This is a genomic window from Nocardia aurantiaca, assembly GCF_009708175.1.
Classification (GTDB): domain Bacteria; phylum Actinomycetota; class Actinomycetes; order Mycobacteriales; family Mycobacteriaceae; genus Nocardia; species Nocardia aurantiaca.
On the sequence record NZ_WMBB01000009.1, the window covers coordinates 172,149 to 285,080 of the forward strand.

The following is a 112,932-nucleotide window of genomic DNA, read 5'->3' on the forward strand; positions in this document are numbered from 1 at the left end:
GGATGCGCCGGTCCATGGCGTAGGGGAGCCGGACCGTGCGCAGCACCGTGACGGGGGTGTCGGGGCCGGGGAGGTCGGGTTCGGGAGCGTCCTCGTCGAAGGTGAGGCTGTCGAGGAAGTCCCGGGCTTCGTCGGCCGTGTGGGGATAGCCCTTGTCCGGATAGTCACTCATGGTCCGCCTCCCATTGTTCGAACTGGGCGAGAAGCCGTCCGGTCAGCGGCCGGACGCCGATGACCTGCTGGTCCCACTGCGACAGCGGACGCACCACCACCGCCAGCGGCTGCCCGGCGCCGCTGCGGCCGATGATCATGAGAGCGGGTAACCCACCCGTTCCGCGCACCGGTCGCGGCCAGCGCCGACCGGGGCCGGTCAGGACCCGCATGATCTCTTCGGGCGCGATGCCGAGCCGGGCCGCGACGTCGAGGGCCCACTCGGGAATCTCATATCCCACGGCCGCATAATACGATCGTAAAACAGCTGGTCGCCACCTGTCGAGCAAGGCTTCGCGGACAGAGTGGCGCATCGGTGGCAAGGTGCTCATCGCGGCCATGGTCGCGGCAACGGCCCCGCGAGACGTCGTGACCGGCGCCGTCATGGAGGCGGGCGTGGACAGCGCCCGAGGCGCCCGGCTGATCCGAACCCGGAAGTTCGCCCAGCCGAGCGCCCACGGGGACCTCAGGCGAGGCCCAGTCGCTCCTGCGCGATGACCCGAATCGCCTTCTTGTCCAGCTTACCGAGCCCGGTCAGCGGCAGTTCCTCGATCACCACCACGTGCTTGGGGACCTGCACCGAACCCTTGCGCTGCTTGACCGCGGCCTGGATCTCGGCGGTGACCACCTCGACCGCGGCCGGATCGGCGGCGGTGGCCGGGTCGAGCACGAGCACAGCGGTGACGGCCTCGCCCCAATGCGCGTCCGGCACACCGACAACCGCGACGGTGAGCACCTTCGGGTGTTCGGAGACAACGTCTTCCACTTCGCGCGGGAACACATTGAACCCGCCGGTGACGACCATGTCCTTGGAACGTCCGACGATGAACAGGAACTCGTCCTCGTCCTGCCGCGCCAGATCGCCCGTGCGCAGCCAGCCGTTCTTGAACGTGTCGGCGGTAACCTCCGGCAGATTCAGATAGCCCGCGGCCAGCAGCGGCCCGGAGACACAGATTTCGCCGACCTCGCCCAGCGCGACCGGCTTGTCCTCGCTGTCCAGCAGCGCTACCCGGATGGCGGTCGAGGGCCGCCCGCAGGAGGTGAGCCGCTGCTTGTCGTGCTCGTCCTTGCCCAGATAGCTGATCGCCATCGGCGCCTCGGACTGCCCGAAGTACTGGGCGAAGATCGGCCCGAAGCGATCGATGGCCTCCTGCAACCGATTCGGGTCGATCGCGGACGCGCCGTAATACACCGTCTCCAGCGAGGACAGATCTCGAGTCTTGGAATCCGGGTGGTCGAGCAGCGCATACAGCATGGACGGCACCAGCATGGTCGCCGAGATCCGGTGCTCCTCGATGGCGCGCAGCACTTCACCGGCGTCGAAGCGTGGCAGCACCACGCACTGCCCGCCCAGCAGCACGACCGGCAGGAAGAAGGCCGCGCCCGCGTGCGAGAGGGGTGTGCAGATCAGGAACTTGGGATGCTTGGGCCACTCCCATTCCGAAAGTTGGATCTGCGTCATGGTGTTCATGGTCAGCGCGGTGCCGACCACACCCTTGGGCTTGCCGGTGGTGCCACCGGTGTAGCTGATGGAGATGACGTCGTCGGGCAGCAGCTCCACCGCCTGCACCGGACGCGGCTGAAACTTGTCGGCCGTCGCCAGCAGATCCACGCCGACATCGGCGAGCTGCTCGGGCACCGGGCCCAGCACCAGGATCTTGGTCAACGTCGGCACCCTGTCGACCAGTTCGCGGGCACGCTGAACGAACGCGGGCACCGGATCCAGGATGAGCGTCGAAATGCCCGCGTCGGCAAGCACATACGCGTGATCGTCCAGACCGCCGATAGGGTGCAGGGCGGTGCGCCGCGAGCCCACGATCTGGCCCGCGCCGATGGTGAACAGCACCTCGGGCCGGTTCAGCGCCAGCACGCCGACCGGGGTGCCGGTGGTGACGCCGTGCTCGGCGAAGGCGTCGATGTAGCGGCTGATGGCGTCGAGCACCTCACCGCCGGTGAGGATGTGGTCGCCGAGGGTGAGCACCGGGCGGTTGCGGTGCCGCTTCAGCCCGGCCACCAGGGCGTGGCCGTTGTGCACGGGCAGCCGCAGCAAGGTGTCGGGATCGAGTGTTCTCATGGGTGTTTCAACTCCGTCCGATGGTCACGCCGTGTGGGCCGCGTACAGGGTGACGACCACCGCGCCGCCCAGGCCCAGATTGTGCGCCAGCGCGGTACGCGCGCCCGCGACCTGCCGCTCGCCCGCGAGTCCGCGCAGCTGCCAGCTCAATTCGGTGCACTGGGCCAGCCCGGTCGCGCCCAGCGGGTGTCCCTTGGAGATCAACCCGCCCGACGGGTTGACCACCCAGGTGCCGCCGTAGGTGGTCGCGCCCGACTCCACCAGCGCACCGGATTCGCCCTCACCGCACAGGCCCAGCGCCTCGTAGGTGATGAGCTCATTGATGGAGAAGCAGTCGTGCAGCTCGATCACATCCACATCGTGGACGCCGATTCCGGCGCGGGCGAACACCTTTCCGGCCGCTGCCCGGGTCATGGGCGCACCCACCACATCGATCATGGAGCCGGTGGAGAAGGCGGTGTTGTCATCGGTGGCCAGTTCCTGGGCCAGGATCTCGATGGCCTGCCCCTCGAGGCCGTTGGCCTTGACGAACTCCTCGCTCACCACGACCGCCGCGGCCGCGCCGTCGGACATGGGCGAGCACTGGGAGCGGGTCAGCGGGCCGTGCACCGGTTTGTCGCCCAGCACCTGCTCGAGGGTGTAGGCATCCTGGAACTGCGCCAACGGGTTCCGGGTGGAGTGCTCGTGGTTCTTGACCGCGACCGCCGCCAGCTGCTCGGGCGTGGTGCCGTAGCGCTTCATGTGCTCGAGGGCGGCGTTGCCGAAGAACTGGGTGGTGATCGGCGCCGTGGAGAACTCGAAGTGCTCCTTGTTCACCTTCAGGTGCGCGTCGACCGTGGTGACCTTCGGCTTGGTGGCCGGACCGGCCATGGCCTCCTTGGTCATCTGCTCGAAGCCGACGGCGAGGGCCACATCGGTGATACCCGAGGCCACCCACTCGCGGGCGAACATGAGCGCGGTGGATCCGGTGGCGCAGTTGTTGTTCACATTGACGATCGGGATGCCGGTCAGGCCGATGTCGTAGAGGGCGCGCTGTCCGGCGGCCGACGGCTGGAAGACATAGCCGACCGCGGCGCGCTGCACCTGGTCATAGGTGACGCCCGCGTCCTTCAGCGCGCCGTTCACGGCCTCGGCGACCATTTCGGGGTAGGTCCACTCGCGGGAACCGATCTTGACGAACGGCGTCATGTTCACGCCGACGACGAAAACGCGTCGCATAGGGTTGTGCACTCCTCTTCTCCTGGAACGGATGTCGTGATGTCTAGTCGGCGCGCGGAACGCGGCCGTCGAGGTCGGTGAAGCCGTACGCCTCGGCGAGGTCGGCGACCTTCCAGGCTTTTCCGTTGCGCGCCAGGCGATCCGGATCCGCCACGAGGGCGACCACGGCGCGCCCGGCGAAGTGCGGGGTCTCGGCCTGGTCGAGGTCGAAGGTGCCCTCACCGGGAAGGGTGACCAGGCGGCGGCCCTGATCATCGGCCGGAACCAGCTGCAGCAGTTCGGTATTCACGATTCCGGGCCAGATCGAGACCGCGGTCGCGCCGGTGCCCTCGAGATCGTGCGCCATCTCGGCGGTGAGCCGGTCCACGGCGGCCTTGCCGACGCCGTAGACCGCATTGTGCATCTGCCGGACCGCGCCGGGGGAGGACACGCTCACGATCAGGCCCTGCGACTCGATGAGCAGTGGCGCGGCGAAAACGCTTGCCACGTAGTGGGATCGGACACCGATGTCGAAGCCCTCGTCCCAGGCCTTCGGCGGCACGTCCCAGAACTTGCGGCCGATCCAGCGCACCGACGCGGGGGAGTTGTAGACATTGTTGACCAGCACGTCGAGCCGGCCCTGCTCGTCGCGCACCTGCGTGAACAGCTTCTCCACCGCGGCGTCGTCGCGGTGATCGCAGATCGCCGGCACCCCGACCCCGCCCATGCCGTCGATCTCGGCGGCGGTCCCGGCCACGGTGCCCGGCAGGTGCCCGGCCGTGACGGTGCGCCCGGTGACGTACACGGTCGCCCCGGCCGCGCCCAGCTCCAGGGCGATGCCCTTGCCGATGCCGCGGCTGGCCCCGGTCACCACCGCGACCTTTCCGGCGAGAATCTTGGGTATTTCGCTCACGACCTCTGGACATTACCTTGAAATAGGAACGTGTTCTAGAAATTGGAGGCGGAGTGGAACTGACGCATCGGACGATCGACACCGGGGAGATCCGCATGCACGTCGCGGATCGGGGCGAGGGCTTCCCGGTCGTGTTCTGTCACGGGTTCCCGCACACCTGGTTCATGTGGCACCGCCAGCTCGATGCCGTCGCCGCCGCCGGCTACCGGGCCCTCGCCCCCGACCTGCGCGGATACGGTCGCACCGAGGCGCCCGCCAACGTGGAGGCTTACACCAACGCCGCCGTCATCGGCGACCTCATGGCCCTGCTCGACGACATCGGCGCGGAGCAGGCCGCCTTCGTCGGCCTCGACTTCGGCGCGCAGCTGGTGTGGGAACTGACCCTGCGCGCCCCCGAACGGGTGGCCGCGGCCATCGTCCTGAACAACCCGTTCGCCCCCCGGCCACCCCGCGCTCCCTCCGCCTTCTGGACCAAGGCGGCCGAGCGCCACTTCCTGCACCTGTCCTATTTCCAGACCCCCGGCATCGCCGACGCCGAACTGGCCGCCGACCCGCGCGGCTTTCTGGCTCGCGTCTACTACTCCCTCTCCGGCGACTACCACTACCTCGACACCTGGAAGAACCCGCCCGGCCTCGGCTACCTCGACGTCCTCCCGCAGGCTTCCGCCCTGCCCTGGTCCTGGTTGTCGGAGGCCGAATTCGACACCCTGGTCCAGGATTTCGAACGCACCGGCTTCACCGGCGGCCTCAACTGGTACCGCAACCTGGACCGCAACTGGGAACTCACCGCGGCCTACGCCGACGCGAAAGTGGAAGTCCCCACCTTCTTCCTCTACGGCCAGAACGACCCCGATATGGAAGGTTTCAGCGGCCGCGACCCCCTGGCCACCCTCCGTGCCAACGTCCTCGACCTCCGTGAGGTCGTCGAGGTCCCCGCCGCCGGCCACCTCGTTCAACTCGAACGCCCCGATGCCGTCAATGCCTTCCTGCTCGACGCATTGAAGAGCCTCGACCTTCGCGCGTAGTCGAAATCACTTGGTGGCGCGTCAATTCCCGCCGGGCCACCAGGTGTATTCGTGTCGGATCGGCGGCAATCCTCCGATTCGGTCAGAATGCGGAGCGCGAACGCCCGCGGTGGCCGTTTCCCGTGCCCGAGGGATCGAGTCGCGAATCCTCCTGTTCGTTCGTCCAGTTAGGGGGTACCGTCGGGCGAAGTCGGGTGCACGATTGTCGATGAGGAGGCTCGGTCCATGGCTTTGCGAGTTCACGCCTTCACCGATGACGCCCTGGGAGATCACGACGGGGTGGGGATCGCCGAGCTGATCCGGCGTGGGGAGCTCAGTGTCGCCGAGGTGGCGAAGGCGGCTCAGGAGCGGGCGGCGCGGGTGAATCCGGCGTTGAACGCGGTTGTGGCGGAGGCGGATACGCCGCTGGCGTCGGCGGATCGGGATGCCTTGCTATATGGTGTGCCGACCTTCGTGAAGGACAATACCGATCTGGCCGGGCTGCCCACGCAGCATGGCAGTGCGGCCTGGCGGGCGCGGCCCGCGAAAGCCGACGGCCCCTTCGCGAAACAGTTCCTGAGCACCGGGATGACCGTGCTCGGCAAGACCACGCTGCCCGAATTCGGGCTGAACGCGACTACCGAATTCGTTGCCGCCGAGCCGACTCGCAATCCGTGGGACACCGGGTTCTCTTCGGGGGCATCCTCGGGCGGATCGGCCGCCTTCGTGGCGGCGGGCGTGGTTCCGATCGCGCACGGCAATGACGGTGGCGGCTCGATTCGCATTCCCGCGGCCTGCTGCGGACTGGTCGGGTTGAAGCCGACGCGGGGCCGCCACATCGACGGCCCGCAGGCCCGCTCCATGCCGATCAACCTGGTGTCGGAGGGCGTGCTCACCCGCACGGTTCGGGACACCGCCACGTATTTCGCAGCGGCCGAACGCTTCTGGCGCAACCCGGCGCTGCCGCCGGTCGGCCTGGTCGAGGGTCCCGCACAGCGGCGGCTGCGGATCGGTGTGCTCAGCGAACCCATCACGGGAGCCGCCCTCGACCCGCAGATCCGGGGCGTCCTCGACGACACCATCGCGCTGCTCGAGAGCCTCGGCCACGAGGTTCGGCCCATTGCCTATCCGGTGGATCGCGGCTTCGCCGAGGACTTCGCCACCTACTGGGCGATGCTGGCGTTCCTGCTCGGTGTCACCGGCAAGCTCACCCTCGATCGCGCCTTCGATGCGGCCCGTTTGGACCCGTTCACGCGCGGCCTGGCCGCCCGCTTCCGTGGCTCCATCCTGCGCTCACCCGGGGTGCTGTACCGGCTTTCGCGGATCGGGCACGTGTACGCGGAGTCCTTCCGGGATGTCGAACTCGTGGTGTCCCCGGTACTGGCGAGCCTCACCCCGCGTCTGGGTTACCTCAGCCCCGACCAGCCCTTCGACGAGGTCTTCGACCGCCTGCTGTCCTACGTCACCTACACACCGCTGGCGAATGTGGCGGGCGCCCCGGCTCTTTCGCTTCCAATGGGTGCGTCGGACACCGGCCTGCCGATCGGCGTGATGTTCTCCGCCGCCCACGGCGACGAGCGCACCCTCCTCGAACTCGCCTACGCCCTCGAGTCCGCCCGCCCCTTCCGCCGCATCCAGCGATGACGGGCATGCACCGGTGCGCATGAGCGCCGAGAAGGTTTGTGCGCCAGTGCCTGCCCGTGGGGTCGAGAAACGTTGCTGACCGGGAGGCTAGACCGACACCGGGCGCAAGGCCTCGGCCGTCAGATCCTTCAGGGTCGGATACCCGTCCACCGCCATGATCAGATCCGCCTCCGCCAGCAGCGTGCGCAGCACATGCACGATGCCGTCCGCGCCGCCCAGCGCCAGCCCGTAGGCGTAAGGACGGCCGATGCCGACCGCGGACGCGCCCAGCGCCAGCGCCTTGATGATGTCCGCGCCCGAGCGCACCCCGGAGTCGAACAACACCGGCAGCCCCTCCGCGGCGGCCACCACCTCGGGCAGCATGTCCAGCGCCGGAAGCCCGCCATTGGCCTGGCGGCCACCGTGATTGGAACAGTAGATGCCGTCCACACCCAGATCCCTGGCCCGGCGCGCGTCCTCCGGATGACAGATGCCCTTCACGATCAGCGGCAGACTGGTCAGCGAGCGCAGCCACGGCAGATCGGCCCAGGTGAGCGGATTGCCGAACACCTGGATCCAACGCAGGATGGCCGACTGCGGATCCTGTTCCGGCGACTGCGCCAGGCTCGCCCGGAACACCGGGTCGGTGAAGTAGTTGGCCAGACAGTGCCCGCGCAGCTGTGGGAAATTCCCGGTGGACAGGTCGCGTGGCCGCCAGCCGGTCACCCAGGTATCGAGGGTGACCACGATGCCCGCGAAGCCCGCCTTCTCGGCGCGTTCCACCAGACTGGCGGCCAGGTCGCGGTCGGTGGGGGTGTAGAGCTGGAAAAGGCCCGGGGTGTCGCCGAATTCGGCCGCGACCTCCTCCATCGGATCCACGGTCAGAGTGGACGCCACCATGGGGACCCCGGTCCGGGCCGCGGCCTTCGCGGTCGCCAGATCACCGTGCCCATCCTGCGCGCACAGACCGATCACCCCCACCGGAGCCATGAAAACCGGTGCGGGCCAGGTGCTTCCGAACAACTCCACCGACAGGTCCCGCTGGTTGGCGCCCACGAACATGCGCGGGATGACACCCCACCGGTCGAAGGCGGCCACATTAGCGCGCTGGGTGCGCTCATCGCCCGCGCCGCCCGTCACATACGACCACACCGATGGCGGCAGCGCCGCCTGCGCCCGCTCGGCCAGCTCCGAGAAGCTCACCGGCAGCGCCGGCACCACCCCGCGCAAGCCGTTGAAGTAGATCTCGTTCTGAAAATCACCGAATGCCACGACGCGCTCTCCAGTTCCGTCTCTTCCGAAAGCTGACACCGCGATTGTGCGAGACTGGGCATAGGGGATAGGACAATCGCAGGATACGAGCAGAGGGCACGGAATCATGCAGGATGGCGTCAAGCTGCTGACCGAGGAGGAGCTGGCGCTCATCCACGCCCTGCAAATGCGGCCCCGCGCCGCCTGGACCGACCTCGGGCGGGTCCTCGGCGTGGATCCGGTGACCGTGGCCCGCCGCTGGCAACGGCTCAGCGACCGCGGGGAGGCATGGGTCAGCGTGTCACCCGGCCCGGCGGTGTTCGACCTGCTGTGCGCCGCCTTCGTCGATATCGATTGCGCCGCAGGGCGAACAGATGCCGTGGTCGCCAACCTGGCAATGCACCCGCACATGCTCACCCTGGAACGCGCGGGCGGCAGCAACCGAATTCTGGCGACCGTCGCCACCGGCGACTTCGGGCAGATGTCGCGGTACACCCTCGATGTCCTCCCGGCCATCGCGCACATCACGGCCGTGCGCACCCGCATCGTGACCCACTGGTTCGCCGAGGGCGGCAGCTGGCGCATCGACGCCCTCGCCCCCGGCCAGCGCGAACAGCTGCGCACCCGGCCGGCCCCGACGGGCGCGGAGCGCGGCCGCCGCGTGACCCAGCTGGACCGGGCCCTCATCGGCGAACTGTCCCGCGACGGCCGCGCCGCCCACAGCGTCCTCGCCGCCGCCCTCGGCACCAGCGCCTCCACCATCAAGCGACGCATCGACGAGCTCACCGGCCTCGGACTGCTCAGCTTTCGCTGCGATTTCGCACGCCCGCTCGGCGGCTGGCCGGTCGCGGTCACCTTCTGGGCGACCGCACCCACCGCCGCACTGCCCGAGATCGGCTACGGGCTTATCCGGCTTCCTCAGACCCGCAACTGCGCGGCCGTCAGCGGCACCCACAACCTGGTGTTACAGGCCGGACTGCACTCGGTCACCGAGGTCACCCGCTTCGAAAACCAGATCGCCACCTTGCATCCCGAGCTGGTCATCACGGAGCGCACCATCACGCTGCGGCACGAGAAGTTGCTCGGCCGCATCCTCGACCACCACGGCCGCTCGCGCGCCGTGGTGCCGCCCGATGTCTGGCGGGATACCGCACCGGCGCAAGGGCGTTCGTGCTGAGGGTCGGCATTCCGCCACCGGCACCAGGCAATTCGCGACCACAGCTGTCCAGTCCGCTGCGAAGTCTCAGAAGTTCGCGTTGAGGTACTCCGCCGCATGGGTCGTCCACAGCACGCCCGTGCCCGGCATAGTGTGCCCGGAGTACAGCACGTGCTGTCCGTCCGGCCACGGCGTCAGATACCCCAGCAACCCGCGCACGGCCGCCTCGTACCGATTGAGGTTCGCGACCGGATCCTGCATCAGGAACTCCAACAGCTCGCGGAAGATCACCGGCGTCAGATTCCCGATTCTCGCCCCCTCCACCAGCGAGAACGGCGAGATCGCGGTATCGATGGCCCGCAGGGGTGAATCGGCGGGGGAGGAGGTGATGATGTCGCCGGGATTCGCGTACTCCCGCACATCGATCCCCGCCGGCCACGGTCCTCGCTGCCCATGCAGCCCATACGTCGTCGGCGGGCACAGATTCCCCACCGACTGCCCCGCCCGCCGCATCGGATTGGCGATATTCACCACGAACGCGATCTCCAGCGGGGACCCGTCGACATTGGTGTACATCCCCGCCCGCACCCCCTGCAGAATCGTGCTCGCCACGATCCCGCCCAGCGAATAGCTCAGCAGCCCACACACATTCGGCGAATCCTGCAACGCCTTGACCCCCGCCGCGACCCCCAGCCGCACCGAGGTGTCCAACGACGGCCCCCACACATTCGGATCCGGCCCGACGGACGCGGGCCAATCCGGCTCGAAACAGCCGAACTTATCCGTATCCAGCAGTTTGGTGACATCCCGCAGCATGCCCGCGGGCGTCCCGTCGCTGTTTCGCTGCTCCCCGGTGCCGCGCAACGTGATGATGTCGATCATTGCTTTCCCCTCCACGCGCCGAGCTTTTCGATGTCTGCGCCCGACGCTAGGCCGATCCGGCCCCGGGCTCACGAGTAGTGAACTACCCGATTCCGAACCCGGGGCGTCGGCTCACGCACCGCCCTCAGCAGGCGGGCGCCGTCGGCCGCGAGACGGCACGGTGCACCGGCGTGGACTTGGTCGAGGTCCGCTCTCCCCGATCTCATCGGTCCAGTGTCGGCGGTACGGGTGGCCGCCCTCGGCGGCCGAATGGTGTCGTAGTCCGTTGGTCAGGTGTCTTTCGCCCATGCAGTCGTCGGCCATGGACCCTATTCGCTCACCGAAACCCGCGATAGCGTCGTCGCATGGGAACCGGATGCCGCGCGGTGCGCGAGAGTCCGGTCACGACACGGCGTTCGAGGTGATCGGCGATGGAGCCACGGGAAGCTCACATGTCGCAGTCGGATCTGTTCACGTGGAGCATGGAACAGGATCCGGTGCTCCGCTCGACGATCGTCACGGTGCTGCTGCTGGACACCGAGCCCGAGTGGGATCGCCTGGTGCGCATCATCGATCGCGGCACCCGGGTGGTGCCCAAATTGCGGCAGCGGCCGGTGCCGGTGCCGTTCGGGCTGGCACCGCCGCGCTGGGCCGACGACCCGCACTTCGACGTGCACTGGCACCTGCGCCGGGCGGCGCTGGTTCAGCCCGCGGATCTGGCCACCGTGCTCGAGTTCGCGGGCACCGAGGCGATGACGGCCTTCGATCCGGTCCGCCCGCTGTGGCGGGTCACCCTACTGAGCGGCATGTCCGACGGGGGAAGCGCGCTGGTGCTGACCCTGCATCACAGCCTCACCGACGGCATCGGCGGAATCCGCTTGGCCACAGAGATCCTCGACTTCGACCGGGCCGGCTCCGACCGCGGGGCGCTGCCCGAGATTCCGGTCGGACCCGGCGGCGGGCTCCGCGATATCGCGGCCTGGAACTGGAGCGTCGGCGTCGCGCTGGCCCGTGCGGGACTGTCCGGCGTGCCGGCTCTCGCCCGGCGCGCGCTGTCGAACCCGGTGCGCGCCGTGCGCGACGGTGTGAACCTGGCGGCCTCGGTGGCTCGGTTGGTCAGCCCGGTGACCGCGACCCTGTCCCCGGTGATGACCGGGCGTGGTCTCGGCCGCCACCTCATGGTGCTGGATGTCCCGGCCGACCGCCTGCACCGTGCCGCCCACGCCGCCGGCTGCACTATGAACGATGCCTTTCTCGCCGCGGTGCTGATCGGCTTGCGTACCTACCATGGCCGTCTCGGCACCGGCGTCGATCACCTGCGCCTGACCATGCCCATCAGCCTGCGCCGCCCCGACGACCCGCTCGGCGGCAACCGAATCACGTTGGTCCGCTTCGCGCTCCCGCTCGACATCCCCGAAACCGCCGACCTGATGCATGCCCTCGACACCGCCATCGCCGATGAGCGCCAGGAACCCGCCATCCCGCTCTCCAGCGCGATCGCGGCTGCCCTCAACCGCCTCCCCGTCGCGATCGTCACCAGCATGCTCAAGCACATCGACTTCCTCGCCTCCGATGTGCCCGGCTCCCCGATTCCCCTCTACTTCGCCGGCGCCCGCATAGACCGCATGTACGCCTTCGGCCCCACCATCGGCTCCGCCTTCAACATCACCCTCACCACCCACGCCGGTATCTGCTGCGTAGGCATCAACACCGACACCGCCGCCGTCCCCGACCCCGACCTGCTGAGAGACTGCCTCGCAACCGGTTTCGAGTCGGTCCTGCGGCTCGCCGCGGACGGCCCCACGGACCGCCCGCCCCCCGAGCCGGCGCCATCGGAGCATGCGCCGTCGGAGCTTGCAGACGGAACCGCCGACGTTTCTTGAGGGTGCCCAGCCGACCGGTCATCATCACTCGAGGGCACGAAAAACCGGGTGGGCCGCATTCGCTTGGCTATGCGGTCCGACCCGGTGCGGGTCGCGTTCAGCGGGAAAGGTCGGTGGCGGCGGTCTCGTCGAGGAGCCAGGTGGTGGATTCGGTGCCGATCGCGCCGGCGGCCGGAATGTCCAGGGGGGACGCGCCGTTCAGCGCGGCGGCCACCGCGGCGGCCTTGGCCGCACCGGAGACGATGAGCATCACGTGACGGGACTTGCGGATGGCCGGGAGGGTCAGAGTGATGCGGACGGCCGGCGGCTTCGGCGAATTCGTCTCGGCGACAACGAGTTCGTGTTCCTCACGGGTGGCAGAGGTGTGCGGGAACAGCGAATTGATATGGCCCTCGCCGCCCATGCCGAGCAGGTGGAGGTCGAAGGCGCCGTGCTCGGCCAGGTGAGCGTGCACGGTCGCCGAGTACTCGCCCGCTGCCTCGAGCGGGTCGGGGTAGTCGCCGCTGGAGGATTCGGTGGGGTGGACGCGGGCCGGGTCGACCGGGACATGGTCCAGGAGGGCCTGGCGGGCCTGGAGTTCATTGCGTTCGGCGTCGCCGGTAGGGACGAAACGCTCGTCGCCCCAGAAGACGTCGAGCTTGGACCAGTCGATGTCGCCGGGGGCCTTGCGCACCCATTCCAGCAGAGCGATGCCGGTGCCGCCGCCGGTCAGAATCACCGAGGCGGAGCCGCGCAGACGCTGCGCCTCCACCACCTGGGCGACGAACTTCCCGGCCGCGGCCTGCACGAGTTCATCGGTGGTGGCGAAGGTTTCGACGGCGGGCTTACTCATAGGTCACCCTTTCGATTCCGGTGAGGGCCTCGGCGTAGATGTCGTCCGCGTCGAGGTGGCGCAGTTCCTCGGCCAGGCAGTCCTTGGTCTCGCGGCGGGCCAGCGCGAAACGCTGGTCCGGCTCACCGGTGCGGGTCAGCGTCGCGGTACGGCCGGTCTGCGGGCGCGAAATGGAGATCGAGACCGTGGGCCGGTGCATCTCCACCTTGAGCTCGCCGGTGCGCCGTACCACCGGGCACTCCAGGCGCGCGGCCAGCCAACCCGCCAGCATGTCCAGCGCGGGCTCCTCTTTGAGACCCGAAATCGTCACTGACTCAACGGGTTCGAACGGGGCCTCGTCCAGGGCGGCCGCCAGCAGCGCCCGCCAGTAGGTGACCCGGCTCCACGCGAGATCGGTGTCGCCCGGCGCGTAGGACTGCCGTCGACCCTTGATGCTCTCCTGCGGATCCGATGCGAAGGTGGCGTCGGTGATGCGGCGGGTCGCCAAACGCCCCACCGAATCCTTGGACGGGAACTCCGGCGCGCCCCGCGGCCACCACGCCACCACGGGGGTGTCGGGCAGCAGGAACGGAATCACCACGCTCGACTCGTGCGGCACCAGCTCCCCTTGCAGCCGAAGCACTATCACCTCGGCCGCCCCGGCGTCGCCGCCGACGCGGATCTGCGCGTCCAGGCGGGTCTGGTCCATGCGGTCGCCGCGCGCCAGCACTATCACCCGGCACGGGTGCTCACGGCTGGCGTCGTTGGCGGCGTCGATGGCGTCCTCGGCCTCGGAGCTGTCCAGCGTGCACACCACCAAGGTGAGCACCCGCCCCATGGTCACCACGCCATTGGATTCCCGCAGCTGCACCAGGCGTTTCGACACCTCGCGGGTGTCGGTATCGGGCATGTCGATGATCACGGCCGCCGCCATTCCCGCCCGCTGCGAGCGAGCATCTCCTCGGCGGAATCCGGACCCCAGCCGCCGGCCTCGTACAGGTCGGGCTTGCCGGACCGGGCCCAGTATTCGAGCGCGGGATCGAGGATGTGCCAGGACAATTCGACCTCCTCGTTGACCGGGAACAGCGACGGCACCCCGAGCAGCACATCCAGGATGAGCCGCTCGTAGGCCTCGGGGGAGTCCTCGGTGAAGGCCTCGCCGTAGCTGAAGTCCATGTTCACGTCGCGCACCTCCATCGACGACCCGGGCACCTTGGACCCGAATCGCATGGTGATGCCCTCGTCCGGCTGTACCCGGATGACCAGCGCGTTCTGGCCGAGCTCCTCGGTCATGGTCTGATCGAACGGCAGGTGCGGGGCCCGCTTGAACACCACCGCGATCTCGGTGACGCGGCGACCCAGACGCTTGCCGGTGCGCAGATAGAACGGCACGCCCGCCCAGCGGCGGGTCTCCACGGCCAGGGTGATGGCCGCGTAGGTCTCGGTGCGGGAGTTGGGGTCGAAGCCCTCCTCCTGCAACAGGCCGACGACCGGCTCACTGCCCTGCCAGCCCGCGGCGTACTGACCGCGCGCCGTCGTCTCATCCAGGGGCTCAACGAGTTTCGTCGCCGAGAGCACCTTGATCTTCTCGATCTGCAACTGCTTGGGCTGGAAGCTCACCGGCTCTTCCATGGCTGTCAGCGCCAGCAGCTGCAACAGGTGGTTCTGGATGACGTCGCGCGCCGCACCGATGCCGTCGTAATACCCTGCGCGCCCGCCCAATCCGATGTCCTCGGCCATGGTGATCTGCACATGGTCGACATAGTTGGCGTTCCAGATCGGATCCCACAGCTGGTTGGCGAAGCGCAGCGCCAGAATGTTCTGTACCGTCTCCTTGCCCAGGTAGTGGTCGATGCGGAACACCGAACGCTCCGGGAAGACCGTGTTCACCAGGGCATTGAGCTCCTGGGCGCTCTTCAGGTCGTGCCCGAAGGGCTTCTCGATCACCACTCGCCGCCACGGCTTGGGCTGTCCCGCGGGCGAATCCGAGGGCTGAGCCAGACCGTTCTTGGACAGCTGCTCCAGCACGATCGGGAAGTCGCTGGGCGGAATCGACAGGTAGAAACCGGTATTGCCGCCGGTCCCGCGATCCCGGTCCAGATCCTTGAGGGTGGTGGCCAGCTTGTGGAAGGCCGCGTCGTCCTCGAACGTGCCGTGGACGAAACGCAGGCCCTCCTTCAGCTGCTGCCACACCTCCTCCCGGAAGGGAGTGCGCGCCGAGGACGACACCGACTCGTGAACCAGGTTCGCGAAATCCTCGTCGGTCCAATCCCGGCGCGCGAAGCCGATCAGGGAGAAGCCCGGGGGCAGCAGCCCCCGGTTCGCCAGGTCGTAGATGGCCGGCAGCACTTTGCGCCGCGACAGGTCACCGGTAACGCCGAATATCACCAAACTGCACGGTCCAGCGATACGCGGAACCCGGCTGTCGCGTCCATCGCGCAGCGGATTCGGCGTCGCGACCGTCGTCGCCGCGCCTGCCACCGTCAGTTGCCTCCCGCCACCTGCAGCTTTTCGGCGGTGGCAACCAGCAGGTCCTCCCAGGAGGCGACGAACTTGTCGACGCCCTCGGTCTCGAGGACCTCGAACACATTGTCCAGGTCGACGCCGACCGCGGCCAGCTGATCGAACACCTGCTGCGCCTCGGCGGCCAGGCCGTCGAGCCGATTGCCTTCCAGCACACCGTGATCGGCGAAGGCCTCGAGGGTCTTCTCCGGCAGCGTGTTGACCGTGTTCGGGCCCACCAGTTCGGTGATGTACATGGTGTCGGGGTACTCCGGGTTCTTCACACCGGTCGACGCCCACAGCGGCCGCTGCTTGTTGCCGCCCGCCGACGCCAGCTTGGCGTAGACATCGGTGTGGCTGCCGCCGTCGAACACATCGTGGTAAGCGGCATAGGCCAAGCGCGCGTTGGCGATTCCGGCCTTGCCGCGCAGTTCGAGGGCCTCCGGCGTGCCGATGGCCTCGAGCCGCTTGTCGATCTCGGTGTCCACGCGGGAGACGAAGAACGAAGCGACGGAATGGATTGCGGCGATATCGTGCCCGGCGATGGCGGCATTGCGCAGACCGTCGAGGTAGGCGCCCATGACGGCGATGTAGCGCTGCACCGAGAAGATCAGCGTCACGTTCACGCTGATGCCCTCGGAGATCACCCGGGTGATGGCGGGCAGGCCCGCCTCGGTCGCGGGGATCTTGATCAGCAGGTTGGGCCGATCCACGATCTTCCACAGCTCGATGGCCTGGGCCACCGTGCCGTCGGTGTCGAAGGCCAGGCGCGGGTCCACCTCGATGGAGACGCGGCCGTCGACGCCCTTGGTCTCGGCGAAGATGCCGGCGAACACGTCGCAGGCCGCGCGCACGTCATCGGTGGTGATGGTGCGGATGGCCGAGTCGACGTCCGCGCCGCGCGCGGCGAGCTCGGTCACCTGATCGTCGTAGGCGTGCCCCTTCGAGAGTGCGCCCTGGAAAATGGTCGGGTTGGTGGTGACACCGACGACATTGCGAGTGTCGATCAGGCCCGCGAGGTTTCCGGACTCGATGCGATCACGCGACAGATCGTCCAGCCACACCGACACTCCCGCGGCCGACAGGGCCGCGGTGTTCGTGTTCTGGGTCATGGCAACTATCCCTTCACCTTGGCGAGCGAGCGGGTGGCAGCGGCGACGACGGCATCGGCGGTGATACCGAATTCGCGGAACAGCGTCTTGAAGTCGGCCGAGGCACCGAAGTGCTCGATGGACACGTTCTCCCCGGCGTCACCGGTGAATCGGTGCCACGGCATCGCGATGCCGGCCTCCACCGAGACGCGGGTCCGCACCGACGGCGGCAGGACCTCATCGCGGTAGGACTGCTCCTGCGCGTCGAACCACTCCACACACGGCATGGACACCACGCGGGTGCCGACGCCCTGTGCCTCGAGCGTAGCGCGCGCCTCGACCGCGAGCTGCAGTTCCGAACCGGTGGCGATCAGGATTACCTGCGGTGTGTCCGTGGAGGATTCGGCCAGGATGTAGCCGCCCCTGCGGACGCCCTCGTAGCTGGTGCCCTCCTGGATCGGCAGGTCCTGGCGGGTCAGCGCCAGCGCCGACGGGCCGTCCTGGTGCGGGGGCTCGGAGACCAGGAAGTGCGAATGCCGTTCGGCGCTATCGCGTTCCAGGATGGTGCGCCAGGCGTAGGTGGTCTCGTTGGCGTCGCCGGGACGGACCACGTTCAGGCCCGGGATGGCGCGCAGGGCGGCCAGGTGCTCGATCGGCTGGTGGGTCGGGCCGTCCTCGCCGAGGCCGATGGAGTCGTGGGTCCACACATAGGTGACCGGGGTGCGCATGAGCGCGCCCAGGCGCACGGCCGGGCGCATGTAGTCGGAGAACACCAGGAAGGTGCCACCGTAGGGACGGGTCGGTCCGTGCAGTGCGATGCCGTTCAGGATCGAACCCATGGCGTGCTCACGCACACCGAAGTGCAGGGTCCGGCCGTACGGGTCGGCCTTCCAGGCGCCGGTGGAGATGGACTCCGGGCCGAAGGACGGCACACCCGGCATGGTGGTGTTGTTGGACTCGGCCAGGTCGGCCGAACCGCCCCACAGCTCGGGCAGCACGGGAGCCAGCGCGGCCAGGACCTTGCCCGACGCCTTGCGGGTGGCCATGCCCTTCGGGTCCGCCTCGTAGGTCGGCAGGGTCTCGGTCCAGCCCTCGGGCAGGCGGCGCTCCTGCAGGCGGTCGAACAGCGCCTTGTTCTCCGGGTTGGCGGCGGCCCAGGCGTCGAACTGCTCCTGCCAGGCGGCGCGGGCGGCTTTGGCGCGATCGGCGACATTGCCGCGCGAGTGCGCGATGACCGCTGCGTCCACCTCGAAGCTCTTCTCCGGGTCGAAGCCCAGGATCTTCTTGGTGGCCGCTACCTCGTCGGCGCCCAGCGCGGCGCCGTGCGAGGCGCCGGTGTTCATCTTGTTCGGGGCCGGATAGCCGATGATGGTGCGCAGCAGGATGATCGACGGCTTGTCGGTCACAGCCTGCGCCTCGGTGATCGCCTGCTCGATGGCGGTCACGTTCTCGCCGCCCTCGACAATCTGCACGTGCCAGCCGTAGGCGCGGTAGCGCGCGGCGGTGTCCTCGGTGAAGGCGATGCGGGTGTCGTCCTCGATGGAGATCTTGTTGTCGTCGTAGAAGACGATCAGGTTGCCCAGCTGCTGGGTGCCGGCCAGCGAGGACGCCTCGGAGGTGACGCCCTCCTCCATGTCACCATCGGAGGCCACCACGTAGATGAAGTGGTCGAACGCGCTCTTGCCCTGTGCCGCTTCGGGATCGAAGAGGCCGCGCTCGCGCCGCGCCGCCATCGCCATGCCGACCGCGGAGGCCAGGCCCTGGCCCAGCGGGCCGGTGGTGATCTCGACGTGGTCGGTGTGGCGGTACTCCGGGTGACCCGGGGTCAGCGAACCCCACTTGCGCAGGTGTTCGAGGTCGGTCAGTTCGAGGCCCATGCCCGCCAGGTACAGCTGGATGTACAGGGTGAGGCTCGAGTGACCGCAGGACAGCACGAAACGGTCGCGGCCCACCCATGCCGGATCGCTGGGATCCAGCCGCATCACACGCTGGAACAGCGTGTACGCCAGCGGGGCCAGGCTCATCGCGGTGCCCGGGTGGCCGTTACCGGCGTTCTGCACCGCATCGGCGGCGAGGACCCGCGCCGTATCGACGGCTCTGGTATCCAGATCGGTCCAGTCGGTGGGGTGGTTCGGCTGAGTGAGCGCGCGGATGTCGTCTGTGACTGACACGACCGAGGTTCTCCTGACCTTCTCGTCAACGATGCGGTTGTGGGCGGCGGGGTGAATCGCTGCGGTGATCCCGGTGCGACACCGCCGCACCGATCTGCAACCACCCTAAAGGGCGGCGTTTCGTGGCCATGCGGGAACCCGCGATCACCGGCCGCCGTGTCGTTCGTTCGTGGCTTTTCCCGGACCTGTTCGTGACTACCCGGTACACGGATCGCGAACCGGTCTCGGCACGCGTCGAGGTGGACCTGGTCGGGAGCATGGTCGGCGTGGGTCTACCATGCTTTGTAGTAGTGGCCGCGCCGCACTGGGCTGTGTCTAGGGAACGGCAGAGCGCGCTGCTAGTTCCAGACCAGGTCAGACATGCACGGCGTGCGAGGAGTAACAGTGCGGATTGGGCAACAGCCGGGTGGCGCTCACGGCTCCTCCGGAGCGGTGCTCGCCGACCGTGTCACGGGGAGCGGCCCGCTGGCGGCGGCGACCAGGCGGGTGCTCGCCTACATCGCGCTCACCAAGCCCCGCGTGATCGAGTTGCTGCTCGTCGCAACGATTCCCACCATGCTGCTGGCCGACCGCGGCCACGTCGACATCCGCCTCATCCTGGCGACCCTGTTCGGCGGGTGGATGGGCGCGGCCAGCGCCAACACCCTCAACTGCGTCGCCGACGCCGATATCGACAAGGTGATGAAGCGGACCTCCAAGCGTCCGCTCGCCCGCGAGGCCGTGCCCACCCGCAACGCCTTCGTCTTCGGCGTCACCCTCGGCCTGGCCTCCTTCGCCTGGCTGTGGTGGCAAGCCAACCTGCTCTCGGGCGTGCTGGTCGTGGCGACCATCCTGTTCTACGTCTTCGTCTACACCCTCGGTCTCAAGCGTCGGACCTCGCAGAACGTGGTGTGGGGCGGTGCGGCCGGGTGCATGCCCGCTCTCGTCGGCTGGTCCGCGGTGACCGGCACGATCGGCTGGCCCGCCATCGTGCTGTTTCTGGTGATCTTCTTCTGGACACCGCCGCACACCTGGGCGCTGGCCATGCGGTACAAGGAGGACTACAGGGCCGCGGGCGTCCCGATGCTTCCGGTCGTGGCCACCGAGCAGACCGTCACCAAGCAGATCGTCATCTACACCTGGCTGACCGTGCTGGCCACCTTCGCGCTGGTCCCGGCCGCCGGTGTGGTCTACGCCGCGGTCGCGCTGGTCGCGGGCGCATGGTTCCTGCTGATGGCGCACCAGCTGTATTCCGGTGTTCGCAAGGGCGAATCGGTCAAGCCGCTGCGACTGTTCCTGCAGTCCAACAACTATCTGGCCGTCGTGTTCTGCGGCCTGGCCGTCGACTCCGTGCTCGGCTGGCACACCCTCGGCCACACTCTGTTCGGTTGGTCCTGACGCGCGTGTCGGTTCGGCCGCCGGCCGCCCCCTCGCCCCGGAGTGGGGCCTTCCGCACCCGCTTCGGCCGAGCGATGATCGGCGAAGCCGGTGGCGACCTCGGTGTCGTCAACGATGCCCTCGTCGCCGTGGGCGACCGCGATATCAACGCGTCCATCATGGGCCGCACTGTGTTCGGCCCGGTCCGTGACAGCACGCCGTATCACCGCCCCACCGGCCGGTCCGGGAGTGGTCGGGCCACTCGCCGACACGGAAGGCGCCGCAGCCGGTGAAAGCCGGTGCGGAGCAGGAGATTCCACCAGCAAGACCGCCCTGGCGGTTCGCGTCGGCGCAGCAAGCGTCGCCGCGGTGCTGTGGCGCATATGTCCCCGCCGATGGTCCACCGTGATCGCGGCCGGCCCGTCCGGGCGACCGACCGGCGCGCCGGAACGCTCTACGCTCTCGACCCAGCCACCGGAATTATCCACGCCCGGTAAGGAACCGAGCCGCCGCCGCACTTCGCCACACCGGCCGTCGTGAACGGCACCGTGGGCCTCGGCACGATGTCCGGCGTGGCGTCCTTCCGAATGCCGCGGCCCCGCACCGGATCCGGCGCGGTGAACGGTCAGTTGCAGGGCTGCAACGGGAAACAGGCGGGCGGAACGGTCGTCTTCGGCAGCGTCGGATCAACGGAATGGGTCGTCATGGTCGCCTCGACGACCGCCGGGTGCGACGGCTGCTGCTTGCTCGGCGTCGGCGTGGTCCGGCCCGTGCACGCGATGGCGATTATCAGGATGACCACCGCCAGCACCAGACCACCGATGATCGGCACGTCCTTGCGCCGCTTCTTCCCGGTCGCGCTCGTCGACTGCCGCTCGTTCCACAGCGGGAACCCGTCGCGCTGCTGTCGCGGAGCGGGAGGGCCGGGCAGCGGCGATGATTGGGGACCCTGCCCGAATCCGGGAGCCGCCGGCGGGCGCTGCTGGGGCGGTGGCCCGGCCTGCGGCGGACCGGGCTGCGCCGGCCGCGGCTGCGTCGGCCGTCCGGCCGCGGCCGCGGCCGGTATCGGTGTCGGGGGCGGCGGTGTGCCCCGGCCCGGCCGCTGTCGCGGCTCGGCGGATCTGCCCGCGACCCTTCGGTAGATCTCCTCGGCCGTCGCGGCGGAACTCGCACCCGCGATCGCGGCACCGGCTCCGCGGCCGGGAACCGGTGTCTCCTTCTGCACTACAGGACGATCGCCACCGTCCTCCGTCGAAGCCCCGGGCCCCTGCTCGGACGGACCGGGCCCGCTCGCACTCTCGGCGGGAGCGGGCGGCACCGAGGGAACCGACGGCACCATCACCTCGGTCGCCCGGCTCGCGAACGGCAGCGGTGCGTCGCGCGCCGAATCCGGCACCGGGAAACCCTCCGACACCAGATCGGAATAGCTTGCGGCGGCGGCGAACCCGAGCGCTCCCAGCGCCTGCCCGACCTGTGCCGCGTCCCACGACGCCGGGGCCCCTTCGGCCAGCGTGGTGAAATACGCGCGCAGCGAGGACGGCCCGTCGCCGATCAGCACGTCGATCCCGGCGGGCAGTTCCCCCTTCTCCAGCTTCACGCGACTGCCCAGCTGCGGCACGAGCAGCACCAGCCCGCTGACCGGCACCTGCTCGCGCCCGGGCGCGGAACGCAATTGCCCTGCGAGGTCCACGGTCTGGCGGTGCACCCGCTCGAGCGGATCGGTGTCGTCGTCGATCGGCGCCGGCTTGCCGTCGACCGTCCACGGCTCGTCCTGCGCGCACGACAGCGTCCCGGTGACCCGCTCGGTGAACCCGTGCACCCCGACCACGACGCAGGTCTGTGGCGTCCACACCACCACGTCGGCGTCCTGGCACCGCACCACCGCGATTCCTGGCACGGCATGCGGTCCGCTCCAAGATTTGAGCCAGTTCACCACGGTGCGTTCGGTGCTCGACAGCCGCGACGGGTCGTCGTTACGGACCTTCACCAACATCCCAGAACCACCTCTGACCGATGCGCCTGTACCTGCCGGCCGCCCGAACCCTCGCCGCGACCACCTTACGGGGTCGTGGCACCCTCGTGTGGCCGAAAATGTTCGGTCTCAGCGAATCGTCTTGCGCGGCAGCATGATCATTCTGCACCGTTGGCTCGACTCCGGGGTTCCCAGGGGCTGTGCAGCGGAGGCCCCGGAACGAGCGCACGGTGAGCTACCGCTCGGTAAGCGTGCCAAGAAATCCGACGTATCCGTCGGGGCGGATGACCGCCCAGGTGCGGTCGGCCGCGTGGTAGGAGCGCCGCGCATGTCCTTCGATATCGACGAATTCGCCATTGCCGGAGGCGAATTCCGGTTCGACCACGCGCACGGTTCTGCGATCTGTCGCCGGAGACTCGGCCGGATCCGCCGTCGTGTCCGGACCGAAGAGCAGCAGGGTGGCGTGGGGACCGCGGAACAGGTCGAAGAGGCGGACGGTCGTGCCGTTGGCGTCGACCAGGGGTGCGTCGGGGGCGCGATCACCGGGCCGGAGCCCGGTAGAGTCATCGTCGGTGTCCCGATAGCTGATATCGAGCTGATGGGTGCCCTCGCGATCCATGGCGTTCGGATCCCCCTTGACGGTCCTGTCGAGCAGCGCACTGCTCAGACCCAGGACCCGCGCGGCCACGGTGCGGCGCTCGGTCTCGTAGCTGTCCAGCAGCGCCTCGCTCGTGGGTCCCGGATCGCGCAGCGCGGCTTCCAGTTTCCAGCCGAGGTTGTAGGCATCCTGCACACCGGTATTGAGCCCCTGACCGCCGGTGGGCGGGTGCACGTGCGCGGCGTCACCGGCCAGGAAGACCCGGCCGTCCCGATACCGTTGGGCGAGACGCACATTCGGCCGCCACACCGTCGACCAGGTCAACTCGCTGAGAACGATGTCATCGCGCCGCGAGCGGCGCGTGACGTGGTCCTGCAACACCTCCAACTCGGTGCCGGAGTCGGTGTTCAGACCCGTCGCGAACTGGAACTTCCGCCCACCCGGCAGCGGCATCAGGGCGATGCCGTCCATGGGGGAGGACGAGTCGGCGAACCAGTATCCGACGCGGTGATCGAGTGTGTCCGCGCGCACATCGCCGAGCAGCATGCGGATCGACTCGTCGGTGGTGCCCTCGAACGGAATCCCGAGCGCCTTGCGCACGACGCTGCGCCCGCCGTCCGCGCCGACCAGGTAGTCGGCTCGCACGGTCTCGGTCGCACCCGCCCGCTCCAGCGTCACGGTCACCCCGTCCGCGTCGGCGCTGAAATCCACCACCGCCGTGGCGGTTTCGACTCGCACCCCGAACTCCGCCAGCCGCTCGCGCAGCAGGCGTTCGGTGTCGGCCTGTGCCAATACCCACGGATTCGGGTACGGCACATCGGAAGTGGGCTCGAGCCATGTGCTCATCCGCCGCTCCATCATGAACCGCCCGTCCAGGTGCACCAGCAGCGGCGCCTGCGGCGCGCCCTGCGCGAGCACGGCGTCGAGCACCCCCAGGTCCTCGAAGACCTCGAGCGTGCGCGGCTGCAGCCCGTCCCCGCGCGATCCGGCGAAGAACTCCCCGGCCTTGTCGACAATGCGTACCGCGATGCCGCGACGCGCCAGATCGATGGCAAGGGTGAGCCCGGTCGGCCCGGCCCCCGCCACGAGGACCTGCGGATTCATATCGCCTCCAATACTGAATCACAATTCACTGAATGTAGATTCAGTATTGTGGGTGGTACGTTCCGCTGTCAAGGAGGTGGATGGTGGCAGGACGCCGCAGCGAGAGGTCGGCCGAGACCGAGCAGGCGCTCAAGCACGCCGCCAGGCGGCTCTTCGCCGAACGCGGCTACCTGAACACCAAGATCACCGATATCACCGCGGCCGCCGGGCGGGCCGCGGGCTCGTTCTACAACCACTTCGCGAGCAAGGAGGAACTGCTGCAGGCGCTGCTGAAAGACCTTGCCGACGAAAGCGATATCTCCACCGAGGACCCGGCCCACCGCGCCGACTTCACCGATCCCGGGTCGGTGCGCTTCCATGTCGCGAGCTACTGGTCCTTCGCTCGCAAGAACTGGCCGGTGCTGCGCGCCGTGCAGCAGGCGGCCCTGGTCAATGACGACTTCGCCCGCATCGCAGCGCGTTTCGCCACCGAGCAGCGTGACGAGGTGGGCGACCACCTCGATGGTTTCGCCCCCGCCGGTCTGCGTCTGCCCGGCAGCGCCGACGCCAGCCTGGCGATGATGTTCCTGACGGTGACGGGCCTACTTCAGGCGGTCGAGGAGGGCGGCCTGGCGCTCACCGACGAGCAGGCCGTGGACTCACTCACCCGATTCATCTACCGCGGCCTCACCGGCCGCGATATCGACTAGCGAAAATCTCAGGGCACCAACACGATCGATCCGGTGGTCTTGCGACCCTCCAGATCCCGGTGCGCCTGCTCGGCCCGGGCGAGCGGATAGCTGCCGCCGATGCGAACGCGCAGCATCCCGTCGGCGATGGCGTTCATGATATCGCCTGCACGCCAAAGCAATTCGGCTCGATCCCGGGTGTAGTGCACCAGCGTCGGACGGGTCACGAACAGCGAGCCCAGCGCATTGAGCCGCTGCAGATCGAACGGCGGCACCGGCCCGCTCGCCGCGCCGAACAACGCCACCATGCCGCGAATCCGTGTCGAGGCCAGGCTGGCCTCGAAGGTGGACGCGCCCACGCCGTCATAGGCCGCGGCCACACCCACGCCATCGGTGAGCTCCCGTACCCGCGCCGCGATGTCCTCGTCGTAACGCAGCACCTCGGCCGCACCGGCGTCCCGCGACAGCTTCTCCTTGTCGTCGGTGGACACCGTGGTGATCACCCGCACCCCGCGCGCCGCGAGCAGTTGGGTCAGGATCAGCCCGACACCGCCGGCCCCGGCGTGCACCAGCACGGTCTCGCCCGGCTCGGGCTTGTAGATGGACTCGACGAGGTAGTGCGCCGTCATACCCTGCAGCAGCGCCGAGGCCGCCACCTGCGCGTCCACCCCGTCCGGCACCGGAATCGCCACGGCCGCAGGCACGACCACCTGCTCGGCGTAGCTCCCCGGAGCCGCCGCCCACGCCACCCGATCCCCGACCTCGAACTCGGTGACATCCGCCCCGACCGCGGTCACCACGCCACTGCCCTCGGCGCCCGGGATGTAGGGCACCGACTGCGGGTAACGCCCGGTTCGAATGTAGGTGTCGATGAAGTTGATGCCGATGGCCTGCGTCCGGACCAGCAACTGCCCCGGCCCCACCTGCGGGTCCGGCACCTCCGCGTACCGCAGGACTTCGGGACCGCCGTGCTCGGAAACCTGGATGGCGCGCATGACTACCAGTCTTACATCGCTCGGGAGGCGCGGTGCGCGGCGGCTCACCGAGTGTGAGATGCGCGGCGGCTCATGGACGCTGAATTACCGGTGGGTAAACTGCAGCGCATGAGCGCTACCGCTGCCCCGGCATCCCAGAAGCTGTCGCCGTCCGTCGTCGATTCCGTGAAGGGATTCGTCGCCGACCACGGCGGTTCCGCGACCGCGGTGCTGCAGCCCATCGGCCGCGTCGGCGTCCGCGTAACCCTGGTCGGCGCCGACGGCGTCCTGGGCGACCGGATCGTGGGGTCCATGGAGTCCGCCAAGGCCCTCGTGGAGACCGTCAACGGCCTGTCCGAAACCGAGGAGTGGGACCGCGAGCTCATCGCCAAGGTCACCCCGGCGAAGGGCCACTGGGCCAAGATGGCAGGCTGGGTCGCACACCAGAAGCGATTCCCCAAGGCGCGCAACGAGAAGTGACCGTGCCCGCGGCCGACCGGGGCGGAAAGGACCGGATCGACGTGTCGGGGCGCGTGACCAAGCAAGCGCAACTGCGTTCGGCGCTCACCACCCTGTGCGCGAATCTGCGTCCAGGGGAGATGCTGCCCAGCGAACGCCAACTGTGCGACGACTACCGCGTCAGTCGCATGACCGTGCGCGAGGTGCTGGGCCAGCTCGAATCCGAGGGCGTCATCACCCGCATTCCCGGCAAGGGCACCTTCGTGGCCGAGCGGGTGGCCCGCTCGCGGCTGCACATGGCCTCGTTCACCGATGACATGCGCCGCCTCGGCCGCACTCCGAGCACCGTGGTGCTGCACACCGACTATGTGGTGCCGCCTCCGGCGTCGGCGAGCGCGCTCGGGCTGACCGCGAATACCAAGGCGTATCACCTGGTTCGGCTGCGATTGGCCGACGGGCTTCCCATGTCCATCGACGATGGCTGGTACCGGGCCGATCTGCTGCCGGAGCTGCTCGATCACGAACTGACGCAGTCGCTCTACGCGCTGCTCTCCCGCGAGTACGACTGCCCTATCGACCGCGCCGAGCAGAGCGTGCGCGCGGTGGCCGCCGACGAGCGGCACGCGGGCTGGCTGGGCACCGAAACCGGTTCGCCGCTCCTGGCTTTCGACCGCATCTCGTATTCGCGCGACCGCGCTGTCGAGCACGCCCAGTCGTGGTATCGTGCCGATCGCTACCAGGTCTATATGACCGTGTCGGCCGAGGACTGAGCCGCGCGGGTTCCCCAGGAGTGATTGAGCCGCCGTGCGATTCGGACGGCGGCTCGAGTCGTCTTACGCGACGGTTCACAGGGAGAACAGGATCGAGCCCGTGGTGACGGGGCCGGTGAGGACGTTCCGCGCCGATCCCGGGGCGCTGTCCATGACCACGACAGGCACGGCGGCGCTCAGGCCGAGACGGCGAACGGCGTTGGGGGAGAAGGTGATCAGCGGATCGCCCGCGCTGATCCGATCGCCCTCGGTCGCCTCCACCCGGAAAATGTCCGGCTTGCCGACGGTATCGATGCCGACGTGCAGCAGCACGCCCGTGCCGTCGTCGGTGACGATGACCGCGGCGTGCGGGTGCAGCTTCGCGATCGATCCGCCGACCGGGGCGACCACGGTGGTGGCGGCATCGGTGTCGAGGGGTTCGATGGCCACGCCCGCACCCATCATCCCGGCCGAGAAGACCGGATCGGGGACCTCGGACAGGGGCATGGCGCGGCCGTCCAACGGGGTGAGAATCTGGATGCTCATGGCGCTCAGATCATGTCGTTGATGTCTTCGGCCAGGGCGTCGGCGGTCGGCCCGACCACGACCTGCACCGCGTCACCCATCTTGACAACACCGTGCGCGCCGGCGGCCTTGAGGGCTTTCTCGTCGACCAGGCCCGAGTCCTTGACCTCGACGCGCAGGCGGGTGATGCACCCCTCCACCTCGACGATGTTGCCGGCGCCGCCCAGGCCCGCGACGATCTGATCCGCTTTCGACATTCTTCCTCCGAGTGTGTCGAGTGGACAAAACTGGTTATAACCAATATATGTCTGGTTATAACCAGCCACGGTAACCGATCATGAACAGTACGCGTGACTCCATTCACAGACTGAGGACTACCTCCATGGCCGATGCCGTCGAGAGCTCTCGAAAGAAGCTCGATCTATCCGGACTGCAGAAGCTCGGCCGCAGCTTGATGCTGCCGATCGCCACGCTACCCGCTGCCGGACTGTTGCTTCGTCTAGGACAGGACGACATGCTCGGCCGGTTCTCGCCGCTGCGGTCCTTCGCCGCCGTCCTGGCCGGCGCGGGCGGCACCCTCATCGACCATCTGCCCCTGCTGTTCGCGGTCGGTATCGCCATCGGATGGGCGAAGAAGTCCGACGGCTCGACCGCGCTCGCGGCCGTGGTCGGCTACCTCGCCTTCACCGGTGTCCTCGAGGCCATGTCGCCGGTCGTGCTGGACGGCAGCTGTGGTCCGGCCCTGGGCTGGCTTTTCCGCGCGGCGCACTGGAACTGTCCGGTCGTCGACGTCCACAAGGCCCCGGCCGCACAGCTTGTCAACTTCGGTGTCCTCGGCGGCATCGTGATGGGTCTGACCGCGGCCGTGCTCTGGCGGCGCTTTCATCGCACGCAACTGCCGGACTACCTGGGCTTCTTCTCCGGCCGCCGCCTGGTGCCGATCCTGACCGCGTGCGCGGCCGTGGTGATCGGCGTGCTCATGTCGTTCATCTACCCGGCCTTCAACTCCGCGCTGACCTGGTTGGGCACCACCGTCGCCGACAACTCGGTCGTGGGTGGCGGCATTTTCGGATTCGCCAACCGCATGCTGCTGCCGCTGGGCCTGCACCACATCATCAACTCGGTGGTCTGGTTCGTCATCGGCGACTACCACGGCGCGCACGGCGATATCCCGCGCTTCCTGGCCGGTGACCCGTCCGCCGGTACCTTCATGACCGGTTTCTTCCCGATCATGATGTTCGGCCTGCCCGCCGCGGCCATCGCCATCTGGCGGCACGCCAGGCCGGAGAGCCGCAAGATGATCGGCGGCATCATGCTCTCCACCGGTCTGACCGCATTCCTGACCGGCATCACCGAGCCACTGGAGTTCTCGTTCATCTTCGTGGCGTGGCCGCTGCTGCTGATTCACGCGATCTTCACCGGCACCTCGCTGGCGCTCACCAATGCCCTCGGCATCCACGATGGTTTCACCTTCTCCGCCGGTGCCATCGACTATCTGCTGAACTTCGGCAAGGCCACCCATCCGCTGCTGCTGATCCCGGTCGGACTCGGCTACGCGGCCCTGTACTACGTCACGTTCAGTTTCATCATCAAGTGGTGGAACCTGCCGACACCCGGCCGGGAGCCCGATGAGTCCGATATCGAGAAGGAGAACATCGCAGCATGATCACCCGCACCGCCGTAGTCGCGTCCAAGACCGGACTGCACGCCCGGCCCGCCGCCCTGTTCGCCAGGGCGGCCGGGGACGCCGGTGTCCCGGTGCAGATCTCGGTGGAAGGCAAGGATCCGGTCGCCGCCAACAGCCTGCTGCAGGTGATGACCCTCGGCGTCGAGCACGGCGACACCGTCACCCTGCACGCCGAGGACGGCGCCGACGCGGCCCTGGATAGGCTGGTCACGATGCTGGAGACAGATCTTGACGCGTGAGGTGCGCGGTGTCGCCGCCGCCCCCGGGATCGCCGTCGGGCCGGTGAAGTGGCTGGCGCCCGCACCGGCCACCAGCCCGAACGACCCGGCGGGCGGCGACATCGAGGTCGAAATCGCCCGCGCGGAGGCCGCTTTCGAGACCGTCGCGGGTCGGTACTCGGCGCAGGCTGCGAAAGCCCAGGGACCTGCCGCTGAGATTCTGTTCATGGCCTGCGCGCTGGCCGCCGATCCGGCGCTGCTGGATCAGGTGCGAGCCGAGATCCGCGGCGGGACGCCGACGGCGCATGCGGTCACCGCGGCGGTCGCGCACTTCGGGGCGCAACTGGCCGCGCTCGGCGGCATGATGGCCGAACGCGTCGCGGACCTGCGGGACGTGGGGCAACGGGTGGTGGCCGAGCTGCTCGGGGTGAATCCACCCGGGATTCCGGACAGCGCAACGCCTTTCGTGCTCGCCGCGCACGATCTGGCACCGGCCGACACCGCGACCCTGGACCCGGAGCGGGTGATCGGGCTGCTCACCGTGACGGGCGGGCCGACCTCGCACACCGCGATCCTGGCCAAGGCACTGGGCATTCCGGCCGTGGTCGCCGCTCCGGACGCGGTCGGGATCGCCGAGCACACGGAGATCGTGCTCGACGGCGCATCCGGGATTGTGGAGATCGAGCCGATTGCCGCGCGCCGCGAGGAGGTGCTCGCCCTGCGGGCGCGGCAGGCGGCCGTGCCGACCGGTCCTGGCCGCACCGCCGACGGCTACGCCGTGCCGCTGCTCGCGAATGTGGGCTCTGCCGCCGATGCGCACTTGGCGGTCGAACTCGGGGCCGAGGGCGTCGGCCTGTTCCGTACCGAATTCCTGTTTCTGCACCGCAAGTCGGCCCCGACGGTGGCCGAGCAGACGGAACAGTACGCCGAGATCTTCCGCATCATGGGCGACCGGCCGGTCACGGTCCGCACCCTCGATGCGGGATCCGACAAGCCGCTGCCATTGCTGAACCTGCCGGAGGAGGAGAATCCGGCGCTGGGAGTGCGCGGCCTGCGGCTGAGCAGCGTCCATGAGGGGACCTTGCTCGATCAGCTCACCGCCATCGTAGCGGCGGCCGAGGAGACCGGGGCGTCCGTGAAGGTAATGGCCCCGATGGTCGCCACCGCGGAGGAGGCGAGCTATTTCGCGGCCCGCGCGCGGGACGCCGGGATCCGGACGTGCGGCATCATGGTCGAAATCCCGGCCGCGGCACTGCGTTCCGGCGATCTCGGTGCCGAGGTCGACTTCTTCTCCATCGGCACCAACGACCTGTCGCAGTACCTGTTCGGCGCGGACCGCATGTCGTCGGCGGTGGCGGCCCTGCACGATCCGTGGCAGCCCGCGCTCGCCCAGACGATCGCCTTGACGGTGGCCGGGGCCGGCCGGCACGAGGTGCAGGTCGGTGTCTGCGGCGAATCCGCGTCGGACCCCGAATTCGCCTGTGTGCTCGTGGGTCTCGGCGTCGAGACGCTGTCCATGGCACCGCGCTCGATCGCCGCGGTCCGCGCCCGGCTGGCCGAGGTCACCCTCGAACAGTGCAGAGCCGCCGCGGCCGCGGTGCTTTCGGCCCGCACCGCCGCCGACGCCCTGACCGCCGCGCGCAAGGCATTGGGGCGAGATACGTGACGACCACCCTGCGCGGCCGGGTCGTCACCCTCACCGAGGCGGGCGAGCTCGCCGACGGGGTGGTCTCGTTCACCGGCCCACGCCTCGACTATATCGGCCCGGCAACGGGATTCGGCGGTGCGCTGCCCGACCCGCCGGAGCACCCTCCGATCATCCTGCCGGGGCTGATCGACGTGCACTGCCACGGCGGCGGCGGATTCGGGTTCCCGGAAACCGATCCCGAGGGTGTGGCCGCGGCCGCGAGCTTCCACCGCGGGCGCGGCACAACCACCCTGGTCGCATCGCTGGTGTCGGCCACCGAGGCGGAACTGCGCGACCGCATCGACGTGCTCGGCGAGGCCATCGATGACGGGCTGCTGGCGGGCATTCACCTGGAGGGCCCGTTCATCAGCGAGCACCGGTGCGGCGCCCACGACCCGGGCCGCATCCTGCCCGGTGATCCGGCGCTGCTGCAGCGCCTCATCGACCACGCGGGCGGTCGCATCATATCGGTGACAGTGGCCCCGGAAACGGCGAACTTCGACGCGCTCGCGGACGTGCTCGCCGACGCGAATGTGATTCTCTCCCTGGGACACACCGTCGCCGACTACGAGCGGTCCGTTCATGCCATGCGGCGCGGATGGCGGGTGTCCATCACGCACCTTTTCAATGCCATGCCCGAGCTGGTGCACCGCGACGCCAACTTCCTCACCGCCGCCATGGCCGCCGCCGGACGCGGGGACGTGGTGGCCGAGGTCATCGGCGACGGCGTGCACTTGGCCGACGGCACCGTGCGCATGGTCTTCGACACCATCGGACCGGACAACCTGGTCCTCATCACCGATGCGATGGCCGCCGCCGGTCAGCCCGACGGCCGTTATCAGCTCGGCAGCCTGGATGTCGTTGTGCGGGAGGGTATCTCGCGCATCTACGACCCGGAGGGTGAGGGCGTCATCGCCGGTGGCACCGCCACCGCCTCGGACGTGCTGCGCCGCACCGTCTTCCATGCAGGCGTCGAACTGGACGCCGCGGCCACCGCCGCCTGCGCCACCCCGGCCCGGCTGCTCGGCATGGCCGCCGAGATCGGAGCGTTGGCTCCGGGAATGCGCGCCGACGTGCTGGTTACCGACCCCCATCTCAACCCTGTGACCGTGTACAAGGATGGAGCGCCATGGAACTCGTGATCACCGACAACGCGGCCGAGGCCGGTGCGCTGGCCGGTCGCATCATGGCCGACCATGTGCGCCGGGGCGCCCGCGCCATCGGACTGGCCACGGGGTCCTCGCCGCTCGGCGCGTACCGGGAGCTGATTCGGCAGTACCGCGAAGAGGGCCTGAGTTTCGCGGGCGTGCGGGCGTTCCTGCTCGACGAATACATCGGCTTGCCGCCGGGACATCCGCAGTCCTACCGGCAGTTCATCCGTGACGAGTTCACCTCCCACGTCGACTTCGCCGATGCCGATGTGCACAGCCCCGACGGCAACGCGGCTGACATCCCGGCCGCCGCAGCCGACTACGAGCGAGCAATTACCGAGAACGGCCCCATCTCGGTGCAGATCCTGGGCATCGGCGCCAACGGTCACATCGGCTTCAACGAGCCGGGCTCCTCGCTGCGCTCACGCACCCGGGTGAAGACGCTGACCCCGCAGACCCGTGAGGACAATGCCCGCTTCTTCGGCGGCGACCTCGCGCAGGTGCCCACGCACGTGCTCACCCAGGGGCTCGGAACCATCAGCGACGCCGGTCATCTGCTCATGATCGCCACGGGCGCGGGCAAGGCCGAGGCCGTCGCAGCCGCCGTGGAGGGCCCGGTCTCCGCGTTCTGCCCGGCCTCGATCCTGCAGATGCACCCGCACGCCACGGTCATCGTCGACCCGGACGCGGCGGCGGACCTGAAGGCCGTCGACTATTACCGGTTCGCGATGGCGAACAAGCCCCCCTGGCAGAGCTACTGACGGCTGATCGCCCTGCCGCATTGGTGTTTCAGGCTGTCAACGCACCACTCAGCATCGCGGTCACCATGTCGCGCAGGTCGGCGGTCTCGGGTCGCGCCGCGGTGCGGTCGGCGAAGAGCAGGTGTCCCGATCCGATCAGCATCCGAGCCAGCAGGTCCGGGTCGGACGTGGCTGCCAGACGGCCGATTTCGATCTCCGCGGCCAGGTAGCCGGCGATGAGTCCGGTGGCCTCGGTCAGGATCGGGATGCCCGCCGCGCGCCGCTGCCGTAGCCGAACGCGCAGTTCGTCGCGATAGGTCACCAGGCTGACGATGGCCACCGCCACCGTCTCGAAAACGCCGGTCAGCGCCTCGGCGAGGTTGTCGGTCACCGTGGCGTGCCCGGCATTGTCGCGGAGGGCCGCGCCGAGCCGCTCGACTCGGACGATCCGATTCTCGACCAGTTCGGTGAGGAACTCGTCGAAGTCGGCGAAATGCCGGTGCAGCACGCCCTTCGCGCATCCCGCCTCGGCGGTGACCGATCGGCTCGTCAGCCCGCTCGGCCCGTCCCGCAACAGAATCCGCTCGGCCGCGTCGAACAATTGCTCCCGTACATCCCTGATGGCGACCCCGGTGGGCACCTGTACTCCTTCGCGCCGGTCGGGCCCACGCCATTGCGGAGTGGGCAAGTGCCCACTTAGAGTGGGCGCATGGTCACTCTACCGCCCCCAGAGTCCGAATCCGCTGACCAGAGCCCGCATCGTCACCGCCGGGTCGCCGAATCGTTCGGCGTCGATGCGCAACGGTACGACCGCACCCGCCCGCCCTATCCCGCCGCCATGATCGAGCGGATCCTCGACGCCACGCCCGGCAGGGACGTGCTCGATGTCGGCTGCGGCACGGGCATCGAGGCCCGCCAGTTCCGCGATGCCGGATGCACGGTCCTCGGCGTCGAACCCGATGCGCGCATGGCCGATTTCGCACGCGCCACCGGCATCGAGGTCGAGCCCGGCACCTTCGAGGACTGGGACCCGGCCGGCCGCACCTTCGATGCCGTCATCGCCGGAACCGCCTGGCACTGGGTCGATCCCGGCAGGGGCGCGGTCCGAGCAGCGCAGGTCCTGCGCCCCCGCGGCAGGATCGCCGTCTTCTGGCACGTCGCCCAATTCTCGCCCGCCGCGACCGCGGCTTTCGCCGAGGTCTACCGCGGTATCCTGCTCGATTCACCGCTGACAGGCGTGGCCGACCGCCCGGCGCTGGAGGGCTATCAGCCGATTCTCGCCATGGCGGCCAATGGAATCCGCCAATCCGGTGCTTTCACCGAACCGGAACAATGGCGATTCGACTGGCAGCACATCTACACCCGTGCGGACTGGCTCGACCAGATCCCCACCCACGGCAGTCTCACCCAGCTCCCGCCGGAGACACTCGCCGCCGTCCTCGACGGCATCGGCGCGGCCATCGACGACCTGGGCGGCACCCTCGCCGTTTCCTACGCCACGGTGGTGGTCACCGCGTCCCGTGCCGTCAGCTGATCCGGGATAGTTCGTGCGGGTTGGTGATCGAGTGAATCGTCTGGATCCGGTTGCCACACTGAGCGGTTCGCCGCGAGTGCTGACGGGGGAGAGGCTGATCCGCTTCGAAATCCCGCGTATCCAATAGCGATTCGACAATCACTTGGTCGACAGCCCGCTGTGGCGCGAATCCCGGACCGACTCTGCGGCGGATGAGCTGTGGCCGCGGCGTTGATAATGAACCCGTGACCGAGCGTGCAGCGAGCCGGACAGCGGTCCTGGTCTGCCAGGGCCGCGCCGTGGCGGACGGGCGAATGGCCATCGGGCGGTTTTCCGACCCGGTGGCTTTCGAGCTCTTGGCCGACATTGAGCGTGCGTTGGTCGATCTCGTGCGCGCGGGCGCGGCGCCGAAGGGCTTCGGTGCGCGCTTGGAATACGAATTGCTTTCCGCCACTTCGGAAGTGCTCGCGGCTCGCACGGTCGCCATCGACGAGGCGGTGCGGGAGAGCGCGAACCCGCAGCTGGTGATTCTCGGCGCCGGACTGGACGCCCGCGCCTGGCACATGCCCGAATTGGCGGGAATCGCCGTGTTCGAGGTGGATCATCCGGCGTCACAGGCCGAGAAGCGCGCCCGGCTCGGGGAGCGCGCGCCCATAGCCGAGGTCCGCTTCGTCCCGGTCGATTTCGGCAAGGACGCGCTCGGAGCCGCTCTCACGGGGGCGCGTCACTACGAAAAGCGACCCACCACCTGGATCTGGGAGGGCGTCGTCCCCTATCTGACGCCCGCCGAGGTCGCCGAGACCGTCAGCGAGGTGGCCGAGCGCAGCGCCCCCGGCAGCCGCCTGATCATCACCTACCCGACCCCCAATCGGGTGTACCAGTACGGCCGCAAGGCCATGGAGTTGATGCTGTCCCTGTCCGGCCGCGCCGCCAATCCCATGGCCCGCGAACCCCAGCGCTCCAGCTGGACCCCCGACGCGATGGCCGCGCTGCTGTCGGAGCACGGATTCGCCGTCAGCTCGGACCGCGACCTGCAAGCCGTCGCGGTCGACGCCGGCATCGAGGGCACACGCACCTCCCTGCGCGCCGACGGCCACATCGTCGTCGCCGACCGCGGCTGAACCCGCTCAGTTCAGGGTGACCACCCACGAGCCGTTGCAGCCCCGGTTGGTGACGCGGCCCGGATCGTAGTTCCACACCGCCTGCAGGTCCGAGTCCTTCTGAATGTTGAACTCACCCGTCGGCGACTGCACGGGGTCACCGTTGTAGAGCAGCAGACTCAGGTCGTTCGGGTAGATCGTCCACGACCCGTTGTACCCCGCCGGATAGTTCAAGCTCACCGTGGTCGTGCGGCCGGCATGGTTCTGCACCACGATGCACGCGTTCGGATGATTGACCTGCGCCTGGGCCGGCGCGGCCGCCAGCACCATGGCCGCCACCCCGACCGCCGTCACGGCCACCGGCGCCGCAACCTTCGCCACCAACCCGCGTTCGCCGCTGGGAACGTTCCGCATGATGCCTGCCTCCGTCTGAATTCCATTGCCTGAATGGCTGTTTGGATGAAACGAAGCTATCCACCGCATCCAGCGGGTTCCTTATGAAATCCTTGTGGCCGCCGCCCGCCGATCACCGTCCTCCTCCATCGGGTCGGCGGCAATCCGCACCAGTCGTTCCCCGTACCTCGAACAGTGAGGGTGCGGGCTCGGCCGGGGGCTCAGTCCGCCGCGCAGAGGGCGGTGTCGAACGCGTTCTGCAGGGAAGCGGTGACGGTGGGATCCGAGGAACGGAGGTTGGCGATGAGGGTAACGGCGCGCCCGTCGGGGGTTACGGCATCGAAGGTGCGGAAGCCGGGGATGGAACCGCCATGACCCCAGACCTGGATGCCGCAGCGGGCGGTGGTGGTTGTCAGACCCAGGCCGTACGAGTAGCCCGGGCGGTTGGTGAGCGGTTGGGGGTCGGAGCGCATGGCAGCGAGTTGGGTTGGGGGAAGCAGCTTTCCGGTGAAGAGGGCGGTGAAGAAGCGATTCGCGTCGTGCCCGGTCGAGATCAGCTCGCCGGCGCTGCCCGCCCAGGATGGATCGAAGCGGGTGAGGTCGACGGGCTTTCCGCCGACCAACTCGTAGCCCTGGGGGTGTGGAGCGCGGATGTCGGTGTCCCCGGCGGCCGGGAAGTAGGTATCGCGCAGATTCAGAGGGTCGAGGATCCGGCGGGTGACCTCCTCGGCAACAGGGTGGCCGGTCACGCGTTCCACGACCATGCCGACGATGAGGTAGTTGGTATTGCTGTATTCGGCTTTCGTGCCGGGCTCGAAACGCGCGGGTAGGGCCATGGCGCGGCGTACCAGGTCGGCGGCGTCGAAATGCTTGGTGAGCAGATCGCCGGAATCATCCTGCAGCTCGGGCAATTCCAGATATTCGGGAAGACCGCTGGTGTGCTGCATGAGGTTTCGGATGGTGATCCGGTTCCCGTCGATGCCCACACCCTGGACGACACCGGGCAGGAAGCGTTCGATGGGTGCGTCCAGATCCACGGAGCCCTCCGCGTCGAGCTGCATCATGACCGTCGCGATGAATGCCTTGGTATTGCTGCCGACTCGCACATGCGCGCCCGCCGGGAAAGCCGCACGGGTGGCGACATCGCCGACGCCGGAGGTCGTGGTCCACTCCCGATCGCGCTCCGTGACGACAACCTGGACTCCGGGAACCCCTGCTGTGACCACGGCGTCCAACCCCTGTTGGACCTCCGCTCGAGCACCGGCCGACAGTGGCCCGGACGGCTGCCCCGCCGGATGATCACCGCACGCCGTCATCGCGCAGACCATGCCGACCACTAGTGCGACAGGCGCGATCTGATGTGCCAGGGTTCCCACTGGGCTTCCCTTCCATTACGTAGTCGCGGCTGCGCGTACGAAACGCGGTGCTACGCACTCGAATTCGAACGCTTCGCCGCGGGCCCGATTACGGGATCGTAGTCCGCACGTCGAAATCCGGGCATCCGCCTCCGTGCCCATTCGCGGTAATCCCTCAGGTGCATGGCTGGTCAGGGAAAACCCGGGGTTCGGCAGAGAGATTCGGCGGCTTCGGAAAGCGCGTGGGCGCTGCCGCGGCCGACGTCGGGCCAGCATTGGGGCGCGGGGCGGGAGCTCGGCCAGGCGACAGGGTCGAAGCCGAATTCGCGACCATAGGCGGGGAGCCTCCGGTCGCGCTTCATGGCGGAATGCGCCACTACCGCGCTCTGTTCCAGCTGGGCGTCGTCGAGAAGGCCGGTCACATGGGACATCCTGCCGGGTACAGATGACGCGGGATGCGGAACCGGCACTCGTGATTATGCGGCGGCTTTGTCCGCGGGCGCCGCGGTGGCGGCCGGGAGTGGTTCGCGGGTGCGCATGGCGGCCCACAACGCGGCGGTGGCTGCGGTGCAGGCGGCCGCTCCGCCGACGTGGAAGGCGACGAGGGCGGCGGGGACGTGGGTGAAGTACTGGACGATGCCGATCAGGGACTGGGCGCAGACCAGGGCGATGACGAGGATCAGACGATTGCGGATGGTCTTGTTCATGCCGACGGCGGCCAGGCCGCACGCAAGACCGACCAACAGCGCCAGATAGGCGACGAGGAGTTCGGCGTGAAGGTGGACCAGGGTGACGATCTCGACCTGGAGGCGTTCGACCGGCTTCGCGGCGCTCTTGTCCCCGGCGTGCGGACCGGCTCCGGTGACAAGGGTGCCGGCGATGAGCGTCGCGGTCAGCGCCAGACCGCTCAGGGCGGTCAGCAGGCGGAGCGGCTTGGGTGCCCGAACCGTGTCGATACCCTCGTCGGGCTCGCCGACCGCGGCCCACAGCAGGGTCGCCAGCCACACCATCAACATGGAGGCCAGCAGGTGCACCGCGACGGTCCACCAGAGCAGTCCGGTGCGGACGGTGATGCCGCCGATCACCGCCTGCAGGACGGTGCCGCCGGGCATGAGCCAGGCGTAGACGAGGACTTCGCGGCGCCGCCGCGCCCGGGTGACCGCGAGCACGATCGCGGCGGCGGCCAGCGTCACCACGAAAGTCAGCATGCGGTTGCTGAATTCGACCATCTGGTGCACCACGGGAACCTCGGCCACGGCGGTAGGCACGAAACTGCCGGGGAAGCACTGCGGCCAGGTGGGGCAGCCCAGGCCCGAGGCGGTGACGCGGACGACCGCGCCGGTCACCGAGATTCCGGCCTGGGACAGGATGACCAGGAAGGCGATGAGTCGCTGCACCCGCAGGGAAGGCATCGGGAGCAGGTCGGCAAGTCGCTGGAAGGCGCGAGACAGCACGCACCGATGGTAGCGGGGCCGCGTTTCGCCCCGTCAACCGCCCTACTACAACGTGTCGTTAAACACCCGTGCGGGCGCGAACTTTCGAGGTGACCGCGGCCCGGAAGGCGTCAGTCGAACTTGAAGAACCGCGTCGCCAGCCATCCGGCGAGACCGCCCCAGCCCGCCAGCACCGCCAGGCCGTACCAGTCGATGCTGGTGCGCATCGCCTGCTCCAGGCACTCCGACAGCGCACCGGAGGGAATGATCCGCGCGATCAGGCTCACCGCATGCGGCAGATCGTCGGACATGAACACCAGGCTCGCGGTTCCGAGCATGACGAACCAGAGGATATTGGCCAGCGCCAGCACGACCTCGGCCTTGAGCGTCCCGCCCAGCAGCAGTCCCAGCGCCGCGAAGGTCGCGGTCCCGAGCGCGATCACCACCGCACCCAGCAGCAGCCCGCTCAGTGGCGGCCGCCACCCGAGCGCGAACCCGATGGCCCCCAACAGGATCGACTGCAGCACCACCACGATCAGCACCGCCGAGCACTTGCCCGCCACGATGCCCCACCGCGGCAGGGGAGTCGCCCCGAGCCGCTTCAACGCTCCGTACCGCCGATCGAACCCGACGGCAATGGCCTGCCCCGTGAACGCGGTCGACATGATCGCCACCATCATCACCGCGGGCACGACCCGATCGACCCGGTGCTCGCCCAGCTCGCTGACCGGCAATAGCGTCAACCCGATCAGCAGCGTGATCGGAATGAACATGGTGAGCAGCAGCTGTTCCCCGTTGCGCAGCAACAGGATCAGCTCCATGCGCGTCTGCGCCGCCAGCATCTTGGCGCGCGTGGTGGGCTGCGGCGCGGGGGAGAAGGTGCCCGCCGCGAAACGGTTCACGGTCTCGGTCATCCGCGCAGCTCCCGCCCGGTCAGTTCGAGGAACACGTCTTCCAGTCGGCGCTGGTCGATGCGAATGTCGGTGGGCAGCACGTCGATTCGCGCGCACCACGCGGTCACGGTGGCCAGCACCTGCGGGGTGATATCGCCCTGCAGCAGATAGGACCCGGGCGCGGTCTCGCGCGGTGTGAACCCTTCCGGCAGCGCCGCTTCCAGCAGTGACAGGTCCAGCTTGGGCGGCGCGGTGAACGCCAGCCGCCCCTCGGCCCCGTGCGAGGTGACCTCGGCGGGCGTGCCCTGCGCGACCACCCGCCCGTGATCGATGATGACCAGCTGATCGGCCAGCTGCTCGGCCTCGTCCATCATGTGGGTGGTGAGCAGCACGCTGACACCGTCGCGCCGCAGCGCGTCGATGAGCTCCCACACCAGATGCCGCGCCTGCGCGTCCAGTCCGGCGGTCGGCTCGTCGAGGAACACGATCTCCGGACGCCCGACCAATGCGCACGCCAGCGCGAGCCGCTGCTGCTGCCCGCCCGACAGCCGCCGATAGGGCGTCCGCCGAGCGTCCTTCAGTCCCAGCGTGTCCAGCAGCCAGACCGGGTCCAGGGGGTTCGCCGAATAGGAGGCGACGAGATCGAGCATCTCTCCGGCCTTCGACCCGGGATACGCGCCGCCGCCCTGCAGCATCACGCCGATGCGCGGTCGCAGCTGATCGGAGTCGGCGATCGGGTCCATGCCCAGCACACGCACGATTCCGGCGTCGGGAGTCACGAAGCCCTCGCACATTTCGGTGGTGGTGGTCTTGCCGGCGCCATTGGGTCCGAGCAGGGCCAGCACCTGTGCGCGTTCGATATCGAAGCTGATGCCGTCGACCGCGGTGGTCTCGCCGTAGCGTTTCACGACGCCGTCGACGCGTACGGCGGGTCCGGAAGCTGCGGTCACGATGAGACACCGTAAGGCGTGGGCTGCTGTGACGGAGCCGACACCCCCGGCTGATTGCGCCACGGCAGCATATTTCGAGTCAGGAAGATCAGTGACAGGCCCACGACCACGGTGGCGATGGCGGATTCCACGATCTGGAAGACGTAGAAGTCCGCGCCGCGCGGCATGACCATCACCGAGACCACCACCGACAGCACCACGGCGGGCACCCGGAAGGCGGGCCGGTTGGCCCACGCCGCGAGAGGCACGATCGCCCACAGCAGGTACCAGGGTTGCACGACCGGGAACAGCAGCACGATCGCGCCGAGCGAAACACCCAGCGCCCCGATCGCATTCAAGCGTCCGGTCCAGGTGGCGATGAGCATGCGCACGGTCACGAAGCCCGCCACGATCTCCGCGATGGGCCGGGTGATATCGAGCAGGGCGGTGGTGTGGTCGCCGAGTCCGAGCAGCACGCCGCCGAATCCGGTGATGATCCCGACGGCCGTCGGCAGGGAGAGGTAGCTGCGCACGGTGGTGGCGGTGCCGACGGTATTGACCCAGCCGAATCCGAGGCCGCTGGTGAAGCTCACGAACAGCGTCGTGACCACGGCTATGGCGCCGAGTGTGCCCCCGGCGACGAGTATCGGTTTGAGCCCGCGCCCCCACCGCCGCGCCAGAGCCATGCCGACGAATCCGAGGCTCACCAGCGAGATGATCTTCACCGACGAGGACAGCGTGATCAGCACGGTGCCGAAAACCAGCAGCGCCCAAGCCCTTTGATCGAAGTGCGGGGCATCGTCGATGGCGCGCAGGCAGAATTCCAGGCCCGCCAGCATGAGCCCGAGCATGAGCGCGTCATTGTGTACCCCGCCCACCAGGTGGAACAGCACAAGGGGGTTGGCCGCGCCCAGCCACAGCGCGCTCACCGGCGCGACTCCGCAGCGCCGTGACAGTCGTGGCAGCGCCCACACCATCAACGCCACACCCGCCAGCGCCAGCATCCGATGCAGCCACACCCCGAGCACGATGTTGTCGCCGGTGATCTGCGCGATGCCGCGTCCCATCCACAGGAACAGCGGCCCGTAGGGCGCGGAGGTGGACCGCCAGATATTGGGCACGTTGTTGGTGAGCACATTGTTGAGCCCGAGCCCGTCCACCGGTCCGACCGCATACGGGTCCAGTCCCCGGGCCGCGATTTCGCTCTGCGCCAGATACGAATACACGTCGTTGCTGAACATCGGTGGCGCGACGCTGAGCGGGATGATCCAGAGCAGCAGCGTCCGATCCATCTGCGAGCGGCTGAGCCGGTGGCGCGGATGCCCGCCCCACCCTCCGACGGCGAAGCGGCCCAGCAGCAGCCACGCCATGATCACCAGGACGGTGCCGATCATGCACATGGCCAGGGTCGAGGTGCCGGCGCGTGCGAAGAACCCGAACACCCGCATGCCGGAGGTCGGATTCTGGTGCACCGGTTGCGCGCCGACGCCCAGCGCCGACACCGCCATGATCACGGCGCCGGTCGCGCCGAGCAGCCGGATCCGCATCAACTGCAGGGTTTCGCGCCGGTCCAGGCCGGGCCGTTCGGCGTCCACGCTGTGCAGGACGGCGACGGTGTGATCGGCGGCGGGGACGTCCAGGCCCAGTGCCCGGCGTCCGGTGTCGATGACTCTGCGCCGCGCGCCCTCCACTACTGCCACAACGGAGAAGCCTAGTCCGACGGGGCGCGCGCAATGCCGATCCCATGGTCCCGGACCCGGCGCGCCGGTGCGCTGTGTGGTTGCGGGAGGTGCGACTTGACCCTCCATATACCCCTGGGGGTATAGTCTCGATATACCCCAGGGGGTATGGAAGGAAGTAATATGCGAAGTCCTACAGTCGGCGTCGCCGACACTTCACAGATCACGGCCGCCCCCGGCGGTCTGCTGGGCCGCCTCGGCGGTCTGATGGCCGACCGCGCCCGCTGGGTGTTCGGCTTCTGGCTGATCGTCGCGATCGCCCTCGGTGCGGCCGCGCCCTCGGTCTTCGATTCGCTCGCCGGAGCCGGATGGCAGGCCAATGGATCGGAATCGGTGCAAACCAGGGAAGTCGCGCAGGCGCACTTCGGCGGCAACTCGGCGGCCGCGGTGCAGGTGGTGATCCACTCCGGCACGGTCACCATGGACAGCCCGCGGACGCAGCGGTTGATCACTGATATCAGTGGAATCCTGCAGCAGGACAACAGGTTCGGCGCCATTGTCGCGCCGGTGCCCGGTCAGACCGTCAGCCGCGACGGCCATACCGGCATCCTGCTGGCGGGAGCCAATGCCAGCACCGACGACATGGTTGCCGCGGTCACCGATATCGGGCCCAAACTGAAGGCCCTCTCGACCGACGGATTCGAGATCTATCCGACCGGCGCCTCAGCGCTGTGGAGCGACTTCAACAAGGCCAATCACGAGGCCATGATGAAGGCCGAAATGTTCTCCTGGCCGGTCACTCTGGCGATCATGGTGCTGGCCTTCGGCTCGCTGGTCGCGGCGGGGTTGCCGTTGCTGTTGACACTGACCGGCCTGGTCGCCTCGGCGGGCGGGCTGGTGCTCCTCAACCACCTCACGCCGATCTCGGTGTGGGCCATGAACTTCGCGATGATGTTCGCGCTCGCGCTCGGCATCGATTACGCGCTGTTCCTGGTCTCGCGCTTCCGTGACGCCATGCGGAAATCCGGCGACGCGCGCGCGGCGGTCGCCGAGACCATGGATACCGCGGGCAAGGCCGTACTGTTGTCGGGCCTGACGGTGCTGATCTCCTTGTCGGCGGTGCTCATCGTCCCGGCCCCGGCGGTGCGGACCATGGCGGTGGGCATCATGTTCGCCGTGTCGTTCGTGTTGTTGTCCACGCTGACACTGCTGCCCGCGACTCTCGGGAAACTGGGCCGCAAGGTCGACGCGGTCTCGCTACCGCACGTGGCACGCCAGCCGCATCGTTCGCCGCGTTTCGCGGCCTGGGGTGAGCTGCAGCAGCGGCGGCCGTGGCCGTTCGCCATCGCCGCCCTGGCGGTGCTGATCGGCCTGTCGATCCCGGTGTTCGGTCTGAAGGTGGCCATGCCCTCGATCTCGGTGGTGCCCGAGGACGCGGCGGTGCGGCAGGGCTACGAGCTGGTGCAGCGCGAATTCGGCACGGGTGCACCGGGCATGGTGCAGATCGTCGCGCCCGCCCCGGTGGGCGAACAGGCCGCCGCGGTGGCACGAGCCACCGAGGGCATCGCCATGGTCACTCCGCCGCAGGCCGCCCCGGACGGCAGCGGATGGGTGATGATGCAGGCCATGCCGAAGGTCGACCCATCGGATCCTTCGATGGGCACGATTCTCGACACCCTGCGCCACGATCTGCCCGAGGGCGCACTCGCCGGTGGGGCGGCAGCGGAGAACCTGGATTTGCAGGCCGCGCTGAACCACTATCTGCCGATCATCGTGGGCGTCATCCTGGCGCTGGGCTTCCTGCTGTTGCTGGTCGCGCTGCAGGCTCCGCTGATCGCGGTGCTCGGGACCGTGGTGAGCCTGCTGTCCACCGCGGCCGCGTTCGGTGTGGCCAAGCTGGTGTTCCAGGACGGCCATGGCGCCGGCCTGCTCGGCTTCACCCCGCAGGGCTTCCTCGATGGCTGGGGTCCGGTGTTCTTCTTCGCCATGATCTTCGCGATCGCGATGGACTACACGGTCTTCCTCCTGGCCACGGCGAAGGAGCACTACGAGCGCTCGGGTGATCCGTCGGTGGCGCACGTCGACGGCGTCGCGCATTCGGGCCGGGTGATAGCGGCCGCGGCGGCGGTCATGGTGGCGGTGTTCTTCACCTTCGCCCTGGCCGATCCGCTGCCGCCGAAGGAGATGGGCATCATTCTCGGTGTGGCCGTGCTGCTCGATGCGGTGTTGATCCGGCTGATCCTGCTGCCGGTGCTACTGCGCCTGACCGGGCATGCCGCCTGGTGGTCGCCGCGCTGGCTGCGCAAGGTGCTACCCGACATCAGCTTCGCGCACTGACAGGTGGGGGTCGTGGGAGCGGGTGAGCCCTCTCTCACGACCCTTTCATACCCCCAGGGGTATGCTGGAAGTCATCGGACTCAGGGAAGGAATCCACATGATCGGCGACGAAGACAGCATCGCACTGGTCCTCAACCGGCTGCGCCGCGCGCACGGACAGCTCGCGGGCGTCATCTCCATGATCGAGCAGGGTCGCGACTGCAAGGACGTGGTCACCCAGCTCGCGGCGGTCTCCAGTGCCCTGGACCGCGCCGGATTCAAGATCGTGGCCACCGGTCTGCGCGACTGCCTGACCGGTGAGCGGGGCGAGAACTCCGAGCCGATGACGGTCGAGGAACTGGAAAAACTCTTCCTGGCGCTGGCCTAGCGCCGGGAGCGAAAGGAATTCATGACGACCGCGATCCGCCGCTGGTCCATCGACCGCCTCGTGCCGGTCCTGGCCGGCACGATGGTGCTGCTCAGCCTCGCGCTGATGCTCGCGTTCTCACCCTGGTGGCTGCTGCTGACCGCCTTCGTGGCGGCCAACCTGTTGCTCTACGGGTTCGCCGGCTGGTGTCCGGTGACCCTGCTCCTGCAAAGGCTGGGTGTGCCCCGAACCGGCTGCCCCGCAACGGAAAGGAATCAGTGATGACCCTCGCCCTGTCGACCACCCTGCACACCGATTTCGCCGACGCGGTCGAACGCACCCGGAAGGCGCTGTCCGAGCAGGGCTTCGGAGTGCTGACCGAGATCGATGTGGCCGCGACGATGAAGCAGAAGCTGGACGCGGACATGGAGGACTATCTCATTCTCGGGGCCTGCAATCCGCCGCTGGCCCATGCCGCGCTCGACGTGGACCGCCAGATCGGGCTGCTGCTGCCGTGCAATGTGGTTGTGCGCAAGGATCGTTCGACAGCCGACACGGTGATCGTCGAGGCCATGGATCCGGAGCTGATGGTGCAGGTCGCGGGCGATCCCGCGCTGAAGGAGGTCGCCGATTCGGCCGCGACCAGGCTGCGCGCGGCCATCGCGGCGCTCGGTTGATTCACCGCCCGAAAGCGATTCGCCCTGCCGCTGTCGTACCCGGCTCATACTCTGGATGAATGGTGTCCGATTCGAAACGGCGAATCGAGGTCGCCGCGGCGGGGCTGCTCGCCCGCCACGGCTACCACGGATTCGGGTTGAAGAAGCTGAGCGAGGCGGCGGGTCTGCCGTATGGGTCGATCTACCACCACTTCCCGGGCGGCAAGGAGGAGATTGCGGTCTCGGCCATCACTGGCACGGGCGTACTCGTCGGCCGCATGATCCGGCAGGCCCCGGGCGATGTGTTCGGCACGGCGGCAACGCTGTTCGATTTCATGGCCACCAAATTGGCCGAGACCGACTGGACCGACGGCTGTCCGGTCGGCACACCCGCTCTCGACGGCGGCAGCGATGTCGAAGCCGTGCGCGCCGCGTGCGTATCGGCCTTCGACGCCATGACGCACGGATTCGCCGATATGCTCACCGAGCTGGGCCTGGCTCCGGGGGAGGCGCGGGACCTGGCCACCACTGTGGTCGCGGCCTATGAGGGGGCGACCATCCTGGCACGGGTGCGACGCACTGACGAACCATTGCACACGGTATCCACGGCCATGGCCCGCCTGATCAGCCTGAGTCTCGCGGAAGTCGCTGCCGCCGAGGTGAATTCATCCTAGGGTCTTGACTAGAAAGAACGTTCTAGCGACGATCGTGCAATGAAGCGACTCATGCTCGACGGACCGAACGCACTGCATTGGGAAGACGCCGAGGAGCCCACCCTCGACGCCCCTGACCAGGCCCTGGTCCGCCCCAATGCCGTGGCCACCTGCGATATCGACCCGGCCATCCTGCAGGGCCGATTCCCCCTCGCGGGCCCGTACCCCTTCGGCCACGAAGGCGTGGCGGAGGTCGTGGCCGTCGGCGACGAGGTCACCACTGTCCGCCCCGGTGACGCCGTGGTCGTCCCTTTTCAAATCTCTTGCGGCGCCTGCGATTCCTGCCGCCGCGGCCACACCGGCGGATGCACCGCGCACCCGTTCATGTCCAGCTTCGGCCTCGGCCGGATGGGCGGGCTGACCTGGGGCGGCCTGTGGTCGGATCTGGTTCGCATCCCGCACGCCGACGCCATGCTGGTCCCCCTCCCAGTCGGCGTGAATCCGGCCGCGGTGGCCAGTGCCAGCGACAATATCGCCGACGCCTACCGATCCGTCGCCCCGCAGCTGGCCGGCCGCGCCGGCGCGGAAGTCCTCGTCCTGAGCGGTCCGTCCGCACCGTCCATCGGCCTGTACGCGGCAGGTCTGGCGGTGGCCCTGGGCTCGGCCCGCGCCGTCTACCTCGACACCGACCCTGAAAGGCTCGCCATCGCGGCAAAACTCGGCGCGGAGGCCATCGAGGGCAAGCCGACCGAGCGGGTCGGTCGTTTCCCGGTCACCGTCGAGGCCGCGGGCGGCTCCAAGGCTCTGGTGGCCGCCATCCGCGCCACCGCCAATGACGGCTTCTGCACGAGTGTCAGCGTCCAGACCCAGGACATCGCTCTGCCCATGCTCGAAATGTATTCGCGCTGCTGCACCTTCCACACCGGCCGCGCCCACGCCCGCCCCTCGATCCCGCACATCCTGGATCTGGTGGCCGCCGGGCGCTTCGATCCCAGCCTCGTGACCACCCGCACCGTGGCGTGGGAGGATTCGATCGATGCCCTGCTCGAGGCTCCGGTCAAACTCGTCGCCACGCGCTGAAGCCGGGCACCGAGAGCCAATGCTCCACCACCCCGATGGAAACCATCCGGCCTGCTTCTGGAAGAAATAGGGCATGGCTGTTCGACCGATTCTGATCGCCGGTGACCCCAGACTGTCCACCCCGGCGGTGCCCGTCACCGAATTCGACGCGGAGCTGGCCGCTTTCGTCGAGGACCTGTTCGAGACCAACACCGCGGCCCGGGGCGCGGGTCTGGCCGCCAACCAGATCGGTGATCCCCGTGCGGTTTTCGTCTACGACCTGGTGAATGCCGAGGGCCGCCAGCGCGGTTACGTCGTCAATCCCGTCATCGAGACCTCCGAGATCCCCGAAACCATGCCCGATCCGGACAAGGACGCCGAGGGCTGCCTGTCGGTGCCGGGGGAGCGGTTCCCCACCGGCCGTGCCGACTGGGCCAAGGTCACCGGCGTCGACATTCACGATCAGCCGGTCACGGTCGAGGGCACCGGCTATCTGGCCCGCTGCCTACAGCATGAGACCGATCACCTGCGCGGCCACCTCTACCTGGACCGTCTCATCGGCCGCAATCAGCGCGCCGCCAAGAAGATGATCAGGGCCAATGGCTGGACCGAGGCAGGCCGGTCCTGGCTACCCGGTCAGGACGCCGACCCGTTCCACGACTAGCGAATCAGTCTCAGCGCGAGATCGATTCACGCGCGGCCAGGGCCGCGCCGGTCAGCTCGACCGACCGCACGCGGTCCTCGATGCGCTGGGCGTGGTGCGCGGTGATGAGCTCGTCGGCCTGGATGTCGGCCGCGAAATCCGCCAGGTACGCAACGACTTCGGCGGGCGTGCCGACGGCGGTGTACGTGGTCATCTTGGCCAGGTGGCGGCCATTGGGCGAGGCCAGGAAGGCGTCGATCTCCTCGTCGGAGAAGTCCATGCCCGCCGCGCCGCGTTTGATGAACGCCCGGGTGCGCGCCCGGTAGGAGATGGTCTTCTGCTCCTCGGCCTGGGCGCGGTCCTCGGCCGCGAACACATTGACCCCGGCCATGACGTACGGCTCGGCCAGCTGCTCGGAAGGCTGGAAGCGATTGCGGTATTCACCGACGGCCTGGTGCAGGGCGTCGGGCGCGAAATGCGACGCGAAGGCGTAGGGCAGGCCGAGATGCGCCGCCAACTGCGCGCCGAACAGCGACGAGCCCAGAATATAGAGCGGCACAAGGCCTTCCGCCCGCGGAACGGCCTGGATGCCCGGAATCCGCGAATGGCCACTGAGGTACCCCTGCAACTCCAGCACGTCCTGCGGGAAGGTGTCCGCCGAGGACGGATTACGGCGCAGCGCCCGCATGGTCTCCTGATCGCTGCCCGGCGCGCGACCCAGCCCGAGGTCGATGCGGCCCGGATACAGCGATTCGAGGGTGCCGAACTGCTCGGCGATCACCAGCGGTGAATGGTTGGGCAACATGATGCCCCCCGCGCCGAGCCGGATGGACTCGGTATTGGCGGCCACATAACCGATGAGCACGCTGGTCGCGCTGGAGGCGATCGACTTCATATTGTGGTGCTCGGCATACCAGACCCGGCGGTACCCACTGCGCTCCGCCGCCTGCGCCAGCGCGACGCTGTTGTGGAAGCTGTCGCGCGCGGTCTGCCCCGGCGCGATGGCCGCCAGGTCGAGGAGGGACAGTGCGATGGGCATGCTGGCACCGGCTTTCGTGGATGTCGTGGTCGGAACGGCAGGCGCTGTCGCACCCGCACCCAGTGACAATTCGATTGTCATCGAACTTATGCCCGGGTCCGCCGGGTCGCCACCGGGCGTCCGGTCGGCTACCGGAACATCTCCACATGCTCGGCGGCCCACTCCCGGACATTGCGGGCCGGGCGTCCGGTCAGGTCCGCGACGGTCGTGGTGACCAGGTCCGAGCGCGGCCGGAACTCGGCCATCGACAGCAGTGATTCGATCAATCGCGGGGACAGTCCGGCCGCGGTCATCGACTCCCGCGCCACGTCCAAGGGCAGCGCCTCGAACCGCAGCGGGCGGCCCAGCGCCGCGCCGATCGCCGCCACCTGGTCCGCGCGGCCGACCACTCGCGGTCCCGTCGCGAGGTATGTACGCCACGTGTGCGAATGATCGGTGAGCAGCCGTGCCGCGACCGCCGCGATATCGCCCTCATGCACCACCGCGGTCGGGGCGACCTCGGTCCCGCAGACTACGTCACCCGCGCGGATCTGCCCGGCCCAGCCCAGGGCGTTGGAGGCGATGGTGTCCGCGCGCAGCTTCGTCCACGGTAGTCCGGACGCCTCGATCAGCGCCTCCATCTCGGCGTGCAGTTGCGGAATCAGATCCGACTGGGGCCCTTGGTCATTCACCGTCGTGGAGGAGAGATACACGACGCGCTGAGTGTGCTCGCCGAGCACCTTCAGCACCTGCGTCGCGCCCTCGACGCCGTGGAACGGCCACACCAGGAATACCGAGTCGACCCCCTCCACGGCCGTTGTCAGCGACTCGGGCTGGGCCAGATCCCCGCGCACCACCTCGACCCCGCGCGGGAGGACGGCGGTCTCCGGATTTCGAGCCAGGGCTCGTGTCTCGACCCCTTCCGCGACCAGTTGGGCGGCCACCCGCCGTCCGACGTTTCCTGTCGCGCCTACCACGAGAACTCGTTTCACTCCTTCGAAAACCCGCCATGACCGGGCGGAATTTCCGAATTGCCGAGATGTCTATGGTGGCCCAGCTCACATCGCGATCCATCCTCCCAGGTCGCGAAGATCGGGTCAGGTGACCCTTACTGGAATGGGGGATGGAATTCCGTCACACTGATGTTGTGAAAACCGTGGGTTTGCGGAATGCGCAACAGACCGGGCACCAGCACGAGGGTGCCCGGTCCGTTGTCGTGCCCGGGCCGGCGGGCGAGGGACACACCCGGGAAGCCGTCATCAAGCTGCTGCTGGAGGAGGGCCCGATCACCGCGACCGCCATCGGCGAGCGGCTCGGCCTGAGCCCGGCGGGCGTGCGCCGACACCTGGACGCGCTCATCGAATCGGGCGAGGCCCGGGCGACGCGCTCCGCGCCGTGGCAGCAGAAGGGCCGCGGCCGTCCCGCCAAGCAGTTTCAGCTGACGGCCACCGGCCGTGGCCGCCTGGGGCACGCCTACGACGACCTCGCCGGGGCCGCCATGCGGCAGCTACGGGAGATCGGCGGCGATCAGGCCATCACCGATTTCGCGCGCAAGCGGGTACGGACCATCGTGTCCGGGGTCGGCGAGCTCGCCGCGCACACCCCGACCGAGACCGAGGCCAAGGCGGAGGAGATCGCGGAAGCGTTCAGCGACGCCGGATTCGCGGCCTCGACCCGGAAAGTTGGTGCGGGCGTGCAGATCTGCCAGCATCACTGCCCGGTCTCGCATGTCGCCGAGGAGTTTCCGGAGCTGTGCGCGGCCGAACTCGAAGCCTTCCGAGAGATTCTCGGTACCCATGTGCAGCGGCTGGCGACCATCGCCAACGGCGACTGCGCCTGCACCACGCACGTTCCGCTGGTCGCATTGCCTCCCAAAACGAATACCGCCCAAAAGAATTCCGCATCGACCCCCGTCGTGCAGCCCGCAACGACTTCTACTCATGACTCCGGAAGGAGTGCCGAATGACGACGACCGCCGCGGCGAGCCGCGAATCTGGTTCTGCCCATGTTCCGCCTCTCTCCCAGGAAGAGGCCATCGCCTCCCTGGGCACCTACGAGTACGGCTGGGCCGACAAGGATGTCGCCGGTGCCAGTGCCAAGCGGGGCCTGTCCGAGGAGGTCGTGCGCGACATCTCGGCCAAGAAGAACGAGCCCGAGTGGATGCTCGACTTCCGCCTCAAGGCACTGCGCATCTTCGACAAGAAGCCGATGCCGAGCTGGGGATCCAACCTCGAGGGCATCGACTTCGACAACATCAAGTACTTCGTGCGGTCCAGCGAGAAGCAGGCCGCGTCCTGGGAAGAGCTGCCCGAGGACATCAAGAACACCTACGACAAGCTGGGCATCCCGGAGGCGGAGAAGCAGCGCCTCGTCGCCGGTGTCGCCGCGCAGTACGAGTCCGAGGTGGTCTACCACTCCATCCGTGAGGACCTGGAGAAGCAGGGCGTCATCTTCCTCGACACCGACACCGGTCTCAAGGAGCACCCCGAGCTGTTCCAGAAGTACTTCGGCTCGGTCATCCCCTCGGGTGACAACAAGTTCTCCGCCCTGAATTCCGCGGTGTGGTCGGGTGGTTCGTTCATCTACGTGCCGCCGGGCGTGCACGTGGACATCCCGCTGCAGGCGTACTTCCGCATCAACACCGAGAACATGGGTCAGTTCGAGCGGACGCTGATCATCGTCGACGAGGACGCCTACGTCCACTACGTCGAGGGTTGTACCGCGCCGATCTACAGCTCGGACTCGCTGCACTCCGCGGTGGTCGAGATCGTCGTGAAGAAGGGCGGCCGCTGCCGCTACACCACCATCCAGAACTGGTCGAACAACGTCTACAACCTGGTGACCAAGCGCGCCAAGGCCGAGGCGGGCGCGACCATGGAGTGGGTCGACGGCAATATCGGCTCCAAGGTCACCATGAAGTACCCGGCCGTGTGGATGACCGGCGAGTACGCCAAGGGCGAGGTGCTCTCCATCGCGTTCGCCGGTGCCGGACAGCACCAGGACACCGGTGCGAAGATGCTGCACCTGGCGCCGCACACCTCCTCGACCATCATCTCCAAGTCGGTGGCCCGCGGTGGCGGTCGTGCCTCGTACCGCGGCCTGGTGCAGGTCAACAAGGGTTCGAACGGCTCGAAGTCGACCGTCAAGTGTGATGCGCTGCTGGTGGACAATATCTCTCGCTCCGACACCTATCCCTACGTCGACATCCGTGAGGACGACGTGACCATGGGCCACGAGGCCACCGTCTCCAAGGTGTCCGAGGACCAGCTGTTCTACCTCATGAGCCGCGGCCTCACCGAGGACGAGGCCATGGCCATGGTGGTGCGCGGCTTCGTGGAGCCCATCGCCAAGGAGCTCCCGATGGAGTACGCGCTGGAGCTCAACCGCCTGATCGAACTGCAGATGGAAGGAGCCGTCGGCTGATGACGGTCGAGAATGTTGCCGTTGCGGCCGAGGGTCGTGTCCCGGCGCTGAACAAGGGTGAGGTCTTCGCGTCATTCGACGTGAACGCTTTCGAGGTGCCGTCCGGGCACGACGAGGCGTGGCGCTTCACTCCGTTGCGTCGCCTGCGTGGTCTGCACGACGGCACCGCCGTGTGCGATGGCCAGGCGGTCGTCGAGGCGAACGGCGTCGAAGGCGTGACGGTGGAGACCGTCGGCCGCGACGACGCCCGCCTCGGCGTGGCCGGTACACCCACCGATCGCGTTGCCGCGCAGGCGTACTCGGGTTTCGAGCAGGCGACCATCGTGTCCGTCGGCGCGGAAACCGAAGTGGCCGAACCGGTCACCGTGACCGTTACCGGTCCGGGCGAGGCCAAGACCGCTTACGGGCACATTCAGATCCGCCTGGGCAACTTCGCCGTCGCGAACGTGATCATCGACCAGCGCGGCAGCGGAACCTACGCCGAGAACGTGGAATTCGTGCTCGGTGACTCCGCGCGCCTGAACGTGGTCGTCATCCAGGACTGGGCCGACGACGCCGTGCACGCCACCGCGCACCATGCGCTGCTGGGCCGCGACGCCACCCTGCGCCACACCAACATCACCCTCGGCGGTGACCTGGTGCGTCTGACCGCGACCGTCCGGTACGACGGTCCTGGTGGCGACGCCGAACTGCTGGGCCTGTACTTCGCCGATGACGGCCAGCACTTCGAGCAGCGCCTGCTGGTCGATCACGCTGTCCCGCACTGCAAGTCGAACGTCATGTACAAGGGTGCACTGCAGGGCGATCCGACCTCGTCCAAGCCCGACGCGCACACCGTGTGGGTGGGCGATGTGCTCATCCGCGCCGCGGCCGAGGGCACCGACACTTTCGAGCTCAACCGCAATCTGGTGCTCACCGATGGCGCGCGCGCCGACTCGGTGCCGAACCTGGAGATCGAGACCGGCGAGATCGTCGGGGCCGGACATGCCTCGGCCACCGGTCGTTTCGATGATGAGCAGCTGTTCTACCTGCGCTCGCGCGGTATTCCGGAGGATGCCGCCCGCCGTCTCGTCGTGCGTGGCTTCTTCTTCGAGATCATTCAGAAGATCGCGGTCCCCGAGGTCCGGGAGCGGCTCGAGGCTGCCATCGAGGCCGAGCTCGCCGCTGTCGGCGCCTAGCGGCGGCCGTTGCCGGATCACACAGGCATTACTTCCCACCCGCAAAGGAATTCGAATTCGATGACCACCCTGGAAATCAAGGACCTGCACGTCGAGGTCGCCAACCCGGACGAGAGCGCCGAACCCATCAAGATCCTCAAGGGCGTCAACCTGACCGTGAAGTCGGGCGAGACCCACGCGATCATGGGCCCCAACGGCTCCGGCAAGTCGACCCTGTCCTACGCCATCGCCGGGCACCCCAAGTACACCGTCACCCAGGGCTCGATCACCCTCGACGGCGAGAATGTGCTGGAGATGTCGGTCGACGAGCGCGCGCGTGCGGGCCTGTTCCTGGCCATGCAGTACCCGGTCGAGGTTCCGGGCGTCTCGGTTTCGAACTTCCTGCGCACCGCTGCCACCGCCGTCCGCGGCGAGGCGCCGAAGCTGCGCACCTGGGTGAAGGAAGTCAAGGAGGGCATGGCCGAGCTGGAGATCGATCCGGCCTTCGGCGAGCGTTCGGTCAACGAGGGCTTCTCCGGCGGTGAGAAGAAGCGCCAGGAGATCCTGCAGCTGAGCCTGCTCAAGCCGAAGATCGCCATCCTCGACGAGACCGACTCGGGTTTGGACGTGGACGCGCTGCGGATTGTTTCCGAGGGCGTGAACCGTTACAAGGAGCGGGAGAACGGCGGCATCCTGCTGATCACCCACTACACCCGCATCCTGCGCTACATCCGGCCGGACTTCGTTCACGTGTTCGTGAACGGCCGCATCGTGGCCGAGGGCGGCTCCGAGCTGGCCGAGGAACTCGACGCGAATGGCTACGTGCGCTTCACCTCTGCTTCCGTAGGAGCCTGAATGACCAGCACCGTGGGGACTCTCGACGTCGCTCGGATCCGGGCCGACTTCCCGATCCTGAGCCGGACCGTGCGCGACGGAAAACCGTTGGCGTACTTGGATTCCGGCGCGACGTCGCAACGTCCGCTGCAGGTGCTCGACGCCGAGCGGGAATTCCTGCTCGAACACAACGCGGCCGTGCATCGCAGCGCGCACCAGCTCGCCGAGGAGGCCAATGAGGCCTACGAGGCGGCGCGCGTGGTGATCGCGGCGTTCGTCGGCGTCGGCGCGGACGAGATCGTGTACACCAAGAACGCGACCGAGTCGCTGAACCTGGTGGCCTATGCCTTCTCCGACGACCGATTCCCGTACCGCGTCGGGCCCGGCGACGAGATCGTCATCACCGAACTCGAGCACCACGCGAATCTGGTGCCGTGGCAGGAGTTGGCGCGGCGTACCGGCGCGACGCTGAAGTGGTACGGCGTCACCGACGACGGCCGTATCGACCTGGATTCGCTGGAGCTGTCGCCCGCCACCAAGGTGGTCGCCTTCACCCACCAGTCCAATGTGACCGGCGCGGTCGCGGATGTCGCCGAACTGGTGCGCCGCGCGAAGGAGGTCGGCGCGATCGTGGTGCTGGATGCCTGCCAGTCGGTGCCGCATATGGACGTGGACTTCAAGGCGCTGGGTGTCGACTTCGCCGCCTTCTCCGGCCACAAGATGCTGGGTCCCTCGGGCGTCGGCATCCTGTACGGCCGGCGCGAGCTGCTCGAGGACACCCCGCCGTTCATCACCGGCGGGTCCATGATCGAGACCGTCTACATGGACCACTCGACCTTCGCCCCGCCGCCGCAGCGGTTCGAGGCGGGCTCGCAGATGATCTCGCAGGTCGTCGGATTGGGCGCTGCCGTCAAGTATCTCAGTAATATCGGGATGGAAGCCGTTGCGGCGCATGAGCACACGCTCATCGGCGCGGCCCTCGAGGGCCTGGGCGCCATCGACGGGGTCCGCATCATCGGCCCGACCGAGAACGTGAACCGCGGCGGCGCGGTGTCGTTCGTGGTGGACGGCATCCATGCCCACGATGTCGGCCAGATCCTCGACGACCAGGGCGTCGCCATCCGCGTCGGCCACCACTGCGCGTGGCCGCTGCACCGGCGCTTCGGGGTCGCCGCCACCGCCCGGGCCTCCTTCGCGCTGTACAACACCGTGGACGAGGTCGATCAGCTGGTGGCCGCGGTGCGGAAGGCCCAGAGCTTCTTCGGAGTTGCATAGACCATGCGCATGGAGCAGATGTACCAGGAAGTCATCCTGGACCACTACAAGCACCCGCACCACCGAGGGCTGCGCGAGCCCTTCGCCGCCGAGGTGCACCACGTCAACCCGACCTGTGGTGACGAGGTGACGCTGCGCGTGCACATCGACGCCAATGGCGACGTCGAAGACGTGTCCTACGACGGCCAGGGTTGCTCGATCAGCCAGGCGTCCACCTCGGTGCTCACCGACCAGGTCATCGGCCTGCCGGTGCAGCAGGCGTTGAAGGTGGTCGAGGCGTTCGACGAAATGATCACCAGCCGCGGCACCCTCGAGGGTGACGAGGACGTCATCGGTGACGGCATCGCCTTCGCCGGTGTCTCGAAATACCCCGCCCGCGTGAAGTGTGCCCTGCTGGGCTGGATGGCGTTCAAGGACGCCGTGGTGCGGATAGCCTCGGCCGAGGAAGCCAAGAAGACGATGGGCAACGGGGAGTAGAGATGAGCGAAACCGACCAGCAGGCCCGGGAACTGACCCCCGAGGAGATCCAGCACCTCGAGGACATGGAAGAGGCGATGCGCGACGTCGTCGACCCCGAGCTCGGCATCAATGTCGTCGACCTCGGCCTGGTCTACGGCATGACCTTCGAGGACGGCATCGCCAAACTCGACATGACCCTGACCTCCCCGGCCTGCCCCCTGACCGACGTCATCGAGGACCAGTCCCGCAACGCCCTCGTGCGTTCCGGCCTGGCCGAAGACCTCCAGATCAACTGGGTCTGGATGCCGCCGTGGGGTCCGGACAAGATCACCGACGACGGTCGCGAACAGCTGCGCGCCCTCGGCTTCACGGTCTAGCAAGCCCTTTCACGGTGCGGACCGATCCGACACGGATCGGTCCGCACCGTCGTTTTGTCAGGGGCGTCGATCATTCGGATCGTCGGTACCCCTGTGAGGGAGCCAGGCCCGGCAGCCCGGCAGGGAGTGGTCCCCACGGATCCGAACGGTGCGAGACGTCGCGACCCGCCGGCCGAATATCGGCTACTGGAAACCTCATCGGCCGATTCGGCCCTTCCGTGAGATGGCGCGCGACGTGTGGCGCGTCGGCGATCGGCTGACCTGGCTAGAGCCGGGGTGGGCGATCGCGGCCATCGCGCGTTCGTTGGTCAGGTCGCGGGAGTGGCTACGGTACTTTCGGAAGGAGCGTGACGGCCTGGTGTGCTTCCGCTACTGGGGCGGACCGTCCTCGGGGATCAGTCGCCGAGGACGGTATCGAGTGGGTAGCGGTCCGCCAGGGTGGTGCGGTCGTTGTAGAAGAAGTTGAGGACGAGATCGTCTGCGACTTGGAACAATTCGTCGCGGCCCTCCACGACGGCGACCCAGTCCATGGGGAGGGCGTTCAGGCCGTGCGCGGCGCCGATGAGATTGCCCGCCACCGCACCGGTGGAGTCGGAGTCGCCGGAGTGGTTGACGGACAGGAGAAGTCCGGCGCGGATGTCGGCGGTTCGGTAGGTGTGCAGGGCGCAGTAGACGGCGATGGCGAGGCATTCCTCGGCGGTCCAGCCCGCGCCGATCAGCTGGAGTCGCTCGGGCGTGGGGTCGCCCAGGTGGGCGATGGCCAGGGCCGAGGTCAAGGCGGTGACCGTTTCGGCGCTCGCGGGCATGGTGGCGAGGCGGGCGATGGTGTCGCGCACCGCGATCGGCAGATCGGCGCCCGCCAGGACGGCGTCGATGATCAGGGCGAAGGCGCCTGCGGCGAGGTAGGCGGTGGGGTGGCCGTGGGTGAGTTGGGCGCAGCGCATGGCGGAGTGGAAGGCGCGGTCGGGGCCGAATCCGGCCAGACCGAACGGGGCCGAGCGCATGACGGTGCCGCAGCCCTTCGACTTCGGGTTCACCGGGCCGGGTTCGCCGAACTCCAGAGCCGGTTGATACCCGTCGGCTTGGCGCCGCAGGCCGGTCATGCAGGCGTTGCCGGGAGAGCGCATGGCGTAGAGGAATCGGTGTCCCGCGAGCCAGCCATCGGCATCGGGGCCCGGGCGATCCTGCCGCTGGGTGTCCCACCAGCGCAGGTAGGCGCGGCGCAGCACCGGTGCGGCGTCCGCGCCCGGCGGACAGCGCAGCAGACCCTCGGCGGTGAACAACGTCATCTGCGTGTCATCGGTGATCTGCTGCGGTGCTTCCGGAACCGGGCCCGGGAGGAACCCGGTGATGCCCGCCGCCCCATATCGCGTCCGGATCTGCTCGAGCGACAAGAACTCGATCGGCCACCCCAACGCGTCCCCGATCGCCCCGCCCAGCATTGCCCCGCGCACCCGGTCGAACAGCTTCTCGTGATCTTGCACGCCACCCACCCTATGCGTGCGGGTAGGTGGGAGCCGTTGTGCGAGACCGCGTCCTCGCCGGTCCCAGCTGTGACCCACCGACGCCCGAGCCTGGAGGGCTCGGGCATCGCCGGTGGTGACCGGGCATGGCACGGCCGGTCGTGACCGGAAACAACCGGTCGGGCTCGTAGGATCCTCCGGTGACCTATGACGACTTCGACGGGTTCGAGCATCTCGACACCTCCGCATTGCCGGAGCGGCAGCAGCGGATTCTGTGCACCATTCGGGATTGGGTGCAGCGGCACGGATATTCGCCGAGTACCCGCGAGATCGGCGATGCGGTCGGATTGAAGTCGTCTTCATCTGTTTCGCGGCATTTGCGCGATTTGGAGGAGCGCGGGTTTCTCACGCGCAGCGAGTCCGTCACGCGGCCGATGGATGTCCGTCTGTTCCTGCGGTCGTCCGGGCCGGAGCGGCGGCAGGACGAGAACTCCGTGTCGGTGCCCGTCGTGGGTGACATCGCGGCCGGCACACCGATCCTCGCCGAGGAGCACACCGACGACGTGCTGTCCCTGCCCCGTGAGCTGGTCGGCCGCGGCACCGTCTTCGGCCTGCGCGTTCGCGGTGATTCCATGGTCGACGCCGCGATCTGCGACGGCGACATCGTGGTGGTACGCAAGCAGCAGGAGGCGCACACCGGCGAGATCGTGGCCGCGATGATCGACGGCGAGGCCACGGTCAAGGTCTACCGCCGCGCCAACGGGCATGTGTACCTGGAGCCGCGCAATCCGGCCTACCCGGTGATCGACGGCGACCAGGCTCAGGTGCTGGGTAAGGTCGTCTCGGTCATGCGCCGGGTCTGAGCGTCTGGCATGATGACGGCCGTTATCACCTTCCATCCCCGGGGAGTATCGAATGTCGTTGCTGCGCAAGGCCGGTGTGGGCCTCGCCGTTACGTCGATGGCCGCGATCGGCACCGTGGCCGCCGGAACCGCCTCCGCGGCGGACAACGATCCGGTCTTCACCGCTACCTCCGGTGACCTGTACGGCGCCCTCGCGCTGTCCAAGAGCACCGGAAACGTCGCCTATGCCGTGAACTACGGCAGCTGGGACGGCGCGGACAGCGCGGCCGTGAGCAAATGCGGCGGTGGTGACTGCGCGGTCGTCGTGCACTTCGCCAATGCTTGCGGCGCGGTCGCACAGGGCGCCGACACCCGCTTCGGCTGGGCATGGGCCCCGTCCAAGTCGGAGGCCGAGTCGGCCGCCATCGATGTGCTGGGCAAGAGCGCTCCGGGCTTCCCGGACACGGGTTCGTCCTCGCCGCGCCAGGCCAAGGTCATTCTGTCGGCGTGCACCGACAACGCGAGCTGACCATCCGCTAATCACCACGGCGCCACACCGGATTCATCCGGCGTGGCGCCGTTTTGTTTGCCGGAGTCCATTTTCCGGCAACACGGCCGACCGTACGGAGATGATTTCCCGGTGGACGACATCACCTACGAGGACACCCGGTTCGCATTGCACGTGGCGGCCGAACTGTTGATCGCCGGTCCGCAGTACCGCCGATTCGGCAGTATCCGCATGCACATCGTGCTGGGCGGCTTCGCCGGCATCACATGGCCGGTGTCGGTGATGGGCACCGATCTGGTGTGGCCGCGGGGCCGCACCCGCCTGCACGGCACCTACGGTGACCTCGCCTCGACGGCCGGATTCGCGGCCGCCGCCCCGCCCGAGGGTCTGTACTCCGACGGCACCCGCATGGATCCGGACGAACCCTTCAGCCTCGACGACGATGCCGCCACCACCGTGCACGACTGGTTCGCGGTGGGGGACACCGCATTACGCCGCTTCGCCGAGGAGCAGCCGGTGCTGTGGCCCGAGCATTTCGACCTATCCGTCGCCGTCGACGACGTGAATTACGGTGTCTCCCCGGGGGACTGGGATAATCCGCAGCCTTACGCGTATGTCGGACCGTGGACGCGCCGCGAGGGCGAATTCTGGAACGCATCGTTCGGCGCCATGCGACCCCGTGGCGAGGTGGCGACCGTCGAAGGCCTGCTGGCGTTCTTCCGGGAGGGCAGGGCCCGCGCCGCACAGGACAATTGACCTCAGGTGAGGTGCGCTTTCAGCACGTCGCCGCCTTCGGTGCCCAGAATGAGCGTGTGGTCGTCGGAGGGATTGACAGCCACCGAGGTCAGTGGCTGGCCCGACAGCAGGGTGCAGCTGGTGTGATCGGCCGGGTCGGCGCGCACGAGTTGCCCGCTGCCGGTGGCGACGTAGAGCAGGCCGCCCGGCCCGATCGCCAGATCATCGGGGAGCAGCGGCCCGCTGAGCGGAGCCGGTGACAGATCGACGGCGACACTCGCCCGGGCCGGATCGTCGATGGGCAGCGCGACGATGCGGGCCGTCGGGCTCTCCAGCAACGTCACATAGAGAACGTCCCCGGCCGCGACGATGCCGTCGGCGCCGGAGCCATTCGCCGCCAGCGCGTTTCGTGCGCGTTGCGTCCACCCCGCGTCGACGGTCCCATCCGGGCGGATCCGCTCCACGGTGTTCGAAAGAGTGTCGGCCACATAGAGATTCCCGGCACTGTCGAACGCGGCCCCGTTGGCCTGGCCGAGCCCGGACACGAATATCTCGGGCTGTGGAGCCGCCGCGGCGGGATCGAATCGGAGGACTCCGCCCTGCCTGGCGAGACCCGCGACCGGTGAGTTGCCGAACGTCACGTACAGCAACCCGTCCGGGCCGAGCCGGATCGCACCCGGGCTGGATACCGGCACGCTGGCCACCACACGACCATCACGGTTGTAGCGCTCGACGACATTGCGGAGGTTACGCGCGACCCAGCCATTCCCGGCGGCGTCGAAGCCCAGATTCTCCGACCAGTCGGCCAGGGGCGCCCGCGTGGGCAGCACGGTGGCGAGATTGACAGGAGAGCAGGAAGCCGGTGTGTCGGTAGCCGGTTCGGGAGCGTCCGCACCGGCCAGGGCAACAGGGCCGCTCACGGCAGTCACGACGGCCAGCAGGACCGCTGCACCCAGCCTGCCACGGTGCTCCCTGGGATCCGATTGCGGCGCAGCCACGCTCGGTCGCGGATCCGGCATCGCGGCAGTCCCTTCGTTGGGCGGTGATCGCGGCCAGCGTATATCGCCCGGTCCAGCCCGGCAACGCTCACGGGTCCGGCAGGATCGCGTGTCCGGAGTGCGTGCTCTGGCAACGGGTGAATCCGCTCGCGGTGCGCCGTTCGGGCTGGGGGAGGGGAGCCCACATGGGTGCCGAGGAGAAGCGCGGCGCGGGCTGCCGTTATGACGGGGAGGGGTGCGTGGGTAGTCGCTCGGTGGAGTATTCCGCCAGTGCCGCTTCGACATTGGCGATACCGGCCCGCACGCCCAGCCCATAGCCGTCCTCCTCGAGGACGTCGAGTCTGGCGCGAGCGGCGTCCAGGTGCCGGCGCGCGGTGTCGAAAGCGCCCAGGCGTCGGTAGTTGTCGGCGAGGTTGAGGTGCAGGGACGGGTAGAAGCCGCGCACGCTCAGGCCCGCGTGATGGGCCTGAGCGCGGTCGTCGGTGAGCGCCTCCGCGGCGTCGAGGGCGCGGATATCCCAGGTGAGCGCATCGGCCGCGTGCTCATGCAGGTCGGCCAGGAAGTGGGCCAGCGAGACCCGGTGCAGCGGGTCGCCGTTCGCGCCGATGGTGTCCCACAGCGTGGTCAACTGTTCTCGCGCCGCCGCTGGATCACCGTGGCGGCCAAGGGTTACGGCGTCGTTGATGGCGGACATGGTCTCGTCGACGGCGGTCATGAGGCCGACAGTAGCGGCGGGGTCCGACAACTAGCGGGCGGTCCGCCCGTGCCGTCCTTCCCCGGTGATCCGCCCGCGCCGGATGAGATCGCGCTTGGTGCCGGGTCCGAGCATGACATGGTCGTCCCCGGCTACGTTCTCATCGGGGTTGGGCCGCACGAACAGCGTCACCGTGGTGCCCTCGGTGAAGCCGTTCTTGCGCATCATGGACGCCGAGGCCGTGTTGTGGTTCTCCACATCGGTGACGATGCGGGCCGCGCCGTGCCGGAACAGCAGATCGCAGCAGGCGGTCATGAGATTGGCCGCGACACCGCGCCCCTGCATGTCGGGCGCGACCGCGATCCACTCCAGATACGCCCAGTCCTCGCGCAGCTCGAATTCCATGGAGGCCAGGACGAATCCGACCACCCGATCCGAATCCACCGCGACCCAGCAGGACCGGCCGGCGCTGTCGAGGTGCTCGGCCACCGAGGTCAGCGACCACGAGGTGTAGGGCTTGGTCTGGGTGTCGAACACCTGGTAGCCGAGGTCGATGACCTGACGCAGATGCCCGAGCCCCATGGGCACGATGGCGACATCCGGATGGATGGATATGTCGGAATCCATGTCCGATAGTTTGCCAGGTGGGTGCTGAAAAGCCGGGGGACCTCGAGAAAGGGGCCCGCGCGAGCGGCGTGCTCTCACGCGCCCTTGCGCGTCTGCTTGGCCGGTGCCTTCTTCGCGGCCTTCTTGGCGGGCTTCTTCTCGGCGGCGCCCTTGGCCGCCTTGGTGGCCTTGGCGGGCGTGGCCTTCGCCGCACCCGTCTTCTTTCCGGACGCCTCCAGACTGCGCTGTAGCGCCGCGACCAGGTCGACCACCTCGGCATCCATGTGCGGCGCGGCCGCCACGGGCGCGCGGGTGACCTTGCTCGAACCGCTGGCGATCGCCTCGTCGAGCATTTTCTGCAATTCGAGCTGATATTCGTCCACGTACAGGCTGGGATCGAAATCGTCGGACAGCGTGTCGACCAGCGTCTCGGCCATCTGCAATTCCTGGGGCCTGGGCTCGGCGACGCCCTCGAGCTTCTCGAACGCCACCGCCCGCACCTCGTCCGGCCACAGCAGCGTTTGCAGCACCAGCACCCCGTCGCGCACCCGCAGCGCGCCCAGGCGGGTCTTCTGCCGCAGCGTGAAATGCACCAGCGCCACCCGGTCCACCCGTTCCAGGGTCTCGGCCAGCAGCACATAGGCTTTCGGCGCGGTCGAGTCGGGCTCCAGGTAGTAGCTCTTGTCGAACAGAATCGGATCGATCTGCTCCGACGGCACGAATTGCAGCACTGGAATTTCGTGCTTCTCCGCCGCCGGAAGTTTGGCGAAGTCCTCGTCGGTGAGAATCACCTGATCTCCGTCGGGTGATTCATACGCCCGGTCGATATCGGAATACTGCACGGGCTGCCCGTCCACCGTGCACACCCGCTCGTAGCGAATGCGCCCGCCATCGGCGGCGTGCACCTGGTGGAACTTGATGTCGTGGTCCTCCGTGGCGGTGTAAACCTTCACGGGGACATTCACCAGTCCGAACGCGATGGAGCCCTTCCAAATGGACCGCATTTTCCGATCGTACGTGGCGCCCGGGTTCCTAGCGGTTAACGCGCCGCCGACCTGGGGTTTCAGGTGGCCGGGGCCCGACTTGGTCACGAAATAGGGATATGTGTATCGAGGGATCCCACGGCTTCCCTGTGGCCCACTCATGCGATGTCTGTGTGGATAGAAGCGCTGGGGTTCCTCATGTGCCCCGCTCACCACCATCGATTCCCAACGGAACTGCCTGCGAATCCGTAGAAGAATCATAGAAATCCGTTGATCTTGAATCGTTCAGCTAACTGGAGGTAACGCATGGGCAACGTGGAGAAATGCGAGCGATCGTGACCCGCGCCTCCGCCAGGTGAGTGGTGGTTGTGGTGGATATCGGTATCGCGATCTGGCCCGGAGACATCGCGGCAGGAGGAGCGCTGACCGGCATTGCGGCCGTAGCAGCCGAGGTCGTGCCGCGCGGGTCGGATCACGGTCTGCTCTCGGGGCGTTCGAGTTCCAGCCTTCCCGTGAGCATGCTCTGTAGTTCGTCGGCGACCTGATCGCTGGTGGCGTCGACCCAGTCAACCGCCCAGTCGTGCATCAGCCCGTTGACCGCGCCCACGAACGCAGCGGCGGCGAGCCGGGGATCGAATGGCGCAATGTCGCCACGGCGGAGCGCGTCGTCATACAACTCGACCAACAGCGCGATCCAGCGAGATCGCCGCTCGAGGCGTTGCTGGTTGAGTCGTTCGCTCACACCGACGATTTCGACGAACAAGATGCGGGTGTGACGCGGGTCGGCGGTGGCGGCGTCGATGTAGGTGTGCACGATCCGGGACACGCGTTCGCGGATCGGCAGATCCGCGACCCGTCCGATCTCATCGACGAAACGCTGTTCGACCAGGTCGTTGATATACAGGTGCAGGTCCGCCAGCAGGTCCTCGAGGGTGTTGTACTCCTCGTAGAACTGCCGGGTGGACAACCCGGCTTGCTTGCACACATCCACCAGGCGGCTGTTGCGATATCCGGGTCCCGCGCCGAACATCTCCAGCCCCGCCTCGCGGAGCTGGACGCGTCGCGCGGCCTGTCGCTCCGCGGCCGGTCTGCCGCCGTAACGGCCTGTCGCAGGTGCGATCCTGGCCACGTCCGCCCTTTCCGCGGCCGCGCGATCTGCACGCGAGGGGCTTGTGGTGCACGACCCCGTTGACTACTCTGCAGTCACTCAAATTCGAATATCCGAATATTCAAACTTGGATCGCAACGCCCACAAGACTCCATGCGCTAGCCCGGCCGGCCATGCTCATCGTTGCGGATTCCGTGGCTGCCCCCTGTCCGGGGCGGTCACGGCGTTGTGGGGCGCGGCTCCTGACTCGCGCTCCACAGCCGCAGTAATTCCTGGAGGAATTCTATGCGCGTCTCACCGAGCACTCGTCATCGCGGACGGGTGTGGCGCACCGCGGGCGGCAGCGGCCATGGCCGCGACTCTACTGACGGGTGTGTTCACCCGTGGGATCGGTCGGCGACCATCCGCCGGGAGTCCGGAACAGACCCGGCGGGTGGCTGATCCAAGGCCGGGGGTATTCAGCAGCGTTCCGTTGGGATGACCGATGAGGTCGAGGAGCGGAGGCGTCAGCGGGCCGACGATGAGGTTGATGATGACGGGCGCGCGGCCGAACGGTTGCGCACCCTCGCTGAGCGCTACCCCCGACCGTCGCCTGCGAAATCGGTTCCGCCCCAGGGGTATCGACGGCTCCGCGACCGAATCGCTCGGCATGGGCCGGATTTTCGGCAGGTGAATCAGGCCGTCGTCCGCGAAGTGAGTGCTGTCGATGCCGGCCGTGGATTCAGCCCCCTGGACATGCCCTCGCCTGCGGTTCCGTGTATCGGCGGGTGCGGTGATCGTCGTTCTCCGCCGCTGGGCGCCTATCCGCCGATACACTTCCGCCGCAAGTCTGAATACACGAATATTCAGACTTGCGGCGCACCTGCTCACAAGGCTCCTGTGTTGACGCCCGATCGGTCAGGCCGACCAGTTCACCGAGCCCGTTCGCGGAAGCGACGGTGCCTGCGGGGCGCGGAACCCTCCGTGCCTCCGATCAGCAGTACCTATGGAGAAGTTTTCTATGCGCATCTCGAAATTTGCCCAGCGCCGCGGACGATTGTGGCGCAGCATCGCAGCAGCAGGGGCAGTGGTCGTACTGACCGGAGCGCTCGCCCATCAGGCCGGAACCGCCATCGCCGACACCTCGCTGCAGCAGGTGATGCTGGTGGGCAACAACTGGGACGGCACCGCGGACGTCATCCACTCCAGCGGGGACTTCGCGAAAGTCGGCCGGATCAACCTCATCCCCGACAAGGACGACCGACTCCTCGAGATCAGTCTCAATCCGGCCCATCTCGCAGTCTTCGTCGGGATCCGGGAGACAGTGGGCCAAGGCCACGACCAGTATGTCGACGACATGTACACGACCCCCGACGGGGCATCCATCGTCGTGTCGCGGCCGAGCTTCGGCGACGTGGCGTCCATCGACACCGCCACCGGAAAGGTCAAGTGGCGCTTCGAGGTATCGGGCTACCGCGCCGACCACATGGCGGTCTCGCGTGACGGAACCCGGGTCGCGGTGTCCGCATCGCTCGGCAATGTGGTGCACGTACTCGACATCCGGACCGGAAAGGAGTTGGGCCACTTCGCGACTGGCGATAAGCCGCACGAGAACGTCTTCACCGAGGACGGCAAGATCTGGAATGTTTCGATCGGCAACGTCGAAACCAACCTCGACGCACCTTGGGAGGACTTCACGAAGGGCGACCGGCATATCACCATCGTCGACGCGAATACGTTCCAGCAGATCAAGACGATCGACATGCGAAAGCGACTCGACGCCTTCGGGCGAACGGATCTGTCGAATGCGGTACGCCCGCTGGCGTTCAGCCCCGACGAGTCCAGGATCTACTTCCAGGTGTCCTTCTTCAACGGCTTCCTGGAATACGACGTGGCCGCGGACAAGATCCTGCGTGTGAAGGAATTGCCGAAGAACCCCGCGACCAGCGATGACCGCACCACCTTCGTCAACGACTCACGCCACCACGGGCTGTCGATGGATCCGACCGGAGCCAAACTGTGCGTCGCCGGAACGATGGACAATTACGCCACCATCGTCGACAGGACGACCCTGCAGCAAGGTCCCCTGGTGACGGCCTCCGCGCCCTACTGGGCGACGGTGAGCGGAGACGGCAAGGCGTGCATCATCTCTGAAAGCGGCGCCAACCAGGTCACCGCGATCGACTTCGCCACCGGCGCCAAGATCACCTCGGTACCGGTCGGTCAGCACCCGCAGCGTGTCCGTCTCGCCAACCTCCCCACCGGTTGGACGGCCCCGACCGCCTGATAAGAGTCGATCAGTTGATTCTCGCCCCGCAGCGATGGGGGTGGGGAAGGCTGGTCGCCGAGCCGACGACCGGTGAGCACCGGCTTCCGCCCGAGTAGTGAGCGGTTCACCGGCACCCGCGCGGTTCGTATGCTGGTGTGTCCGGCCGACCAGAGGTCGGATTGCGCGAACGCACCCTTGTTGGGGTCGGCACCGCGGAAGCGGTACCGGCCCCAACGTCGGGGGATTACATGTGGCGCAATTGCTTCCCAATGGACCGCATTTTCCGATCGCACTTCGGACTATTCCGGTGGGTAACCCCGAGGATCAGGCGGCTCGGCGCTCGGGTTCGCTGCGGTAGCGGGATTGGTCGCCGTCGATGCGCAGGAGCTTCCACAGTCGCTTGGTGACGGGATTCATCAGGCCCAGGTCGTCGGCGAGAGTGCGCATGTCACCGAAGTATCCGGAGAGGATTCTCGAGGACGTGGGTGAGTGCCAGAACGCTTCTTTGATGACCCCGCGCGGGATGTCGAAGGTCCGAGCGAATTCGGGTGGGGGAGCCATGATCTCACCGGCCAGCCACCGCATGGCGAGCGGGAAGGCGATACCGCAGACATTGCGATACAGCGGATTGAGTCCCGGCACATGCTCTTTCAGGAACTCATTGGCAAAGGAGATGTGTCGCGCCTCCTCGGCGATATGGATCTCCATGCAGCGCACCACGGCGGGCGGCAGATTCGCGCCATTGCGGATGACCGCCTTCTGATAGTGGTCGATCGGTTCCTCGCCGCCGAGAATGCCGATGAACAGAATTGCCCACGCATAACCGCCCGCGACGCCGATGAACGGCGACAGCGCCCGGAAGATCGGCCGCATACCGGGGACGTCCACGCCGATCCGGTTGACCAGCTCTTGGAACATCTGGATGTGGTTGCACTCCTCGGTCATCTCGTGGAGGCAGTAGCGGAACTCCGGCGACCCGTTGGGCAGCTTCATGATGTACTGCATCATCCCGCGGATCAGGATGCTCTCGAAGGCCGCGCCGACCTTGATGGCGTTCGCGATCCGCCAGCGCCCGATCTCGATCTGCCGCTCCAGCGGCAGGTTCTTGTACCACTGCGTCGCGCCGAGTGGATCGATCTCCGGTTGCAGCACCCAGCGCGGATCCTTCGGATCGATCGCGAATTCGGGTGAGTCCCAGGCGATATCGAGATACGGATCGAATCGGCGGTGCACCGATCCCTCCGACAGGGTGTGCAGCACGTCCGCGTAGTCCTGTGCCGCGGGAACGGAGCCCGACATCGTCGTCAGAGCCATCATTGCCTCCTCGTCTGTGCGCCGCGCCGTCCACGAGTCGTTGGCCGAGGCGCTCCTGTGCGGTGCGACACACTCCAAGGTAAGTGCTAACAAGGGTTACATACAACCCTGAATTGCCCGCGCCCCCGGATTGCGCCTGCCGCGCAGTCCTCACCGCAGTTGCCGGTGCGGGACCGGCCGCGAGGAACCTGGACCACGAGAGCCCCTGGCCGCCGAGCTGCGGTCATGTCGATCAGGAAACCATCGCAGTGGACTCGGCACCCGTACTCGAAGCTGGTGCCGGCTCTTCGGGGCCGGAGCGTCCTGCACCGCCGGCGGGTGGCGCAGGACGCGTGGCGTGGAGCTCGCTGAGCGCGGCGGTTCAGTTGTCCGAAACACGCTGACCAGCAGCGGTCAGACGTGGTTCGGGGTCGGTTGCCGGCGCGGCCTCCGGACGTGGCCGCAGAGCAACGGCCAGGACCGCGGCCCCGGCGACGGCGAACAACATGGTCCAGACCGCGCCCACGTGCATGGCGTGGATGAAGGCGTTGTCGGCCGCATGGGCCAGGTCGGGACGGTTGACGGCGGAAGCGACGTGGCGGGCCTGTTCCGCGGAGACCTGGGCGGGCTCCCGCGCGGAGTCGGGCAGAGAGGCCGCCGCGCCCTTGATTCCGGTCCGATAGGTGATGGCCATGATGGTGCCGCCAAGGGCGATGCCCAAGACGCTGCCGGTCTGGCGAACGGTATTGATGACAGCCGATCCCGCGCCCGCCCGGTCGAGCGGGAGGGTGCTCATCAGCGCGCTGGTGACCGACCCGATGACCATACCGACCGAGAACCCCTGTGCCGCCGACAACAGCACGTTCCAGAAGATCGGAGTGCGCAGGCCGAAGAAGCCGATGCTGCCCATGCAGAGCGCGCCGATGGTGAGGGCGGTCGCGGTGACCCCGCGCAGCGAGAAGCGGCGGACCAGGCGGATGCTCAGCGGGCCGCCGACGATCACGCCGAGCGCGGCGGGGGAGTTGATGAGTCCCGCGGCCAGGGGCGAGAAGCCACGTGCGCCTTGGAGATAGAACGCGCCATAGAAGCCGCTTGCCGTCATGGCGAGGAACACCAGGCCCAGGGTCGCATTGCCGCCGCCGAAGATGCGGTCGGCCAGCAGCCGCGGATCGAAACTGGGCTGCGCGGAACGCAATTCGGTAATAACGAAGATGGCCAGGAGTGCGAGTCCGGCGGCGATGGGGGCCCACACCTGCACCGGCGTCCATGAGGCGACCTGGCCCGCCCGGATGAGACCGTAGGCGAGCGCGGCCAATCCGCTGACCGATAAGGCCAGTCCGGTGAGATTCATCGGCCGTGGCGCCGGGCTGCGGAAGTTCGGCACCAGTGTGGCGATGCCGAGCAGTGCGATCACGACCACGGGCACGTTCACGAGAAACACCGAGCCCCACCAGAAATGGTCGAGCAGCACCCCGGCCAGCAGCGGTCCGGCGGCGAGCCCGACACCGGCGGAGGTCGAGAACAGCCCGATGGCGGACGCGCGCGCCGGGCCGGTGAACGTCCAGGTCACCGTTGCCATGGTGGCGGGCATGATCAGCGCGCTGCCCACGCCCATGACCGCACGGGCGGCGATGAGCTGCGCGGGATCATCGGCATAGGCCGCCCATATCGAGGCGAGGGCGAAGATCGTCAATCCGGTGGCGAGCACCGTTCGATGCCCGTACCGGTCGCCGAGCGCCCCGGCCGTGAACATGAGCGCGGCGAAGACGAGCGTGTAGGAACCCGAGGCCCATTGCAGCTGAGCCGGATTCGCGCCCAACCCGCGCACCGGATCGGCGAGGGTCTCGAGCGCGGTGGCGAGGATGGTGTTGTCCAGCCAGATGAGCAGGGAGGAGAGCAGAAGTACGGCGAGGATGAGCCGCTGCTGGGATCTCGGCAGCGTCGCGGGCACGGTCATGGATACCTTCGATAAGATTGGTAGGAACCTGACGATCGCAAGTTTGCGTGATTGTCAGGTACCTGTCAATCTCTCGAAAGGGTTGCCGCGGTGAGCTGTTCCGGATCGCAGGGCGGATCGCTGACCTTCCTGGTCCGCACGGTGTGGCTGAGCATGCGCGCCGCGATCGGCGAGGTCCTCAAGGATTTCGGGCTCACCACCTCGCAATACGCGACCCTCATGATGACCCGGAAGCAGCCGGGCAAGTCCGTCGCCGACATCGCCCGCGATGTCGGCAGCACCCGGCAGGCCGCCAATGAGATGCTGGCCGGGCTCGAAAAGGCGGGCCTGATCGAACGCCACCCGCACCCCACCGACCGTCGCACGCACCAGATCCAGCTCACCGACGCAGGTCGCGCGCTCTACGACCGGGCCCGCGCCGCCGTCGACCGCCGCGAAGCCGAGCTGGAAGCCGGCTTCACCCCCGAGCAGCGCGCCGCCGTCCGGGAGTGGCTGATCGGGATGACCGAAGCCTGCCGCTGATCCAGCACTCGATTCGCCATGAGTATCAAGCGGCTCTCCATGACATGGAAGATTCAGCCGCCACCGCATCGCCCTGATCCACTCGGTGAAAGCGATCCGCCCGGCATCGGCGGCAGGCTGAGGAGGACTGCCACATCGGCCGTTACCGCGAGCAACTCGGGTGGACAGGGGCCGCACGCTGATCTGGGACAGCGGTCACCGCAGGGCCAAGGCGAGGAAGAAGTCGACCCTGTCCGCGAGGCGCGACAGATCGCGGTCGGTGAGTTCCTCGATGCGCTGGATGCGGTAACGCAGCGTATTCACGTGCAGGTGCAGCAGATCCGCGCACTTGGTCCACGATCCGGACACCTCCAGGAACGTTTCCAGGGTGTGCACCAGGTCGGCGCGATTGTCCCGGTCGTAGACGCGTAGCGGGTCCAGCAGCCGCACCCGGAACATGCGGCGGACCTCGTCGGGCACGCTGGCGAGGAGCAGCACGTGGGTGGCGAGTTCGTCGTGGCGGACGACGCTGGTGGGCTGCCGGCGTTCGGCGGCCATGCGGCGGGCGTAGCGGGCCTCCTCGACCGCGCCACGCAGGCCCTCGCCGTCGACCGCGCCGCTGATGCCGACCGACAGCCGGCTCGATCGCAGGCCGGGTTCGAGGGCTTCGATGGCCCGGTGGATGTGGTCGTCCAGAGCCTGGTCGTCGCCGAGCGCGACCAGCAGGATGACCTCACCGTCCACCACGCCGATGGCCGGGCTTCGGCCGTGAAGGATTTCGCGCAGCACCGCGCGCAGCTCGCCCGGCCGCACGCCCCCCGAATCCGCGGTGGCGGCGACCGCGAGGTACCGGTCGGACAGCCCGAGACCGGTCAGTTCCAGCCGGGAGATGATGTCGGCGGGCTTGGCATCGGACATGATCAGCTCGATCAGCTCCTGCGCGAGCCGCCCCTCGGCGCTGTGCCGATCGTCGCGCCGCGCGCGTTCCAGCGACACGACCGCCGCCAGTTGCCCGATCAGCGCCCGCCGGGCCTCGGGCCAGTCCCCGTAATCGCCCTCGAACGCCAGGAACCAGTCCGCGATGCGCGAGGTCCCGTCCGCGTCCACCGCGAACAGCGAGTACCGGACCTGATCATGGGAAAGCACATGCGGCAGCCGCCGTGCGCCCAGGAATGCCGACCGCGCCTGTGCGGGCAGGTCTCGCGTGGACCCGGCCACCACCCGCCCGAGTGAGGACACCACCCAGCACCGCGTGCCGAGCGTGCGATGCACGAGGTCGAGCACCGAATCCAGGCCCCCGCCCGAGACCAGCTGCCGATGTCGGTCCAGAATCGCGCTCAAATCCGCGGCTCGGCCCGACGACAGCTTCCGGTTGATCTGCTCGGTCACCGTGGCGAAGGCGATCCGTTCCTCGACCCGGAACAGCGGGATTCGATGCTTCTCACACGCCGCGATGAGATCCTCGGGCGGTTCGCCGTACAGCGCGTCACCGGCCGCGATCGCCGCCACCCGGGCGCGGGCGAGTGCGCTCACGAAGATCTCGCTGTCCTCGGGTGAATGCCGCCATTGCAGGCCGGTGAGGACGAATTCACCGCCGGACAGGTACCGGCCGGGATCGAGCATGTCGGTGGTTACCACCCAGCGTACGAAGCGGTCCAACTCGTCCTCTCCGGTGACGAGTCGCAGGCCCAGATCGTGCATGGTCAGCAGGGAACGCAACCGCATGATGCCCGAGGCTAACAGTCAGTGACCGGACGATTACCGAACTTGGATCTAGCTACGAACGCGCCCCTGTGAAGCAGACCCCAGCTTCGGAGGTCTCGTCCTTTCGAACCTGACCACCCGCCGGGTTAAGTGGGTGACACGCCCATGCACCGATGGAGGTCGGATGTCGAGTCGCCTGGAACGGCTGGGTTCGCGGCCCCGGGAAGAAGCCGAGGCGCACCTGCTGACCCGCAATGCGTCGCGGCGGGCGGCGCGCACCGTGGATTCGCCGCGAATCCGCGACCGCGGCGACCTTGGGTTACGAGAAGATCTGGATGCCGTGCGTTCGGCGGCAGAGCGGAGGGCCGCCACATGAGCACCGCATCGCGAAGCGATTCCGTCGGGGACGGCGGTGGGGCGACGGGTGGGCGCAAGCTCGTCATCGAAAACGCTTATATCGCACCGGTTGTCGGCGCGGAGATCCCCAATGGCTATCTGATCGTCGGTGACGACGGCCGGATCGAAGCCGTCGGCGCGGGACCCGCGCCGACGGTGGTGGGTGCCGAACGCCTCTCCGGCGCCGGTTGTCTGGTGACCCCGGGTCTGGTGAACACCCACCACCACCTCTACCAGTGGGCCACCCAGGGCCTGTTCCAGGACGCCACGCTGTTCGAGTGGCTGACCGGCCTGTACCGCCTGTGGGCCACCATGGATGCCGAGATCGTCCACGGCGCGGCCTCGGCCGGTCTGGGGTGGCTCGCGCTGACCGGCGCCACCACCTCCACCGATCACCACTACATATTCCCCAAGGGCCGTGGCGACCTGTTCGAGGCCGAGGTGCGCGCCGCTCGCGAGCTGGGCATCCGCTTCCACCCGTGCCGCGGGTCCATGGACCGCGGTCAGTCGCACGGCGGGCTGCCGCCGGACGAGGTGGTCGAGAACCGCGACGAGATCCTCCTCGACACCGAGGAGATCATCCGCAAGTATCACGACCCGTCGTTCGACTCGATGCTGCGGGTGGCCGTCGCCCCCTGCTCGCCGTTCTCGGTGTCCGAGGGCCTGATGGTCGATTCCGCCGCTCTGGCCCGCCGGCACGGTCTGCGCCTGCACACCCACCTCGCCGAGACCCTCGACGAGGAAGAACTCTGCATGGAGCAGATGGGTTGCACCCCGGTCGAATACATGGAGAAGCTGGGCTGGCTCGGCGAGGACGTCTGGTTCGCGCACGCGGTGCACCTGCACGACAAGGACATCGCGGCCTTCGCGAAGACCGGTGTCGGTTCCGCGCACTGCCCGACGTCGAATGCCCGCCTGGGCGCGGGCATCGCGCGAGTGATGGACCTGCTGGCTGCCGGCGTGCCCGTCGGACTCGGTGTCGACGGCGCGGCCTCCTCCGAGCTCACTTCCATGGCAGGGGAAATGCGGCAGGCCATGCTGTTCCAGCGCGCCGTGCACGGCCCCCGGGCCATGACCGCGCGTCAGGCCCTCGAAGTGGGCACCCTGGGCGGCGCCCGGAACCTGGGTCGCCAGAGCGAGATCGGCTCCCTCGAGGTCGGCAAGCTCGCCGATATCGCGGTCTGGAAGGTGGACGGCTTCCGCGCCGCCATCGAGGACCCGGTGTGCTCGCTGGTGTTCGGCCCGCAGCCGCCGCTGGCGCGCCTGCTCGTGGGCGGCAACACCGTAGTCGAGGACGACGAACTGAAGACCGTGCCGCATGATGCGGTCGGCCAGGCGGGCGTCTCCGCGCGCAAGCGAATCATGAAGCAGAAGAACCGATTCGGAAAGCCAGGCTGAGCCGTCAAAGTTGGAACCGGGTGTGATCGAGGCAGGCAGCGCGTAGACCCTGATCCTTCAGCGTGTGACACACTCTCACTGTCTCGGACGGTAACCGCACCGGCGCCGCCCCACTCTGCTCGCGGTGCTGTCCCTACTGTTGGGCGGCCGATCATTTCCTACCCCGCAGCTGATCGGCATCACCGATCTCGGCAGTTCGGCAACCCCCTCGAGGAGGAAACGACCCGATGAAGTACACCGCCGCTGGGACGCCGCGGAAATTCGATGTGCACTGCTCGATCCTGTTCACCGATCTGCCGCTGCTGCAACGTCCGGCGGCGGCGAAGGCGGCCGGGTTCGAGGCGGTCGAGTTCTGGTGGCCCTTCGGCGAGAATCCGGTGCCGGGTGACAAGGAGGTCGACGCGTTCGTCTCCGCGGTCCGCGATGCCGGAGTGCGGCTCATCGGATTGAACTTCATCGATCTGGTTCCCGCTGGGCGCGGGCTGGTGTCCATACCCGGGCGGGAGGCCGAGTTCCGGGACAATATCGACGTCACCGTGGGGATTGCCGAACGACTGGGGTGCCGGTCGTTGAATGCCCTGTACGGCAATCGGGTCGCCGGGGCGGATCCGGCCGCCCAGGACGAGCTGGCGCTCGAGAACCTGCGGCGGGCGGCTCGCGCCGCCGCGCGGATCGACGCGCAGGTGGTGCTCGAAGCGCTGAATTCCATCGAGTCGCCGGACTATCCGATCGTCTCGGCCGCACACGCGGTGCGGGTCATCGACGAGGTCGGCGAACCCAACCTCCGCTTCCTCTGCGACCTCTACCATCTCGCCCGCATGGGTGCGGACCTGTTCGGTGTCATCGCCGAATACACCCCGCGGATCGGGCATGTCCAGATCGCCGATGCGCCCGGGCGCGGTCGTCCCGGTACCGGCACACTCGATTTCGAGGCCCTCTTCGCCGCCCTCGACGCCGCTGGATACGACGGCTGGATCGGGTTGGAATACCAGGACCCCGACCATGATTGGAGCTGGATCGAGTGAGGGCGGTGCTGACCGGGTCCGTCATCTGGATGCCGCAGAGGCACTGCGAGCCGGCGGATCGGGTCGGCGGCTCGCGCGCTTCACCGCGTCAACGCCCGGTCGATGACCATGGCGTACATCGCTGTCGCCCACGGCTCGGCCTCGGCTCCCATGAGGATCTCGTCCAGTAGCGGCGCTTGCACCAGACTGCCCGCACCATAGTGGCCGGAGGCGCGCGCACTGGCGATCACCGCGTAGATGACCGTGGCGTACACCTCGGACCGGGGTGCGAGGACGACCCCGCCGCTCGCCTCGAAACGCCGCAGCCGATCCTCGACCGCGTCGATCACATCCCGTAACGCTCGAATCTCCATGTCACTCTGATCGTCCACCTCGCACCCCCTTCCGGCGGCGTCGTTGCTTGCCGACCAGAAATGTCCTGGCCTGCAACTTGATCGGACAGATCGTGATCGGGCACTCGGCATGGGCCTGCTGCGCGGCGAGCGCGTCGGAAACAGTCATCCTCGGCAGCGCGCTGTGGCTGGATAGCGGAAGGTCGAACATCGTTGGAACCTCCCCTGATTCGGGATTGCGACCCTATCAGCACACCATCGGTCACCCTTCCGTGCCGCCGAATCCGGAGAATTCGGGTCGATCACCTACGAACGCCCAGGCCGGAATTCACGATCACGTGGTGCGTGACCGTGGATCAGGGGCGGGCGCGGGTGGGGTGGTGGACCGGCCGGGTGTGCGGCGGGGTAGGGGAGTCACCACCGCGGCCGCGAGTCTGCGGCGCAGCGGCCACGGGAGCGCCCTGAACAGAGACGTCATGGCGGCGGCGGTGCCGGATAGGTCGTCGCGGCCGGACAGGTAGGCGCGCTGCGCGGAGGACGGCAGGGCGAAGAAGGCATCGAAGAACAGGGGGAGGTCGGCGGGCGGTAGTGCGAGCAAGGCACGTAATCCCGCCTGACGCAACACATGTACGGTTCGCGCCGAAGCGGGCCACACGGGATCGTCCGCGACGGTCGTATCGGCCAGTCGCAGTGATGTGGCGACGCTGTAGCCCGTTGCGGGGTGCATGAAGGCTCCCGCTGCGCCGAAGACGGCGGTGCTGAGACGGCCGCCGTGAACCGGGAAGCGGACGCGTTCGGTGGGCTCGGCGCCGGTGAGAGATATTCCGCGGGAGTGCAATCGGTGAGTGAGGCGCTCGTGCAGGGTGCGTTGGTCGAGCGCGGGGAGTCCGGCCAGGCAGGTCTCCTCCAGAAGAACGCGTTCCTCATTCAGTGGTACGGCATACAGAAACGACCGGGGCGCGTCCGGTTCCGCGCCGTTGTCGTCGCGCCAGTCCATGAAGTAGGTATCCGCTTCGGGCCAGCGTGCCCGGTCGACGATCACCCCGAAGGCTGTCTGCTCGGCCAGGGCGGGGGAGCGGGCCACGCCGCGCGCGTCGATGACCCGCCCCGCGGGGAGCACCTGGCCGGAGGCGAGGCGCGCCGACGGGAGGTCCGGTCCGTCGTGGCGGCGGCGGGCAGCGCGATCGATCGCGACCACGCTGTCCTGGATCAGCCGGGCGCCGGAGAGATCCAGCGAATCCTGCAGTGCCGCGGTATCGAAGACGATATACCGACGATCCAGCTCGATCCGGCGATGCGTCCACGCGACGGGGCGGTCGACCGCGGCCCCGATCGCCTCCGGCGCGATCCATTCGGGAAGCTCGTCCGCCCAGGCCGCATAGGTGGCCGCCCAGCGCCGCCGCGGGTGCGGATCGACCACCGTGACCGTCAGCCCGTGCGCCAGGGCGCGGTGGGCGAGGGCTCGGCCCGCCGGGCCCGCGCCGCAGATCAGCAGATCGTCGGTCACCACGTGATTGGATCATGCCGGGTCCCGCGCATACGCTTCGGGAACGAATGCCGGGCCGGGGAGGGTCCGGGCAGGCCGCGAAAGGTGAGCAGATGACGTATCCACCCGCCGGTCCCGGCGGTGATCCCAATGCCCACGGGCAGCCGCCCCAGGACCCGGATCCCGCATGGTGGGACCATCCCGCCCAGCAGGCCGGCGGCGAGCACCAGCCACAGCAGCCCGGGTGGCCGGGCCAGCAGCCGGCGGGACAGGCGGGCTGGGAGCCGACGCAGGTGAATTGGACTGCGCAGCAGGGGTATCCGCAGCAGCAGGGCCACCCTCAGGACACGGGATACGCGCAGCAGCCGGGATTCCAGCAGAACCCGGGCTTCTCGCAACAGGCCGGCTTTCCGCAGCACCCGGGCTTTCCGCAGCAACCGGGCTTTCCGCCGCCGCAGCAGCCGAAGACGAACACGGGGTTGATCGTCGGCGTGGTACTCGGTGTGGTCGTGCTGCTCGCGGTCGCGGTCGGGGCGATCGTGCTCGTCTCCGGCGAGGGCGACTCCTCGCAGGCCGACGCCACCACCACGACCACCGCACCGACCACCACCAGCGCGTCGACCACCACCCGCGGCGCGCCGACCACCTCCAAGTCCGCGCCGGGCGGGAGCCGCTTCAGCTACACCGAATTCGGCAAGGACTGGAACTTCAAGCTGGGTGACGTCGCGCTGCAGGCCGCGTATGTGTCCGGCCGTGACTTCGACTCCTGCGCTCCCATCGAGGAAGCGGGCAAACTGACCGGCCTCGGCTGCCAACGCGCCTCGGAAATGGCGTGGAAGGCCGAGAACGGCGCGCTCATGCTGACCCAGCTGGTGCTCACCATGTCCGACGCCGACAAGGCCTCCGGCGCCGACGGCCAGTTCGACGACAAGGATGTCATTCTGCCCGAGGGCAGTTACATCAACGACTTCGAAACCGGTAAGTGGCGCGACGGCAGCCAGGGCAAATTCCTGGTGATCACCGTCGCCACCGCCACCCCCGCGGTGGACGACGCGACGATCAGCAAATACCTGAAATACCGCAACAGCGACACCCTCGGCGCACTGGCCTTCCGCTGAGTCGTCGCCACTCGCGGGGCGCGGCAGCCGAATTCGTCCCATCGTGGGGGTGGGATCCGCACCGCTCGTGCCCGGCACCGAATCTCGGTGCCGGGCACGAGCTTTCATCTCTCCGGTCTCAGATGCCGCCGGTGGCCAGCAGACCGCCGTCCACCCGCACGGTCGTACCGGTGATCCACGAGGATTCGTCCGAGGCCAGGAACCCGATCAGCGCCGCCACATCCTCCGGCGACCCCAGCCGCTTCATCGGGTACGCGCCCGCCGCGGCCTCCTCGTCAGCCGAGTACAGCGCGTCGGCGAACTTGGTCTTGATCACGCCGGGCGCTACCGCGTTCACTCGGATCTTCGGACCCAGCTGCCAGGCCAGCTCCTCGGTGAGCCGGATGAGCGCGGCCTTCGACGCCCCGTATGCGGCGATGACTCCGGTGGACCGCAGCCCCGCGACGCTGGCGACGTTGACGACAGCGCCCCCGTGCTCACCCATCCACGCCTTGTAAGCCTGCTGCACATAGCCCAGCGCCGCAACGACATTCACGTCGAAGATCTTGCGCACGGCATCCAGATCGGCGTCCATCAGCGCCCCGTACACCGGGTTGATGCCGGTGTTGTTGATCAGCACATCGAGCGACCCGAACTGCGCCACCGCCGTCGCGACCTGCTCGGCCCGGGCCGCCGCATCCCCGGAGTTACCCGCGACCGCGACGACCTTCCCCGGATGCCCCAGCCCCCGCAGCCGCTCGGCGGCCTCCTCCAGCGGCTCCGGCTTGCGAGCCGAGATCACCACATTGGCCCCCCGTTCGAGCAGCTCCGCCGCCACCGCGAACCCGATACCCCGGCTGGCCCCGGTGACCAGCGCGCTCTTGCCCAACAAGTCATCACTCATGTGACGGCACGTTACGTCAGTCGCCTGGTCGGGTCGAATCTGCCCCACGTCGGGGTTCATGCCGTCACACGATTCGTGGTCTCGCGCCGTGCACCGGTTCCGAGTCGGGTCAAAGGGTTCCGCTCCGAGCCGGAGGGCGGGGCTCGCCGGTGATGGCCGCCGGCGCTTGGTCTCCCTTTTTCTCTCGGAGTTCGATCGAGCGGTCCTCGACACGGGAGCGCTCCAGCGCGTCTTCGAAGCACACATCGAACGCGACGGCGGCGAACCCCTGGTCGCGCGGTTCGGTGAAACGCCGCCGCACCGGTGAGTGCCGACCGAATACCTCCCACTGAAATCTTGACGTTGACGTCAACGTCAACACATACTGTGACGGTGACCACCAGCGAGCAGCAGGAGCAGGCGCGCTCGGCGCGCCAGGCCAGCGACAGCCGACGCCGCCGGGAGTTGCTGGCTGCCGCCGCCCGGTGCTTCGCCGAACTCGGCTACGAGGCCACCACCGCGCAAGCGGTCACCACGCGTGCCGAGGTCTCCCGAGCGACGTTCTACGCGTACTTCTCCTCGAAGGAGGAGGTGTTTCGTGCCGTCACCGAGGGTGTCTGCCAGCAGTTTCTCGATGCCCAGCATCTGGAGGGGCCGGTCGTCGACAACCTGCGCGAGGTGCTGCGCGCCACGACCGCCGCCGTGATCGAAGTGATCTTCGAGCACGGTCCGCTGGTCGGCCTGATCGACCACCGGGCGCAACTCGATCCCGAGATCGATGCGCTGTGGTCGGCTGTGCGCGCCCGGCTCGTCGCCCGCTACGTCCGGTTCATCGACAGGATCAACGACACCGGCGAGGGGACGCCGTGCGCGCCGTCCGCCGCCGTCGCGCAAACCCTCGCCGACGCCCAACTCGTGGGTGCGGCGCGCCTGGCATCCGCGACGGATGAGACCCGGGCCCAGTACATCTCGGACATGATCGCGATGTCCGAGCGCCTCATCGGATTCGCCTGACGCCCCGGGGCTTCGGCAACGAAGAAGAAGTGGAGTTTCCATGACCATGGCGACATCGCCGGCACTCGAAGCGGCGCTCGCCGAGGTGCGGCAGTTGCAGCAGGCCAACTGGCCGGCCGGGGTGCCGCGTGCGGTCGAGTACCCGCTCGGAACGCAGGGCCTGGTCGACTACCTGCGGCACTGGGCGTCCGCGCGTCCGGACACCGTCGCCATCGCCTTCTACGGTTGCGAGATCAGCTACGCCGAGTACGACGAGCTCTCGGACCGCTTCGCCGGCTGGCTGCTCGCGAACGGCGCGGTCGCCGGCGACCGGATCGGTGTGAACCTGGGCAACTGCCCGCAGTTCCATGTCGCCATGCTCGGCATCCTCAAGATCGGTGCCGTACATGTGCCGATCAGCCCGATGCTGCGTGAACACGAACTGGCACATGAACTCTCGGACGCCGGTGTGACGATCGTGCTGACCCAGCCGGCGCTGGCTCCGTTCGTCGAGTCGGTACGCGAGCGGACCCCGGTACGGCTGGTCGCCACCACCGACCTGTCGGACATGCTGACCGAGCAGGCCGTCGGCGCGCCATTCGAGGTCACCGACCCGGCTGCCACCGACTGGCGCGAGATCATGGAAAGCCCTCGCGCCGAGCCGATCCCGACCGACCCGGACGCGCTGGCCGCGTTGAACTACACCGGCGGCACCACCGGCATGCCCAAGGGCTGCGAGCACACCCAGCGGCATATGGTCTACACCGCCGCAACCGCCACCCTGGCGATGGGACGTCAGGTCGGTGAGAACCCGCCCACGGCGCTGGCGTTCCTGCCGGTGTTCTGGATCGCCGGTGAGGACTTCGGCATCCTGCTGCCGCTGGTGAACGGCGGCACCGTGGTACTGATCGTCCGCTGGGACGCAAGGGTCGTGCTCGAGTCGATCGAGCGCTACCGGGTCACCTCGATGGTCGGAACCGTCGACAACTACGTCGAGTTGATGGGCAGCCCCGGTTTCGCCGGCCGTGACCTGTCCAGCCTCGACACGCCGATGGCGGTCTCCTTCGTGCTCGAGCTCGACTCCGACACCCGGTCCCGGTGGCGGGCGGCGACCGGACACGTGCTGCGTGAGGGCAGCTACGGCATGACCGAGACGCATACCGCCGACACCATCACCCTCGGCTTCCAGTCGGATGACTACGACCTGAGCGGCGACCCGGTCTTCTGCGGACTCCCGGTGCCGGGCACCGACATCCTGATCGTCGACCCGGACGGTACTCCGGTTCCGGTGGGGGAGCAGGGCCAGATCATCATGCGCAGTCCCTCGATCATGACCGGGTACTACCGCGACACCGCCGCCACCGCCGATGCCCTGCGTGACGGCTGGCTCCAGACCGGTGATCTCGGCAAATTCAGCGAGCGAGGAGCGCTGCACTACCTCGCCCGAAACAAAGAGATGATCAAGACCAACGGGATGAGTGTGTTCCCGTCCGAGGTCGAGGCGCTGCTGATGCTGCACCCGGCGATCGAGGCAGCCGCCGTGGTCCCGAAGCCGGACCGTGACCGTGGTCAGGTCGCGTTCGCGTTCGTCCAGTTGGTCGACGGCGATGCCACCACCGCCGAGGAACTTGTCGGGTGGGCCCGCGAGAACATGGCCGGGTACAAGGTCCCGGAGATCGAGATCCTCGACCTGCTGCCGATGACCGCCACCGGCAAGGTGCGCAAGGGTGATCTCTTCGCACTGGTCGAGGAGCACTGACATGACCGAGATGTCCATGGCCACCGTCCTGGTCGCCAACCGCGGTGAGATCGCGCTGCGGATCATCCGCTCCGCCACCGAACACGGCCTCGACACCGTCGCCGTGTACGCCACCGACGACGCCGACGCTCCGCATGTCGCCGCCGCGACCACCGCCGTCGCGCTCGCCGGAGCCGGCCCGGCCGCGTACCTCGACCGGCAGGCGATGCTCGCCGCGGCGGCGGCCACCGGCGCGACACTGGTGCACCCGGGTTACGGATTCCTCAGTGAGAACGCCGAATTCGCCCGCGACTGCGAGAGCGCCGGACTGACGTTCGTCGGACCCGACGCGGCGTTGCTCGACCGCTTCGGGGACAAGGCGTCCGCTCGGGCCGCCGCGGTCGGGTCGAACGTGCCGGTCCTCGCGGCCACCGAGGGCGGCGTCAGCGAGGACCACGTGCGCGAGTTCCTCGCCGCGCACCCGCGCGGCGTGATGATCAAGGCGCTCGCGGGTGGTGGCGGTCGGGGCATGCGCCCGGTCCGCTCGCCGGACGAGGTTGCCGAGGCCTACCGAGCCTGTGCGTCCGAGGCCGAACTCGGCTTCGGCAACCCCGCACTGTTCGCCGAGGCGCTGTGCGAGGGCGCCCGGCACATCGAGGTACAGATCGTGGCCGCCCCGGACGCGGACGGCACCACCCGCGCACTGGCGCTCGGCGACCGGGACTGCAGTGTCCAGCGCAGGCACCAGAAGGTGATCGAGGTCGCGCCCGCCCAGCGATTGAGCGAGCGGACCCGGCTCGAGTTGCATCGAGCCGCCGCCCGCCTGTGCGCCGATCACGGCTACCGCGGCCTGGCCACGGTCGAATTCCTGGTCACCGGTGAGGAATTCGTATTCCTCGAGGTCAACCCGAGGATTCAGGTCGAGCATACGATCACCGAGGAGGTCACCGGCACCGACCTGGTGACGGTGGGCCTGGACATCGCACGCGGCGCGTCGCTCGCCGACCTCGGACTGCCCGCGGGCGTCGTCGCACACGCGGGCCAGGTGACCGGGACCGCGGCCGACGCCCGTGGCATCGCGGTACAGGCCCGGGTCAACATAGAGTCGATGACCACGGACGGGCGCACGGTTCCCGCGGCGGGCACCCTGACCGCGTTCTCCGCGCCGACCGGCCCGGGCATCCGGGTGGACACCTACGGCCGGCGCGGACTGACCACCAGTCCGCGCTACGACTCGTTGCTGGCCAAGGTCATTACCCACACCCGCGCTGACGACTTCGCGGCCGCGCTGCGCAAGACCGACACCGCGCTGCGGGAGTTCACCGTCGAGGGCGTGAGCACCAACATCTCCTTCCTGCGAGCGGTGCTGGCGGACAAGGACTTCGGGTCCGGAGCCGTGTCCACGTCACACCTGGAGGAGCGGATCGCGGACCTCGTCGCGGCCGCGGCGGACAGGGCCGCCGAGTCCGGCGCCACCGCGTCCACGCAGCCCCGCCCACGGCCCGCGGCCCCGGAAATCGACCTCGTCGCCGGTGACGAGCTCGTGCGGGCCGATCTGATGGGGATCGTGGTGGAGGTCGCGGACGTCGACGACACCGTGCCGGTGGGCGCCCCGCTGGTCGTGCTCGAGGCGATGAAAATGCAGCACGTGCTCGCGGCGCGGAGTGATTCACGGGTGGTGCGGGTGCTCGTCGAACCCGGTCGGTCCGTGAACATCGGTGATCCACTGGTGGTCGTTCGTGCGGCGACAGCCGGTGCGGAGGCGTCGGCCGCCGCGGCCCTCGATCTCGACCACATTCGCCCCGACCTCGCCGAGGTGATCGCCCGGCACGAGTTCACCCTCGACGCCGCCCGGCCGACGGCGGTCGCCAAGCGGCACAAGGTCGGTCGCCGCACCGCGCGGGAGAACATCGCCGATCTCGTCGACGAGGGCAGCCTCGTCGAGTATGGCGCTCTGGCCCTGGCCGCCCAGCGGACCAGGCGTACCGAGCAGGACCTGATCGAGAACACGCCTGCCGACGGGCTGATCGCCGGGGTCGCGACGATCGGGGCCGACACATTCGGCGCGCCCGCCGCGGAGACCGTCGTCATCTCGTACGACTACACCGTGCTCGCCGGTACCCAGGGCATGCGCAACCACACCAAGACCGACCGGATGCTGGAAATGGCCTCGCGCAAACGGATTCCGTTGGTGCTGTTCGCGGAGGGTGGCGGCGGTCGGCCCGGCGACACCGACGCGAACGGCGCCAGCGGCCTCGAGCTGAGCACGTTCCGCGCGATGGCCGGGCTCCGTGGCGTCGTGCCGACCGTCGCCATCGTGTCCGGACGCTGCTTCGCGGGCAACGCGGCCCTCGCCGGCGCGTGTGACGTGCTGATCGCCACTCCCGACGCCAACATCGGCATGGGCGGGCCTGCGATGGTCGAGGGTGGCGGTCTCGGTGTACACCGGCCCGAGGACATCGGTCCGATCGACGTACAGACCCGCAACGGGGTCGTGCACCTGGTGGCCCGGGACGAGGCGAACGCCGTCGAGTTGGCGAAGAAGTACCTGTCGTACTTCCAGGGCACTGTCACCGACTGGGCCGCGCCGGACGAGCGGCTCGCCCGTCACGTGGTGCCGGAGAACCGACTGCGTGCCTACGACGTCCGCACGGCGATCGAGGCGATCGCGGACGTCGGCTCGGTGCTGGAGTTGCAGCCCGCCTACGGCCAGGGCATGGTCACCGCGCTCATCCGCGTCGAGGGCGTCGCGTACGGTGTCGTCGCCAACTCCAGCCTCCACCTCGGTGGCGCGATCGATGCCGAGGCCGCGGACAAGGGCGCAGACTTCCTCACGATGTGTCAGGCGCACGGGTTGCCGGTGGTGACCCTCTGCGACACCCCGGGATTCATGGTCGGCCCGGAGTCGGAGAAGGAGGCGACGGTGCGGCGCTTCGGCCGGTTGTTCGTCGCCGGTGCCCGGCTGACGGTGCCGTTCGGGACGATCATCCTGCGCAAGGGCTACGGCCTCGGCGCGATGGCGATGGCCGGCGGTTCATTCCACGCACCGGAGTTCACCGTTGCCTGGCCCACCGGTGAGATCGGACCGATGGGGCTCGAGGGCGCGGTCCGGCTCGGCTTCCGAAAGGAGCTCGACGCCGTCGCGGATCCGAAGGAACGGGACGCCCTGTTCACGACGCTCGTCGGGCAGGCGTACCAGCAGGGTAAGGCGCTCCATGCGGGTACCACCTTCGAGCTCGACGACGTGATCGATCCGGCGCAGTCGCGGACCTGGATCCGGCAGCTGGGCCGAGCGCGGGCCTGATCGGGGATTCCCATACGCGCAGAGCAACAGGCAGCCGACAACGCCACAGTGCGGGCCGCAGGTCTCGATGGATCCAGTCCTACGCTGAGTCGGCCAATCGGGTCGGCAGAGGTGCGAGGGTGAAGTTCTGCCGGATGTAGGTGTCCATCTGATGTTGGTCGAGGCACAGGTCGACGACCCGATCGACCTTGCCGTCGGCAGTGAAGTGCCACACCAGCGCCCACAGGGTGTCGACCTTGCCTTCACCGCCGGTCGAATAGCCACGGTGGACATCGACGACGTACTCGTCATTGGCCTCGAGGAAGAAGGTCTCGGCCTTGAACCCCGCCTCGGCCAGCTGGGCGAAGAAGGCCAGCACCTCGTCGAGCCCGCGCTGTGTTCCCGACAGCGCGTGGTGACCGGGAATGGTCCAGGCGATGTCGTCGGTCAGCACCGCCCGCATACCGTCGAGGTCGTAGCGCGCGTAGGCGTCGAAGAATTCGGTGATCGCCTGAATCTTCGGGTCGTTGTGTGCCACTGCATATTTCCTTTCGAGAATCGGAACAGGGCCAGCCTGCGGCAGACCGCTGAGGCGGCACTGGCGTCCGTCGTCAGCGTCGTCTCAGCGGTTGCGGGCATCGTGGCGGTCATGGGACGCCATCTCGGCCTCGGTATCGGTGAGTAGCTCCATGAGGTCGAGTGCCGCACCTCGGGCAGGATCGCGCGCATCTGAGCGATGGCTCGCTCGACATCGGGGCCGAGCACCAGGCGACCCATGCGACGGTACTGCCGGACGACGTCGCCGAGAATGCGCGCGGCGTGCTCCGGGTCGCCGATGGCCAGGGCGGCGTGCGCGTAACCCCTTCGATCCACGCAATTTCGGCGAGAGCGAAGTTCGGAACCTGGGTCAGGAACGCGACTTTCCTGCTCGTCGGCGGTCCTCGTGCGGCATACGCCTTCATCCACGCGGCGCTGCAAGCACTTTCGGGGTTTGAGCGCCGCCGCCATCGTCGCCGTCAGGTGGGAAAGCCGTCCACGCTGACGACAGCGAGCATCCCCACGTCCACTGATCATCCGGTCTGAAACTCTTCTGGAGGAGCGAAACATCATGCGAATTCTCATTGTCGGCGCCACCGGCTATCTGGGCTCGGCTGTCGCGGAACGACTATCGAATCTCGGCCACGAGGTCGTGGCGCTGGTCCGGCCCGGCGAAACGAAGTCTCTCGACGGATATGAGCGGCGAATCGGCGACCTGACCGATCCGGGCTCACTCCTGCCCGCGGTGACACCGGACATCGACGCCGTCATCGACGTGGCCACACCGAGCGGCGACGCCGACACCGACGCCGCGGCCATCGACGCACTGACCCGTCGGCTGCGCGGCACCGACCGAGTGTTCGTCTACACCAGCGGCGTCTGGGTACTGGGCGCCACCGCGGATGGCACCGCCGATGAGCATTCCGCGACCGATCCCATTCCAATCGTGGGTTATCGGCCCATGATCGAAGACCAGGTGCTCGCCCTCGCCCAGGCAGGTATCCGCTCGGCCGTCATCCGCCCCGGAATCATTCACGGCCGCGGTGGCGGAATCCCTTCCCTGCTGGTCGATCTGGCCCGCGAACATGACGCTCCGCTGATCATCGCCGACGAGTCGGTGCACTGGCCGATGGTCCACATCGACGATCTCGCCGACCTGTTCGCCGAGGTCGTCGAGCACACGCCCGCCGCAACGATATGGCACGGCGTCACCGAGCCCGCCGTCTCGGTACGCGACCTCGCCATCGCCGCGGGCCGCGCAGCGGGCGTGACAGCCGCCCCGCGGATCTGGCCTCTCGACCAGGCCCGCGCCGAACTGGGCGCGGCCTTCGCCGATGCCCTGGCTCTCGATCAATCCGTCAGCGCCCGGGCCACCCGCGACCTCCTGTCCTGGCAACCCCAAGGCCCCAGCGCGATCTCCGATATTCAGGACGGCTCCTACCGCTCCGCATTGCACCACGAGAGTTGAGGCGTGCGAATCCGGCATTGACCGACACGCCTGGCGGCCGCACCGACTCCTCGGCCGGCGGGTTCACGCGGTCGTCGCAACACGGGGTCCTGTCGCCGTGACTGGCGAACATCGGGTTATCGGTGCTCGACGAACATATCGCCCGTTCTTCGGGCGGGCCGAACATCGGATAAGAGCGAGAAGTAGGTGAGCACCGAACCCGGAGGATTCTCCTCGATACCTCGCGGATTCGGTGACACCGACATCCCCGTCCTCGGCGAGCCGAAAAAAGACAACCGATCCATCAGCCAAAACTGTTGGCCCGCAGCACTCATCGCAGCTCGACAGTGAAGCGGCTGCCCAGACCCTGTGAACCGTTACAGCCACAGCTCGGTGTCCGGGGGATGGCGGTCGGCGCGATGCGACAAACGCTGCGCGAAGGTCTCCGTCCACGCGGCCGACGCCGATTCTTCGGTGAGCTCGGACGCGCACTGTCCCGTCCTCGAGCGGCCGACGGGTCCGCCCTGCTTCGCGCCGCCGGGCCGGGTCTGCATCGCCAGCAACCGCACACCCCAGGAGACGTAGGCTTCCACGCTCATCCCCGCGCACTCGGCAGCATCGTTCAACGTGTGCCAGTCGTCATCGCCCACCGTCACCATGATGTCCCTGCTGGCCATACCGACCAACAGTAGACCTGGCATACCGCCGCCCCTCTGCCAGAGGGCTTCGCGCATCCACCGCTCACCGGATACCGCACCGCGGACCGGCTTTCAGAATCGCAACCCTCGGACATCGACCCGACTGCCTGCCACGACGGTCAGTGGGCCTTTCATGGTCGTTCGAGGATCTCGGCGTACATGCGACCGTCGCGGACGCCGAATTCGACCTTGCAGGGAAACAACGACATGTCCTCTGCCCGCTGGTTCTGCTGAACACCGAGAAGAGCTATGGCCCAATCGGTGAGCCCGTCGGGCACGTGGTACGACGAGCCGTCGGTCAACCGCACGTACACCCTGCCCGTAGTAGCCGGGTTCTCGATACCGACAGCCGCCACGTCCAGGACCAGCCCCTTCTCCTCGGCCGAGGCGAGCACCGGCACCTTGAGCAAGATATTCATGCACTGAAAGATAGCTCAATAGCTTCCATGTATACCGCATCGCAACCAAAGTTGGGTAGAAACTAATGATCAGAGCGCAATCAAGGCCAACTGATTGCTTATTGCGAGAGGTTTGCTATGGAGCAATCGCGCTATAAAGCTCGCCTGATGTCGGCGGGATCCAGCATCACCGCACGCCCTCGGCCCGTGAGAAGCGGGAAAGCCCAGCAAAAACGGAAGCGGCTACGGATGGCGGGTCGAGATGCCCGCAGACGGTGCGGCTTTCGGCCCCGGGACGTTCGCGATATGCGTGACGGTGTGGCGGGCCTCGTCGTAGCGCCGCTGCGCGGTCTGCCTGGCTCCCTCGACGACGCACGATCGTTCCGCACCGCCGCAGAACACCCACGGCAGCGAGTGATCACGGCTCGACGTTTCCCCACCGTCGCCTCGGGTAGTGCGGTCATGTGTGGGCGGCCGGCGTGCCGCAAGTGATGTCAACCGCGGCCGGATGCGGCCGCAGTGGGAAGGAGAAAGTCATGAGCGCTACGGACAAGGCCAAGAACAAGGGCGAGCAACTCAGTGGCAAAGCCAAGGAGAAGGTCGGCCAGGTGACAAATAACCCCGAGCGTGAGCAGGAAGGCAAGATCGACCAGGTGAAATCCGACCTGAAATCCGCGGGAGAGAAGGTCAAGGACGCTTTCAAGCGGTGACCGGCTCGGCATCGGCGATCGAGGGTCGGACGTGGACAGCCATCCCAGCCGACGCGTCAGTTGCCCGTGGCCGGTGCAAATCGCGCCGGCTTCGGTTCTCACCGGGCAGTACTCGACGACGCCATCTTCAAAGGTGAAATCGCAGTTCAGGTTCCGGCGTCAACAGCGACGATCAGCAGGATGCCATCTCGAAAGCGAACGAGACCGGCCGATACACCCGACGCACACCGGGCATACGGAAGCGGCCGATAATCGCCGGCCTCAACCCGTGTATCCGCGTCGTATCGAGACCGGAACACCGCACATACCGGCGTGACTCTCGAGACCGGCCGGCAGCGGTGATCACCGTCCGGAAGGAGTTGATCGTGCGGCCCATGAGTGCGGAAAAACCGGATCGACGAAGGGCGCTTCCGAAGCCGTGCGGCGAGTTGTCGGCGGGCGTGATCGAGGCGCTGGGAAGCAGCGTCGGCTCATCGATGCCGAGGATGCCCCGGGATACCGCCCCGGATGGTCGCGATCTCCAATTGGCGCTGCATACCTGCTATGCGCTGCATTATGAGGGTTTCGACGGTGTGGATGTGGGCTGGGAATGGGACCCGGGCCTTTTGGGCTTACGCGCGAGCATGGAACGACAGTTCCTGGAGATGCTGCGAACCGACGCCGGCCGAGATCTCGACCTCGATGCCGAACTCGACGCGTTGCTGACCATTCGCGACGACGATGCCGGAGTCGCGGGGTTCCTCCTGGAGGAAGGGCAACCCTGGCAGGTCCGCGAGTATTTCGTGCACCGATCGGTCCTGCACCACCAAGAGGCCGACCCGTACGCGTGGTTGATTCCGCGTTTGCGTGGTCGAGCCAAGGCCGCGCTGGTCGCCGTCGAATTCGACGAATTCGGCGGCGGGCACGCGGACCGGATCCATCAGCGGCTCTACGCGGATCTGTTGGCAGGTGCGGGCCTGGACCCCTCGTATCTGTTCTATCTGGATGCGGTGCCGGCCGAGATGCTCGCGATCGTGAACATGATGTCGTTGTTCGGGCTGCATCGCGGCCTGCGGGGCGCAGGTATCGGTCATTTCGCGGCCGTCGAGATCACGTCCTCTCCGGCGTCGCGGCGTCTGGTACGGGCATTGGAAAGGCTGCACGCCGATCCTTCCTGCACAAGGTTCTACCGCGAGCACGTGGAGGCCGACGCCGTGCACGAACAACTCATGCGGCGTGAGGTGATCGGTGATCTGCTGGCGACCGAACCCGAGCTGCGTGCTTCGATCGCCTTCGGAATCCGGGCTACCGGTTTGCTCGAAGACCGCTTCTCCGAGCATGTACTCGCCCGCTGGCGCGACAACCGCACCTCCTTGCTCATCGGGGACCGTGTCAGAGCACGAGACGAATTCGATGGCCCGCTCACGAATGAATAGTGAATTCCTGGCTATTCCCCGTTCATGATGTTGATTCGCACGCCCGGCGTCTACCGCCCGCAAGCCGATACCCGCCTGCTGGCGCGCGCATACACCGATGCGCGGATACCACCACACAGCCGCGTCGTCGACGTGGGAACCGGAACCGGCGCGCTGGCCATCGAGGCCGCCCGGCACTCCCGGTCCGTGACCGCGGTCGACATTTCGCGGGCCGCGCTGGCCTCGGCATGGCTGAACTGCCGGCTGCACGGAGTCAACGTCGAGCTGGTGCACGGCGACTTCCGGAAAGCACTGCACGGCAGGACCTTCGACGTCATGGTGTCCAATCCACCCTACGTCCCTAGCCGCAGCAACAACCCACCCCGAGGTGCCGCCCGCGCCTGGGACGCGGGTATCGACGGGCGTTCGGTCATCGACTCCCTCTGCGAACTCGCACCCGAAATGCTCTCCGACACCGGCACACTACTGATGGTCCAATCCGCCCTCTCCGGTATCGACAACACCCTGACCCGCTTGCGTGCTGCCGGATTGAAGGCCGCGGCGGTCGCTCAAGCGACCATTCCATTCGGTCCGATTCTGCGTCGCCGCGCCGCATGGCTGACCGACTGCGAACGCATCCAGCCAGGACAATGCGACGAGGAACTGGTGATCATCCGTGCCGACCGACCCCGACAATGACAGGCGAACAATCGCCTTCACCGCCGACGGCCCCGCTCTGGTCGAGGGCCCGCTGGAACTGGTGACCGCCGACGGACGCACAATCCTCTGCGACCGTTGTGTCGTGGCACTATGCCTGTGCCACCGATCAGCAATCTATCCACTGTGCGACACCAGCCATCGCAGACACCGACGTACCGTCGAATAGCCGAGGCCGGCGAAGCGCTGAACCACCGACTTCGGTCCCTGCAGCCGCATCACCAGCTATACAGCGGACGCGGCGCTGGTGCGTGCTGGAACCGCCGATCTCCCAGGCTCCGGAAGAGGCAGCCGCTGACCACATTCCAGCTTGGCCGGGTGATCACTTGCCAGCGCGGCTGGGTTCCGGTGACGGCTCAGGGTTCGGCAAATCCCGCTCGCGCTGCCGGGACTCCGAGGCACTGTCGGGGCGGCAGATTGCACGGTCCATATCAGCGCTCAGCGAGAAGTCCGCGTCAACGCTCCGCGAGAAGTAGGCCACGTCGGGCCGAGGCCCGGACAGCGCGCGGCCGGTGAGCAGGGCCACGCAGGTGCTGGTCGTGGCGCAGCCCAGCACGATCGACCACGCCACCGGCCCCAGTGCCACGCATCCGAAGAATCGGTTCACCCCGGGCACCATGATGATCGTGGCGAGGAGTACGGAACTGCCTGCCACGGTCGTCCAGACCAGGCGGCTATGCCGGCCGATCACCAGGGTCTGCCCGAGCTGCGTGCCGATCAGGGCGGCCAGTGCCATCGTTTCCGCGCGGCGGCGCCGGCCGGTGGCGCGGCCGAGCAGCCAGGCCGCGCCGGCGCCAACGGTGGTGCCGGCGCCGCGCACGGCGACCGCCTGCAGGAAGTCGCTGCCGATACCGGGCGGTGGCCCGAATGTCCTGTTGGATGTTTCGGCGTTATCGGCGGGCCGGGTGCCGGAGAGTGTGAGCGCCATCGCCGGACCGAGGTCGGTGAGCAGGTTCACCACCAGGAATTGCCGGGTGCCGATCGGGGCTCGGCCGGACAGCAGCGTGCCCAGGACGGTGAACGCCACCTCACCGGCGTTGCCGCCGACCAGCACACCGATCGCGTCGCGTACTCGCTGCCACATACCGCGGCCCTCCGCCAGTGCCTCCCGCAGCACGGTGAGGTCGAGGACCGAGCCGGTGTTGGTGAGGATCAGGTCCGCGGCCTCACGCGCGGCGACCGACCCTCGAGCGGCCAGCCCGATGCCGACATCGGCGGTGCGGATGGCGGCCGCATCGTTGCTGCCGTCGCCCGCCATGGCCACGGTATGCCCGCGGCGCTGGAGCGCGGACACGATGCGCACTTTGTGTTCAGGCGATACCCGCGCGAAAACCGTTGCCTGCTCGATGAGTTCGGCTTGGCCGTCCTCGTCCAGCAGGTCCAGATCGGCGCCGGTCGCTACCGTGTCGGCGGGAATGGCGAGCTGTTCGGCGACCGCGCGCGCGGTGATCGGGTGATCACCGGTGATCATCCGCACACTGATGTCGTTGCGGGCCAATTCGGCAAGCAGCTCCAGCGCCTGCGGGCGCGGGCTGTCGGCAATGCCGAGGAAGCCGAGAAGGGTGAGTTGCTCGATCTCCTCGCTGAGGTCGTGGGGAGCGGAGGCGAAATCGCGACGCGCCACCACCAGCACCCGCAGCCCCTGCGCGGCCAGCCGTCGCACCGCCGCCTCCGCATCGGCATGGCACTCGGGCGTGAACGGCCGAATCTGCCGGCGGCCTTCCTCATCCGTGCGCAAGACCCGATCACAATGCGGCAGGAGCACTTCCGGGGCGCCTTTGACGGCGAGCCGGATGTGCTGACCGGTATTGCCCACCGCCGCCGAGTAGCCGCGGAAGCTCTCGAACGGCAACTCCTCGATGGGAGCCCAGGCATGGGGCTGTCTGTGACCCAGATGCGTGTGCGCTGCCTCGACGACAGCCCGGTCGGTGGCATGGACCAGTGGGCCATCGTCAGGGTTCGGGCAGGCGTGGGCGGCGGCGCGTAGCAGCCCGCGCGACTGCGGCGTGCTACCGAGATGGTCACTGTCCCACGTCTGGTCCAGATCGGCGACCGCGACCAGACGCAATTGGCCCTCGGTGAGGGTGCCGGTCTTGTCGAAGCACATGGTGTCGACGCGACCGAGTGCCTCGATGGTGCGGCTGGAGCGGACCAGCATGCCGCGGCGAGACAGGCGGCGGGTGGCGGCCAGTTGGGCGACCGTCGCCACCAGCGGCAGCCCCTCGGGGACGGCGGCGACGGCGACGGCCAGCCCGTCGGCGAGGGCCGGGCGCAGCGGCAGCCCACGCAGGAAACTGGTGACAGTGACGGCGGCTCCACCGCCGAGGGTGAACGGCAGCACGCGTTCGGTCAGGCTGTGCAGCTGCTCCTGCACACCGCCGCTGGGGGGAGGCCCGGCGGCGGCGAGCGCACGGCCGGCCTCGGTCGCGGATCCAACTGCCACCACCACCGCGGTCGCCTCGCCGCTGACCACGACGCTGCCCTCGAACACCATGCCGGTGCGTTCTGCCAGCAAGGCGCCGGGTGTGGCGGAGATCTGCTTTTCCACGGTCACGGTCTCGCCGGTAAGGCCGGACTCGTCCACTTCCAGCCCTTCGGTCTCCAGCAGCCGCGCATCCGCAGGGACTACCTCGCCGGTGGTCAGAGCGATCACATCACCAGCCAGCAGATCGTCTGCGGGAGTCACGATTTCGCCGTCTTCGGTGAGCCGCCGAGCAGTCAAGCGCTCGCCGAGCAGGAGTTTGTCCAGCGACAGCCGGGCACGGCGGCGCTGCAGTGCCGACACCGTGGCATTGAGCCCCAGCACCGTGCCGACGAGCACGGCATCGGTAGGCGAGCCGAGCAGCGCCGAGGCAACCGCACCGACACCCAGCAGTGGCGTCATCGGATCGGCCAGCTCGCGGCGCACATCTGCGACCAGACCGGCGAGACCCGTTGCGGGCGTGGCCAATCGCTGCGATATACGGCTGGCGACGGTGGTGACGTGGGAACGAGGCGGCGGCGCCGACCGGCGCGGGGCAGGCAGTCGGGCCAGCACCTCGTCCGGTTCCAGTGCATGCCACGGCACCAGCCGCATGTCGGCCGGCCCGCTCGCGCGGGCGGCCTGACGCCCGTAGTTCAGGCCCGTTGTCACCCCCATCAGGGTGGCCGCCGTGACCGGGCTGGTGGTCCGCGCCGCCCGAGACCCAGCGGGACCGGACGCGAGCAGCAGACCGCTGAGCGTGGCCGCCGAGAGCGTCAGGACCCGGCCGCGCTCGCTGACATTGCGTGCGTGGTCGGTAGCGGCGATGATCTGCCGCGCCGAACTCAGATCCGGGCACACCACATCCGCCTGCCAGGGGATCCGTGCCGCGGCTCCGGGAGTTCGGGCGGCGATACCGATGCCCAGATCGGCGGCGCCCAGGGCGCGATGTGCCTCGCCACTCACCACCGCCACCACATGCCCCTGCTGCTGCAGCCGCCGCACCAGCCCGGACACCGACCCGCCAGCGAGCACGAATTCGTCGGCGCTATGACGCAATTCGCCGGTGCCCTCGTCTCCTATGAGTACCACCCGCAGACCCGCCTGCCGGGCTGTGGTCAGCAGTCCGGCAGCACCCGGATGTGGCTCGTTCCCGATCAGCACCCGCCCGACCACATGTCCATGCTCATGCAGCAGGTGCCAGCGCGGGCCACCCGGATCGCTTCCTGGACCAGGTTGATCGGTCTCGGTGCCGGGTCGCGGGTCGGCGTCGACATCGATGCTCAGACGCAGATCGTCACGCTGATGCTCGGGTGGTGGTGGGATGGGCAGTTCCTCACCATCGCGCCAGAGCAGCCGCTGGGCGGCGCTCCACACGTGTTCGAACGGCCAGCGGTCGTCGCGGGATTCGGCGTCGAGCACCACAGCCCATTGACCGCGCACAGCGTCCCGGTCGACGACCACCGCGGAAACCCGGTCCAGGCGGCGCCACACGAACGGATCGAGGGTCAGTACTCCGCGCGCCGCCATGAGGATCGACAGCGCACCGGCGAAGGTCTCGCGACCGGCCCGGGCCGCCTTCGGCACGCCCGCCGCCACGGCGTCGGCGGCATCGGCGGCCGCGCGGCCGCCGGCCAACGTTGCCGCCGAGGCCAGTGCCGCGGCCGTGCTGACCTGTTCGGTGCAGCGCTCGATCGGTCCACGCGGCAGCGGTACCGGTCGCGGTTCGGGCGGGTCGTACACGTCGACGCCCGGCAGGTCCGGGTCGGCCAACATCTGTTCCCAGCGGCACCATTGCGCGAAGCGAGCGGCGGCCTCGACCAGCCGGACCGCCCGCTGCATCGCATCGGCGCACAGCCCGGTCACTTCCGAATCCAACGCCTGGCCCAGGGCATTTCCGATCGTGATCACGGTATCGGTGCGGTGGCGGCCGAGCTGGGCTTCCAGTGCGCCGCGCAACAGCGGCTGTCCGTCCACCAGAGCCACCGCCCCCCGGACCACATGGGCCGGCGGTGGTGCCGGGAGCAACCGGCCCATGACGGCCGCGCCGATCCCGATGAGATCGCCGGCCAGCTGCAGCGCAGAGGTCAATACCGGCTCCCGATCGGAGGGGTGCTCGAGCCGACGGCTCCACGGCTCGGCACTGGTTCCGGCGAGATCCTCGACGCGTTCCAGGATCGTTTCCAGTTGTGCCGTAGACAGGCGTTGCGGGTCCGCGGCCACCACGACCCGCCCGGTGGCGGCATTGACCTGGAACCAGCACACCTCCGGTTCCTGCTCGAGGTGCTTGCGCGCCAACTCGGCTACCCGAGCGCTCTGTGCCGACCGCAAGCCACGAACCTCGGCGTGAATACGGTTGGCGTGCACGGTGAGCCGCCGCTGCGTACGCATGCGCCGCGGGTCCATGAGCGCGCTCATCTCCCGGCCGATGCCCTGGGTGAGTTCGGCGGCTGTTCGAGCGACCGCTGGGTCCGCCAGCCACGACGCCACCACGACCGGCCGCCGGAGCAGCCCCAGCGTGGCGCCGGTGGCCGCGAGGGGCAGCCGGACCGGCGCAGTGGCCAGACCGCGCAGGGACACCACTACTGTGCGGCGGTTCGCGACCGTCGCGAACCAGCGGTGGACTGCCTTGGCCGAGCGCTCTTACGCTCCCGCGACTGCGGCCGTTCGGACGCGGCCTGATTCCCGGATTCGGTTCTGGTGCGCCGCAACAGATGCACCGCACTCGCGACTCCGCCCGCGGCGAGCGCCACCGGCCAATCGACCAGGCCCGTTAAACCAATCGCAACGACGCCGAGCACAGTGGCGGCAGGCACGTTCATCCCACTGCGAGCGCCCGATACGGCGCCCTCGACCGTGCCGCGCGCGGCACCGTTCACCGCGCCGACGATGGCTCCACCGGCCGCCTCGACCGCATGGACGGTCGCCGAGGCCGTAACCTCGAGTGCCCTCACAGTGTCCGATGCAACGCTCATCATCACACCCCAGTCGTCGTAGGTAGCGCCAAGAACTTCCTGCGGTAACTAGTGCGTTGCTAGAGTACTCCAAGATGCTCAAACTGACCTACGTGACCGAGATAAATGCAGCGCCGGTTCGGGTCACGCGGGGCAAGGAGACGGAAAACCGCAGCTAAAACCCCATCGATTCCGATCAAGTGTCGCGACGATGCGCCTCAGTGATCCGGATGGCTGAAATTGCCAATTATTCGCTCATGCGATCGGATCTACGCCTCTTCGAGGGCTTCGCCGATCTCGTGAGCGATGCGATTGTGCTGATCCTCTATCAGCCAATGACCTGTTGCGAGGACGAGTGCGACAGGCCATTCGATGATCTCCGCTGCGGCCAGCACGCCGAGTGCGCCGTAGTACGCCAAGTGCTCGGGTCGGGGGATGCGAACCCGACCGATCACCGGCAGGTCAACTGCGAAACCCTGTGCAGCCAGAACACGGTCGACGGCGTTCTGGTGGCCGGTTCGTGATTTTTCGGCCATTTGTTGCCTCCAGGTCATGGTGTGTTCGAATGTTCGACGCTTGGAATCCGCAAGGTGTCGAGCGTGATGAGTACTGGAGTGGGCGGCGGATCGGATCCATTGACGGGTGCACTGACGCAGGTGCTCGCCGTTCCGTTGCGTGAGCTGTATGCGGTCCTGCTGCGCATGGGCTTTATCGAGATCGTCGACTGATCATCCGCTGGTAACCGGTCGCAGCAGGGACGGTCGAGGGCGGCGATCAACATTGGCTCTGCGCGCGTCGCGCCAGTGCCGAGTTCCTCGGCGCGAGGACCACGCGATCGTTGCCTCGAAGCTCTTGCTCGATCATTGTCCGGCTGTGGTTCGGAGCCGCCGATACGACCGCTGATGCTGGGCGTCGGCAGTCTGCCCGATCGTTACCCAGGCGCTGGACCAGCAGAGCACCCCGACGCTCGGCACCGATCGGACACCAACGAGATGACCAGAGTTTACCCTCGCGCAAGTCATCTCGCCGACATCTCTCGATGCTCGAATACCTCGCCGCACATCCGGTGAGCTGGAGAACCGACCTCCTTTACCACGCCGATCGACTCGTGCCCGAGAACGTCCCCGGCGCCGCTTCCCGTGGTCCGAGCCGATTCAGATGGATTGTCGGTAGCCGAAGAATTCGTGGTCGGGGTTGTAGCCGCCGTGCCCGCCACCTACATCGGCGAAGTCGGCGACGAATTCGATCGCGGCGAGCCACTTGACCTGTTTGAATCCGAGCTGGATCTCGTTGCGCAGCCGTAACGGGGCGCCGTGCCCGTACGACAGCGGCGCGTCGTTCATGTCGTAGGCGAGCATGCTCAGGTGGTAGCGCATCTGTTCGATAGGGTGCGCGTCGTAATAGAGGCCGCCGTCGGGCCCGTCACCGAGGGAGTAGAACACCACCCACCGTGCCTCGGGTGCCGGTTTCACCAAGTCGAGGATCGTGGTCATGGACACTCCACCCCATTTCGCGATCCCGGACCATCCCTGGATGCAGAAGTGCTGGGTGATCTGCTCATGTCGGGGCAGGTCCCGTAGCTGCGCGAGGCTCAGCTCGACGGGGTTGTCGACCAAGCCATGAATTCGCAGCCGCCAGTCGGCGAAACCTGAGTCGAACAGCCGCTGGTATTCCGGGGTGGTGGGGTAGGCGCCGTTGTGCCAGAAGTAGGGGGAGATGTCGTGTTCGGTGTACTCGCCCGGGGTGGCGTCGAGGTGTTCGAACAGTCGCTGCAGTGGCCCGACGAGAGCGAATCCGATTCGCTGCACCAGGCGCGGACGCGCCAATGTGACCGGGGTGGCGGCTATCCACGCGCTCACCATGATCGCGGTCGCCACACAGAACACCCCGAAACCGATCCAGCCGGTGTCCTCGCGGGCGGCGTAGATGTGGTTGAGATTGCGCAGCAGTCCGGTGGCGAACACCAGCGCGATGTGCACGGTGACGAACAGCAGGAACCACACCAGGATCAGGAAGTGTAGTGATCGGGCGGTCTGGATCGACAGTACGCGTGAGATCGGCTTGATCCGTGTGGACAGGGCCGGGGACATCCCCAGGCCGGTGATCAGCGCGCCGGGCGCGGCCACGAACACCGTGCAGAAGTAGGCGAGCAGTTGCAGGCTGTTGTAGGCGGTCCACCCGGTTTCGGTCGGCCATCGCAGGGAGAGGTATTGGATGAGAACCGATGCCGCGCTGGGGAACACCTCCCAGCTGGTGGGCACGATCCGCCGCCACTGTCCGGTGGCGAACAGCAGGATGTAGAACACGGCGCCGTTGGCCAGCCATACCATGTCGATGCCCAGATGCCACCAGCGGGCGAGCCCGATCGAATGCCGCAACCCCGGCAGTCCCACGTGTTTCGGCAGGCTGACCGAGTCCTGTTTGGCGGTCCACAATGGGTCATCAGGAACTGGTTTCTGAAATCGGAACCAGTCCCGCCCGGGGGTGGAGTGCCGGGTCCAGTACAGGCGTGGATGGTCTGCCAGGATCTGGACCCCGGCGCGGACGATGAAGATCAAAAACAGGGCGTTGAGGAAATGCTGCACGTCCACCCACCACGGCAAACCGCCCGCGACCGTGTTCGCCGGTAAGGTGCCGGGGTAACGGTCGATGAACCGCGCCACTGCCGGCGTGTTCCGTAACCCCTGTGCCGCCGCGACCGCCGCCAGCAGGACAGCGAAACCGATCGGTACCAGCCACAACAGGTTGAACCAACGGTCCCGGCCCACCCGGACCCTGGGCGCGATCCCCGCCGCCGCGGGCAGTGACCCGGCCCAACGGCCGGGATCGACGACATCCTCCCCGCTCGACAGGCGTCGCCGATAGTCGGCTACCGCCTCGGGTGAAGTGCCCACACCGCCCATGCGTGGCGTCTGGTGTGTTTCACCGCTCATGGTCATCCACCATGCGGCTTCCCTGGGGACCGGTCAACACGGCCCGCCGAACGGATGCCGGTATGCAATGACGCCGGAGGCTGCTCGGTAGCCGAGGTTGGTCAGGCGATGGAGATGGTGATCGCGCTGCGGACGACGGTCACGGTCAGACCGGGCAGGTGCCGGGTGATCATCGCCGCGATCGGCTGGATATGGCGGTCGCGGTGGACGACGACGGCGAGCGTGCACGAGTCGACGACATGGGTGGAAGCGAGATCGCTCACGGTGGCGGCACGGACCGTATCCCGCGGGAGTGTCGGGGCGGGCAGCGCGCGCACCGCGTCCTGCACTCGGGTTATCACACCGCCCTCACTCGCACGGGTCTCGAGCCAGTCGTGGGGGCTGGGTTGGGGGAGAGTCGCGGCGGTCATCGCCTTCTCCTTCTGGACATGGTGGGAACCGATGGGTTGATTCGCGGCGTGCAGAGGCGTAGCGGTCGCCCTGGATGGCGCGTGTCACGACCGGTATGTGTTGTTGCGCGAATCACGGCCTAGTTTATACAAGGAGTGTTTGTAAAAATAGGAGCGTGGTCACATTCCCGAGAGATCCGAATGTCCGGGAGCTGCGCAAGCTGGACAAGCATCCGGAGATCTTCGCTCCGAAGGGAGTTTGTTCGGCCCGCGTGCCCGGCCGAGGTCCCGGTCAGGTAGTGGCCAGCGCCAGAGCACCACCGGTCAGCAGCGCGACGACCTTGGTCGTTTCCAAGCCGACGTAGGTGTAGTGGCTGTGCGAGCGGGGTGCGTTGCCCCCGGCGAGCACCGCGTCGCTGTGGCGGGTCAGCCGAGGCCGCACGATGGCCAGTTGCGTAATGAGCGCCCCGGCGGCGACAGCGAAGGCGGCAATGGTGCCGGTGGTGGGTGGATCGACCGCGATGGCGACGAGAATGGTGATGGCGAGCAGGGATTCGATGCTGTTGAGGGCCCGGAAGACCAGCCGCCCGATGCCGAGCCCTATCTGCACGGTGACCTTCGGGGCACGGAACTTCAGTGGTGCTTCCAGGAACGAGATGGCCATGACCATGCCCAGCCATACGAAGATGGTGGCGGTGACAACGGCTCGGGAGGCGGTCATGCGGCCGGCCCTGGCGGTGTGTGCGTGATGGCCTGCGGACCGGTCACGGAGATATGGGCCAGGCACAGGCCGGGTTCGGTGAACGGTTCGAGTTCGTCGACGGTGATCGGGGCGGTCTGGGCGGCGAGTGCGCCCTGCATGAGGCCGAGATGGATCGGGCACACGACGGCGGTACGGGTCGTGGTCATGTCCAGGAACGGACAGTGTCGTAACCGGATTTCGCTGCCGTCGGTGTCGGCTTCGGGAGCGAAACCCAGCTCGTCGAGTGTGTGTACCAGCCCCTCGACGGCCTGCCGGGCAGTGGGTGGCGCCGTGCCCGCGGGCGCGGCCAGTCGCCGGCCCCAGGCGCGGCCTGCCTCGAGTGCTCGTCCGGCGGCGTCGGGGTCGGCGGCGAGCTGAGTGACCAGGACATCGGCGAGCAGCCGATAGTTGCGCGGCCCGGCCGGGTCCATGCCGGAGTGGGCGCGAAACATCTGCGGTGGCCGGCCCGGGCCGGTGCGCGGCAGCTGCACCCGCTCGGCCTGCCCCGCGCTGACCAGGGCATCGAGATGGAAGCGCACGGTGTTGGGGTGCAACGCCAATCGGTCGGCCAGCTCGAGGATGCTCAATGGCACCGGCGCAGCCCGCAACGCCGCCAGTACCTCGCTGCGGCGCCCGCCTCCAGCGCCGGGCGTCGTCGTGTTCGCCGGCGCGGACGGCCCGGTCATCGCTGGATGCTCCGTTTCGGCAATCGCGCCACCAATGGCGCATCCACCGCGGCAGGACTGATTTTCGCGGCCCCGCCAGGGGATCTGAGCGGCAGGTCGTGGCCGGGTATGGCGTGGAAGAAGAATGCGGCGCTGTCGCCGTGGTACGCCTTCAGCTCTGCGGGCGGGTCGTCCTCGTAGTAGATCGCCTCGACCGGGCACGCGGATACACATGCTCCGCGGTCGACACACTCGTCGGGATGGATGCAGAGGGCGTGGCCGCCTTCATGGATGCGGCCGACGGGGCATTCCCGGACACATCCGCGGTCCACCACATCCGCACACCGCTCGCCGATCACGTACGCCATGACCTTATTTTTACAATAGAAACTTGGATAATCTAGAGGTGGGTCGAGCAACTCGACGGGAACTTGGATAATCTAGGAAGTCAAGCAGCTCGACTCCGCTGGAATCTCCGCCCGCTACATTCAGCAGCCCGCTGGCCGGTCGCTGTCGAGATCGGAGACAGATATGAGTGCTCATGTCACCTGTCGCAGGGTTTACGACGAGGTCTCACCAGCCGATGGCGCGCGAGTGTTGGTCGACCGGGTCTGGCCCCGCGGAGTGCGTAAAGACAGCCTGGATCTGACCGAATGGCTCCGCGATGTCGCACCGTCGACCGAGCTACGGAAGTGGTACGGCCACCGGCCCGAGCGATTCACCGAATTCCGCCGCCGGTACCTGGCCGAACTGAAAACACCCGAGCGGCGTGCGGCAGTCGATCACCTCGAGCAGATCGCCGGCCGCCGCCATGTGACGTTGTTGACCGCCACCAAGGACGTCGATCACAGCCAGGCTGCGGTCCTCGCGGATTGGCTCGAGCACAGTCGGCGACACCACGATTGATCCGCCCGGCGGGATTGCCGGGTGTGATGAGCGACAGCAGGATCCAGGACACGGCATGCGACGGCATGACTGCACCGAAACCCGAGCGGCATCACTGGCGGACACGTCTGTTCGCGACTACCCGCGCACGTGGGCACCACAGGCGAACACCACAGCCGACCTCGAGTCGATGCTGGTCCGATGCCGCGCATGTCCACGCCTGGTCGCCTGGCGCGAACAGGTCGGCATCGTCAAGCGCGCCGCCTACCGCGACTGGGATTACTGGGCCAAGCCGGTGCCGGGCTTCGGGCCGTACGACGCCCCCGTACTCATCATCGGCCTGGCGCCGGCGGCGCACGGCGGCAACAGAACCGGCCGAATCTTCACCGGCGACCCCTCGGGGGACCTGTTGTATGCCACCCTGCACGAACTGGGCGCGGCCTCGCAACCGACCGCGACCCGCCGTGATGACGGTCTGACCCTGCGCGGAGTCCGCATCACCGTCCCCGTGCACTGCGCCCCGCCCGACAATCGGCCCACTCCCAGCGAACGCGACAACTGCCGGTCCTGGCTGACCCGCGAACTTCAGCTCCTACGACCGGGTCCATCCGCTGTCGTCGCCTTGGGTCGATTCGCGTGGGCTGCCACGATTCCCGTGCTCGTCGACATGGGATGGCTGTTACCTACGCCCCGTCCGGTTTTCGGTCACGGTCGCCATGTCCTGCTGGTCGATCCGGTGACCGATCGTCGGGTACACCTTTTCGGCTGTTATCACCCCAGCCAACGCAATGTATCCACCCGCACCCTCACCCCCGCGATGCTGCGAGAGGTTCTGCACCGAGCGATCACCGTCGCACACCACACCGGCGAGAGTCATGACCGGTAACAGGCACCTCCCGATTCGACGAGCCGACGATCACCGCTCGTCGGCTCTTGCCGTGGCCGACGGGGGAGGTGGACGGCATGTGGCGCTGCCGCACCACGTTCAACTGCACTCAGACCTGCCCGCGGGGCCTCCAGGTCCGTGGGCATGCTGGTCGGCTGACTGAATCACTACGAAGGCGGTGCTGACACCGGATCAGCATTACGAGAAACAAGTGCCGACTGCTTGGTCCCCGCGGGTTCTCGTCTTCTGCATCGGAACCCGCCTCGACACCGGCCTCAGGCCGGGCGGAAAGCATATGAACTTCGGAAGAGAGGCCATGATGACTTCGGATATCGAATGCGATGTCCGGTCGCTGGGTGACTCCGGAAAGCAGCGAGCGATCTTCGCGCACTTCGATTCATTGTCGGTGGGACAGTCGCTCGTGTTGGTGAACAACCGGCCGATCGAGCATCTGCGTGACGCCTTCGATGCCGAATATGCCGGCAGCTACAGCTGGCAGGAACTCGAGCCGCGTCCACGCTCCTGGCGGGTGCGCATCGGCAAAACCGCCTCGGACGCGTTGCCGCGCGTAGTCGGCCATACCTCGTCCGGTGACCTCGACCGGCGATCGGCGGTGTGGTCATTGCCGATCCAGCGTCGCCACGATCTCGACGTCACCATCGTCACCTTGGCGCCCGGCACGAGCACCACGCCTCGTCCGGGCCCGGCGGTGGACACCCTGGTGCACGTCCTGGCCGGGACGGGCACGGTGACCACGGAGCTGCGTGACCTGGACCTGGATCCGGGCACTCTGCTCTGGTTGCCACGGCACACCCCGCGCTCCTACACCGCAGGCCCCGACGGCCTGCGCTACCTGCGGGTGCGACCGCACCAGCAATCGCCGGTGCCGGACTCGGATGGGCCGTGGTGACCGGCGGCGAGCCGGCCCGATCGGCTACTTCGCGACCGTCAGCAGCACCGCGCTGTCCTCGACAGCTTCCAGGCCGTGTCGGGCCTGCGGCATGACGAGCAGATCACCACTGCGGCCCTCCCATACGGCTTGCGGGCCGTGCAACCGCACCCGGCCGCGCAGCACAAGCATCGTGGCCTCGCCCGGGTTTTCGTGCTCGGCCATCGATGTACCCGCCGACAGCGCGATCACGGTCTGCCGCAGCCGATGCTCATGCCCGCCGTACACCGTGGTAGCGCTGCGCCGCGCAGACAGTGACCTGGCACGCTCCAATTGCTCACGAGCCATCGCATCCAACGAGAACTTCTCCACCGACCCATCCTTTCCTCGCCAGGCAGTCGATCATCAGCCCATCATCGACGATCCCTCATTCCTCGTCGTGTATTGCGAGCCGATTGCGACGACGTGTATCGCGCCAACCCTCGACGAACTGTGTCCGGTGGTCATTCCCCTGGACACCGATATCACCCGCGACCGGCGCGCGCTGGCGGCCAGCGGCACGGCCGGTGCGGAATCTGTTGGGTTTGGCGGTGCTGAGCTATCTCACCGAGCGACCCATGCACCCGTACGAGATCGGGGAGCTGCTGGTGGCTCGCGATCATGCGCGGAGTATCAAGTACAACCGCGGTTCGCTGTACATGGTGGTCAATCAGCTGGTCAAAGCCGGATTTATCGAGCCGAGGGCGACGATCCGCGATAGTGAGCGTCCCGAACGCACGGTCTACGCGCTCACCGACGCCGGACGTGCCGAGGCAATCGACTGGTTGCGTGAGCTGGTCGGGCAACCTTTGCGCGAGTATCCGCAATTCGTGGCCGCGCTGTCATTGATCGGGGCACTGCATCCGGACGAGGTCGTGGTGCTGCTGGAGCAGCGCCGGGCCGCTTTGGAGCGGCAGCGTACCGAAATCATGGAGTCGATCGCGGCCTGCTCGGCGCAGGGGCTGCATCCACTGTTCCAGGTGGAGGAGAACTACCGGCTGGCTCTCCTCGAGGCCGAACTCGGGTTCGTGCAGCGCTTCATCGCCGACATCACCGACCCGCAAACCGGATGGGGGCCCGGCTGGGCCACCCACCACGCCCGCCGCGACGCTGCCACGAAGGGTTGAATCGATGAGCGTCATTCGGACTGAGGAGATGTCGTTATGAGTATCGCCCCGAAACCCAACCCGGCGCTGGCCGAGCTCGCGGTCCTGGAGGGAGAGTGGGTTATCGAACTGTCGAACGCCAAGTTCCTGCCCGGTTCGAATTCTCGGGCGCAAGGCCGGGTCTCGGCCGAATGGCTGGACAATTCCGCCTTGGTGATGCGGCAATGGCAATGGAGACGACAAGGCGACCTGGATCATCGGGCGTGACGAATCCGAGTCGGAATACGCGGTCCTCTATTCCGATTCGCGCGGTTCTTCTCGCATCTATCGGATGACCTTCACCGATGGCGTATGGCAGATGTGGCGTACCACAGCGCAATCCACCCAGCGTTTCCAAGCGCGCGTGAGCGCGAACGGCGACAGCATCACAGGCGAGTGGCAAGACTCGGGCGACGGCGGAGCCACCTGGACCCGCGACTTCACCCTCGAGTACAGGCGCTGATCGCAAGCGGCGTCACGCGGTCGACGCCGAGCGCTCAGTGTTCCAGCGAGCCGAGTTCCTTGTCGAAACCATGCTCGACGCGGGTGAGGAAATCGGTGATGAGGGCGAGTTCCTCGACCGTGTAGCCGGATAGGGCGCGGCGCCAACTGCCGAGCAGGGGGCCATAAACGGGTGCGATGTCGGCGCGGGCGCGGGCGTCGTTCAAGTGGATCAGCACTCGACGCCGGTCGGAGTCGTCGCGGACGCGAGTGACGAAGCCGGCCACAGCGGATCCGGAGTCTGCCGTGGTCTACCTCGGCCGGTGGAACTACGACTTCCCGGACCACTCGACCATGATCAACTACGCCACCGAGAATGTTCCCGGTGCTCCCGACGCGCCACAGATCGGCGACATCATCTTCACCTCGTCGGCCGGCGGGCGGGTCACCGGACGCACCGACGTCGGCTGTACCTGGGAATTCAAGACCGCGACCGACGGGCTGACTCTCGATCCGCCCGACCAGACCTGCCACAATCCCACCCTCGGCTACACCTACACCACCACCGCCTGGACCGTGCAGGTCAAGGGCGACAGAGAAACCGAATCCATCACCGCCCTCAGTCATCACCAGGATGCCGATTACGTCTTCACCCTGGCGCACGGCGCGCGAACCAGGGTCCCCGAGGACGACCCGGACGTCGCCGGAGCGTTCGAGGGGACCTGGTCCTTCAACGGCCCGCGCAGGGGAACGTCATTCTGACAAGGAATTACGGCCTGACAAGGAATTACAGCGACCGGCTGATCGCCCGCACCGACGACAGCTGTACCTGGACGCTCGTTTCCCGCGGCGACACCGCCGAGCTCGATCCGCACGCGCAAACCTGCACCCAGGGCGATTCCGCTGTCACCCTACGGTTCTGGACCATCGCGACCGCAGACGGCCATCAGATCACCACCATGATCGGCACCGATGCCAAGGGTGCCCCTCGAGGTCAATGGCGAACTCACCCGCCACCGATGACGACGTCGCGGCCAGGTTGCACAGTGACCAGTAGCGCATGTCGACCACACCATCCATGTGATGCGCGTCGTCGAGGGTGCGCGGCAAGGTGCCCGTGAGCACCAGACGGGTCGGCTGGGCTTTCCGGAAAGTTCAACAGGCCGAACGTCATACGGCGACGGTGATGCGCGCTCACGCCGACTGCCGTGCTCCCCTGGCTCGCGCGCGTTCGAATTCACAGCGTGGATATCGACGACCTTCGAATGCCGTGCGGGGAGAATGGTCGAAGCATTTCACCACCCGGCCGGGTCAGCATCACCACCTCGTCAGGACTTCGCTCCCGTTGGAAAGGTCTTGTTCGCTATGGCTGTCGATCTGAAGGCGCTCGCGTTCGATGTCTACCAGTACGCCTACCCGCTGGTGATCATGGATCTCACCATGCGCCAGGCCACCAATGTGCCAGACGCCGACACTGCCATGTTGCGGGCCCCGGTCAACCAGTTCGCGCACGCGCGCGCCTACCCGCCGGCCGAGTCGAAGGAGGTGGTGCGGTTCAACTTCGACACCCTCTACTCGTTCGCCTGGCTGGACCTGCGCGACCAGCCTCAGGTGCTGACTGTCCCCGACGGCGGTGGCCGCTACTACCTGGTGCCGATGCTGGACATGTGGACCGACGTATTCGCCGTCCCGGGCACCCGCACCACCGGTGGCCGCGCCGGTTCGTTCCTGATCACCGCACCCGGCTGGACCGGGACCGTGCCTGACAACCTGGATGTGATCGGCGCACCGACCCCGATCGTGTGGATCATGGGCCGCACCCAAACCAACGGCCCCGCCGACTACGACGCCGTCCACGCGTTCCAGAACCGTTTCACCCTCACCCCGCTCAGCGCGTGGGGAACCGACTACACACCGCCGAGAGGGCTGCCGATCGATCCGGCGGTCGATGACATCACCCCGCCGCAAACACAGGTGAACGCGTTGACCGGGGTCGAGCTTCTCACCCGATTCGCCGAACTGCTGGCCGTCCATCCCCCGCACGCCAACGATTATCCGATCCTGTTCCGCATGCGCGCCCTCGGCCTCGAGCCTGGTAAACCCTTCACCCCCGATACGGCCACGGCCGCGATCATCGACGAAGCCGCCCGCGACGCTTTCGCCGACATGCGTCGTGTCGTCGGGGAAGGCAGGCTGGGCACGTTCGCGAACGGTTGGAACTGGGCCACCAGCCTGGGTACCTACGCCACCGACTATCGGCTGCGCGCCCTGGTGGCCTGGGCCGGCCTCGGGGCGAACCTGCCCGCAGATGCCCTCTACCCCAATGCCATCGTGGACGCGGATGGCGAACCCACCATCGGCGCACACGATTACGTGCTTCGCTTCGAGAAGGGGCAGACCCCGGCCGCCGACGCGTTCTGGTCACTGACCATGTACGACGGGGATGGCTTCCAGGTCTCGAATCCTGTGGACCGCTTCGTCATCCGCGACCGTGATCCACTCACCTATGGCCCCGACGGGTCCCTGGAGATCTACATCCAGCACGCCTCACCGGGACCGGACCGCGAATCCAACTGGCTGCCCGCGCCCGCCGGTCCTTTCCAGGTCATGCTGCGCGTCTACTCCCCACGCGGGGAACTCCTGCGCGGTGAGTTCGAGATCCCGCCCATCCGCAAAAGCACCGGCGGCTAGCACGAGTTCACCGAGCGTCCGTTGTCGTCGCCTCCGCGCTGTCCGAATCGGCCGCGCGGACCGCGCCGACCGATCCCGGTCGATCGACGGACACGTCGTCTTGATCGACTGCGCGTCAACGCGTGTCGACGGGCATGATGCCCAGGCGGGCGAGTTCGGCCAGTACCGTCGCGACCACGTCCGGGAGGGCGGCGGCCACCGGACCGGACAGGCCGACGCCCAGATCCAGGTGCTCGGCCTCGACGGCGATGACGACCAGTTCGGCGGGGAGACGGCCGAGGATGCGGCCCAGTGGCAGAGCATCGGGGATTCCCAGGGCGTGCGAGCTGGTGGCGCGGGTGAGGCCGCGCAAGGCGTCGACCGTGGTGCGCCAGATGCGACCGGGCGTCGATGGCTCGCAGAGAACGGCGTCGACCACTACCGCGAGTTCGGCGCCGGCCCACAGGTCCAGGAGGCCGGTGGGTTCGCCGTCACACAGGGCTACCTGAACCTCGGGGAGTCCGAGCTTCTCGATGTGGCGGACCACCGCCGCGCCGATGCCGTCGTCGCGCCGGTACTCGTTGCCGACGCCGATCACGACTGCCCGCGGCACGCTCATCGGCGCACCATGTCGAGTTCGAGAAAGTGGGCCGAGCATGAGATGCACGGGTCGTGATTGCGGATCGTCTGCTCGCACAGGCGGGTCAGCGCCGCGTCGTCCAGCTCGAGATTGCCGCCGACCACCCGGCGCAGGTCGTCTTCGATGGCAGACTGGTTCTGGGAGGTGGGCGGGATGATGGTGGCCGCGCGGATTGTTCCGCTGTCGTCGGCTTCGTAACGGTGATACAGCAATCCGCGAGGCGCTTCACTGACGCCGTGTCCGACACCGGCGTGCGCCGCGTTCGGGACGGCCGCGCGCTCGGGTGGTGTGTAGGCGTCGATCAGCCGCAGTGCTTCGTCGATGGCGTACACGACTTCGATGGCGCGAACCACGATGCTGCGGAACGGGTTCCGGCATTCGGCGCCGAGGCCGACCGCGGCGGCGACCTCGCGCGCCAACGGTGACAGCTGCTGGTAGTTGAGGCTGTACCGGGCGAGTGGACCGGTCAGGTAGCGTTTGCCGTCCAGCTGCGCGTGCAGCGCGGTGGAGTACGGCACTTGCTCCTCGACGACGTGGGCGCCGAAGTCGCTGGCGGGGAAGGACAATCCGCCGCTTGTTCGGATGGTCCCATTCTCGATGGCGTAACAGCCCGGTGTGGTGGCGGCGAGTAGTTCGTTCTCGAATTCCAGGTCGGGGAAATCGAATCCGGCGACGAAATGGGCGGTTTCGATCGCGTACTCCTCCGCGCGGCGCAGTTGTTCGGCGACCGTGTGCAGCTGGGCGCGAGTGGGCACGGAGTAGAAGCCGCCGACGCGGACGTTGATCGGATGGATCGGGCGGCCGCCGATGAGTTCGAGCAGGCTGTTGCCCGCCTTCTTCAGCGCTAGCCCGTGTTCCACCAATTCCCGGTGGTCGGCGGCCAGGGTGATGGCGTCGGGATATCCGAGAAAATCTGGTATGTGCAGCAAATGGATGTGCAGGGCGTGGCTGGAGATCCATTCGCCGCAATACAACAGTCGCCGCAGGTCGGCGAGCGGCGCGTCGAGTTCGATGCCGCACAGCTGTTCCAGCGCGTTGCACGCACTGGTCTGATATGCCACCGGGCAGATTCCGCAGATGCGGGCGGTGATATCGGGCGGCTCGGTGTAACCCCTGCCCCGCAGGAACGCTTCGAAGAACCGTGGAGGTTCATAGATGTTCAGTTCCGCGCGCTCGACGCGGTCGCCTTCCACGACGACCCGCAGCGCTCCCTCGCCCTCCACCCGCGCCAGTGAGCTGACCCGCAATTGTCTACTTCGGTGGCTCATCCCGCTTCCTCTCCGCGAAGGGCGGCGCGCCCACGGCGAATGTGCTGAACACGCGATCGATATCGTCGGTGGACATGCCGTTGACGCTCAGAATCGGTAGCAGCGCACCGATATTGGGTCGTGCCATCGGGCCGAAGCAGCCGTAGCAGCCCCGATGGTATGACGGGCACAGGGCGCCGCAGCCGGCCTGGGTGACCGGGCCCAGGCACGGTATACCGTCGGAGACCGTGACACACGTGGTGCCGCGGCGCTTGCATTCGGTGCAGACGCTGGTGTCCGGTAGGTCGGGTGCCCGTCCGGCCAGCAGGGCGCACAGGGTGTTCAGGAGCTGGCGCCGGTCGATGGGGCAGCCGCGCAGCTCGTAGTCCACCGGCACATGTGCGGCGATGGGTGTCGCGGTGGCCAGCGTCGATATGTACTGAGGGCTGGCATAGACCGTCGAGGTGAATTCGGTGATGTCGGCGAGATTACGGAGCGCCTGGATGCCGCCGTGGCAGGCGCACGCGCCGATCGTCACGAGAATGCGTGATTGCGCACGGATTTCGGTGATCCGACCGACTTCCTCCGGTGTGCTGACCGAGCCTTCGACCAGCGATACATCGTAGGGCCCGGGTTCGACCGCGCTGGACGCCTCGATGAAATGGGCGATGCGGATTTGGCCCGCGAGGGTGAGCAGCTCGTCTTCGCAGTCGAGCAGCGTGAGCTGACAGCCGTCGCAGGAAGTGAACTTCCATACCGCGAGGGTCGGGGTGCCCATTACAGTTCCCGTGCCGAGATCAGTGGTCCGGCCACCGCGTAGTCCACGATCGGGCCGTCCCGGCAGACCAGCAGTGGACCGAGCTGGCAGTGGCCGCACCGCGCGACGCCACACTGCATATTGCGCTCCAGGGATATTCGGATGTCGTTGGGCGGCATGCCTTTACCGAGCAATGTTTGCGCGCAGAACCGCATCATCGGTTCCGGGCCGCACAGGAACGCGGTGGTGCGCGCGGGGTCGATGACGAGTTTGGCGAGTGGTTCTGTGACGAAGCCGATCCGTCCCTTCCATCCGGGAGCCGGGTGGTCGACGGTCTGGTGTAGTTCGATCGCGCCGCCTGTGCGCCATGAGGACTGGTCGTGTCGGAAGAGGATGTCGTCGGGGGTGCGAGCCCCGGTGATCACTACGACCCTCCGGTACTCGGTGCGCCGCGCCAGCACCTCGAGTATGAGCGGGCGCAGTGGCGCCAGACCGACCCCGCCACCGACGATGATGAGATCGCGGTCGACGACGGAGTCGAGATCCCAACCGGTGCCGAACGGTCCACGCACGCCCATCGCCGCGCCGACCGGCGCATCATGGAGGGCCGCGCTCACGGCGCCGACCGAACGGATGGTGTGCTCGAGCAGATCGTCCGCGGCACAGGGATTCCCGCTGATCGAGAGGGCGATATCGCCGACCCCGAAACGGTAGAGCATCATGAACTGCCCGGCCCGAAATCGTTGTGCCGCACTGTCGATCGGAGCGAGCACCTGGGTCACGGTGTCGGAGGTCTGCGGGATACGCTGAACCACGCGATAGCGCAGCATGGTGTCCGGGTTCGTCCCCGCGTGAGTAGGTTGCGCGCTGCTCATCGCCCGACTCCTGCATCACCGAGGCGCAGCGGTGCGGTCGTGCAGGTTTCGCCGGGGTTGCGGTAGAGATTGAGCAGTCTGGCCCGGGTGGCCTGCAGCCGTTCCAAGAGTGCCTCGAAGAACAACAAGGTCAGTGCGTGCCCGAATTTCGGGTCCGCGTCGGCGAATTCGGCGAGCCGGGCCGAATCGAACTCGATCGCGTGCACGGGTTCGGTAGTGACGGCGCCGAAGTGCCAGCGATACGGCGGCACCAGCCATGACCAGCCCAGTAGGTCACCGGGTCCGAGGGTCTGCACGGGGACGTCGCCGCGGCCCGGCACTGTCGCGTCCAACTCCACGCTTCCGGAGCAGATGAGCCAGCACTTGTCGGCTTGCTGGCCTTCCACCAACAGCCGCTGCCCAGCCGGATGGTGAACGTCTCGCGCTGCCCGCGCGAGGGTGTCGCGCTGCGCGTGATCGAGGCCGGCGAGTAGGGGGAACGCGGACAGCTCCTCAGCGGTGGTCATCATCACCGCCCTCCGCCGATTCGGCGAACCTGGCGACCTCGACGGTCAGGTCGATGCTCGCGGGGCACCATGCGATGCAGCGCCCGCAGCCTACACAGCCGGACTCGCCGAACTGGTCGTGCCAGGTGCTCAGTTTGTGGGTGAGCCACTGGCGGTACCGGCTCTCACCCGATTGCCGGACGCTGCCGCCGTGCAGGTAGGAGAAGTCCAATTCGTAACAGGAAGCCCACCGCTCCCAGCGTTCGGCGTGCTCCCCTGTGAGGTCGGTGACATCCTCCGTGCTGGTGCAAAAGCAGGTGGGGCACACCATGGTGCAGTTGGCGCAGGTAAGGCAGCGGCTCGCGATCTCCTGCCATTGCGGGGATTCACGGGAGCGGCGAACCACCTCGCGCACGTCGACATCCGGCATGGTGCGCCCCATCCGGCCGGCCGCCGACGCGACCTCGGATCGCGCCGCCGAGATCTCGTCGGCCGAGGCCGGTTGGCTGACGAGATCGGTGATGATTCGAGCGCCCGCATCACTGCCCGCCTCGACCAGGAACCGGTGTCCGGTGTGATCGAGGCGTTCGGTGAGGGCGAGGTCATAACCGGACGAGACGCCCGGGCCGGTGCCCATCGAGGCGCAGAAGCACACCCCGCCGGGCTCGATGCAGTTGACGCCGACGATGAACAGCTCGCTGCGGCGGGCCGCGAACGCAGGATCGGGGTGCGCCCCGCCTCCGAGTACTCGGCTCAGGGTGGCGATTGCGGCGAGATCACAGCCGCGCACGCCGAGGAATGCGGTTGGTGTCGGAATCTCCTGTACCGCTTCGGAATTCAGATCCGCATCGAGTTTCGCGATTCTACGGTGCGGCGGAAGGAGGAACTGCTTCCACGATCCCGGGCCAGCCGAATGGGAGAAGACGGCTTCATCTTCGCGGCGGTGCAAACGATACCGGCCCGCATCGGTGTGCACGCCCCACCCCGCGGGCAGTGCCGCGCCGGAGTCGAGCTCGTCCAGGATGATCGCACTGTCCCGAACCTGCGGACCCACGACCCGATAGCCGTGCTCCCTGAGCACGGTGATGAGTCGATCCAGGCCCGCCCGGTCGATCGTCACGGTCTCGCCGATGGTCATGGAAGCCTCTGTTCGCGGCACGGCGGTGGTTGGTTGGGGGATCGGATTCGAGTCTTGTTGGGCGGCGCCGGACGGGGGAGCGGCAAAGGTCCTCGCTGCCTCGCCGGAAGGCCCTCATCGGAGCGACTCGAGTCAGCAGACGCGCGGCAGCTGTTCGCCTTGCGCGGTTCGACGATCCTGTCCGGCCCGATCAGCGAGTGCGCACTGACGCCGGCCCTGCGTCCTCACCCGGCCGATCACTGCGGCCTGCGCTGCTTCGGGCCTCGAGCGCATGGCCGTCAGCCCGAGTGGCATGGCGTCCGGGGCCATGAGGCTGGAGGCTACGGGCGCCGTGGTCATCGACGTAGGCCGG

115 protein-coding genes (2 of these 115 running past the window's edge) are annotated in these 112,932 nt (G+C 67.8%); 56 read left to right on the forward strand and 59 right to left on the reverse strand.

Annotated features, from left to right (window positions below):
* The 5 genes from GLP40_RS20305 to GLP40_RS20325 form a co-directional block, all read right to left on the reverse strand.
* Positions 1-172: the 5' portion of a ribbon-helix-helix protein, CopG family gene (locus GLP40_RS20305; protein ID WP_154789532.1), read on the reverse strand. Its footprint begins 170 nt before the window's first position; only the first 172 of its 342 coding nucleotides appear in the window; the start codon lies at positions 170-172; its stop codon lies beyond the left edge, outside the window.
* Complete coding sequence (locus GLP40_RS20310) at positions 165-452, reverse strand: hypothetical protein (protein WP_154789533.1); 288 nt, start codon at positions 450-452, stop codon at positions 165-167. The genes GLP40_RS20305 and GLP40_RS20310 overlap by 8 nt, the downstream gene beginning before the upstream one ends.
* A gap of 224 nt (positions 453-676) precedes the next feature.
* Entirely contained in the window at positions 677-2,284 is a 1,608-nt protein-coding gene (gene fadD8, locus GLP40_RS20315) for a fatty-acid--CoA ligase FadD8 (RefSeq protein WP_154789534.1), read from the reverse strand.
* Between the two features lie 24 nt (positions 2,285-2,308).
* Positions 2,309-3,502 carry a thiolase C-terminal domain-containing protein gene (locus GLP40_RS20320; RefSeq protein WP_154789535.1) on the reverse strand — a complete coding sequence of 398 codons (1,194 nt, stop codon included), beginning with the start codon at positions 3,500-3,502 and terminating at the stop codon, positions 2,309-2,311.
* A gap of 43 nt (positions 3,503-3,545) precedes the next feature.
* The gene (locus GLP40_RS20325; protein WP_328290437.1) at positions 3,546-4,394 is read right to left on the reverse strand and encodes an SDR family NAD(P)-dependent oxidoreductase; all 849 of its coding nucleotides are present in this window, start codon (positions 4,392-4,394) and stop codon (positions 3,546-3,548) included.
* Positions 4,395-4,447: 53 nt separating this feature from the next.
* Here GLP40_RS20325 and GLP40_RS20330 point away from each other — a divergent pair, with 53 nt between their 5' ends.
* Both GLP40_RS20330 and GLP40_RS20335 read left to right on the forward strand, forming a co-directional pair.
* Positions 4,448-5,419 (forward strand): alpha/beta fold hydrolase, encoded by a 972-nt coding sequence (locus GLP40_RS20330; protein ID WP_328290438.1) that lies wholly within the window; start codon positions 4,448-4,450, stop codon positions 5,417-5,419.
* Between the two features lie 225 nt (positions 5,420-5,644).
* The gene (locus tag GLP40_RS20335; RefSeq protein ID WP_154789536.1) at positions 5,645-7,042 is read left to right on the forward strand and encodes an amidase; all 1,398 of its coding nucleotides are present in this window, start codon (positions 5,645-5,647) and stop codon (positions 7,040-7,042) included.
* 87 nt (positions 7,043-7,129) lie between these two features.
* Here the strand turns inward: GLP40_RS20335 and GLP40_RS20340 are convergent, their stop codons facing one another.
* The gene (locus GLP40_RS20340) at positions 7,130-8,293 is read right to left on the reverse strand and encodes a lactate 2-monooxygenase (protein ID WP_328290439.1); all 1,164 of its coding nucleotides are present in this window, start codon (positions 8,291-8,293) and stop codon (positions 7,130-7,132) included.
* Positions 8,294-8,399: 106 nt separating this feature from the next.
* Between GLP40_RS20340 and GLP40_RS20345 the strand changes: the two genes are divergently transcribed.
* The gene (locus tag GLP40_RS20345) at positions 8,400-9,449 is read left to right on the forward strand and encodes an Lrp/AsnC family transcriptional regulator (RefSeq protein WP_154789538.1); all 1,050 of its coding nucleotides are present in this window, start codon (positions 8,400-8,402) and stop codon (positions 9,447-9,449) included.
* Between the two features lie 66 nt (positions 9,450-9,515).
* On the opposite strand, the gene GLP40_RS20350 is transcribed toward GLP40_RS20345, so the two are convergent.
* Positions 9,516-10,310, reverse strand: a complete 795-nt coding sequence (locus GLP40_RS20350; protein ID WP_154789539.1) for a hypothetical protein — start codon at positions 10,308-10,310, stop codon at positions 9,516-9,518.
* A gap of 431 nt (positions 10,311-10,741) precedes the next feature.
* Here GLP40_RS20350 and GLP40_RS20355 point away from each other — a divergent pair, with 431 nt between their 5' ends.
* Positions 10,742-12,172, forward strand: a complete 1,431-nt coding sequence (locus tag GLP40_RS20355; RefSeq protein WP_154789540.1) for a wax ester/triacylglycerol synthase domain-containing protein — start codon at positions 10,742-10,744, stop codon at positions 12,170-12,172.
* A gap of 97 nt (positions 12,173-12,269) precedes the next feature.
* On the opposite strand, the gene pgl is transcribed toward GLP40_RS20355, so the two are convergent.
* The 5 genes from pgl to tkt are packed head-to-tail and all read right to left on the reverse strand — an operon-like array spanning position 12,270 to position 18,747.
* Positions 12,270-13,004, reverse strand: a complete 735-nt coding sequence (gene pgl, locus GLP40_RS20360; protein WP_154789541.1) for a 6-phosphogluconolactonase — start codon at positions 13,002-13,004, stop codon at positions 12,270-12,272.
* Positions 12,997-13,905 (reverse strand): glucose-6-phosphate dehydrogenase assembly protein OpcA, encoded by a 909-nt coding sequence (gene opcA, locus GLP40_RS20365; RefSeq protein WP_328290440.1) that lies wholly within the window; start codon positions 13,903-13,905, stop codon positions 12,997-12,999. Before opcA ends, pgl begins: the two co-directional genes overlap by 8 nt.
* Positions 13,902-15,464, reverse strand: a complete 1,563-nt coding sequence (gene zwf / locus GLP40_RS20370) for a glucose-6-phosphate dehydrogenase (protein WP_328290441.1) — start codon at positions 15,462-15,464, stop codon at positions 13,902-13,904. Before zwf ends, opcA begins: the two co-directional genes overlap by 4 nt.
* A 2-nt stretch (positions 15,465-15,466) precedes the next feature.
* Entirely contained in the window at positions 15,467-16,597 is a 1,131-nt protein-coding gene (tal, locus tag GLP40_RS20375) for a transaldolase (protein ID WP_154789543.1), read from the reverse strand.
* A gap of 5 nt (positions 16,598-16,602) precedes the next feature.
* Entirely contained in the window at positions 16,603-18,747 is a 2,145-nt protein-coding gene (gene tkt, locus GLP40_RS20380; protein ID WP_328290442.1) for a transketolase, read from the reverse strand.
* Between the two features lie 384 nt (positions 18,748-19,131).
* On the opposite strand from tkt, the gene GLP40_RS20385 reads away from it, so the two are divergent.
* The gene (locus GLP40_RS20385) at positions 19,132-20,124 is read left to right on the forward strand and encodes a heme o synthase (RefSeq protein ID WP_328290443.1); all 993 of its coding nucleotides are present in this window, start codon (positions 19,132-19,134) and stop codon (positions 20,122-20,124) included.
* A 604-nt stretch (positions 20,125-20,728) separates the two neighbouring features.
* Here the strand turns inward: GLP40_RS20385 and GLP40_RS20390 are convergent.
* Both GLP40_RS20390 and GLP40_RS20395 read right to left on the reverse strand, forming a co-directional pair.
* Positions 20,729-22,096, reverse strand: coding sequence for a hypothetical protein (locus GLP40_RS20390; protein WP_154789545.1), 1,368 nt, complete (start codon positions 22,094-22,096; stop codon positions 20,729-20,731).
* 214 nt (positions 22,097-22,310) lie between these two features.
* On the reverse strand, positions 22,311-23,777 hold the full coding sequence (locus tag GLP40_RS20395; protein ID WP_154789546.1) for an FAD-dependent monooxygenase: 1,467 nt from the start codon (positions 23,775-23,777) through the stop codon (positions 22,311-22,313).
* Positions 23,778-23,857: 80 nt separating this feature from the next.
* Between GLP40_RS20395 and GLP40_RS20400 the strand changes: the two genes are divergently transcribed.
* The gene (locus GLP40_RS20400) at positions 23,858-24,466 is read left to right on the forward strand and encodes a TetR/AcrR family transcriptional regulator (protein ID WP_154789547.1); all 609 of its coding nucleotides are present in this window, start codon (positions 23,858-23,860) and stop codon (positions 24,464-24,466) included.
* Between the two features lie 8 nt (positions 24,467-24,474).
* On the opposite strand, the gene GLP40_RS20405 is transcribed toward GLP40_RS20400, so the two are convergent.
* Positions 24,475-25,440: a quinone oxidoreductase family protein gene (locus GLP40_RS20405; protein ID WP_154789548.1), complete on the reverse strand. Its 966-nt coding sequence runs from the start codon at positions 25,438-25,440 to the stop codon at positions 24,475-24,477.
* Between the two features lie 108 nt (positions 25,441-25,548).
* Here GLP40_RS20405 and GLP40_RS20410 point away from each other — a divergent pair, with 108 nt between their 5' ends.
* Complete coding sequence (locus GLP40_RS20410) at positions 25,549-25,899, forward strand: hypothetical protein (RefSeq protein ID WP_154789549.1); 351 nt, start codon at positions 25,549-25,551, stop codon at positions 25,897-25,899.
* Positions 25,896-26,648 carry a GntR family transcriptional regulator gene (locus GLP40_RS20415; RefSeq protein ID WP_328290444.1) on the forward strand — a complete coding sequence of 251 codons (753 nt, stop codon included), beginning with the start codon at positions 25,896-25,898 and terminating at the stop codon, positions 26,646-26,648. Before GLP40_RS20410 ends, GLP40_RS20415 begins: the two co-directional genes overlap by 4 nt.
* A 75-nt stretch (positions 26,649-26,723) precedes the next feature.
* Here the strand turns inward: GLP40_RS20415 and GLP40_RS20420 are convergent, their stop codons facing one another.
* Together GLP40_RS20420 and GLP40_RS20425 are read right to left on the reverse strand one after the other, a co-directional pair.
* Complete coding sequence (locus tag GLP40_RS20420) at positions 26,724-27,173, reverse strand: PTS sugar transporter subunit IIA (RefSeq protein ID WP_154789550.1); 450 nt, start codon at positions 27,171-27,173, stop codon at positions 26,724-26,726.
* A gap of 5 nt (positions 27,174-27,178) precedes the next feature.
* A complete protein-coding gene (locus tag GLP40_RS20425; protein WP_154789551.1) occupies positions 27,179-27,409 on the reverse strand; it encodes a glucose PTS transporter subunit EIIB in 231 nt (76 codons plus the stop codon).
* Positions 27,410-27,534: 125 nt separating this feature from the next.
* Between GLP40_RS20425 and GLP40_RS20430 the strand changes: the two genes are divergently transcribed.
* The 5 genes from GLP40_RS20430 to nagB are packed head-to-tail and all read left to right on the forward strand — an operon-like array spanning position 27,535 to position 32,656.
* Entirely contained in the window at positions 27,535-28,818 is a 1,284-nt protein-coding gene (locus tag GLP40_RS20430; RefSeq protein WP_154789552.1) for a PTS transporter subunit EIIC, read from the forward strand.
* Positions 28,815-29,078 (forward strand): HPr family phosphocarrier protein, encoded by a 264-nt coding sequence (locus GLP40_RS20435; protein WP_154789553.1) that lies wholly within the window; start codon positions 28,815-28,817, stop codon positions 29,076-29,078. Before GLP40_RS20430 ends, GLP40_RS20435 begins: the two co-directional genes overlap by 4 nt.
* Positions 29,068-30,723: a phosphoenolpyruvate--protein phosphotransferase gene (gene ptsP, locus GLP40_RS20440; RefSeq protein WP_154789554.1), complete on the forward strand. Its 1,656-nt coding sequence runs from the start codon at positions 29,068-29,070 to the stop codon at positions 30,721-30,723. Before GLP40_RS20435 ends, ptsP begins: the two co-directional genes overlap by 11 nt.
* On the forward strand, positions 30,720-31,886 hold the full coding sequence (locus GLP40_RS20445) for an N-acetylglucosamine-6-phosphate deacetylase (protein ID WP_328290445.1): 1,167 nt from the start codon (positions 30,720-30,722) through the stop codon (positions 31,884-31,886). The genes ptsP and GLP40_RS20445 overlap by 4 nt, the downstream gene beginning before the upstream one ends.
* Entirely contained in the window at positions 31,874-32,656 is a 783-nt protein-coding gene (nagB, locus tag GLP40_RS20450) for a glucosamine-6-phosphate deaminase (protein ID WP_154789555.1), read from the forward strand. Before GLP40_RS20445 ends, nagB begins: the two co-directional genes overlap by 13 nt.
* A gap of 28 nt (positions 32,657-32,684) precedes the next feature.
* Here the strand turns inward: nagB and GLP40_RS20455 are convergent, their stop codons facing one another.
* Positions 32,685-33,275 carry a TetR/AcrR family transcriptional regulator gene (locus tag GLP40_RS20455; RefSeq protein WP_328290446.1) on the reverse strand — a complete coding sequence of 197 codons (591 nt, stop codon included), beginning with the start codon at positions 33,273-33,275 and terminating at the stop codon, positions 32,685-32,687.
* A 69-nt stretch (positions 33,276-33,344) separates the two neighbouring features.
* On the opposite strand from GLP40_RS20455, the gene GLP40_RS20460 reads away from it, so the two are divergent.
* Both GLP40_RS20460 and GLP40_RS20465 read left to right on the forward strand, forming a co-directional pair.
* The gene (locus GLP40_RS20460; RefSeq protein ID WP_154789557.1) at positions 33,345-34,169 is read left to right on the forward strand and encodes a class I SAM-dependent methyltransferase; all 825 of its coding nucleotides are present in this window, start codon (positions 33,345-33,347) and stop codon (positions 34,167-34,169) included.
* 224 nt (positions 34,170-34,393) lie between these two features.
* Positions 34,394-35,269 (forward strand): class I SAM-dependent methyltransferase, encoded by an 876-nt coding sequence (locus GLP40_RS20465; protein ID WP_328290447.1) that lies wholly within the window; start codon positions 34,394-34,396, stop codon positions 35,267-35,269.
* Between the two features lie 6 nt (positions 35,270-35,275).
* Here the strand turns inward: GLP40_RS20465 and GLP40_RS20470 are convergent, their stop codons facing one another.
* The 6 genes from GLP40_RS20470 to mptB all read right to left on the reverse strand — a co-directional run bounded on the left by GLP40_RS20470 (position 35,276) and on the right by mptB (position 41,951).
* Positions 35,276-35,662: a hypothetical protein gene (locus GLP40_RS20470; RefSeq protein ID WP_154789559.1), complete on the reverse strand. Its 387-nt coding sequence runs from the start codon at positions 35,660-35,662 to the stop codon at positions 35,276-35,278.
* Positions 35,663-35,862: 200 nt separating this feature from the next.
* A complete protein-coding gene (locus GLP40_RS20475; protein ID WP_154789560.1) occupies positions 35,863-37,017 on the reverse strand; it encodes a serine hydrolase domain-containing protein in 1,155 nt (384 codons plus the stop codon).
* A gap of 455 nt (positions 37,018-37,472) precedes the next feature.
* Complete coding sequence (locus GLP40_RS20480) at positions 37,473-38,450, reverse strand: COX15/CtaA family protein (RefSeq protein WP_328290448.1); 978 nt, start codon at positions 38,448-38,450, stop codon at positions 37,473-37,475.
* Positions 38,451-38,560: 110 nt separating this feature from the next.
* Positions 38,561-39,343, reverse strand: coding sequence for an ABC transporter permease (locus GLP40_RS20485; protein ID WP_154789561.1), 783 nt, complete (start codon positions 39,341-39,343; stop codon positions 38,561-38,563).
* Positions 39,340-40,272, reverse strand: a complete 933-nt coding sequence (locus GLP40_RS20490) for an ABC transporter ATP-binding protein (protein ID WP_328290449.1) — start codon at positions 40,270-40,272, stop codon at positions 39,340-39,342. Before GLP40_RS20490 ends, GLP40_RS20485 begins: the two co-directional genes overlap by 4 nt.
* Positions 40,269-41,951: a polyprenol phosphomannose-dependent alpha 1,6 mannosyltransferase MptB gene (gene mptB / locus GLP40_RS20495; protein WP_328290450.1), complete on the reverse strand. Its 1,683-nt coding sequence runs from the start codon at positions 41,949-41,951 to the stop codon at positions 40,269-40,271. The genes GLP40_RS20490 and mptB overlap by 4 nt, the downstream gene beginning before the upstream one ends.
* A gap of 162 nt (positions 41,952-42,113) precedes the next feature.
* On the opposite strand from mptB, the gene GLP40_RS20500 reads away from it, so the two are divergent.
* The 7 genes from GLP40_RS20500 to GLP40_RS20530 all read left to right on the forward strand — a co-directional run bounded on the left by GLP40_RS20500 (position 42,114) and on the right by GLP40_RS20530 (position 47,645).
* Positions 42,114-44,267: an MMPL family transporter gene (locus GLP40_RS20500; RefSeq protein WP_154789562.1), complete on the forward strand. Its 2,154-nt coding sequence runs from the start codon at positions 42,114-42,116 to the stop codon at positions 44,265-44,267.
* A 97-nt stretch (positions 44,268-44,364) separates the two neighbouring features.
* Positions 44,365-44,634 (forward strand): metal-sensitive transcriptional regulator, encoded by a 270-nt coding sequence (locus GLP40_RS20505; RefSeq protein WP_154789563.1) that lies wholly within the window; start codon positions 44,365-44,367, stop codon positions 44,632-44,634.
* Positions 44,635-44,655: 21 nt separating this feature from the next.
* On the forward strand, positions 44,656-44,895 hold the full coding sequence (locus GLP40_RS20510; RefSeq protein ID WP_154789564.1) for a YgaP family membrane protein: 240 nt from the start codon (positions 44,656-44,658) through the stop codon (positions 44,893-44,895).
* Entirely contained in the window at positions 44,895-45,290 is a 396-nt protein-coding gene (locus GLP40_RS20515) for a DUF302 domain-containing protein (protein WP_154789565.1), read from the forward strand. The genes GLP40_RS20510 and GLP40_RS20515 overlap by 1 nt, the downstream gene beginning before the upstream one ends.
* Positions 45,291-45,349: 59 nt before the next feature.
* On the forward strand, positions 45,350-45,943 hold the full coding sequence (locus tag GLP40_RS20520; protein ID WP_154789566.1) for a TetR/AcrR family transcriptional regulator: 594 nt from the start codon (positions 45,350-45,352) through the stop codon (positions 45,941-45,943).
* A gap of 39 nt (positions 45,944-45,982) precedes the next feature.
* A complete protein-coding gene (locus tag GLP40_RS20525; RefSeq protein WP_154789567.1) occupies positions 45,983-47,002 on the forward strand; it encodes a zinc-dependent alcohol dehydrogenase in 1,020 nt (339 codons plus the stop codon).
* A gap of 73 nt (positions 47,003-47,075) precedes the next feature.
* Positions 47,076-47,645, forward strand: coding sequence for a peptide deformylase (locus tag GLP40_RS20530; RefSeq protein ID WP_154789568.1), 570 nt, complete (start codon positions 47,076-47,078; stop codon positions 47,643-47,645).
* 10 nt (positions 47,646-47,655) lie between these two features.
* On the opposite strand, the gene GLP40_RS20535 is transcribed toward GLP40_RS20530, so the two are convergent.
* Positions 47,656-48,663: an LLM class flavin-dependent oxidoreductase gene (locus tag GLP40_RS20535; RefSeq protein WP_154789569.1), complete on the reverse strand. Its 1,008-nt coding sequence runs from the start codon at positions 48,661-48,663 to the stop codon at positions 47,656-47,658.
* Positions 48,664-48,791: 128 nt separating this feature from the next.
* Positions 48,792-49,619 (reverse strand): NAD(P)H-binding protein, encoded by an 828-nt coding sequence (locus tag GLP40_RS20540; RefSeq protein WP_328290451.1) that lies wholly within the window; start codon positions 49,617-49,619, stop codon positions 48,792-48,794.
* Between the two features lie 146 nt (positions 49,620-49,765).
* Between GLP40_RS20540 and GLP40_RS20545 the strand changes: the two genes are divergently transcribed.
* From GLP40_RS20545 to GLP40_RS20575, 7 genes are read left to right on the forward strand one after another with little or no spacing between them, the layout of a single operon-like run.
* Positions 49,766-50,608 (forward strand): helix-turn-helix transcriptional regulator, encoded by an 843-nt coding sequence (locus tag GLP40_RS20545; RefSeq protein WP_154789570.1) that lies wholly within the window; start codon positions 49,766-49,768, stop codon positions 50,606-50,608.
* Positions 50,605-52,065 (forward strand): Fe-S cluster assembly protein SufB, encoded by a 1,461-nt coding sequence (sufB, locus tag GLP40_RS20550; protein ID WP_154789571.1) that lies wholly within the window; start codon positions 50,605-50,607, stop codon positions 52,063-52,065. Before GLP40_RS20545 ends, sufB begins: the two co-directional genes overlap by 4 nt.
* Positions 52,065-53,243, forward strand: coding sequence for a Fe-S cluster assembly protein SufD (gene sufD, locus GLP40_RS20555; RefSeq protein WP_154789572.1), 1,179 nt, complete (start codon positions 52,065-52,067; stop codon positions 53,241-53,243). Before sufB ends, sufD begins: the two co-directional genes overlap by 1 nt.
* Positions 53,244-53,303: 60 nt before the next feature.
* On the forward strand, positions 53,304-54,077 hold the full coding sequence (gene sufC, locus GLP40_RS20560) for a Fe-S cluster assembly ATPase SufC (RefSeq protein ID WP_154789573.1): 774 nt from the start codon (positions 53,304-53,306) through the stop codon (positions 54,075-54,077).
* The gene (locus GLP40_RS20565) at positions 54,078-55,331 is read left to right on the forward strand and encodes a cysteine desulfurase (RefSeq protein ID WP_154789574.1); all 1,254 of its coding nucleotides are present in this window, start codon (positions 54,078-54,080) and stop codon (positions 55,329-55,331) included.
* A gap of 3 nt (positions 55,332-55,334) precedes the next feature.
* Positions 55,335-55,808 carry a Fe-S cluster assembly sulfur transfer protein SufU gene (gene sufU / locus GLP40_RS20570; protein ID WP_154789575.1) on the forward strand — a complete coding sequence of 158 codons (474 nt, stop codon included), beginning with the start codon at positions 55,335-55,337 and terminating at the stop codon, positions 55,806-55,808.
* 2 nt (positions 55,809-55,810) lie between these two features.
* Positions 55,811-56,167, forward strand: a complete 357-nt coding sequence (locus tag GLP40_RS20575) for a metal-sulfur cluster assembly factor (RefSeq protein WP_154789576.1) — start codon at positions 55,811-55,813, stop codon at positions 56,165-56,167.
* Positions 56,168-56,562: 395 nt separating this feature from the next.
* On the opposite strand, the gene GLP40_RS20580 is transcribed toward GLP40_RS20575, so the two are convergent.
* Complete coding sequence (locus tag GLP40_RS20580) at positions 56,563-57,651, reverse strand: ADP-ribosylglycohydrolase family protein (RefSeq protein ID WP_328290452.1); 1,089 nt, start codon at positions 57,649-57,651, stop codon at positions 56,563-56,565.
* Between the two features lie 179 nt (positions 57,652-57,830).
* Here GLP40_RS20580 and lexA point away from each other — a divergent pair, with 179 nt between their 5' ends.
* The 3 genes from lexA to GLP40_RS20595 all read left to right on the forward strand — a co-directional run bounded on the left by lexA (position 57,831) and on the right by GLP40_RS20595 (position 59,736).
* Entirely contained in the window at positions 57,831-58,493 is a 663-nt protein-coding gene (gene lexA, locus GLP40_RS20585; RefSeq protein WP_328290453.1) for a transcriptional repressor LexA, read from the forward strand.
* A 52-nt stretch (positions 58,494-58,545) separates the two neighbouring features.
* On the forward strand, positions 58,546-59,001 hold the full coding sequence (locus GLP40_RS20590) for a DUF4189 domain-containing protein (RefSeq protein ID WP_154789577.1): 456 nt from the start codon (positions 58,546-58,548) through the stop codon (positions 58,999-59,001).
* A gap of 111 nt (positions 59,002-59,112) precedes the next feature.
* Positions 59,113-59,736, forward strand: coding sequence for a hypothetical protein (locus GLP40_RS20595; protein ID WP_328290454.1), 624 nt, complete (start codon positions 59,113-59,115; stop codon positions 59,734-59,736).
* A 2-nt stretch (positions 59,737-59,738) separates the two neighbouring features.
* Here the strand turns inward: GLP40_RS20595 and GLP40_RS20600 are convergent, their stop codons facing one another.
* The 5 genes from GLP40_RS20600 to GLP40_RS20620 form a co-directional block, all read right to left on the reverse strand.
* Complete coding sequence (locus tag GLP40_RS20600) at positions 59,739-60,635, reverse strand: NHL repeat-containing protein (protein WP_154789579.1); 897 nt, start codon at positions 60,633-60,635, stop codon at positions 59,739-59,741.
* 298 nt (positions 60,636-60,933) lie between these two features.
* A complete protein-coding gene (locus GLP40_RS20605; RefSeq protein WP_154789580.1) occupies positions 60,934-61,428 on the reverse strand; it encodes a hypothetical protein in 495 nt (164 codons plus the stop codon).
* Between the two features lie 30 nt (positions 61,429-61,458).
* Positions 61,459-62,034 (reverse strand): GNAT family N-acetyltransferase, encoded by a 576-nt coding sequence (locus GLP40_RS20610; protein WP_154789581.1) that lies wholly within the window; start codon positions 62,032-62,034, stop codon positions 61,459-61,461.
* Positions 62,035-62,108: 74 nt separating this feature from the next.
* Entirely contained in the window at positions 62,109-63,017 is a 909-nt protein-coding gene (gene ku / locus GLP40_RS20615) for a non-homologous end joining protein Ku (protein WP_154789582.1), read from the reverse strand.
* A 451-nt stretch (positions 63,018-63,468) separates the two neighbouring features.
* Complete coding sequence (locus tag GLP40_RS20620; RefSeq protein WP_328290455.1) at positions 63,469-64,125, reverse strand: TetR/AcrR family transcriptional regulator; 657 nt, start codon at positions 64,123-64,125, stop codon at positions 63,469-63,471.
* A gap of 1,045 nt (positions 64,126-65,170) precedes the next feature.
* Here GLP40_RS20620 and GLP40_RS20625 point away from each other — a divergent pair.
* Entirely contained in the window at positions 65,171-66,370 is a 1,200-nt protein-coding gene (locus GLP40_RS20625; protein WP_328290456.1) for a YncE family protein, read from the forward strand.
* A gap of 306 nt (positions 66,371-66,676) precedes the next feature.
* Here the strand turns inward: GLP40_RS20625 and GLP40_RS20630 are convergent, their stop codons facing one another.
* Both GLP40_RS20630 and GLP40_RS20635 read right to left on the reverse strand, forming a co-directional pair.
* On the reverse strand, positions 66,677-67,666 hold the full coding sequence (locus GLP40_RS20630; RefSeq protein WP_154789584.1) for an AurF N-oxygenase family protein: 990 nt from the start codon (positions 67,664-67,666) through the stop codon (positions 66,677-66,679).
* 361 nt (positions 67,667-68,027) lie between these two features.
* Positions 68,028-69,602 carry an MFS transporter gene (locus tag GLP40_RS20635; protein WP_154789585.1) on the reverse strand — a complete coding sequence of 525 codons (1,575 nt, stop codon included), beginning with the start codon at positions 69,600-69,602 and terminating at the stop codon, positions 68,028-68,030.
* Positions 69,603-69,692: 90 nt separating this feature from the next.
* Here GLP40_RS20635 and GLP40_RS20640 point away from each other — a divergent pair, with 90 nt between their 5' ends.
* Positions 69,693-70,124 carry a MarR family winged helix-turn-helix transcriptional regulator gene (locus tag GLP40_RS20640; protein WP_328290457.1) on the forward strand — a complete coding sequence of 144 codons (432 nt, stop codon included), beginning with the start codon at positions 69,693-69,695 and terminating at the stop codon, positions 70,122-70,124.
* Positions 70,125-70,319: 195 nt separating this feature from the next.
* On the opposite strand, the gene GLP40_RS20645 is transcribed toward GLP40_RS20640, so the two are convergent.
* Entirely contained in the window at positions 70,320-71,828 is a 1,509-nt protein-coding gene (locus tag GLP40_RS20645) for a PucR family transcriptional regulator (RefSeq protein WP_154789586.1), read from the reverse strand.
* A 163-nt stretch (positions 71,829-71,991) separates the two neighbouring features.
* On the opposite strand from GLP40_RS20645, the gene GLP40_RS20650 reads away from it, so the two are divergent.
* The 3 genes from GLP40_RS20650 to GLP40_RS20660 all read left to right on the forward strand — a co-directional run bounded on the left by GLP40_RS20650 (position 71,992) and on the right by GLP40_RS20660 (position 74,626).
* Positions 71,992-72,183, forward strand: a complete 192-nt coding sequence (locus tag GLP40_RS20650) for a hypothetical protein (RefSeq protein WP_154789587.1) — start codon at positions 71,992-71,994, stop codon at positions 72,181-72,183.
* Entirely contained in the window at positions 72,180-73,601 is a 1,422-nt protein-coding gene (locus tag GLP40_RS20655) for an 8-oxoguanine deaminase (protein ID WP_154789588.1), read from the forward strand. The genes GLP40_RS20650 and GLP40_RS20655 overlap by 4 nt, the downstream gene beginning before the upstream one ends.
* 227 nt (positions 73,602-73,828) lie before the next feature.
* Positions 73,829-74,626: a hydroxypyruvate isomerase family protein gene (locus GLP40_RS20660; RefSeq protein ID WP_154789589.1), complete on the forward strand. Its 798-nt coding sequence runs from the start codon at positions 73,829-73,831 to the stop codon at positions 74,624-74,626.
* A gap of 80 nt (positions 74,627-74,706) precedes the next feature.
* On the opposite strand, the gene GLP40_RS20665 is transcribed toward GLP40_RS20660, so the two are convergent.
* The 3 genes from GLP40_RS20665 to GLP40_RS20670 all read right to left on the reverse strand — a co-directional run bounded on the left by GLP40_RS20665 (position 74,707) and on the right by GLP40_RS20670 (position 76,468).
* Positions 74,707-74,997 carry a hypothetical protein gene (locus GLP40_RS20665; RefSeq protein WP_154789590.1) on the reverse strand — a complete coding sequence of 97 codons (291 nt, stop codon included), beginning with the start codon at positions 74,995-74,997 and terminating at the stop codon, positions 74,707-74,709.
* Positions 74,981-75,169 (reverse strand): hypothetical protein, encoded by a 189-nt coding sequence (locus GLP40_RS33300; RefSeq protein ID WP_196054733.1) that lies wholly within the window; start codon positions 75,167-75,169, stop codon positions 74,981-74,983. Before GLP40_RS33300 ends, GLP40_RS20665 begins: the two co-directional genes overlap by 17 nt.
* Positions 75,170-75,292: 123 nt before the next feature.
* The gene (locus GLP40_RS20670; protein WP_328290458.1) at positions 75,293-76,468 is read right to left on the reverse strand and encodes a lycopene cyclase family protein; all 1,176 of its coding nucleotides are present in this window, start codon (positions 76,466-76,468) and stop codon (positions 75,293-75,295) included.
* 89 nt (positions 76,469-76,557) lie between these two features.
* Here GLP40_RS20670 and GLP40_RS20675 point away from each other — a divergent pair, with 89 nt between their 5' ends.
* Positions 76,558-77,562 carry a hypothetical protein gene (locus GLP40_RS20675; protein ID WP_154789591.1) on the forward strand — a complete coding sequence of 335 codons (1,005 nt, stop codon included), beginning with the start codon at positions 76,558-76,560 and terminating at the stop codon, positions 77,560-77,562.
* Between the two features lie 118 nt (positions 77,563-77,680).
* Here GLP40_RS20675 and GLP40_RS20680 read toward each other — a convergent pair whose 3' ends face one another.
* Positions 77,681-78,445, reverse strand: coding sequence for an SDR family oxidoreductase (locus GLP40_RS20680; RefSeq protein ID WP_154789592.1), 765 nt, complete (start codon positions 78,443-78,445; stop codon positions 77,681-77,683).
* 366 nt (positions 78,446-78,811) lie between these two features.
* Here GLP40_RS20680 and GLP40_RS20685 point away from each other — a divergent pair, with 366 nt between their 5' ends.
* From GLP40_RS20685 to GLP40_RS20695, 3 genes are read left to right on the forward strand one after another with little or no spacing between them, the layout of a single operon-like run.
* Positions 78,812-79,438, forward strand: coding sequence for a TetR/AcrR family transcriptional regulator (locus GLP40_RS20685; protein WP_328290459.1), 627 nt, complete (start codon positions 78,812-78,814; stop codon positions 79,436-79,438).
* A gap of 46 nt (positions 79,439-79,484) precedes the next feature.
* Entirely contained in the window at positions 79,485-81,176 is a 1,692-nt protein-coding gene (locus GLP40_RS20690) for an AMP-binding protein (protein ID WP_154789740.1), read from the forward strand.
* A 10-nt stretch (positions 81,177-81,186) separates the two neighbouring features.
* Positions 81,187-84,459 (forward strand): acetyl-CoA carboxylase family protein, encoded by a 3,273-nt coding sequence (locus tag GLP40_RS20695; protein WP_154789741.1) that lies wholly within the window; start codon positions 81,187-81,189, stop codon positions 84,457-84,459.
* A 79-nt stretch (positions 84,460-84,538) separates the two neighbouring features.
* Here the strand turns inward: GLP40_RS20695 and GLP40_RS20700 are convergent, their stop codons facing one another.
* Positions 84,539-84,976, reverse strand: coding sequence for a nuclear transport factor 2 family protein (locus tag GLP40_RS20700; RefSeq protein ID WP_154789594.1), 438 nt, complete (start codon positions 84,974-84,976; stop codon positions 84,539-84,541).
* Positions 84,977-85,137: 161 nt separating this feature from the next.
* Here GLP40_RS20700 and GLP40_RS20705 point away from each other — a divergent pair, with 161 nt between their 5' ends.
* Positions 85,138-85,521 carry a hypothetical protein gene (locus GLP40_RS20705; RefSeq protein ID WP_154789595.1) on the forward strand — a complete coding sequence of 128 codons (384 nt, stop codon included), beginning with the start codon at positions 85,138-85,140 and terminating at the stop codon, positions 85,519-85,521.
* 25 nt (positions 85,522-85,546) lie between these two features.
* On the forward strand, positions 85,547-86,443 hold the full coding sequence (locus tag GLP40_RS20710; protein ID WP_154789596.1) for an NAD-dependent epimerase/dehydratase family protein: 897 nt from the start codon (positions 85,547-85,549) through the stop codon (positions 86,441-86,443).
* Positions 86,444-86,799: 356 nt separating this feature from the next.
* Here GLP40_RS20710 and GLP40_RS20715 read toward each other — a convergent pair whose 3' ends face one another.
* Together GLP40_RS20715 and GLP40_RS20720 are read right to left on the reverse strand one after the other, a co-directional pair.
* Positions 86,800-87,099, reverse strand: coding sequence for a hypothetical protein (locus tag GLP40_RS20715; protein WP_154789597.1), 300 nt, complete (start codon positions 87,097-87,099; stop codon positions 86,800-86,802).
* Between the two features lie 152 nt (positions 87,100-87,251).
* Positions 87,252-87,539 (reverse strand): hypothetical protein, encoded by a 288-nt coding sequence (locus tag GLP40_RS20720; RefSeq protein WP_154789598.1) that lies wholly within the window; start codon positions 87,537-87,539, stop codon positions 87,252-87,254.
* Between the two features lie 515 nt (positions 87,540-88,054).
* Here GLP40_RS20720 and GLP40_RS20725 point away from each other — a divergent pair.
* The 4 genes from GLP40_RS20725 to GLP40_RS20740 all read left to right on the forward strand — a co-directional run bounded on the left by GLP40_RS20725 (position 88,055) and on the right by GLP40_RS20740 (position 90,508).
* Complete coding sequence (locus GLP40_RS20725) at positions 88,055-88,228, forward strand: CsbD family protein (protein WP_154789599.1); 174 nt, start codon at positions 88,055-88,057, stop codon at positions 88,226-88,228.
* Between the two features lie 374 nt (positions 88,229-88,602).
* Positions 88,603-89,643: an iron-containing redox enzyme family protein gene (locus tag GLP40_RS20730; RefSeq protein WP_154789600.1), complete on the forward strand. Its 1,041-nt coding sequence runs from the start codon at positions 88,603-88,605 to the stop codon at positions 89,641-89,643.
* Positions 89,644-89,667: 24 nt separating this feature from the next.
* On the forward strand, positions 89,668-90,321 hold the full coding sequence (locus GLP40_RS20735; RefSeq protein WP_154789601.1) for a HemK2/MTQ2 family protein methyltransferase: 654 nt from the start codon (positions 89,668-89,670) through the stop codon (positions 90,319-90,321).
* The gene (locus tag GLP40_RS20740) at positions 90,299-90,508 is read left to right on the forward strand and encodes a CDGSH iron-sulfur domain-containing protein (RefSeq protein WP_328290460.1); all 210 of its coding nucleotides are present in this window, start codon (positions 90,299-90,301) and stop codon (positions 90,506-90,508) included. The genes GLP40_RS20735 and GLP40_RS20740 overlap by 23 nt, the downstream gene beginning before the upstream one ends.
* A gap of 153 nt (positions 90,509-90,661) precedes the next feature.
* On the opposite strand, the gene GLP40_RS20745 is transcribed toward GLP40_RS20740, so the two are convergent.
* The 3 genes from GLP40_RS20745 to GLP40_RS20755 form a co-directional block, all read right to left on the reverse strand.
* Positions 90,662-95,380 (reverse strand): cation-translocating P-type ATPase, encoded by a 4,719-nt coding sequence (locus GLP40_RS20745; RefSeq protein ID WP_154789602.1) that lies wholly within the window; start codon positions 95,378-95,380, stop codon positions 90,662-90,664.
* A gap of 2 nt (positions 95,381-95,382) precedes the next feature.
* A complete protein-coding gene (locus GLP40_RS20750; RefSeq protein ID WP_154789603.1) occupies positions 95,383-95,775 on the reverse strand; it encodes a hypothetical protein in 393 nt (130 codons plus the stop codon).
* A 248-nt stretch (positions 95,776-96,023) separates the two neighbouring features.
* Positions 96,024-96,290 carry a hypothetical protein gene (locus GLP40_RS20755; RefSeq protein WP_154789604.1) on the reverse strand — a complete coding sequence of 89 codons (267 nt, stop codon included), beginning with the start codon at positions 96,288-96,290 and terminating at the stop codon, positions 96,024-96,026.
* Positions 96,291-96,356: 66 nt separating this feature from the next.
* Between GLP40_RS20755 and GLP40_RS34510 the strand changes: the two genes are divergently transcribed.
* Positions 96,357-96,482 carry an Rv1535 domain-containing protein gene (locus GLP40_RS34510; protein WP_268867142.1) on the forward strand — a complete coding sequence of 42 codons (126 nt, stop codon included), beginning with the start codon at positions 96,357-96,359 and terminating at the stop codon, positions 96,480-96,482.
* 426 nt (positions 96,483-96,908) lie between these two features.
* On the opposite strand, the gene GLP40_RS20760 is transcribed toward GLP40_RS34510, so the two are convergent.
* The 5 genes from GLP40_RS20760 to GLP40_RS20780 all read right to left on the reverse strand — a co-directional run bounded on the left by GLP40_RS20760 (position 96,909) and on the right by GLP40_RS20780 (position 100,851).
* Positions 96,909-98,648, reverse strand: coding sequence for a molybdopterin-dependent oxidoreductase (locus GLP40_RS20760; protein WP_328290482.1), 1,740 nt, complete (start codon positions 98,646-98,648; stop codon positions 96,909-96,911).
* Positions 98,649-98,788: 140 nt separating this feature from the next.
* Positions 98,789-99,097 carry a hypothetical protein gene (locus tag GLP40_RS20765; protein ID WP_154789605.1) on the reverse strand — a complete coding sequence of 103 codons (309 nt, stop codon included), beginning with the start codon at positions 99,095-99,097 and terminating at the stop codon, positions 98,789-98,791.
* A 271-nt stretch (positions 99,098-99,368) separates the two neighbouring features.
* Positions 99,369-99,797: a hypothetical protein gene (locus tag GLP40_RS20770; protein WP_154789606.1), complete on the reverse strand. Its 429-nt coding sequence runs from the start codon at positions 99,795-99,797 to the stop codon at positions 99,369-99,371.
* Positions 99,794-100,504, reverse strand: coding sequence for a helix-turn-helix transcriptional regulator (locus GLP40_RS20775; RefSeq protein WP_154789607.1), 711 nt, complete (start codon positions 100,502-100,504; stop codon positions 99,794-99,796). Before GLP40_RS20775 ends, GLP40_RS20770 begins: the two co-directional genes overlap by 4 nt.
* Positions 100,501-100,851, reverse strand: a complete 351-nt coding sequence (locus GLP40_RS20780; protein ID WP_154789608.1) for a 4Fe-4S dicluster domain-containing protein — start codon at positions 100,849-100,851, stop codon at positions 100,501-100,503. Before GLP40_RS20780 ends, GLP40_RS20775 begins: the two co-directional genes overlap by 4 nt.
* Positions 100,852-101,014: 163 nt before the next feature.
* Here GLP40_RS20780 and GLP40_RS20785 point away from each other — a divergent pair, with 163 nt between their 5' ends.
* From GLP40_RS20785 to GLP40_RS20800, 3 genes are all read left to right on the forward strand, one after another.
* Positions 101,015-101,389: a DUF488 domain-containing protein gene (locus tag GLP40_RS20785; RefSeq protein WP_154789609.1), complete on the forward strand. Its 375-nt coding sequence runs from the start codon at positions 101,015-101,017 to the stop codon at positions 101,387-101,389.
* 169 nt (positions 101,390-101,558) lie between these two features.
* Positions 101,559-102,254, forward strand: coding sequence for a uracil-DNA glycosylase (locus GLP40_RS20790; RefSeq protein WP_230329785.1), 696 nt, complete (start codon positions 101,559-101,561; stop codon positions 102,252-102,254).
* A 295-nt stretch (positions 102,255-102,549) separates the two neighbouring features.
* Positions 102,550-103,164 (forward strand): DUF2249 domain-containing protein, encoded by a 615-nt coding sequence (locus GLP40_RS20800; protein WP_154789612.1) that lies wholly within the window; start codon positions 102,550-102,552, stop codon positions 103,162-103,164.
* A gap of 24 nt (positions 103,165-103,188) precedes the next feature.
* On the opposite strand, the gene GLP40_RS20805 is transcribed toward GLP40_RS20800, so the two are convergent.
* A complete protein-coding gene (locus tag GLP40_RS20805; RefSeq protein WP_328290461.1) occupies positions 103,189-103,515 on the reverse strand; it encodes a cupin domain-containing protein in 327 nt (108 codons plus the stop codon).
* A gap of 194 nt (positions 103,516-103,709) precedes the next feature.
* Between GLP40_RS20805 and GLP40_RS20810 the strand changes: the two genes are divergently transcribed.
* From GLP40_RS20810 to GLP40_RS20820, 3 genes are all read left to right on the forward strand, one after another.
* A complete protein-coding gene (locus tag GLP40_RS20810) occupies positions 103,710-104,309 on the forward strand; it encodes a PadR family transcriptional regulator (RefSeq protein ID WP_328290462.1) in 600 nt (199 codons plus the stop codon).
* A 36-nt stretch (positions 104,310-104,345) separates the two neighbouring features.
* On the forward strand, positions 104,346-104,555 hold the full coding sequence (locus GLP40_RS20815) for a hypothetical protein (protein ID WP_154789613.1): 210 nt from the start codon (positions 104,346-104,348) through the stop codon (positions 104,553-104,555).
* Positions 104,556-104,619: 64 nt separating this feature from the next.
* Positions 104,620-104,790 carry a hypothetical protein gene (locus tag GLP40_RS20820; RefSeq protein WP_154789614.1) on the forward strand — a complete coding sequence of 57 codons (171 nt, stop codon included), beginning with the start codon at positions 104,620-104,622 and terminating at the stop codon, positions 104,788-104,790.
* A 34-nt stretch (positions 104,791-104,824) separates the two neighbouring features.
* Here GLP40_RS20820 and GLP40_RS20825 read toward each other — a convergent pair whose 3' ends face one another.
* Entirely contained in the window at positions 104,825-105,055 is a 231-nt protein-coding gene (locus GLP40_RS20825; RefSeq protein ID WP_154789615.1) for a hypothetical protein, read from the reverse strand.
* A 19-nt stretch (positions 105,056-105,074) separates the two neighbouring features.
* On the opposite strand from GLP40_RS20825, the gene GLP40_RS20830 reads away from it, so the two are divergent.
* Positions 105,075-105,530, forward strand: a complete 456-nt coding sequence (locus tag GLP40_RS20830; protein ID WP_154789616.1) for a hypothetical protein — start codon at positions 105,075-105,077, stop codon at positions 105,528-105,530.
* A 603-nt stretch (positions 105,531-106,133) separates the two neighbouring features.
* On the forward strand, positions 106,134-107,459 hold the full coding sequence (locus tag GLP40_RS20835; RefSeq protein WP_230329750.1) for a DUF1254 domain-containing protein: 1,326 nt from the start codon (positions 106,134-106,136) through the stop codon (positions 107,457-107,459).
* Between the two features lie 115 nt (positions 107,460-107,574).
* Here the strand turns inward: GLP40_RS20835 and GLP40_RS20840 are convergent, their stop codons facing one another.
* The 7 genes from GLP40_RS20840 to GLP40_RS34885 all read right to left on the reverse strand — a co-directional run.
* On the reverse strand, positions 107,575-108,057 hold the full coding sequence (locus GLP40_RS20840) for a hydrogenase maturation protease (protein WP_154789618.1): 483 nt from the start codon (positions 108,055-108,057) through the stop codon (positions 107,575-107,577).
* Positions 108,054-109,346, reverse strand: a complete 1,293-nt coding sequence (locus GLP40_RS20845; protein WP_154789619.1) for a Ni/Fe hydrogenase subunit alpha — start codon at positions 109,344-109,346, stop codon at positions 108,054-108,056. Before GLP40_RS20845 ends, GLP40_RS20840 begins: the two co-directional genes overlap by 4 nt.
* Entirely contained in the window at positions 109,330-110,103 is a 774-nt protein-coding gene (locus tag GLP40_RS20850; RefSeq protein WP_154789620.1) for an NADH-quinone oxidoreductase subunit B family protein, read from the reverse strand. Before GLP40_RS20850 ends, GLP40_RS20845 begins: the two co-directional genes overlap by 17 nt.
* On the reverse strand, positions 110,103-110,957 hold the full coding sequence (locus GLP40_RS20855) for an FAD/NAD(P)-binding protein (RefSeq protein ID WP_154789621.1): 855 nt from the start codon (positions 110,955-110,957) through the stop codon (positions 110,103-110,105). Before GLP40_RS20855 ends, GLP40_RS20850 begins: the two co-directional genes overlap by 1 nt.
* Entirely contained in the window at positions 110,954-111,463 is a 510-nt protein-coding gene (locus GLP40_RS20860; protein WP_154789622.1) for a Crp/Fnr family transcriptional regulator, read from the reverse strand. Before GLP40_RS20860 ends, GLP40_RS20855 begins: the two co-directional genes overlap by 4 nt.
* Positions 111,450-112,580 (reverse strand): 4Fe-4S dicluster domain-containing protein, encoded by a 1,131-nt coding sequence (locus GLP40_RS20865; protein ID WP_154789623.1) that lies wholly within the window; start codon positions 112,578-112,580, stop codon positions 111,450-111,452. The genes GLP40_RS20860 and GLP40_RS20865 overlap by 14 nt, the downstream gene beginning before the upstream one ends.
* A 335-nt stretch (positions 112,581-112,915) precedes the next feature.
* On the reverse strand, positions 112,916-112,932 hold the end of the coding sequence (locus tag GLP40_RS34885; protein ID WP_328290463.1) for a putative immunity protein. It continues 799 nt past the right edge of the window; 17 of the gene's 816 nt are visible here — the last part of the coding sequence; the start codon falls outside the window, past its right edge — the gene reads right to left on this strand; its stop codon occupies positions 112,916-112,918.

Excerpts from the sequence above, each read along its gene's own strand:
- fadD8 (WP_154789534.1), bottom strand. The coding sequence starts at position 2,284 with ATGAGAACACTCGATCCCGACACCTTGCTGCGGCTGCCCGTGCACAAC.
- GLP40_RS20320 (WP_154789535.1), bottom strand. The coding sequence starts at position 3,502 with ATGCGACGCGTTTTCGTCGTCGGCGTGAACATGACGCCGTTCGTCAAG.
- GLP40_RS20335 (WP_154789536.1), top strand. The coding sequence starts at position 5,645 with ATGGCTTTGCGAGTTCACGCCTTCACCGATGACGCCCTGGGAGATCAC.
- GLP40_RS20345 (WP_154789538.1), top strand. The coding sequence starts at position 8,400 with ATGCAGGATGGCGTCAAGCTGCTGACCGAGGAGGAGCTGGCGCTCATC.
- GLP40_RS20350 (WP_154789539.1), bottom strand. The coding sequence starts at position 10,310 with ATGATCGACATCATCACGTTGCGCGGCACCGGGGAGCAGCGAAACAGC.
- GLP40_RS20355 (WP_154789540.1), top strand. The coding sequence starts at position 10,742 with ATGTCGCAGTCGGATCTGTTCACGTGGAGCATGGAACAGGATCCGGTG.
- pgl (WP_154789541.1), bottom strand. The coding sequence starts at position 13,004 with ATGAGTAAGCCCGCCGTCGAAACCTTCGCCACCACCGATGAACTCGTG.
- tal (WP_154789543.1), bottom strand. The coding sequence starts at position 16,597 with ATGACCCAGAACACGAACACCGCGGCCCTGTCGGCCGCGGGAGTGTCG.
- GLP40_RS20390 (WP_154789545.1), bottom strand. The coding sequence starts at position 22,096 with ATGTTGGTGAAGGTCCGTAACGACGACCCGTCGCGGCTGTCGAGCACC.
- GLP40_RS20395 (WP_154789546.1), bottom strand. The coding sequence starts at position 23,777 with ATGAATCCGCAGGTCCTCGTGGCGGGGGCCGGGCCGACCGGGCTCACC.
- GLP40_RS20400 (WP_154789547.1), top strand. The coding sequence starts at position 23,858 with ATGGTGGCAGGACGCCGCAGCGAGAGGTCGGCCGAGACCGAGCAGGCG.
- GLP40_RS20405 (WP_154789548.1), bottom strand. The coding sequence starts at position 25,440 with ATGCGCGCCATCCAGGTTTCCGAGCACGGCGGTCCCGAAGTCCTGCGG.
- GLP40_RS20410 (WP_154789549.1), top strand. The coding sequence starts at position 25,549 with ATGAGCGCTACCGCTGCCCCGGCATCCCAGAAGCTGTCGCCGTCCGTC.
- GLP40_RS20420 (WP_154789550.1), bottom strand. The coding sequence starts at position 27,173 with ATGAGCATCCAGATTCTCACCCCGTTGGACGGCCGCGCCATGCCCCTG.
- GLP40_RS20425 (WP_154789551.1), bottom strand. The coding sequence starts at position 27,409 with ATGTCGAAAGCGGATCAGATCGTCGCGGGCCTGGGCGGCGCCGGCAAC.
- GLP40_RS20430 (WP_154789552.1), top strand. The coding sequence starts at position 27,535 with ATGGCCGATGCCGTCGAGAGCTCTCGAAAGAAGCTCGATCTATCCGGA.
- GLP40_RS20435 (WP_154789553.1), top strand. The coding sequence starts at position 28,815 with ATGATCACCCGCACCGCCGTAGTCGCGTCCAAGACCGGACTGCACGCC.
- nagB (WP_154789555.1), top strand. The coding sequence starts at position 31,874 with ATGGAACTCGTGATCACCGACAACGCGGCCGAGGCCGGTGCGCTGGCC.
- GLP40_RS20460 (WP_154789557.1), top strand. The coding sequence starts at position 33,345 with ATGGTCACTCTACCGCCCCCAGAGTCCGAATCCGCTGACCAGAGCCCG.
- GLP40_RS20470 (WP_154789559.1), bottom strand. The coding sequence starts at position 35,662 with ATGCGGAACGTTCCCAGCGGCGAACGCGGGTTGGTGGCGAAGGTTGCG.
- GLP40_RS20485 (WP_154789561.1), bottom strand. The coding sequence starts at position 39,343 with ATGACCGAGACCGTGAACCGTTTCGCGGCGGGCACCTTCTCCCCCGCG.
- GLP40_RS20500 (WP_154789562.1), top strand. The coding sequence starts at position 42,114 with ATGCGAAGTCCTACAGTCGGCGTCGCCGACACTTCACAGATCACGGCC.
- GLP40_RS20505 (WP_154789563.1), top strand. The coding sequence starts at position 44,365 with ATGATCGGCGACGAAGACAGCATCGCACTGGTCCTCAACCGGCTGCGC.
- GLP40_RS20510 (WP_154789564.1), top strand. The coding sequence starts at position 44,656 with ATGACGACCGCGATCCGCCGCTGGTCCATCGACCGCCTCGTGCCGGTC.
- GLP40_RS20515 (WP_154789565.1), top strand. The coding sequence starts at position 44,895 with ATGACCCTCGCCCTGTCGACCACCCTGCACACCGATTTCGCCGACGCG.
- GLP40_RS20520 (WP_154789566.1), top strand. The coding sequence starts at position 45,350 with ATGGTGTCCGATTCGAAACGGCGAATCGAGGTCGCCGCGGCGGGGCTG.
- GLP40_RS20525 (WP_154789567.1), top strand. The coding sequence starts at position 45,983 with ATGAAGCGACTCATGCTCGACGGACCGAACGCACTGCATTGGGAAGAC.
- GLP40_RS20530 (WP_154789568.1), top strand. The coding sequence starts at position 47,076 with ATGGCTGTTCGACCGATTCTGATCGCCGGTGACCCCAGACTGTCCACC.
- GLP40_RS20535 (WP_154789569.1), bottom strand. The coding sequence starts at position 48,663 with ATGCCCATCGCACTGTCCCTCCTCGACCTGGCGGCCATCGCGCCGGGG.
- GLP40_RS20545 (WP_154789570.1), top strand. The coding sequence starts at position 49,766 with ATGGAATTCCGTCACACTGATGTTGTGAAAACCGTGGGTTTGCGGAAT.
- sufB (WP_154789571.1), top strand. The coding sequence starts at position 50,605 with ATGACGACGACCGCCGCGGCGAGCCGCGAATCTGGTTCTGCCCATGTT.
- sufD (WP_154789572.1), top strand. The coding sequence starts at position 52,065 with ATGACGGTCGAGAATGTTGCCGTTGCGGCCGAGGGTCGTGTCCCGGCG.
- sufC (WP_154789573.1), top strand. The coding sequence starts at position 53,304 with ATGACCACCCTGGAAATCAAGGACCTGCACGTCGAGGTCGCCAACCCG.
- GLP40_RS20565 (WP_154789574.1), top strand. The coding sequence starts at position 54,078 with ATGACCAGCACCGTGGGGACTCTCGACGTCGCTCGGATCCGGGCCGAC.
- sufU (WP_154789575.1), top strand. The coding sequence starts at position 55,335 with ATGCGCATGGAGCAGATGTACCAGGAAGTCATCCTGGACCACTACAAG.
- GLP40_RS20575 (WP_154789576.1), top strand. The coding sequence starts at position 55,811 with ATGAGCGAAACCGACCAGCAGGCCCGGGAACTGACCCCCGAGGAGATC.
- GLP40_RS20590 (WP_154789577.1), top strand. The coding sequence starts at position 58,546 with ATGTCGTTGCTGCGCAAGGCCGGTGTGGGCCTCGCCGTTACGTCGATG.
- GLP40_RS20605 (WP_154789580.1), bottom strand. The coding sequence starts at position 61,428 with ATGACCGCCGTCGACGAGACCATGTCCGCCATCAACGACGCCGTAACC.
- GLP40_RS20610 (WP_154789581.1), bottom strand. The coding sequence starts at position 62,034 with ATGGATTCCGACATATCCATCCATCCGGATGTCGCCATCGTGCCCATG.
- ku (WP_154789582.1), bottom strand. The coding sequence starts at position 63,017 with ATGCGGTCCATTTGGAAGGGCTCCATCGCGTTCGGACTGGTGAATGTC.
- GLP40_RS20630 (WP_154789584.1), bottom strand. The coding sequence starts at position 67,666 with ATGGCTCTGACGACGATGTCGGGCTCCGTTCCCGCGGCACAGGACTAC.
- GLP40_RS20635 (WP_154789585.1), bottom strand. The coding sequence starts at position 69,602 with ATGACCGTGCCCGCGACGCTGCCGAGATCCCAGCAGCGGCTCATCCTC.
- GLP40_RS20645 (WP_154789586.1), bottom strand. The coding sequence starts at position 71,828 with ATGCGGTTGCGTTCCCTGCTGACCATGCACGATCTGGGCCTGCGACTC.
- GLP40_RS20650 (WP_154789587.1), top strand. The coding sequence starts at position 71,992 with ATGTCGAGTCGCCTGGAACGGCTGGGTTCGCGGCCCCGGGAAGAAGCC.
- GLP40_RS20655 (WP_154789588.1), top strand. The coding sequence starts at position 72,180 with ATGAGCACCGCATCGCGAAGCGATTCCGTCGGGGACGGCGGTGGGGCG.
- GLP40_RS20660 (WP_154789589.1), top strand. The coding sequence starts at position 73,829 with ATGAAGTACACCGCCGCTGGGACGCCGCGGAAATTCGATGTGCACTGC.
- GLP40_RS33300 (WP_196054733.1), bottom strand. The coding sequence starts at position 75,169 with ATGTTCGACCTTCCGCTATCCAGCCACAGCGCGCTGCCGAGGATGACT.
- GLP40_RS20675 (WP_154789591.1), top strand. The coding sequence starts at position 76,558 with ATGACGTATCCACCCGCCGGTCCCGGCGGTGATCCCAATGCCCACGGG.
- GLP40_RS20680 (WP_154789592.1), bottom strand. The coding sequence starts at position 78,445 with ATGAGTGATGACTTGTTGGGCAAGAGCGCGCTGGTCACCGGGGCCAGC.
- GLP40_RS20690 (WP_154789740.1), top strand. The coding sequence starts at position 79,485 with ATGGCGACATCGCCGGCACTCGAAGCGGCGCTCGCCGAGGTGCGGCAG.
- GLP40_RS20695 (WP_154789741.1), top strand. The coding sequence starts at position 81,187 with ATGTCCATGGCCACCGTCCTGGTCGCCAACCGCGGTGAGATCGCGCTG.
- GLP40_RS20710 (WP_154789596.1), top strand. The coding sequence starts at position 85,547 with ATGCGAATTCTCATTGTCGGCGCCACCGGCTATCTGGGCTCGGCTGTC.
- GLP40_RS20715 (WP_154789597.1), bottom strand. The coding sequence starts at position 87,099 with ATGGCCAGCAGGGACATCATGGTGACGGTGGGCGATGACGACTGGCAC.
- GLP40_RS20720 (WP_154789598.1), bottom strand. The coding sequence starts at position 87,539 with ATGAATATCTTGCTCAAGGTGCCGGTGCTCGCCTCGGCCGAGGAGAAG.
- GLP40_RS20725 (WP_154789599.1), top strand. The coding sequence starts at position 88,055 with ATGAGCGCTACGGACAAGGCCAAGAACAAGGGCGAGCAACTCAGTGGC.
- GLP40_RS20730 (WP_154789600.1), top strand. The coding sequence starts at position 88,603 with ATGAGTGCGGAAAAACCGGATCGACGAAGGGCGCTTCCGAAGCCGTGC.
- GLP40_RS20735 (WP_154789601.1), top strand. The coding sequence starts at position 89,668 with ATGATGTTGATTCGCACGCCCGGCGTCTACCGCCCGCAAGCCGATACC.
- GLP40_RS20750 (WP_154789603.1), bottom strand. The coding sequence starts at position 95,775 with ATGAGCGTTGCATCGGACACTGTGAGGGCACTCGAGGTTACGGCCTCG.
- GLP40_RS20755 (WP_154789604.1), bottom strand. The coding sequence starts at position 96,290 with ATGGCCGAAAAATCACGAACCGGCCACCAGAACGCCGTCGACCGTGTT.
- GLP40_RS34510 (WP_268867142.1), top strand. The coding sequence starts at position 96,357 with ATGAGTACTGGAGTGGGCGGCGGATCGGATCCATTGACGGGTGCACTG.
- GLP40_RS20765 (WP_154789605.1), bottom strand. The coding sequence starts at position 99,097 with ATGACCGCCGCGACTCTCCCCCAACCCAGCCCCCACGACTGGCTCGAG.
- GLP40_RS20770 (WP_154789606.1), bottom strand. The coding sequence starts at position 99,797 with ATGACCGCCTCCCGAGCCGTTGTCACCGCCACCATCTTCGTATGGCTG.
- GLP40_RS20775 (WP_154789607.1), bottom strand. The coding sequence starts at position 100,504 with ATGACCGGGCCGTCCGCGCCGGCGAACACGACGACGCCCGGCGCTGGA.
- GLP40_RS20780 (WP_154789608.1), bottom strand. The coding sequence starts at position 100,851 with ATGGCGTACGTGATCGGCGAGCGGTGTGCGGATGTGGTGGACCGCGGA.
- GLP40_RS20785 (WP_154789609.1), top strand. The coding sequence starts at position 101,015 with ATGAGTGCTCATGTCACCTGTCGCAGGGTTTACGACGAGGTCTCACCA.
- GLP40_RS20790 (WP_230329785.1), top strand. The coding sequence starts at position 101,559 with ATGCTGGTCCGATGCCGCGCATGTCCACGCCTGGTCGCCTGGCGCGAA.
- GLP40_RS20800 (WP_154789612.1), top strand. The coding sequence starts at position 102,550 with ATGAACTTCGGAAGAGAGGCCATGATGACTTCGGATATCGAATGCGAT.
- GLP40_RS20815 (WP_154789613.1), top strand. The coding sequence starts at position 104,346 with ATGAGTATCGCCCCGAAACCCAACCCGGCGCTGGCCGAGCTCGCGGTC.
- GLP40_RS20820 (WP_154789614.1), top strand. The coding sequence starts at position 104,620 with ATGACCTTCACCGATGGCGTATGGCAGATGTGGCGTACCACAGCGCAA.
- GLP40_RS20835 (WP_230329750.1), top strand. The coding sequence starts at position 106,134 with ATGGCTGTCGATCTGAAGGCGCTCGCGTTCGATGTCTACCAGTACGCC.
- GLP40_RS20840 (WP_154789618.1), bottom strand. The coding sequence starts at position 108,057 with ATGAGCGTGCCGCGGGCAGTCGTGATCGGCGTCGGCAACGAGTACCGG.
- GLP40_RS20845 (WP_154789619.1), bottom strand. The coding sequence starts at position 109,346 with ATGAGCCACCGAAGTAGACAATTGCGGGTCAGCTCACTGGCGCGGGTG.
- GLP40_RS20850 (WP_154789620.1), bottom strand. The coding sequence starts at position 110,103 with ATGGGCACCCCGACCCTCGCGGTATGGAAGTTCACTTCCTGCGACGGC.
- GLP40_RS20855 (WP_154789621.1), bottom strand. The coding sequence starts at position 110,957 with ATGAGCAGCGCGCAACCTACTCACGCGGGGACGAACCCGGACACCATG.
- GLP40_RS20860 (WP_154789622.1), bottom strand. The coding sequence starts at position 111,463 with ATGACCACCGCTGAGGAGCTGTCCGCGTTCCCCCTACTCGCCGGCCTC.
- GLP40_RS20865 (WP_154789623.1), bottom strand. The coding sequence starts at position 112,580 with ATGACCATCGGCGAGACCGTGACGATCGACCGGGCGGGCCTGGATCGA.